This window comes from Saccharopolyspora halophila, assembly GCF_039531955.1.
Classification (GTDB): Bacteria; Actinomycetota; Actinomycetes; order Mycobacteriales; family Pseudonocardiaceae; genus Saccharopolyspora; species Saccharopolyspora halophila.
Window position 1 is genome coordinate 1 of record NZ_BAAARA010000008.1, and the last position, 113,903, is coordinate 113,903.

General features: G+C 70.2%; 106 protein-coding genes and 4 tRNA genes (1 of these 110 running past the window's edge). 46 read left to right on the plus strand and 64 right to left on the minus strand.

The annotated features are described in order from the left end of the window. Positions 1-283 precede the first annotated feature (283 nt). A complete protein-coding gene (locus ABD289_RS12520; RefSeq protein ID WP_344130603.1) occupies positions 284-502 on the plus strand; it encodes a hypothetical protein in 219 nt (72 codons plus the stop codon). Between the two features lie 235 nt (positions 503-737). Here ABD289_RS12520 and ABD289_RS12525 read toward each other — a convergent pair whose 3' ends face one another. Further along, complete coding sequence (locus ABD289_RS12525) at positions 738-1,205, minus strand: histone-like nucleoid-structuring protein Lsr2 (protein WP_344130606.1); 468 nt, start codon at positions 1,203-1,205, stop codon at positions 738-740. Positions 1,206-1,567: 362 nt separating this feature from the next. Between ABD289_RS12525 and ABD289_RS12530 the strand changes: the two genes are divergently transcribed. Beyond that, positions 1,568-1,906: a histone-like nucleoid-structuring protein Lsr2 gene (locus ABD289_RS12530; RefSeq protein ID WP_344130609.1), complete on the plus strand. Its 339-nt coding sequence runs from the start codon at positions 1,568-1,570 to the stop codon at positions 1,904-1,906. Between the two features lie 124 nt (positions 1,907-2,030). On the opposite strand, the gene rbsK is transcribed toward ABD289_RS12530, so the two are convergent. Then, positions 2,031-2,930 carry a ribokinase gene (gene rbsK / locus ABD289_RS12535; protein ID WP_344130612.1) on the minus strand — a complete coding sequence of 300 codons (900 nt, stop codon included), beginning with the start codon at positions 2,928-2,930 and terminating at the stop codon, positions 2,031-2,033. A 277-nt stretch (positions 2,931-3,207) separates the two neighbouring features. Between rbsK and ABD289_RS12540 the strand changes: the two genes are divergently transcribed. Then, positions 3,208-4,275 (plus strand): hypothetical protein, encoded by a 1,068-nt coding sequence (locus tag ABD289_RS12540; protein WP_344130615.1) that lies wholly within the window; start codon positions 3,208-3,210, stop codon positions 4,273-4,275. A gap of 64 nt (positions 4,276-4,339) precedes the next feature. On the opposite strand, the gene ABD289_RS12545 is transcribed toward ABD289_RS12540, so the two are convergent. The 4 genes from ABD289_RS12545 to ABD289_RS12560 all read right to left on the minus strand — a co-directional run bounded on the left by ABD289_RS12545 (position 4,340) and on the right by ABD289_RS12560 (position 8,770). Next, complete coding sequence (locus ABD289_RS12545; RefSeq protein ID WP_344130618.1) at positions 4,340-5,212, minus strand: spermidine synthase; 873 nt, start codon at positions 5,210-5,212, stop codon at positions 4,340-4,342. 261 nt (positions 5,213-5,473) lie between these two features. Continuing rightward, positions 5,474-5,851 (minus strand): adenosylmethionine decarboxylase, encoded by a 378-nt coding sequence (gene speD / locus ABD289_RS12550; protein WP_344130621.1) that lies wholly within the window; start codon positions 5,849-5,851, stop codon positions 5,474-5,476. 77 nt (positions 5,852-5,928) lie between these two features. After that, positions 5,929-7,125, minus strand: a complete 1,197-nt coding sequence (locus ABD289_RS12555) for a type III PLP-dependent enzyme (RefSeq protein WP_344130624.1) — start codon at positions 7,123-7,125, stop codon at positions 5,929-5,931. A 154-nt stretch (positions 7,126-7,279) separates the two neighbouring features. Further along, positions 7,280-8,770, minus strand: a complete 1,491-nt coding sequence (locus ABD289_RS12560) for a PucR family transcriptional regulator (protein ID WP_344130627.1) — start codon at positions 8,768-8,770, stop codon at positions 7,280-7,282. 178 nt (positions 8,771-8,948) lie between these two features. Between ABD289_RS12560 and ABD289_RS12565 the strand changes: the two genes are divergently transcribed. From ABD289_RS12565 to ABD289_RS12605, 9 genes are all read left to right on the plus strand, one after another. After that, complete coding sequence (locus ABD289_RS12565) at positions 8,949-9,818, plus strand: FAD binding domain-containing protein (protein ID WP_344130629.1); 870 nt, start codon at positions 8,949-8,951, stop codon at positions 9,816-9,818. Beyond that, complete coding sequence (locus ABD289_RS12570) at positions 9,809-10,285, plus strand: (2Fe-2S)-binding protein (protein ID WP_344130631.1); 477 nt, start codon at positions 9,809-9,811, stop codon at positions 10,283-10,285. The genes ABD289_RS12565 and ABD289_RS12570 overlap by 10 nt, the downstream gene beginning before the upstream one ends. Then, positions 10,278-11,627, plus strand: coding sequence for an 8-oxoguanine deaminase (locus ABD289_RS12575; protein ID WP_344130634.1), 1,350 nt, complete (start codon positions 10,278-10,280; stop codon positions 11,625-11,627). Before ABD289_RS12570 ends, ABD289_RS12575 begins: the two co-directional genes overlap by 8 nt. Next, positions 11,627-13,921: a xanthine dehydrogenase subunit D gene (gene pucD / locus ABD289_RS12580; RefSeq protein WP_344130637.1), complete on the plus strand. Its 2,295-nt coding sequence runs from the start codon at positions 11,627-11,629 to the stop codon at positions 13,919-13,921. Before ABD289_RS12575 ends, pucD begins: the two co-directional genes overlap by 1 nt. Before the next feature lie 29 nt (positions 13,922-13,950). After that, on the plus strand, positions 13,951-14,436 hold the full coding sequence (locus tag ABD289_RS12585; RefSeq protein WP_344130640.1) for a nucleoside deaminase: 486 nt from the start codon (positions 13,951-13,953) through the stop codon (positions 14,434-14,436). Between the two features lie 254 nt (positions 14,437-14,690). Then, complete coding sequence (locus ABD289_RS12590; protein WP_344130643.1) at positions 14,691-16,115, plus strand: NCS2 family permease; 1,425 nt, start codon at positions 14,691-14,693, stop codon at positions 16,113-16,115. 120 nt (positions 16,116-16,235) lie between these two features. Further along, the gene (locus ABD289_RS12595) at positions 16,236-16,811 is read left to right on the plus strand and encodes a nucleotidyltransferase family protein (protein ID WP_344130646.1); all 576 of its coding nucleotides are present in this window, start codon (positions 16,236-16,238) and stop codon (positions 16,809-16,811) included. A 78-nt stretch (positions 16,812-16,889) separates the two neighbouring features. Further along, complete coding sequence (locus ABD289_RS12600; protein ID WP_344130649.1) at positions 16,890-17,198, plus strand: hypothetical protein; 309 nt, start codon at positions 16,890-16,892, stop codon at positions 17,196-17,198. Between the two features lie 125 nt (positions 17,199-17,323). After that, positions 17,324-17,926: a TetR/AcrR family transcriptional regulator gene (locus ABD289_RS12605; RefSeq protein ID WP_344130653.1), complete on the plus strand. Its 603-nt coding sequence runs from the start codon at positions 17,324-17,326 to the stop codon at positions 17,924-17,926. 41 nt (positions 17,927-17,967) lie between these two features. Here ABD289_RS12605 and ABD289_RS12610 read toward each other — a convergent pair whose 3' ends face one another. Beyond that, on the minus strand, positions 17,968-18,189 hold the full coding sequence (locus tag ABD289_RS12610; protein WP_344130656.1) for a DUF3618 domain-containing protein: 222 nt from the start codon (positions 18,187-18,189) through the stop codon (positions 17,968-17,970). 143 nt (positions 18,190-18,332) lie between these two features. Between ABD289_RS12610 and ABD289_RS12615 the strand changes: the two genes are divergently transcribed. Together ABD289_RS12615 and ABD289_RS12620 are read left to right on the plus strand one after the other, a co-directional pair. Beyond that, positions 18,333-18,406, plus strand: a tRNA-Leu gene (locus ABD289_RS12615). Between the two features lie 1,038 nt (positions 18,407-19,444). Continuing rightward, positions 19,445-20,905 (plus strand): catalase, encoded by a 1,461-nt coding sequence (locus tag ABD289_RS12620; protein ID WP_344130659.1) that lies wholly within the window; start codon positions 19,445-19,447, stop codon positions 20,903-20,905. A gap of 74 nt (positions 20,906-20,979) precedes the next feature. Here the strand turns inward: ABD289_RS12620 and ABD289_RS12625 are convergent, their stop codons facing one another. Beyond that, the gene (locus ABD289_RS12625; RefSeq protein WP_344132010.1) at positions 20,980-21,438 is read right to left on the minus strand and encodes a nucleoside deaminase; all 459 of its coding nucleotides are present in this window, start codon (positions 21,436-21,438) and stop codon (positions 20,980-20,982) included. A 340-nt stretch (positions 21,439-21,778) separates the two neighbouring features. Here ABD289_RS12625 and ABD289_RS12630 point away from each other — a divergent pair, with 340 nt between their 5' ends. Genes ABD289_RS12630 through ABD289_RS12645 form a run of 4 tightly spaced genes read left to right on the plus strand, consistent with a single transcriptional unit; the run spans position 21,779 to position 24,511 of the window. After that, on the plus strand, positions 21,779-22,282 hold the full coding sequence (locus ABD289_RS12630) for a DUF1772 domain-containing protein (RefSeq protein ID WP_344130662.1): 504 nt from the start codon (positions 21,779-21,781) through the stop codon (positions 22,280-22,282). 2 nt (positions 22,283-22,284) lie between these two features. Continuing rightward, positions 22,285-22,713 carry a hypothetical protein gene (locus ABD289_RS12635; protein ID WP_344130665.1) on the plus strand — a complete coding sequence of 143 codons (429 nt, stop codon included), beginning with the start codon at positions 22,285-22,287 and terminating at the stop codon, positions 22,711-22,713. Further along, on the plus strand, positions 22,710-23,855 hold the full coding sequence (locus tag ABD289_RS12640) for a sensor histidine kinase (RefSeq protein WP_344130670.1): 1,146 nt from the start codon (positions 22,710-22,712) through the stop codon (positions 23,853-23,855). The genes ABD289_RS12635 and ABD289_RS12640 overlap by 4 nt, the downstream gene beginning before the upstream one ends. Further along, complete coding sequence (locus ABD289_RS12645; protein WP_344130672.1) at positions 23,852-24,511, plus strand: response regulator; 660 nt, start codon at positions 23,852-23,854, stop codon at positions 24,509-24,511. The genes ABD289_RS12640 and ABD289_RS12645 overlap by 4 nt, the downstream gene beginning before the upstream one ends. Positions 24,512-24,634: 123 nt before the next feature. Here the strand turns inward: ABD289_RS12645 and ABD289_RS12650 are convergent, their stop codons facing one another. Then, positions 24,635-25,099 carry a MarR family winged helix-turn-helix transcriptional regulator gene (locus ABD289_RS12650; protein ID WP_344130675.1) on the minus strand — a complete coding sequence of 155 codons (465 nt, stop codon included), beginning with the start codon at positions 25,097-25,099 and terminating at the stop codon, positions 24,635-24,637. A 166-nt stretch (positions 25,100-25,265) separates the two neighbouring features. Between ABD289_RS12650 and ABD289_RS12655 the strand changes: the two genes are divergently transcribed. The 3 genes from ABD289_RS12655 (at position 25,266) to ABD289_RS12665 (ending at position 28,563) form a co-directional block, all read left to right on the plus strand. Next, positions 25,266-26,942, plus strand: coding sequence for a chloride channel protein (locus tag ABD289_RS12655; RefSeq protein WP_344130678.1), 1,677 nt, complete (start codon positions 25,266-25,268; stop codon positions 26,940-26,942). A gap of 117 nt (positions 26,943-27,059) precedes the next feature. Continuing rightward, the gene (locus ABD289_RS12660) at positions 27,060-28,097 is read left to right on the plus strand and encodes a zinc-binding dehydrogenase (protein ID WP_344130681.1); all 1,038 of its coding nucleotides are present in this window, start codon (positions 27,060-27,062) and stop codon (positions 28,095-28,097) included. 34 nt (positions 28,098-28,131) lie between these two features. Beyond that, positions 28,132-28,563, plus strand: coding sequence for a PPOX class F420-dependent oxidoreductase (locus ABD289_RS12665; protein ID WP_344130684.1), 432 nt, complete (start codon positions 28,132-28,134; stop codon positions 28,561-28,563). On the opposite strand, the gene ABD289_RS12670 is transcribed toward ABD289_RS12665, so the two are convergent. Further along, positions 28,550-29,662 carry an NAD(P)/FAD-dependent oxidoreductase gene (locus tag ABD289_RS12670; RefSeq protein WP_344130687.1) on the minus strand — a complete coding sequence of 371 codons (1,113 nt, stop codon included), beginning with the start codon at positions 29,660-29,662 and terminating at the stop codon, positions 28,550-28,552. The genes ABD289_RS12665 and ABD289_RS12670 overlap by 14 nt on opposite strands. Positions 29,663-29,733: 71 nt before the next feature. Next, positions 29,734-30,477 (minus strand): class I SAM-dependent methyltransferase, encoded by a 744-nt coding sequence (locus ABD289_RS12675; protein ID WP_344130690.1) that lies wholly within the window; start codon positions 30,475-30,477, stop codon positions 29,734-29,736. A 71-nt stretch (positions 30,478-30,548) separates the two neighbouring features. On the opposite strand from ABD289_RS12675, the gene ABD289_RS12680 reads away from it, so the two are divergent. The 3 genes from ABD289_RS12680 (at position 30,549) to ABD289_RS12690 (ending at position 31,932) form a co-directional block, all read left to right on the plus strand. Further along, complete coding sequence (locus tag ABD289_RS12680; RefSeq protein WP_344130694.1) at positions 30,549-31,124, plus strand: CGNR zinc finger domain-containing protein; 576 nt, start codon at positions 30,549-30,551, stop codon at positions 31,122-31,124. 77 nt (positions 31,125-31,201) lie between these two features. Then, a complete protein-coding gene (locus ABD289_RS12685; RefSeq protein WP_344130697.1) occupies positions 31,202-31,699 on the plus strand; it encodes a DUF2975 domain-containing protein in 498 nt (165 codons plus the stop codon). Next, on the plus strand, positions 31,699-31,932 hold the full coding sequence (locus ABD289_RS12690; protein WP_344130700.1) for a helix-turn-helix domain-containing protein: 234 nt from the start codon (positions 31,699-31,701) through the stop codon (positions 31,930-31,932). The genes ABD289_RS12685 and ABD289_RS12690 overlap by 1 nt, the downstream gene beginning before the upstream one ends. A gap of 85 nt (positions 31,933-32,017) precedes the next feature. On the opposite strand, the gene ABD289_RS12695 is transcribed toward ABD289_RS12690, so the two are convergent. From ABD289_RS12695 to ABD289_RS12715, 5 genes are all read right to left on the minus strand, one after another. After that, positions 32,018-33,661 carry an alpha-amylase family glycosyl hydrolase gene (locus ABD289_RS12695; protein WP_344132013.1) on the minus strand — a complete coding sequence of 548 codons (1,644 nt, stop codon included), beginning with the start codon at positions 33,659-33,661 and terminating at the stop codon, positions 32,018-32,020. Positions 33,662-33,798: 137 nt separating this feature from the next. Further along, a complete protein-coding gene (locus tag ABD289_RS12700; RefSeq protein ID WP_344130703.1) occupies positions 33,799-34,470 on the minus strand; it encodes a hypothetical protein in 672 nt (223 codons plus the stop codon). Between the two features lie 172 nt (positions 34,471-34,642). Next, positions 34,643-36,799 carry a xanthine dehydrogenase family protein molybdopterin-binding subunit gene (locus ABD289_RS12705; protein WP_344130706.1) on the minus strand — a complete coding sequence of 719 codons (2,157 nt, stop codon included), beginning with the start codon at positions 36,797-36,799 and terminating at the stop codon, positions 34,643-34,645. Further along, positions 36,796-37,758 carry an FAD binding domain-containing protein gene (locus ABD289_RS12710; RefSeq protein ID WP_344130709.1) on the minus strand — a complete coding sequence of 321 codons (963 nt, stop codon included), beginning with the start codon at positions 37,756-37,758 and terminating at the stop codon, positions 36,796-36,798. The genes ABD289_RS12705 and ABD289_RS12710 overlap by 4 nt, the downstream gene beginning before the upstream one ends. After that, on the minus strand, positions 37,745-38,197 hold the full coding sequence (locus tag ABD289_RS12715) for a (2Fe-2S)-binding protein (RefSeq protein WP_344130712.1): 453 nt from the start codon (positions 38,195-38,197) through the stop codon (positions 37,745-37,747). The genes ABD289_RS12710 and ABD289_RS12715 overlap by 14 nt, the downstream gene beginning before the upstream one ends. Before the next feature lie 222 nt (positions 38,198-38,419). Between ABD289_RS12715 and ABD289_RS12720 the strand changes: the two genes are divergently transcribed. Then, positions 38,420-38,977, plus strand: coding sequence for a TetR/AcrR family transcriptional regulator (locus ABD289_RS12720; RefSeq protein WP_344130715.1), 558 nt, complete (start codon positions 38,420-38,422; stop codon positions 38,975-38,977). A 43-nt stretch (positions 38,978-39,020) separates the two neighbouring features. Here ABD289_RS12720 and ABD289_RS12725 read toward each other — a convergent pair whose 3' ends face one another. Next, positions 39,021-39,392 (minus strand): hypothetical protein, encoded by a 372-nt coding sequence (locus ABD289_RS12725; RefSeq protein ID WP_344130718.1) that lies wholly within the window; start codon positions 39,390-39,392, stop codon positions 39,021-39,023. A 292-nt stretch (positions 39,393-39,684) separates the two neighbouring features. On the opposite strand from ABD289_RS12725, the gene ABD289_RS12730 reads away from it, so the two are divergent. Both ABD289_RS12730 and ABD289_RS12735 read left to right on the plus strand, forming a co-directional pair. Continuing rightward, complete coding sequence (locus tag ABD289_RS12730; protein WP_344130721.1) at positions 39,685-40,314, plus strand: TetR/AcrR family transcriptional regulator; 630 nt, start codon at positions 39,685-39,687, stop codon at positions 40,312-40,314. A 65-nt stretch (positions 40,315-40,379) separates the two neighbouring features. Continuing rightward, the gene (locus ABD289_RS12735) at positions 40,380-40,547 is read left to right on the plus strand and encodes a hypothetical protein (RefSeq protein WP_344130723.1); all 168 of its coding nucleotides are present in this window, start codon (positions 40,380-40,382) and stop codon (positions 40,545-40,547) included. A 19-nt stretch (positions 40,548-40,566) separates the two neighbouring features. Here ABD289_RS12735 and ABD289_RS12740 read toward each other — a convergent pair whose 3' ends face one another. From ABD289_RS12740 to ABD289_RS12755, 4 genes are all read right to left on the minus strand, one after another. Next, positions 40,567-41,805, minus strand: a complete 1,239-nt coding sequence (locus tag ABD289_RS12740) for an amidohydrolase (protein WP_344130726.1) — start codon at positions 41,803-41,805, stop codon at positions 40,567-40,569. Between the two features lie 92 nt (positions 41,806-41,897). Further along, positions 41,898-44,732: a penicillin acylase family protein gene (locus ABD289_RS12745; RefSeq protein WP_344130729.1), complete on the minus strand. Its 2,835-nt coding sequence runs from the start codon at positions 44,730-44,732 to the stop codon at positions 41,898-41,900. 222 nt (positions 44,733-44,954) lie between these two features. Beyond that, a complete protein-coding gene (locus tag ABD289_RS12750; protein WP_344130732.1) occupies positions 44,955-45,818 on the minus strand; it encodes a fumarylacetoacetate hydrolase family protein in 864 nt (287 codons plus the stop codon). 272 nt (positions 45,819-46,090) lie between these two features. Continuing rightward, positions 46,091-46,867, minus strand: a complete 777-nt coding sequence (locus ABD289_RS12755; protein ID WP_344130735.1) for an IclR family transcriptional regulator — start codon at positions 46,865-46,867, stop codon at positions 46,091-46,093. Between the two features lie 99 nt (positions 46,868-46,966). On the opposite strand from ABD289_RS12755, the gene ileS reads away from it, so the two are divergent. Further along, positions 46,967-50,062 carry an isoleucine--tRNA ligase gene (ileS, locus tag ABD289_RS12760; RefSeq protein WP_344130739.1) on the plus strand — a complete coding sequence of 1,032 codons (3,096 nt, stop codon included), beginning with the start codon at positions 46,967-46,969 and terminating at the stop codon, positions 50,060-50,062. Between the two features lie 92 nt (positions 50,063-50,154). Here the strand turns inward: ileS and ABD289_RS12765 are convergent, their stop codons facing one another. From ABD289_RS12765 to ABD289_RS12775, 3 genes are all read right to left on the minus strand, one after another. Further along, positions 50,155-50,955, minus strand: coding sequence for a S1 family peptidase (locus ABD289_RS12765; protein ID WP_344130742.1), 801 nt, complete (start codon positions 50,953-50,955; stop codon positions 50,155-50,157). Positions 50,956-51,541: 586 nt separating this feature from the next. Then, the gene (locus ABD289_RS12770) at positions 51,542-52,201 is read right to left on the minus strand and encodes a response regulator (RefSeq protein WP_344130745.1); all 660 of its coding nucleotides are present in this window, start codon (positions 52,199-52,201) and stop codon (positions 51,542-51,544) included. Then, the gene (locus ABD289_RS12775) at positions 52,194-53,444 is read right to left on the minus strand and encodes a sensor histidine kinase (protein ID WP_344130748.1); all 1,251 of its coding nucleotides are present in this window, start codon (positions 53,442-53,444) and stop codon (positions 52,194-52,196) included. Before ABD289_RS12775 ends, ABD289_RS12770 begins: the two co-directional genes overlap by 8 nt. Positions 53,445-53,637: 193 nt before the next feature. Here ABD289_RS12775 and ABD289_RS12780 point away from each other — a divergent pair, with 193 nt between their 5' ends. From ABD289_RS12780 to ABD289_RS12790, 3 genes are all read left to right on the plus strand, one after another. Continuing rightward, the gene (locus ABD289_RS12780) at positions 53,638-55,104 is read left to right on the plus strand and encodes an ArnT family glycosyltransferase (protein ID WP_344130751.1); all 1,467 of its coding nucleotides are present in this window, start codon (positions 53,638-53,640) and stop codon (positions 55,102-55,104) included. Positions 55,105-55,174: 70 nt separating this feature from the next. Continuing rightward, entirely contained in the window at positions 55,175-55,675 is a 501-nt protein-coding gene (locus tag ABD289_RS12785) for a PH domain-containing protein (protein WP_344130754.1), read from the plus strand. Beyond that, positions 55,672-57,156 (plus strand): PH domain-containing protein, encoded by a 1,485-nt coding sequence (locus tag ABD289_RS12790; protein ID WP_344130757.1) that lies wholly within the window; start codon positions 55,672-55,674, stop codon positions 57,154-57,156. The genes ABD289_RS12785 and ABD289_RS12790 overlap by 4 nt, the downstream gene beginning before the upstream one ends. Here ABD289_RS12790 and ABD289_RS12795 read toward each other — a convergent pair. The 3 genes from ABD289_RS12795 to ABD289_RS12805 form a co-directional block, all read right to left on the minus strand. Then, positions 57,127-57,339 (minus strand): DUF397 domain-containing protein, encoded by a 213-nt coding sequence (locus ABD289_RS12795; protein ID WP_344130760.1) that lies wholly within the window; start codon positions 57,337-57,339, stop codon positions 57,127-57,129. The genes ABD289_RS12790 and ABD289_RS12795 overlap by 30 nt on opposite strands. Further along, positions 57,340-58,188 (minus strand): DUF5753 domain-containing protein, encoded by an 849-nt coding sequence (locus ABD289_RS12800; protein WP_344130763.1) that lies wholly within the window; start codon positions 58,186-58,188, stop codon positions 57,340-57,342. A gap of 268 nt (positions 58,189-58,456) precedes the next feature. Continuing rightward, positions 58,457-60,190: a pyruvate dehydrogenase gene (locus ABD289_RS12805; RefSeq protein WP_344130766.1), complete on the minus strand. Its 1,734-nt coding sequence runs from the start codon at positions 60,188-60,190 to the stop codon at positions 58,457-58,459. Positions 60,191-60,308: 118 nt separating this feature from the next. Between ABD289_RS12805 and bcp the strand changes: the two genes are divergently transcribed. After that, a complete protein-coding gene (gene bcp / locus ABD289_RS12810) occupies positions 60,309-60,782 on the plus strand; it encodes a thioredoxin-dependent thiol peroxidase (protein ID WP_344130769.1) in 474 nt (157 codons plus the stop codon). Between the two features lie 119 nt (positions 60,783-60,901). On the opposite strand, the gene ABD289_RS12815 is transcribed toward bcp, so the two are convergent. From ABD289_RS12815 to ABD289_RS12850, 8 genes are all read right to left on the minus strand, one after another. After that, entirely contained in the window at positions 60,902-61,660 is a 759-nt protein-coding gene (locus ABD289_RS12815; protein ID WP_344130771.1) for a sulfite exporter TauE/SafE family protein, read from the minus strand. 59 nt (positions 61,661-61,719) lie between these two features. Continuing rightward, positions 61,720-62,322, minus strand: a complete 603-nt coding sequence (gene rdgB, locus ABD289_RS12820; RefSeq protein ID WP_344130773.1) for an RdgB/HAM1 family non-canonical purine NTP pyrophosphatase — start codon at positions 62,320-62,322, stop codon at positions 61,720-61,722. Then, positions 62,319-63,074, minus strand: coding sequence for a ribonuclease PH (rph, locus tag ABD289_RS12825; RefSeq protein ID WP_344130775.1), 756 nt, complete (start codon positions 63,072-63,074; stop codon positions 62,319-62,321). The genes rdgB and rph overlap by 4 nt, the downstream gene beginning before the upstream one ends. An 88-nt stretch (positions 63,075-63,162) precedes the next feature. Then, positions 63,163-65,385 (minus strand): ATP-dependent DNA helicase RecG, encoded by a 2,223-nt coding sequence (gene recG, locus ABD289_RS12830; RefSeq protein ID WP_344132016.1) that lies wholly within the window; start codon positions 65,383-65,385, stop codon positions 63,163-63,165. A gap of 79 nt (positions 65,386-65,464) precedes the next feature. Beyond that, positions 65,465-65,854, minus strand: coding sequence for a hypothetical protein (locus ABD289_RS12835; RefSeq protein ID WP_344130777.1), 390 nt, complete (start codon positions 65,852-65,854; stop codon positions 65,465-65,467). A gap of 209 nt (positions 65,855-66,063) precedes the next feature. Next, positions 66,064-67,029, minus strand: coding sequence for a DUF1648 domain-containing protein (locus tag ABD289_RS12840; protein ID WP_344130780.1), 966 nt, complete (start codon positions 67,027-67,029; stop codon positions 66,064-66,066). Continuing rightward, on the minus strand, positions 67,026-67,373 hold the full coding sequence (locus ABD289_RS12845; RefSeq protein WP_344130783.1) for a GntR family transcriptional regulator: 348 nt from the start codon (positions 67,371-67,373) through the stop codon (positions 67,026-67,028). The genes ABD289_RS12840 and ABD289_RS12845 overlap by 4 nt, the downstream gene beginning before the upstream one ends. A gap of 186 nt (positions 67,374-67,559) precedes the next feature. Then, positions 67,560-69,119 carry a DAK2 domain-containing protein gene (locus ABD289_RS12850; RefSeq protein WP_425564667.1) on the minus strand — a complete coding sequence of 520 codons (1,560 nt, stop codon included), beginning with the start codon at positions 69,117-69,119 and terminating at the stop codon, positions 67,560-67,562. A 309-nt stretch (positions 69,120-69,428) separates the two neighbouring features. Here ABD289_RS12850 and rpmB point away from each other — a divergent pair, with 309 nt between their 5' ends. Then, positions 69,429-69,620 carry a 50S ribosomal protein L28 gene (gene rpmB / locus ABD289_RS12855; RefSeq protein WP_344130786.1) on the plus strand — a complete coding sequence of 64 codons (192 nt, stop codon included), beginning with the start codon at positions 69,429-69,431 and terminating at the stop codon, positions 69,618-69,620. 219 nt (positions 69,621-69,839) lie between these two features. Here rpmB and ABD289_RS12860 read toward each other — a convergent pair whose 3' ends face one another. Continuing rightward, the gene (locus tag ABD289_RS12860; RefSeq protein ID WP_344130789.1) at positions 69,840-70,514 is read right to left on the minus strand and encodes a uracil-DNA glycosylase; all 675 of its coding nucleotides are present in this window, start codon (positions 70,512-70,514) and stop codon (positions 69,840-69,842) included. A 368-nt stretch (positions 70,515-70,882) separates the two neighbouring features. On the opposite strand from ABD289_RS12860, the gene ABD289_RS12865 reads away from it, so the two are divergent. Continuing rightward, complete coding sequence (locus ABD289_RS12865) at positions 70,883-72,217, plus strand: MFS transporter (RefSeq protein WP_344130792.1); 1,335 nt, start codon at positions 70,883-70,885, stop codon at positions 72,215-72,217. Positions 72,218-72,359: 142 nt separating this feature from the next. Here the strand turns inward: ABD289_RS12865 and ABD289_RS12870 are convergent, their stop codons facing one another. Further along, positions 72,360-73,349, minus strand: a complete 990-nt coding sequence (locus ABD289_RS12870; RefSeq protein ID WP_344130795.1) for a thiamine-phosphate kinase — start codon at positions 73,347-73,349, stop codon at positions 72,360-72,362. Positions 73,350-73,422: 73 nt separating this feature from the next. Between ABD289_RS12870 and ABD289_RS12875 the strand changes: the two genes are divergently transcribed. Both ABD289_RS12875 and ABD289_RS12880 read left to right on the plus strand, forming a co-directional pair. Next, positions 73,423-73,656, plus strand: a complete 234-nt coding sequence (locus tag ABD289_RS12875; RefSeq protein WP_344132022.1) for an Lrp/AsnC ligand binding domain-containing protein — start codon at positions 73,423-73,425, stop codon at positions 73,654-73,656. A 100-nt stretch (positions 73,657-73,756) separates the two neighbouring features. Then, positions 73,757-74,332, plus strand: coding sequence for a DUF3515 domain-containing protein (locus tag ABD289_RS12880; RefSeq protein ID WP_344130798.1), 576 nt, complete (start codon positions 73,757-73,759; stop codon positions 74,330-74,332). A 223-nt stretch (positions 74,333-74,555) separates the two neighbouring features. Here the strand turns inward: ABD289_RS12880 and ABD289_RS12885 are convergent, their stop codons facing one another. Both ABD289_RS12885 and pdxR read right to left on the minus strand, forming a co-directional pair. Beyond that, positions 74,556-75,647, minus strand: a complete 1,092-nt coding sequence (locus ABD289_RS12885) for a D-alanine--D-alanine ligase family protein (protein ID WP_344130801.1) — start codon at positions 75,645-75,647, stop codon at positions 74,556-74,558. A gap of 106 nt (positions 75,648-75,753) precedes the next feature. Then, positions 75,754-77,172, minus strand: coding sequence for a MocR-like pyridoxine biosynthesis transcription factor PdxR (gene pdxR, locus ABD289_RS12890; RefSeq protein WP_344130804.1), 1,419 nt, complete (start codon positions 77,170-77,172; stop codon positions 75,754-75,756). 59 nt (positions 77,173-77,231) lie between these two features. Here pdxR and ABD289_RS12895 point away from each other — a divergent pair, with 59 nt between their 5' ends. After that, positions 77,232-77,891 carry a pyridoxamine 5'-phosphate oxidase family protein gene (locus ABD289_RS12895; RefSeq protein WP_344130807.1) on the plus strand — a complete coding sequence of 220 codons (660 nt, stop codon included), beginning with the start codon at positions 77,232-77,234 and terminating at the stop codon, positions 77,889-77,891. A 75-nt stretch (positions 77,892-77,966) separates the two neighbouring features. On the opposite strand, the gene ABD289_RS12900 is transcribed toward ABD289_RS12895, so the two are convergent. From ABD289_RS12900 to ABD289_RS12915, 4 genes are all read right to left on the minus strand, one after another. After that, entirely contained in the window at positions 77,967-78,401 is a 435-nt protein-coding gene (locus ABD289_RS12900; protein ID WP_344130810.1) for a cysteine dioxygenase, read from the minus strand. Between the two features lie 362 nt (positions 78,402-78,763). Continuing rightward, positions 78,764-79,894 (minus strand): cystathionine gamma-lyase, encoded by a 1,131-nt coding sequence (locus ABD289_RS12905; protein ID WP_344130813.1) that lies wholly within the window; start codon positions 79,892-79,894, stop codon positions 78,764-78,766. Between the two features lie 31 nt (positions 79,895-79,925). Next, positions 79,926-80,933, minus strand: a complete 1,008-nt coding sequence (locus tag ABD289_RS12910; RefSeq protein WP_344130816.1) for an NAD(P)H-dependent glycerol-3-phosphate dehydrogenase — start codon at positions 80,931-80,933, stop codon at positions 79,926-79,928. Then, positions 80,920-81,690, minus strand: a complete 771-nt coding sequence (locus tag ABD289_RS12915) for a lysophospholipid acyltransferase family protein (protein WP_344130819.1) — start codon at positions 81,688-81,690, stop codon at positions 80,920-80,922. Before ABD289_RS12915 ends, ABD289_RS12910 begins: the two co-directional genes overlap by 14 nt. A gap of 88 nt (positions 81,691-81,778) precedes the next feature. On the opposite strand from ABD289_RS12915, the gene cofC reads away from it, so the two are divergent. The 3 genes from cofC to ABD289_RS12930 all read left to right on the plus strand — a co-directional run bounded on the left by cofC (position 81,779) and on the right by ABD289_RS12930 (position 86,031). Continuing rightward, positions 81,779-82,414: a 2-phospho-L-lactate guanylyltransferase gene (gene cofC / locus ABD289_RS12920; RefSeq protein ID WP_344130822.1), complete on the plus strand. Its 636-nt coding sequence runs from the start codon at positions 81,779-81,781 to the stop codon at positions 82,412-82,414. 181 nt (positions 82,415-82,595) lie between these two features. Further along, positions 82,596-85,022 (plus strand): RNA degradosome polyphosphate kinase, encoded by a 2,427-nt coding sequence (locus tag ABD289_RS12925; protein WP_344130824.1) that lies wholly within the window; start codon positions 82,596-82,598, stop codon positions 85,020-85,022. 34 nt (positions 85,023-85,056) lie between these two features. Further along, complete coding sequence (locus ABD289_RS12930) at positions 85,057-86,031, plus strand: NUDIX hydrolase (protein WP_425564668.1); 975 nt, start codon at positions 85,057-85,059, stop codon at positions 86,029-86,031. A 251-nt stretch (positions 86,032-86,282) separates the two neighbouring features. On the opposite strand, the gene ABD289_RS12935 is transcribed toward ABD289_RS12930, so the two are convergent. The 3 genes from ABD289_RS12935 to leuC all read right to left on the minus strand — a co-directional run bounded on the left by ABD289_RS12935 (position 86,283) and on the right by leuC (position 89,347). Beyond that, entirely contained in the window at positions 86,283-87,083 is an 801-nt protein-coding gene (locus tag ABD289_RS12935; protein ID WP_344130826.1) for an HU family DNA-binding protein, read from the minus strand. A 233-nt stretch (positions 87,084-87,316) separates the two neighbouring features. Then, complete coding sequence (leuD, locus tag ABD289_RS12940; RefSeq protein WP_344130829.1) at positions 87,317-87,919, minus strand: 3-isopropylmalate dehydratase small subunit; 603 nt, start codon at positions 87,917-87,919, stop codon at positions 87,317-87,319. A gap of 24 nt (positions 87,920-87,943) precedes the next feature. Next, positions 87,944-89,347, minus strand: a complete 1,404-nt coding sequence (gene leuC / locus ABD289_RS12945) for a 3-isopropylmalate dehydratase large subunit (RefSeq protein ID WP_344130833.1) — start codon at positions 89,345-89,347, stop codon at positions 87,944-87,946. 89 nt (positions 89,348-89,436) lie between these two features. Here leuC and ABD289_RS12950 point away from each other — a divergent pair, with 89 nt between their 5' ends. Continuing rightward, entirely contained in the window at positions 89,437-90,138 is a 702-nt protein-coding gene (locus ABD289_RS12950; RefSeq protein WP_344130836.1) for an IclR family transcriptional regulator, read from the plus strand. Between the two features lie 262 nt (positions 90,139-90,400). Here ABD289_RS12950 and ABD289_RS12955 read toward each other — a convergent pair. The 5 genes from ABD289_RS12955 to gltX form a co-directional block, all read right to left on the minus strand. Continuing rightward, positions 90,401-90,476: transfer RNA gene (locus ABD289_RS12955), tRNA-Glu, on the minus strand. A 335-nt stretch (positions 90,477-90,811) separates the two neighbouring features. Next, positions 90,812-90,884 (minus strand) — tRNA-Glu (locus ABD289_RS12960). 32 nt (positions 90,885-90,916) lie between these two features. Then, a tRNA-Gln gene (locus ABD289_RS12965) sits at positions 90,917-90,988 on the minus strand. Positions 90,989-91,136: 148 nt separating this feature from the next. Beyond that, the gene (locus ABD289_RS12970) at positions 91,137-91,898 is read right to left on the minus strand and encodes an HAD family hydrolase (protein ID WP_344130839.1); all 762 of its coding nucleotides are present in this window, start codon (positions 91,896-91,898) and stop codon (positions 91,137-91,139) included. A 148-nt stretch (positions 91,899-92,046) separates the two neighbouring features. Beyond that, positions 92,047-93,552 (minus strand): glutamate--tRNA ligase, encoded by a 1,506-nt coding sequence (gltX, locus tag ABD289_RS12975; protein ID WP_344130842.1) that lies wholly within the window; start codon positions 93,550-93,552, stop codon positions 92,047-92,049. 103 nt (positions 93,553-93,655) lie between these two features. Here gltX and ABD289_RS12980 point away from each other — a divergent pair, with 103 nt between their 5' ends. Further along, the gene (locus ABD289_RS12980; protein WP_344130845.1) at positions 93,656-94,897 is read left to right on the plus strand and encodes an FAD-dependent oxidoreductase; all 1,242 of its coding nucleotides are present in this window, start codon (positions 93,656-93,658) and stop codon (positions 94,895-94,897) included. A 213-nt stretch (positions 94,898-95,110) separates the two neighbouring features. Here the strand turns inward: ABD289_RS12980 and ABD289_RS12985 are convergent, their stop codons facing one another. The 8 genes from ABD289_RS12985 to ABD289_RS13020 all read right to left on the minus strand — a co-directional run bounded on the left by ABD289_RS12985 (position 95,111) and on the right by ABD289_RS13020 (position 104,967). Continuing rightward, on the minus strand, positions 95,111-95,893 hold the full coding sequence (locus ABD289_RS12985; protein WP_344130848.1) for a fumarylacetoacetate hydrolase family protein: 783 nt from the start codon (positions 95,891-95,893) through the stop codon (positions 95,111-95,113). Positions 95,894-96,002: 109 nt separating this feature from the next. After that, positions 96,003-97,625, minus strand: a complete 1,623-nt coding sequence (cimA, locus tag ABD289_RS12990) for a citramalate synthase (RefSeq protein WP_344130851.1) — start codon at positions 97,623-97,625, stop codon at positions 96,003-96,005. Positions 97,626-97,915: 290 nt separating this feature from the next. Then, entirely contained in the window at positions 97,916-98,959 is a 1,044-nt protein-coding gene (locus ABD289_RS12995) for a 3-isopropylmalate dehydrogenase (RefSeq protein ID WP_344130854.1), read from the minus strand. Positions 98,960-99,240: 281 nt separating this feature from the next. Further along, positions 99,241-100,836, minus strand: coding sequence for a phosphoglycerate dehydrogenase (gene serA / locus ABD289_RS13000; protein WP_344130857.1), 1,596 nt, complete (start codon positions 100,834-100,836; stop codon positions 99,241-99,243). Positions 100,837-101,124: 288 nt separating this feature from the next. Continuing rightward, on the minus strand, positions 101,125-101,370 hold the full coding sequence (locus ABD289_RS13005) for a DUF397 domain-containing protein (RefSeq protein ID WP_344130860.1): 246 nt from the start codon (positions 101,368-101,370) through the stop codon (positions 101,125-101,127). 248 nt (positions 101,371-101,618) lie between these two features. Continuing rightward, positions 101,619-102,614, minus strand: a complete 996-nt coding sequence (ilvC, locus tag ABD289_RS13010) for a ketol-acid reductoisomerase (RefSeq protein WP_344130863.1) — start codon at positions 102,612-102,614, stop codon at positions 101,619-101,621. A 92-nt stretch (positions 102,615-102,706) separates the two neighbouring features. After that, the gene (ilvN, locus tag ABD289_RS13015) at positions 102,707-103,213 is read right to left on the minus strand and encodes an acetolactate synthase small subunit (RefSeq protein WP_344130866.1); all 507 of its coding nucleotides are present in this window, start codon (positions 103,211-103,213) and stop codon (positions 102,707-102,709) included. A gap of 8 nt (positions 103,214-103,221) precedes the next feature. Next, a complete protein-coding gene (locus ABD289_RS13020) occupies positions 103,222-104,967 on the minus strand; it encodes an acetolactate synthase large subunit (protein ID WP_425564669.1) in 1,746 nt (581 codons plus the stop codon). Between the two features lie 464 nt (positions 104,968-105,431). Between ABD289_RS13020 and ABD289_RS13025 the strand changes: the two genes are divergently transcribed. Together ABD289_RS13025 and ilvD are read left to right on the plus strand one after the other, a co-directional pair. Beyond that, a complete protein-coding gene (locus tag ABD289_RS13025; RefSeq protein WP_344130872.1) occupies positions 105,432-105,884 on the plus strand; it encodes a PH domain-containing protein in 453 nt (150 codons plus the stop codon). 178 nt (positions 105,885-106,062) lie between these two features. Beyond that, positions 106,063-107,907 (plus strand): dihydroxy-acid dehydratase, encoded by a 1,845-nt coding sequence (gene ilvD, locus ABD289_RS13030; protein ID WP_344130875.1) that lies wholly within the window; start codon positions 106,063-106,065, stop codon positions 107,905-107,907. A 194-nt stretch (positions 107,908-108,101) separates the two neighbouring features. Here ilvD and ABD289_RS13035 read toward each other — a convergent pair whose 3' ends face one another. Then, a complete protein-coding gene (locus ABD289_RS13035; protein ID WP_344130878.1) occupies positions 108,102-108,860 on the minus strand; it encodes a DoxX family protein in 759 nt (252 codons plus the stop codon). Positions 108,861-108,970: 110 nt separating this feature from the next. Here ABD289_RS13035 and ABD289_RS13040 point away from each other — a divergent pair, with 110 nt between their 5' ends. Both ABD289_RS13040 and ABD289_RS13045 read left to right on the plus strand, forming a co-directional pair. Continuing rightward, on the plus strand, positions 108,971-109,936 hold the full coding sequence (locus ABD289_RS13040; protein WP_344130881.1) for an alpha/beta fold hydrolase: 966 nt from the start codon (positions 108,971-108,973) through the stop codon (positions 109,934-109,936). Between the two features lie 89 nt (positions 109,937-110,025). Further along, positions 110,026-111,177, plus strand: coding sequence for a PQQ-dependent sugar dehydrogenase (locus tag ABD289_RS13045; protein ID WP_344130884.1), 1,152 nt, complete (start codon positions 110,026-110,028; stop codon positions 111,175-111,177). Positions 111,178-111,219: 42 nt separating this feature from the next. On the opposite strand, the gene ABD289_RS13050 is transcribed toward ABD289_RS13045, so the two are convergent. The 4 genes from ABD289_RS13050 to gatA form a co-directional block, all read right to left on the minus strand. Then, positions 111,220-111,651, minus strand: coding sequence for a hypothetical protein (locus ABD289_RS13050; RefSeq protein WP_344130888.1), 432 nt, complete (start codon positions 111,649-111,651; stop codon positions 111,220-111,222). 242 nt (positions 111,652-111,893) lie between these two features. Then, positions 111,894-113,399, minus strand: a complete 1,506-nt coding sequence (gatB, locus tag ABD289_RS13055) for an Asp-tRNA(Asn)/Glu-tRNA(Gln) amidotransferase subunit GatB (protein WP_344130891.1) — start codon at positions 113,397-113,399, stop codon at positions 111,894-111,896. After that, entirely contained in the window at positions 113,396-113,593 is a 198-nt protein-coding gene (locus ABD289_RS13060) for a hypothetical protein (protein WP_344130894.1), read from the minus strand. Before ABD289_RS13060 ends, gatB begins: the two co-directional genes overlap by 4 nt. After that, positions 113,593-113,903, minus strand: the end of a protein-coding gene (gene gatA, locus ABD289_RS13065; protein WP_344130897.1) for an Asp-tRNA(Asn)/Glu-tRNA(Gln) amidotransferase subunit GatA. The gene runs 1,228 nt beyond the window's last position; 311 of the gene's 1,539 nt are visible here — the last part of the coding sequence; the start codon falls outside the window, past its right edge — the gene reads right to left on this strand; its stop codon occupies positions 113,593-113,595. Before gatA ends, ABD289_RS13060 begins: the two co-directional genes overlap by 1 nt.

The window sequence follows — 113,903 nt, forward strand, 5'->3', positions numbered from 1 at the left end:
AGCCACTTCAAGGGGCCCGCATCAGGCCCGGCCCGGTTTCCCCGGTCCGCATCGCGCTGACCTGTAATACTCTACAGACCTCCATAACCCCCTGTTCACCCACCCCCCGCTTAGACGATCACCGCAGGTCATCGGCGGTTTTTCGGGCCGTTCGCGAGCTGAGCGGTTCTACGGCCTGCACGGCGAGTCGTGTCCCCGTTCGTGTGGTCATCGGCTGCCTCGCCCGCGCGCGAACGTTTCGTCGGTAGCCTGCCGGGCGAGCTGTCAGTCAGGGGGTAGCTAGTTGGACACTCCGATATACACCGAGCTCCGCAAGACGCTGATCGATCCGGAGGACAAGGACTGGGGGCAGAGCGCTCCGCCCGAGTTCGCTGCCGCACTGGACGAGCAGGGCCCATCGGCCCAATCCGAATCGCCCGCGCCCACCCGGCCGAGCGCGACCAGTACCGAGACCGGCAAGGGCAAGCGCTCTCGCGCGCGCAGTCACCGCGCGCAGGATTGACCGCGCCGAACGTCTACTACCTCGCTCGCTCGCACGCGCGCATGGGCGCTCGCGCGTGCGAGCGAGGTACGTACGCGCGATGCAGCGGTTCGCTTCCGCGGTCGGCCGACGAGGTTGCCGCACCGCGGGACGTACCCGTGAGCGCTGAACTGCCGCTGTCGCGCCACCCGGTGGCACCGCGTTGAAGGGATGAGCTGCCCGGTCGCGCGATGCGCGCCGAGGTGAGCCGGTCCCGTCAGTCCACAGCGGAGGAGAACAGCGGGAGCGAGACCGCGGGAACCTGCTCCGAATCCTCCGACTCGGACTTCTCGGCGTCGGCGGCGCCGTTCACCAGAACCGGCTCCGGCGTTTCGGTGCGCTCGGGATCCGGGGCTTCCACCGGCTGGGCGGGCGCCTCGACGTTCTCCGCCTTGAGCCGATCCCGGGTGCGCTGCGCCGCGCCGCGGATCTGCTCGGTGAGCTGCTTGTTCTCCTTGCGGACCCGCTCCTCCTCGCGCTCCTGCTGCTTGGAGGTACGCGGCTTCTCCTCTTTCGGGGAACGCGCGGCTTTGATGTAGCGATTGAGCACGGAGCGGAGCTGGTGCTCGTGACCCTCGTTGAGGTCGATTTCGTAGGTCACGCCATCCAGCGCGAAGGTGACGGTGTGTTTGGCTGGCGACCCGTCGATGTCATCGACCAGATCAACCTTAATCCGCTCGGCCATGATCACCTGTCTCGGGAACGCGCCCCGTCTCGATCCGCGACTTCGGTGTTGAGACTACTGCCAGCCCCTAACCACGTTGTAGCACGTTGGTTAGCAGATGTCTCGTACTCAACCATAGTCGAGCGCTCGGATCGACCGAAAACCACTCGGCGGATCGGGTGTGGAGCGCGGCCGGTGCGGGGCCGCTTCTAACGGACCGTAACCAGCTGCCCGGTTTGCCCGGAGGTAATACAGCGCACATCCGGGAAAATCACCGATGCCGGGTGGAGCATTCTTCGGCCGATCGTTTATCGTTCGCTCGCTCTTCGTCGCGCGTTGCGCGCGGAGAAGACTTGGATTCGAGCCGGAATCGAGGGTTTACCGTGGCGCAGAAAGTCACCGTGCAGCTGGTCGACGATGTCGACGGCACCACAGCAGACAGCACCGTCGAGTTCGCCCTGGACGGGGTGAGCTACCAAATCGACCTGTCCGACGAGAACGCCGCGAAACTGCGCGACTCGCTGGCCTCCTTCGTGGCCAACGCGCGTAAGACGGGCGGTCGCAAGAAGGTTGCCAGCAAGAGCAAGTCGAACACGCCGAGCACCGCGGACCGGGAACGCAACCAGGCGATTCGGGAATGGGCCCGGGGCCAGGGCATGCAGGTTTCCGACCGGGGTCGCATTCCGGCCGAGATCGTCGAGGCGTACGACAACGCTCAGTGAACGGTGGAAGCGGGCGACCGGAAGTCCTCCCGGACATTTCCGGCCGCCCGTTGAAAACCGCTGCGCGCGGTCAATAACAACCGGTAGCAACCCAGAACGTTGAGTGGTCGTCTCCGGTTGCTATTCATCGCTCGTCGACGAATCGCACGATTTCGGCCCGCGTCGGCATGGAACTGCTGGCACCGGGGCGTTGCACGGAAAGCGCGGCACCGGCGGATGCCAGTCGCATCGCGTCCGGCATCGAGGCCCCCTCCCCCAGCACCGCGCTGAGCACGCCGACGAACGTGTCGCCCGCGGCCGTGCTGTCCACGGCGTCCACGCGGTGGCTGGGCACCCGCACCTGAGCGCCGTCGCGGTTTCCGTACAGGCAACCGCGGGCGCCCAGGGTGATCACCACCTCGGGCACCTTGCGCAGCAGTTCCTCCAGCGCCTGGTCCGGGTCGGCGTTGCCGGTGAGCACCGCCGCCTCGTGCTCGTTGGGCACCAGCAGGTCGACGTTGGCCAGCAGGTCGGCGGGCAGCGGTGCGGCCGGAGCGGGTGTGAGCACGACCTTCACGCCGTTCCGGCGACCGGCCGCCGCTGCGGCCGCCACGCCCGGCAATGGCGTCTCCAGCTGCAGCAGCAGGCTGCCGCAGTCGGCCACGAGCTCCTCATCGCTGTCGTTGAACGTCTCCATGGCGTTGTTGGCCGCCGGGACCACGACGATCGAGTTGCCGCCTTCGTCGTCGACCACGATGTGCGCGGTGCCGCTGCGCCCCGGGATGGCGCGCAGCCCGGCCACGTCGACCCCGGAGGCGGTCAAGACCTTGCGGATCTGGGCTGCGAACTCATCGGTGCCCACCGCGCCGATCATGCTGGTGTAGGCACCGGCCTTGGCCGCGGCGATCGCCTGGTTCGCGCCCTTGCCGCCGGGCACGGTGTGAAACTCCCTCCCCATAACCGTCTCGCCCCGCCGGGGCGCGGTCGGGACGTAGGCCACCAGATCCATGTTGCAGCTGCCGAATACGGCCACAGAAGTCGTCACGGGCGACATCATCGGTCATTCGGACACACGCTTCAGCAGACGGGTCCCGCCGAGGGCGACGACGTACCATGACCGACCAGCAGTGCAGACCTGTCCTGGAACTCGTCTCGTGAGGCGGTGCCGGTAACGGAACCTGACACGCCCGCTGGCTCAGGGAGCCGAGACTCGTGCATGCTCACCGTTCCCGCCGGACGACGCGTCAGCCCGCGACGGCCGGACCCCGACGGCGGGCGGCAGGAGAGACCTAGGAAAGGGCGACGAGGACGTGGACTACGCGGTGACGGCGGAACTGGCCCCACCCGCACAGGCGGTGGAGCTGGACCCGCTGCAGCAGGAAGGGATTGCGGTCGTGCTGGACCGCAATCTCGCGCTGGTCGAGGGGGTCAGCGGGCCGGAGGCATCCGACATCGACGTGCTCGACTACCGAATCACCGTGCACCCGGAAGGCGCGAGCGTGCTGCTGGCCCTGGACGCCCCTTCACTGGTGGCCGCCGAGAACGGCGCCGCGTCCGTGCTCGACGAGCTCATCAGCGAATGCGACCTGCTGCCCGGCTGGACCGTGGCGCACTCCGAGGTGCGCATCACCGAGGACGAGTTCAACGAGCGGCTGGCCGCGGCCGAGGACGCCGATCCCGCCGACGAGCTGGAGATGGCCGTCGAGGAGGCCCTGGAATCCGCGCCCGGGCCGGACGCGGCGATGGACATCGAGCACTGGCGCAGCAGGCTCACCGATCTCGCGCACCGGCTGCGGGCCTTCGACCGGACCGCCTTCGGCCGGTCCGACGAATCCGCGGCGCTGTGCGCGGGTGCACTGGTGCACGCCGTGCGAGTGGTCACCGACGAGCTGTTCTACGACGAGCTCGCGCTGGCGGTGAACAACGCGACGGTCGCCGACGCGGTCGGGCTGCTGGTCCTCGAGGAGCTGCCGCCCTGCTACGACCACCGCTACGACGCGTTCTTCGCTCGCGCCTTCGTGCTGGCCTCGGGCGAGGTCGCGGTCCGGCTCACCTCCCCGGACTGGACGCCGCCGCGCAGCGTCGCCGAGGCGCTGGCGCTGCGGCTGATCATCAACGAGGCGCGCGTCGTCCTCGAGGCCGCCGAGCTCATGAACTGGGACGACAGCGAGCGGGTGTTCGCGGCGTTCGCCGAGCGGGCCTTCGGCGACCTCGACGTCGACGAGCTCTACGCGGTGGAACTGCCGATGGCCTCCGAGCTGGAACCCGAGCTCGTCGAGCAGGCCGCGAAGACCGAGGCCGACCTGCACAACCGGGGCCTCGCCTTCGACCAGTGGTTCACCCCGAAGGACGGTTCCCCCGGCGTGCACCCGTACCTGGACTCCCTCTGAGCGGACTCCCCGATACGACGGCGGTCCCGCCCGGCGCTCCGGGCGGGACCGTCCGATCGAGGGTTCAGCTCTGGTTGCGCACCGAGTACGGCGGGACCGTGGAGCCGATGAGGCTCGCGTCGTCGATGCTCTCCGGGCGGTAGGAGATGGTCGAGATGGAGTCCAGCATGACGTTGACGGGGTCGTCGATCGGCTCGACCCGGCCGAAGATGAACGACCACTCGTGCTCGTCGGAACCGAAGTAGACGACCGTCTCGAAGGCCGACTGGAAGCGGTTGTAGGCGCGCTTGAGAGTCTCGTTGCGCCACACGGTCGGACAGCCCGCCTGGAAGGCCAGCACGCCGCCCGCGGACAGCACGGACTGGCAGCGCTGCACGAACTCGAGGCCGTAGAGCCGGTTGTGCTGGCCGTCGTCGTCCTCGGCGCGCTCGTCCGGCAGGTCGACCACGACGATGTCGTAGCCCTCCGGCGGGGCGCTGTCCAGGAAGCTCCAGCCGTCGGCGTAGTGCAGCGCGATCGTGCCCTCGCCCTTCTCGGCCTTGGCGAGCTCATCCGGCGTGTAGCCGTAGGGCAGGTGCTCGGCGCACTTGGTCACGCACAGCTGGTCGATGTCGACGTGGTCGACCTGGGTGGCACCGGCGGCCACCGACATCTGGCTGGCCACGCCCTCGCTGGAACCGATGATCAGCACCCGCTCCACCTGCGTGGCCAGCAGGAACGCGGGCACCATCATGGCCTCGTGGTAGACCATCTGGGAGAACTCGGTGCTCTGCCGATCGTCGTCGCAGAACAGCGAGACGCCTTGTCCGGTCTTCCCGATGACCACGTGCTGGTAGGGGGTGTCGCCCTCCCAAAGCACCTCGTCGACCCGCCACAGGCGCTGCAGGTCGGCGCCCAACGGTTCCTTGATCCACCGGTGCCCGTCGAGTTCGATCAACGGTGCTCCTCCTGTTTTCCAGAGTTGAATTCCAACGGTGCGTCGGCTCTGCGCAGCACTAAATCATGCCGCTCGTGCGCGCACCCGGGACGCGAGTCGCCCGAAAGGCGTTTCGCCCCCACCTGAGCGACCGACGTCGCAAGCGCCGGCACGTCCGGTGCGAACGGCCGCGACGCCGCGCGCCGGCGTGGCTCTCGCAGCCGGGCGGGTGTCAGGCTCGGCCGCCCGCGCCACCACGCGGGACGGTCACGAACGTGGGCCTCAGAAGTCCTTGCCGCGACGAATGCTCTGCACGTTCTGCCCCGTGGGCTTGAGCGCGTCGGCCAGCAGGCTGACCGCCTTCTCCGGCTTCGCGGTGTGCCCGCAGGTGAACACGTCGATGAAGATCGACCCGTCCTCCGGGTAGGTATGCAGCGATGCGTGGGACTCCGACAGGAGAGCCAGGACCGTGACGCCCTGCGGCTCGAACCGCTCGGCGATCATCTGGCACACCGTCGCGTCCGATTGTTCGAGCGCGTTGTGCAGGACTTCTCGCAGGAATCGCTCGTCATCCAGCAGCTGCGGATCGACGCCCTCCAACTCCGCCAGAACGTGCGTACCGGTGAACAGGCCCACCGGCGCTGCAGTGTCAACGGACATCTATCAACCTCCCATCGTTTCGCAGATTCGTGTCGCAACGTCTGTTACCGCAGGACTACCCGTGCGGCCGCAGCAGATCACGCGCGCCGATCGCCATCGACGCAATAGGTGGGCAGCGGGGTGAACCCGTTGAAACCCACCGATGAATAGCTCGCCGTGTAGGCACCCGCGGAGAGCAGATCGACCGTGTCACCACCGCGCAGCGTGCGCGGCAGCTCGTAGCGGGCGTGCTGGTAGATCACATCGTCGCCGTCGCAGGTCGGGCCCGCCAGCACCACGGGTCCGGTCTCGTCGCCGTCCCGGCTGGTGCGCAGCCGGTAGGTGATGGCCTCGCCCTCGGTCTCGGCGAGGCCGTTGTAGCGGCCGATGTCGAGGTAGACCCAGCTGCGCTCGCCGTCGCAGGAGTCGGTGACCAGCACGACCTCGCTGCGCAGGACCCCAGCGTCGCCGACCAGGAACCGGCCGGGCTCGATCAGCAGCTCCGGCCGTTCGGCGAAGTTGCTCTCCAGGGACTTCTCGATGGCGTCGAGGTAGTCGGCCAGCGGCGGCGCGGTCTCGGTGTAGCCGGCGGGCAGTCCTCCGCCGAGGTTGACCATCCGCAGCCGCACGTCGTGCGCGGCGCAGTCCTCGAAGACGCGGCGAGCGGCGTCGATGCCGTGCTCCCACGCCTGCGGGTCGAGCTGCTGCGATCCGATGTGGAACGAGACGCCGCAGGGGTCCAGTCCCAGCTCGGCGGCCCGGCGCAGCAGCTGCGCGGCCTGCTCCGGGGTGCACCCGAACTTGCGGCCGAACGGGGTGCGCGAGCCGGCGTTGTCCACCAGGACCCGGCAGAAGACGCGCGAGCCGGGCGCGGCCTCGGCGATGTTGGCCAGGTCGGCGGCGCTGTCGGTGGCGAACAGCCGCACGCCCTGCTCGTGGGCCCTGGCGATGTCGCGGCGCTTCTTGATGGTGTTGCCGTAGGAGATCGACTCCGGTGCGGCTCCCCTGGCCAGGCACAGGTCGATCTCACCCGGGCTGGCCACGTCGAACGAGGCGCCCTGGGCCACGAGCTCACCGACGACGTCGGGGGTGGGATTGGCCTTGACCGCGAAGCAGATCCGGGCGTCCGGCAGGGCAGTGCTCAGCTGCTGGTAGCGCTGCCGCACCTGCGCGAGGTCCATGACCAGAAACGGGGTTTCGGGTCGCTGCTCGTCGAGGAAGCGCTGGAGGGCGCTGGTTCGCGCGGTGCCGCGGGGGCGGTCCGTCACGCCGGTGGCGGCGGACAGGTCGGACAATCCCGGTACCTCCGTATCAGGTGTGGACGGGGGGTCGCCGCTCGTTTCCCCAGCACGGCGAGGGATAACTGCGACCAAGCACGGTACCGCCTCGACCCCCGCGATTTCGAATCAACCTGACTCGTTCTGGGGCGTTGTGAGCACTCCCACCTGTTCAACGTTCGGGCTGCTCGAGGCGCAACGCCAGGTAGAAGTCCACGCGGGTCGGGAAATCGGCCAGATCGCGTCCGGTGAGCTGCTCGATCCGCTGGATGCGGTAGCGCAGCGTGTTGACGTGCACGTGCAGCTGCTGCGCGCAGCGGGACCAGGAACCGGAGTGCTCCAGGAACGCTCGCAAGGTGCGCACCAGGTCGGACCCGTGCGCTCGGTCGTAGGCGATGATCTCGGCGAGGAGTTTGGTCCGGTAGGAACGTCGCAGCTCGTCGGACGCGGCGGCCAGCAGCACCTCGTGGGAGGCGAGCTCGGCCGCCGCGGCGACCTCGGCGCGGCCGCGCCGCCCCTCGGCCAGCCTGCGCGCGTAGGCGGCCTCGTCGAGGGCACCGCGCAGGGCGCCCGCGTCGGTGATGTCGCTGACTCCCAGCGCGAGGCCGCGCTCGCCGATGCCGGGTTCGACGACGGCCACGATTCGGCGCAGCTCGTCCTCCAGGCCAGCGAGGTGCGCCCGGTCGTCGACGAACAGCGCGGTGGCTCCGTCGCCGAGCGGCGCAGTCACCGCGGGTAGTCCGGTGGCGGCGGCGATCTCGCGCAGCAAGGCGGTGGATTCGGCCTGCTCGCCCGAGGTCAGCGCGACGGCGCGCAGCGGCTCGTCGGCGGGCAGACCGGCCGTCTCCAGCCGGGCGGCGACCTCGGTGGGGCTGGAGGTGCCCGCGAGCAACCGGTGCAGGGCGGCCTCGACCGAGCGACCCGCGATGCGCCGAGCCTCGTCGATGCGGGTGCGCACGAGCGCGACCACGGTGCCCAGGTCGGCGGCCACCTCCTGCTGCTCGTCCCATCCCACCTCGGCGTGCCCCGCCAGGACGAACCAGCGGGCGGCTGGCGGTTCGGTGCCGGACTCCACCGGCCACAGCACGTGACCGCGGCAGCCCCGGGGCAGCGGCCCGGCCGCGAACTCGCGCAGCACGTGCGCGCGCAGGTCGTCGGGCAGCTCGCCGGTGCCCGCCACCTCCCAGCCCGCGGCGGAGAGCACCCAGCAGTCGCCGCCGATCTGCTCGGCGGCCATCCGCAGCACGCGATCCAGGTCCGCGCCCGCGGCCACGGCGGAGACGAGTTCCCGGCGCGGGGCGAAGCGCCGCTGGATGCGTTCGGCGAGGGTGTTGAAGCTGACCGCCACCGGCACCTCGAAGACGGGCAGGCCGTGCCTGCGGCAGGCCTCGACGAGGTCGGGCGGTGCGCTGCCCAGCCGCGCGGTGCCGGCGGCGAGACCTGCCACCCGCGCGTCGACCAGCGCCCGCACGAACTCCTCGGAATCCGCCGGGCCGGAGTGCCACACGAGACCGGAGAGCACGAGCTCGCCACCCGCGAGGTAGCGGCGGGGGTCGATGAGGTCGGTGATGTAGACGCCGCTCAACCGCCGGTCCAGCTGGTCCTCGCCGTTGAGCAGGACCAGCCCCAGCTCGCGGTCGGCGAGCAGATCCGCCAGCTGCACCACACCTCCTCGCGTGATCGCACGAACCGGCCGGTCGGGCGCATTTGTAGGAACATACAACTCACGCGGTTCGGCAGGAAGGTTTTTTCGGGTCATCGCCCGCTAGCCAGGGCCATCCCGGCGGTTGTGTACTGGGCCACATCAACGCACCGGCCCCCGGCCGATGGGAGAAGCAACAGTGGAATTCCTCCGCCCCGCCAGCTGGCGGGAAGCGCTCGAGGCCAAGGCCGCGCATCCCGACGCGACACCGATCGCGGGCGGTACCGATGTGATGGTCGAGCTCAACTTCGACCGGGCGCGCCCCGGTGCCCTGCTGGACCTCACCGCGGTGCCGGAGGCCGCCGAGTGGGCCCCGGACGGCTCCGAGCTCCGGATCGGTGCCGGGGTGCCCTACACCCGGCTGATCGACGAACTCGGCACGCACCTGCCCGGTCTGGCGATGGCGTCCCGGACCGTGGGTTCGCCGCAGATCCGCAACCGGGGCACGCTCGGCGGCAATCTCGGCTCCGCCTCGCCCGCCGGTGACGGCCATCCGCCACTGCTGGCCTCCGGAGCGAGCATCGAGGTCGAGTCGGTGCGCGGGAGCAGGGTGATCCCGGCCGAGGAGTTCTGCACCGCCCCGAAGCGCAACGCCCTGGAACCCGACGAGCTGATCGCCGCAGTGCGCATCGCGCCGGCGAGCGGGCCGCAGCAGTTCTCCAAGATCGGCCCGCGCAACGCGATGGTCATCGCGGTGTGCACCTTCGCCATCGCGCTGCACCCGGACGAGCAGCGGGTCGGCACCGGGATCGGCTCGGCCGCGCCCACGCCGATCCGGGCGCGCGAAGCCGAGGAGTTCCTGGCCGCGGAGCTGGACTGGAGCGGGCGCGGAGTGCTGCCCGACTCGGTGGCGAAGCGGTTCGGCGAGCTGGTGGCGCAGGTGGCGACACCGATCGACGACGTGCGCGGCAGCGCCGTCTACCGCAGGCACGCGCTGAGCGTGATGGCCCGCCGGACGCTCGGCTGGGCCTGGCACGAGCACTGCTCCGGGAGGCAGGAATGCGCCTGAAGTTCACCGTCAACGGACGCGAGCAGGAAGCCGACGACGTGTGGGAGGGCGAGAGCCTGCTCTACGCGCTGCGCGAGCGCCTCGGCCTGCCCGGTTCGAAGAACGCTTGCGAGCAGGGCGAATGCGGTTCGTGCACGGTCTACCTGGACGACGTCGCGGTGTGCTCGTGCATGGTCGCGGCCGGGCAGGCCCAGGGCCGCGAGGTCCGCACCGTGGAGGGCTTGGCCGACGGCGACCGGCTCGACCCGGTGCAGGAGGCCTTCGTCGAGGCCGGTGCGGTGCAGTGCGGTTTCTGCACACCGGGGCTGCTGGTGCAGACCCACGACCTGCTGGAGCGCACCGCGCAGCCGTCGGACGCCGAGATCCGCGAGTCGCTGGCGGGCAACCTCTGCCGCTGCACCGGCTACGAGAAGATCATGGACGCGGTCCGCGCGGCCGCCCGGCGCAAGGCGGCCGGGGATGGCTGAGCGGCTGATCATCGAGGGTGGCGCGGTGGCCGCCGTCGACGACGCGGGCACCGAGTTCGCCGAGGGCCACGTGGTCGTCGAGGGCGATCGGATCGCGGCGGTGGGGCCGGGCTCGGCCGAAGGGCCCGGCAGGCGGATCGATGCCACCGGATGCCTGGTCACGCCCGGTCTGGTCAACACCCACCACCACCTCTACCAGTGGGCCACCCGCGGCTACGCCTGCGACTCGACGCTGTTCGAGTGGCTGACCGAGCTGTACCCGGTGTGGGCGCGCATGGACGAGGAGTCGGTGCACGCGGCGGCCTCGGCGGGGCTGGCGCGGCTGGCGCTGTCCGGCTGCACCACGGCCGCCGACCACCACTACGTCTTCCCGCGCGGCGGTGGCGACGTGTTCGGGGCCGTGGTCGCGGCGGCCGAGCGGATCGGGCCGCGGCTGCACGCGGTGCGCGGCTCGATGGATCGCGGCGAATCGCAGGGCGGCCTCCCGCCGGACTCGGTGGTCGAGGACCGCGACGAGGCGCTCCGGGGCACCCAGCGCGCCATCGACGCCTTCCACGACCCGGATCCGGGTGCTCGGGTGCGCGTGGCGGCCGGCCCGTGCTCGCCGTTCTCGGTGTCCACCGAGCTCATGCGCGAGACCGCCGAACTGGCGCGCCGCAACGACGTCCGGCTGCACACCCACCTCGCCGAGACCACCGACGAGGAGGCGCAGTGCCTGGCCGAGTTCGGCAGGACCCCCGCCGAGTACGCCGAGGAGCTCGGTTGGCTCGGTCCGGACGTGTGGCTCGCGCACACCGTGCACCTGTCCGCCGCGGCGATCGACCGGCTCGCGGCCACCGGCACCGGCAGCGCGCACTGCCCGACATCGAACGGCAGGCTCGGCGCCGGTATCGCCCCGGTCCGCGGCCTGCTGGACGCGGGCGCCCCCGTCGGGCTGGGGGTCGACGGGGCCGCATCGAGCGAGGACGGCGGGCTCGGCGAGGAGATGCACCAGGCGCTGCTGCTCGCCCGGGCCGCCGGAGGTCCCCGCGCGCTGTCGGTGCGGGAGGCGTTGCGCCTGGCGACCCGCGGCGGCGCGCGCTGCCTCGGACGCGAGCGCGAACTCGGTGCGCTGGTGCCCGGGATGCTCGCCGACATCGCGGTGTGGCGGCTCGACGGGCTCGACCACACCGGCATCGCCGACCCGGTCGCGGCGCTGGTGCTCGGCGGGCTGCCGCAGGTGCGGCTGCTGCTGCGGGGCGGGACCGAGCTGGTCGCCGACGGACGTCTGACCACCGAGGCCGATCCGGCCGACGAACTCGCCCGGGCCGACGCCCGGCTGCGCCATCAGGAGGTGGCTTGATGATGGACGGAGCACCCGCGCGGACGCCGCAGCGGCTCGACGACACCATCGGCGGCGGCATCGGGGAATCCCCGACGCGCCCGGACGGTGCGCTGAAGGTGCGCGGTGAGTTCGCCTACTCCTCCGATCTGTTCGCCGAGGACATGCTGTGGGGAGCGACGCTGCGCAGCCCGCACCCGCACGCCCGCATCCGGTCGGTGGACATCGGACCGGCCCTGGCGGTTCCCGGGGTGTACGCGGTGCTCACCGCCGAGGACGTTCCCGGGCAGAACCTCTACGGCCTCAAGGAGGTGGATCAGCCGGTGCTGGCCGCCGACGTGGTGCGCTACGTCGGCGAGGCCGTCGCGCTGATCGCGGCCGATCACCCGGAGACCGCGCGGCGGGCGGCCGAGCGCGTCGAGGTCGACTACGAGGTCCTGGAGCCCGTCACCGACGCCGAGCGGGCCGCGCACGACGAGACCCTGCCGTCGCTGCACGAGGGCGGGAACGTGGTGCGCCACCAGCGGATCGTCAAGGGCGATCCGGAGGCGACCGCCGACGTCGTGGTCTCCGGCGTCTACACCGTCGGCATGCAGGACCAGGCGTTCCTCGGCCCGGAGTCGGGGCTGGCGATTCCGGCCGAGGACGGCGGGGTGGACCTGTACCTGGCCACTCAGGACCTGCACTCGGACCTCAAGCAGACCGCGCGGGCGCTGGGCCTGCCCCCGGAGCTGGTTCGGATGACCATGTCGGGCATCGGTGGCGCGTTCGGCGGGCGCGAGGACCTGTCCATCCAGGTGCACGTGTGCATGCTGGCCATGCACGTCGGCAAGCCGGTGAAGATGGTCTACGGCCGCGAGGAGTCCTTCTACGGGCACGTGCACCGGCACCCGGCCAAGATGTACTACGAGCACGGCGCCAACCGCGACGGCGAGCTCGTCTACGTCAAGGCCGCCCAGTACTTCGACGGCGGCGCGTACGCCTCGAAGACCCCCGTGGTGGTCGGCAACGCCACCACCCTGGGCGCCGGGCCGTACGCCGTTGCCAACGTGCACATCGAGGGCTGGGGCCTCTACACCAACAACCCGCCGTGCGGCGCGATGCGCGGGCTCGGTGCGGTGCAGCCGACGTTCGCCTACGAGTCGCAGATGGACAAGCTCGCCGCGGCGCTGGAGATGGATCCGGTCGAGCTGCGGGTGCGCAACGCGATCGCGCAGGGCGACTCGATACCCACCGGGCAGGTGGTCGACTCCCCCGCGCCGGTAGCCGAACTGCTGGAACGGGTTCGGGCGCTGCCGCTTCCCGCCGAGGTGAGCGGCGAGGACATCCGCGAGCTGCCCGGCGGGGCCTCCAACACCACGCACGGCGAGGGCGTGGTGCGCGGCATCGGCTACGGGGTGACGATCAAGAACATCTGCTACTCCGAAGGCGCCGACGACTTCTCGACCGCCCGGGTGCGCCTGCAGGTCGTCGGCGGGGAGCCGGCCGCCGTGGTGCACACCGCCGCCGCCGAGGTCGGGCAGGGCCTGGTGACCGTGCAGCAGCAGATCGCGCGCACCGAGCTCGGTCTGGAACGGGTGACCATCCATCCCAACGACACCTCGGTGGGCCCGTCCGGTTCCAGCTCGGCGTCGCGGCAGACCTACGTCACGGGTGGTGCCGTGCGCGCCGCCTGCACGGCGGTGCGGGAGGCGGTCTTCGAGCTGGTGACCGAGCGCTACGGCGCCTCGGCCGGACTGTCGCTGCAGGGCGGCAAGGTCGTCTCGGCGCACGGAGTGGTGGCCGACCTGGCCGAGGTGCTCGGCGACGAAGTCATCGAGCTGACCCGCGAGTTCCACCACCTGCCGACCTATCCGATGGATTCGGACGGGCGCAGCGAGCGGGTGCAGGTGCAGCACGCGTTCTCCGCGCACCGCGCGGTCGTCGACGTCGACACCGAGCTGGGCCTGGTCAAGGTGGTGCAGCTGGCCTGCTCGCAGGACGTCGGCAAGGCGATGAACCCGGACGCGGTGATCGGCCAGATCCAGGGCGGTTCGGCGCAGGGCCTGGGGCTGGCGGTGATGGAGGAGATCCAGGTCTCCGACGGGCGCATCCGCAATCCCTCGTTCACCGACTACTTGATCCCCACGATCCTGGACATGCCGCCGATGGAGATCGACGTCATCGAGCGCGCCGACGACAACGCGCCCTACGGGGTCCGCGGTGTCGGCGAACCGCCCACGATCTCCACCACGCCCGCCGTGGTCGCGGCCATCCGCGCCGCCACCGGCCGAGAGCTCGCGCACACTCCGGTCGCCCCGGAACACCTCATCTGACGACCGCCGAGAACCATTGGAGTGAACGGATGTCCGTGGACACCGCTACCGAGCCCGAACGCGTCTGGATGGGCCGGGCGATCGAACTGGCCACGACCAGCGTGGCTGCGGGCGGCGGCCCGTTCGGCGCGCTGATCGTGCGCGACGGCGAGATCGTGGCGACCGGCGCGAACCGGGTCACGACGGATCTGGATCCGACCGCGCACGCCGAGGTCACCGCGATCCGCAACGCCTGCCGGGAGCTGGGCGAGTTCAGCCTGCCGGGCTGCGTCCTGATCACCTCCTGCGAACCCTGCCCGATGTGCCTGTCCTCGGCCCTGTGGGCCCGGGTGGACCGGATCCTCTACGCCGCTGACCGGGCGGACGCCGCGGCGGCGGGCTTCGACGACCGGGCCTTCCACGAAGCCCTCCGGGATCCCGCCAAGCTCCCGGTCCCGGTGGAGCGCGTCAGCACCCCGGACCGCAACAACGCCTTCGACGCCTGGCTCGCGAAGGAAGACCGCATCGACTACTGACTCCGGCTCGTGCCGGAGCCCCGAACGCTCCGGAAACCGCGGCGACCCCGCGCACGCTGGGCTCACCGGTGATGACCGGGTCACCGGTGAGCACCGAAAACCGAAGGGATCCCCGGGGAAACCACCCGGCGATCTCCGCGGTGCACATCTGATGAACGCCCCGCTCTCGTACACGGCGCGTGCGCCGGGATTCGTGCTGCCCGGATAATCCGCCGTCTCCGTCCGATGGGGCTCCCACCGGCATGGGAGGACGCATGACCAAGCAGATATCCGCCGAGCGAACCGGCGCGCTGGACCACTTCTTCCGGATCACCGCACGAGGTTCGACGCTGTCCCGGGAGTTCCGGGGCGGTCTGACGACCTTCGTCGCGATGGCCTACATCGTGATGCTCAACCCGCTGATCCTCGGCTCGTCGGCCGATGCCACCGGGGCGCAGCTGTCCCCGGAGCAGCTGACCACCGCCACCGCCGCCACCGCGGGCGTGATGACCGTGCTGATGGGTCTGATCGGCAACGCACCGCTGGCGCTCGCCGCCGGGCTCGGCGTCAACGCGGTGGTGGCCTTCACCATCGCCCCCGAGATGACCTGGGCGCAGGCGTTCGGCCTGGTGGTGCTGGAAGGCGCGCTGATCGTCGCGCTGGCGCTCAGCGGAGTCCGGGAGAAGATCATCAACGCCATCCCGGACCCGCTGAAGGTGGCGCTGACCGTGGGCATCGGGCTCTACATCGCCCTGATCGGCCTGGTCAGCGCCGGGTTCGTGAGCCGCGTGCCGGACGCCAAGGACACCGACGTACCGGTGCAGATGGGCGAGGGCGGACACCTCGCCGGGATCCCGATCGCGGTCTTCTGCCTGACCCTGCTGGTCACGCTGGGCCTGCTCGCGCGCCGCACACCCGGCGCGATCCTCATCGGCATCGCCTTCGGCACCGTGCTGTCGATGATCGTCAACAGCACGCTGCAGGTCGCCCCTTCCGAATGGGGCACCATCGAGCCGAAGCTGCCCGAGCAGCTGGTGACGACTCCGGACTTCGGCCTGTTCGGGCAGGTGGACCTGTTCGGCGGGTTCGCGGCGGCCGGCGGCATCGCGGCCACCGTCTTCCTGTTCACCCTGGTGCTGTCCGGGTTCTTCGACGCGATGGGAACCATCACGAGCGTCTCCTCGCACGCCGGACTCACCCGCGACGGCAAGGTCGAGGGGATGGGCCGGATCCTGGCGGTCGACGGCGTCGCCGCGGCCGCGGGCGGGTTCTCGGGCTCCTCGCCCAACACCGTCTTCCTGGAGTCCGCCGCGGGCGTCTCCGAGGGCGCCCGCACCGGTCTGGCCAGCGTGGTCACCGGTCTGCTGTTCTGCGCCACGCTGCTGTTCACCCCGCTGGCCACGGTCGTTCCCGCGCAAGCGGCCGCTCCCGCGCTGGTCATCGTCGGCGGCCTGATGATGTCGCAGGTGGGCAGCATCCCGTGGAACGACCCGGACTACGTGCTGCCCGCCTTCCTCACGATCGCGGTGATCCCGTTCACGTACATGATCACCAACGGGATCGGCGCGGGCCTGATCGCCTTCACCGCGATCAAGCTGGCCCGCGGCAAGCCGCAGGAGATCGGCTGGCTGGTCGGCATCCTGTCGGTCGTCTTCGCCCTCTACTTCGGCGTCGAGGGTGTGCAGACCCTACTGGCCTGACCGACCGGGTGGTCCCACCAGGTACCGACCAGGCGATCCGTCCGTTTCGCCTGGTCGGTACCGGTGCGATCGGCCACCGGCGCGGCTGCGGGACGGGCCGGGAGGAGTAGCTTGGGCGGTGTGAGTGTTGCCGGTGTGGTGTTGGCCGCCGGGGCCGGGCGTCGCTTCGGGATGCCCAAGGCGCTGGTCGAGGTCCAGGGGAACCTGCTGGTGGATCGGGCCGCCCGAGCGCTCGGCGCGGGCGGGTGCGACCCGGTGCTGGTGATCCTGGGCGCGGCCGAGGACGAGGTCCGCGCGCGTGCCGAGCTGGAAGACGCCCGGATCGTGTCCAATCCGGAGTGGGCGACCGGGATGGGATCGTCGGTTCGGGTGGCGCTCGAAGCGCTCGCCGACACCGACGTCGACGCCGCGCTGGTGCTGCCGGTGGACATGCCCGGCATCGGTGCGGAAGCTGTGCGGCGCGTGGGCGCGCTAGCATCGCCTTCGGTGCTGGCGGCGGCTTCGCACCGGGGCAGGCGCAGCCACCCGGTGCTGCTGGGCAGGCAGCACTGGGCGGGTATCGCCGAGACGGCACGCGGCGACTCCGGGGCCAGGGACTACCTCAAGCCACGAACGGTGACCACGGTGTCCTGTGACGACATATCAGACGGCTTCGATGTCGACCGGCCTGAAGACCTGGAACGGACCGGCACGTAGAGTCGCGTAGCGGCCGGAACCCGCTGCGCAGCGTTTATTCCGGCCAACCGCCCGAGCAGTGCGCAAGCGGAGGCAGCAATGGCAAACACGCACATCACGGTGAACTACGTGCCCACGGGCAACGACTGGGAGGTCACCGTCGCCGGCGGCGAGGACCAGAAGACGGTTCGCGCCCCCGGACTCATCGCCGCGCGCGACCAGGCCGAACAGCTCGTCGACGAGATCGCGCCGACCAAGGCGGGCCGGGTGGTCATCCACCTGCTCAACGGCGACGGCTTCGCCTTCACCACCGCCTACTTGCAGGCTCGGCACGGTCTTTCCGACGAGGCCACCCAGCAGGCCGCCCGCGCCGCGGTGGGCCACGCCAACAACGTGCCCGCGACGTGATCCTTCCCTTACTCGGTTGAACATGACCGCGAATCCCGACGTGCACAGTGGACCGATCCGGCAGGACACTTAGGATGTCCGTCGTGAACGCGCCGACGAGTAGTGCACGCGAGGAGGAAACCGCGGTGGCCAGCCCTGAACCGAGCCAGCAGGCCGCCGGACGCGGACGCCCGCGGGACGCCTCGCGCGATGCCGCCCTGCGCCAGGCCGCGCTGGAAGTGCTGGCCCAGGTGGGATATCGCGCGCTGACCATGGATGCCGTGGCCAATCACGCGCGCGCGGGCAAGGCCACCATCTACCGGCGCTGGGACTCCAAGCTCGACCTGGTCATCGACACCTGCAACGAGCTGGTGCAGCGCCGCATCCCGGAACCCGATCTCGGCTCGGTCTCCGAGGATCTCGGCGAGTTCCTGCGGTCCTTCGCGACGCTGCTGACCGGTCCGGTCGGCAAGGCGGCGCAGGCGCTGGTCGGCGAACTACCGCACGAGCCGGAACTGGCCACCAAGTTCCGCGAGTCGTTCCTGCTCCCGCAACGCGACACGATGCGCAAGATCATCGAGCGGGGCGTGCAGCGCGGCGAGATCAACCCCGGGGCACCGATCGACACGGTGGTGGAACTCGCGGGAGCGGGCCTGATCTACCGGCTGATGCTCGCCGACGAACCCCTGGACACGAACTTCGTGGACCGGCTGGTCGGCGAAGCCCTGGTCCCGCTCCTGCACAGGTGAAGGTGTTCTGGGGACCGCGCCAGCCCCCAGAACACCGGGTGCTACCGGAACAGCTTGCGGACCACCGCTGCGGTGACCAGCACACCGACCCCGATCAGCGCGTAGCGCACCTTGGGGTCGTTCAACTTCTCCGCCACACCGGCCTTGCCTGCATCAACGAAACGCTGCGGGTTCGCCTTGACGCTCAGTTCGTCCAGCGTGGCCGCCAGCGCGTCACGCGCCTGCTCGATGTCACGCTCGATGGCGTCTTGATCACGGGCCACGTGTCCTCCTCACCTTCACCTGGCTGCCAGCAGCGTAGTTCACCGCCCCCGACACGCCACGCCGACGGCGCGCGTGTCCGCGAACGAGTGTGCGCCGGGGCACGAAGAACAAGATCGCACCCCGCGCTAGGGTGTGCACAGCGGGGGCCGTAGCCCAATTGGCAGAGGCACTAGGTTTAGGTCCTAGCCAGTGTGGGTTCGAGTCCCACCGGCCCCACCGAATCCTTCCCGACCGCCCGCTTCACCCATCGGCTCGTTCCAGCACGAGGTGTCCCCGCGGCCCGAGCGGCGTGGAGATGGTCCAGAACGGATCGGGACCCCGCCCGGAGGACGTGGTCGGCCCCGCGGGGCCGCGACGGGGTGAAGCGGCGGTAGTTCCACCGGGGACAGGCTTGATCCGGCGGCCACCGCGTCCCCGGCCACGACGCGAACGCCATTCCGGGCAAACGCGCCGCGACGGGCGCAACCGCCGCGGACTAACGGTTCGCCGCACCCCGATCCCGCAGTTTTCCCGCGTCCGCCGAAACTCCTCGACCGCCCTCTCCGGCGCGGCATTTCCCTCCTCGGGAAGGTCATTCTCGCACTCGATCACCAGGGCGGCTCGGATCGTGCAGATCGTCAACGCACGAACGGGGATTTCCCGAGCCGACCAGCGCGAGCGACCACAGCGAAGGACCGCCGAGCAGGGCCGCTCCGATGCCTCCCTCCGCTGCATCCACCGCTCTCCACTAGCGGTGTTGAACAGCGCAGACGATCCCCGCTCGCTCGCTTCCGCGCGATGTCGGGGCAGTCGGCGGAGGCCGCACCGAGAAGAACGGGCCACCCGGCCGGAGCTCACCATTCGTGTTCGTCCGAATTCCTAGGACGCGGGCGGACATGACCCTTTTTTCGCGCCCGCTTTCCGCCCTCGCCCAGGGCTAAACACACGGAGTCACACCAAGAGGGCTTCCCTCACCAATTCGAATTAGGAATGGGCCGCGATCCTGCACGGAAAGCGCTCGGCGCCCGGTTAGTCGGGCCTTAGTTCGAATTTGACGGACTTCGCACGCAAGAGTGCACTGGTGGTATGCGCATGGCGACTCGTCGGGACGTCGTTGCTGTGGGCCCGCCCGGTGCGGCCGCATCCGAGCACGCGGGCGACGGCGGCCACGCGTCCGACGATTCCGAGGTCATGCCCAGGGGCTAGCGCCGGAGCGTTCGGCACGAGCCCGAAGAGTCCTGAACGGCCGAGCCCACCTCAGGAAGGACGGCAAGCATGGCTGACAAGAGCCCCAAGCCCCCGACGACCACCGACGCCGGTATCCCGGTCTCCAGCGATGAGCACTCGTTGACCGTCGGCCCGAACGGGCCGATCCTGCTGCAGGACAACTACCTCATCGAGCAGATGGCGCAGTTCAACCGGGAGCGCATCCCGGAGCGCCAGCCACATGCCAAGGGCAGCGGGGCGTTCGGCCGCTTCGTGGTCACCAACGACGTCAGCGCCTACACCAAGGCGGCGGTGTTCCAGCCGGGAGCCGAAACGGACGTGATGCTCCGGTTCTCCACGGTCGCGGGCGAGCGCGGTAGCCCGGACACCTGGCGCGACCCGCGCGGCTTCGCGGTGAAGTTCTACACCAGCGAAGGCAACTACGACATGGTCGGCAACAACACGCCGGTCTTCTTCGTCCGCGATCCGATGAAGTTCCAGCACTTCATCCGCTCCCAGAAGCGGCGGGCGGACACCAACATGCGCGACAAGAACATGCAGTGGGACTTCTGGACCCTCTCGCCGGAGTCGGCGCACCAGGTCACCTGGCTGATGGGCGATCGGGGCATCCCGAAGACCTGGCGCCACATGAACGGCTACTCCAGCCACACCTACATGTGGGTCAACGGCGAGGGCCGGAAGTTCTGGGTGAAGTACCACTTCAAGACCGACCAGGGCATCGACTTCCTCACCCAGGAGCAGGCCGACCACCTGGCCGGCGCCGACGGCGACTACCACCAGCGCGACCTCTACGAGTCGATCGAGCGGGGCGACCACCCCAGCTGGACGCTGAAGATGCAGATCATGCCGTTCGAGGATGCCGAGAACTACCGGTTCAACCCGTTCGACCTGACCAAGGTGTGGCCGCACGGCGACTACCCGCTCATCGAGGTCGGCAAGCTCACGCTGGACCGCAATCCCACCGACCACCACACCGAGATCGAGCAGGCCGCGTTCGAGCCGAACAACCTGGTCCCCGGCATCGGTCCCAGCCCGGACAAGATGCTGCTGGCCCGACTGTTCTCCTACGCCGACGCGCACCGCGCCCGACTCGGCGGCAACTACAAGCAGATCCCGGTGAACTCGGCCCAGTGCCCGGTGCACAGCTACAGCAAGGACGGCGCGATGCGGGTCCAGAAGGTCGCGGACCCGGTCTACGCGCCGAACTCCTACGGCGGCCCGGAAGCCGACACCGCCCGCTACGGCGAACCGGCGGGCTGGCAGACCAGCGGCGAGATGGTGCACGCCGCCTACACCAAGCGCCGCGACGACGATGACTTCGGTCAGGCGGGCACGATGGTGCGCGAGGTGCTGGACGACGCGTCCCGGGCCAGGCTGGTCTCCAACGTCGCCGGGCATCTCCTGGACGGCGTCACCGAGCCGATCCAGCAGCGCGCCTTCGAGTACTGGCGCAACATCGACGAGGACATCGGCAAGCGGATCGAGCAGGCCGTCCGCAACGGCGGCTGACGCGCGACCGAGAGGAGTCCCCGAGCGCCCGGCGTTCGGGGACTCCTCTGTTGTGCGGGGCCTCGCCCCCGAGCTCAGCGCGGCGCGTGCAGCCGCCGGTGCAGTTCGCGCACCTCGTCGGCGAACTCCGGCACCGGCCCCTCGACCACCACGTCCGGGGCCACCTCGGTGATCGGCAGGGCGCGGACCGGCGCGGCCGGCGCCCCCAGCTCGCCCAACCAGCCGGCGAGCTGCGCCGAGGAGGTCGCGTAAACGATGCGGCCGAGCCCGACCCAGGCGTGCGCGGCCGCGCACATCGGGCAGTGCTCACCGGAGGTGCAGACGGTCGCACTCGCCCGCTCCCCGGGCGCCAAGTTCTCGGCCGCCCAGCGGGCCAGCGCGAACTCCGGGTGGCGGGTCGGGTCGCCACCGGCCACCCGGTTGCGGTCCTCGGCGAGCGCGAAACCGTCCGGCCCCACCAGCACCGAACCGAACGGCTCATCGCCCGCCTCGAGCGCCTCGGTGGCCAGCTCGACGCAGCGCCGCAGGTGCATCAGGTCAGCGTCGTCCACGTGCTGATCGTATGCGGCAACGCCTCCCGCGGCCGTCCCCGCTTTGAACGAGAGGTTCCCGAGCCCGTCGCCCGCGAGCGGAGCTTTTCGAGGAAGGGAACCTTCCTGTCACCCCCGGCCACCATCCGGTGGGAGAAAGCGGCCCTCGACCGGTGAGAGCTTCCCCGCACGCCCCAGAGCCCGCGGAACGGAGACCATCATCGCCTCCGCCCGCGTACGTCCAGACGCGTACGCGGTGCGCGAGCGTCGATGGATGTGGCTGCGGGTCCGGGCGGCCTAGCGTTCTCGGTGTCGCATTCCTCTTCCGATCGAGGGGTCATCCATGCGGAGGTTCCCCCTGATCGTCTCGGCCGCGTACGTCTGGATCGCCATGGTGGCCTTCGGCGGTATCGCGGTGGAGACGATCGTCATCTACCCCAACGTCTTCCACGACCCGCCGCGCTCGCTGGCCGAGTCGGTGGAGTTCTTCGCCGTGACCGGACCCGCCGATTTCTTCCCGCCGATGGGCGCTGTCACCGTGCTCGCGGCGCTGGCCTGCGCGGTGCTGCTGTGGCGGGTGCGTTCCGCGCGGTGGTGGCAGGTGGCCAGCCTGGCTTCGCTGCTGTTCGGCGAGTTCCTGTTCTCCGCGCTGTTCTTCTGGCCGCGCAACACGATCATGTTCGACGAGGGCGCGGCCGTGCACTCGGTGGAGATCCTGCGGCGGACCGCGTTCGAGTTCGCAACCGGGCACTGGTTCCGCCTCGGGTTCAGCGCGGTCACCGCGACGCTGGGCTTCGTCGCCCTGCTGCGCCTGCACCGGCACCAGCTGCGGAACTCGGAGGTGTGATCGTGCCGCGGAGACCCGAACTCTCCCCGCTGTGGATCCTGGGCCTGGCCGCGCTGGGCGTGCCCAGGGTCATCGCGCACGACCTCGGGCCGGTCGGGGCGCTGGTCAACGGGCTGCTGATGTTCGTCCCGCTGGTCGTCTGGGTGGCGGTCGTGCTCTGGAAGCGCGTGCGCGCGCCGTTCTCGGCCCTGCTCATGGTCGGGCTCGTCCACGGGGTCCTGCTCGGCGTCACGCACCAGATCCTGTGGACCGCGGCGTTCGCGGGCGACCCGCCGGAGCTCGGCGGCAACCTCGCCGGAGCGCTCCCGCCCGTCGCCGAGGCGTTGCTGCTGCGGGCCTTCGCGTTCATCAGCAGTCTGGTCACCGGGGCGCTCGTCGGCGCGGTGACCGGCGCCGTGGCGTGGTCTCTGGCAAGAATGAGTTCACGATGATGCGGAATCGGACCGAACGAGCGACCGACCTCGGGCTCGGCGCACTGGTGCTGATCGTGGTGTGCGCGGCGATCACCGCCAACGTGGGTGGCGATGTCGCCCGCGTCGGCCCGGGGGCCTACGCGTTCGCGGTCTTCTTCGGCGCGCTCATGCTGCTGCGCCGGAGCCGGCCGGTCGCCGTTCTGATCGCCACCGCCGTGGCGCTGCTCGCGTACTACGCGCTCGGTTACCCGCCGATCGGGCTGGCCGTGCCGGTCGCTGCGGCGCTGTACTCGGCGGCCGAACTCGGCCGCGCCTACTGGGCCGGTGCCACGGCGCTCGCGCTGCTGATCATCTCGACGGCGGTGCGGATCGCCCAGGGCGACGACCTTGCCCTCGTGCTGGGGCTCGAGGTCCCGACCGCTGCCGCGCTGATGACCGCGGTCGTCGCGCTCGGAGACAGCGTCCGGTCGCGGCGCGGCTGGCGCTCCGAGCTGGACAACCAGGCCGCCGCCGCGGAACTGGAGCGCGAACGCGAGGCGGCGCGCCGGGTCGAGCAGGAGCGGGTGCGCATCGCGCGCGATCTGCACGATCTCCTGGCGCACACGGTGTCGGTGATCTCCCTGCACGCCGACGTGGCCAGGGAGTCGCTGCGCGAGGACGCCGACACCGCCGAGCGCTCGCTGACCGCGGTCCGCACCGCCTGCCGCGACGCGAGCCGCGAGCTGCGGGCGACGCTAAACGCCCTGCGCGCACCCGATGGCGACGCCGAGGACACGCCCGGCCTCGACCAGCTCGACCGGCTCACCGAGCCCGCGCGGTCGGTCGGTTTGGACGTGCGCGTGCGCACCTCCGGGTCCGGAACGCCCGCGGCGATCTCCGATGTGACCGCCTACCGCGTGGTGCAGGAGTCGCTGAGCAACGTTCTGCGACACGCGCACGCCGATGGCGTGCTCATCGAGCTCGACTACGGTGCGGAGGCCGTGCTGGTGCGGGTGACCGACGACGGCCGAGGCGCGCGTCCGGGCGAAGGTGGATCGGGTTGGGGCCTCGCCGGGATGCGGGAACGCCTCGCGCTGCTCGGCGGCGAGCTGTCCATCACCACTCATCCTGGGGAGGGATTCGTGGTCGAGGCCCGAGTACCGATGCAGGCGCCCGCATGATCCGGGTGCTGCTCGTCGACGATCAGCCGCTGGTCCGCGAGGGTCTCCGCGCTCTGCTGGAGCGCGCAGAGGACATCACCGTCGTCGGCGAGGCCGATGACGGACGCGCGGGATTCGACGGCGCCGTCCGCGAACGTCCCGACGTGGTGCTGATGGACATCCGCATGCCCGGCGGCGACGGCTTGGAGGCCACGAGCCGGATCGTCGCCGATTCGCGGCTGCGGCTGGTGCAAGTCGTCGTGCTCACCACGTTCGACACCGACGAGAACGTCCTGAAGGCGATCCGCGCCGGGGCGGCGGGTTTCCTGCTCAAGGACACCGGCCCGGACGACCTGCGCGCCGCGGTGCGCATCGTCGCGGGCGGCGACGCGTTGCTGTCGCCGGCCGTGACCCGGCGCGTGATGCGCGCGGCGGCCGAGGGGCCAGCTCCGGGCAGGGCAGAGCGGCTCGAGGTGCTCACCGGGCGCGAACGCGAGGTGCTGGCCGAGGTCGGAGCCGGGCTGTCCAACGGCGAGATCGCCGAGAGCCTGCACATGAGCCCGGCCACGGCTCGCACGCACGTCAGCAGGCTGCTGACCAAGCTCGGCGCCCGCGATCGCTCCCAGCTCGTCGCGCTGGCCTACGAAACCGGGCTCATCTCCCCCGGCAACGCCTAACCCCGTTCCGCCAGCGCGGTCCGTTTTGTCCGGACAGTTTTAGGCAAAACTGTCACGCTCGGGACGCGGGGTTGCGGCCTGCCGAGCCGGTCCCGCAGTTTCCGAGCGGCCAGCTCCCAGCTCCTAGTCCTCGGTCGGGCTCGCCGCCTCGGCGAAGCGGGCGAAGACGGCCATCGCGGCGGAGCGATCCGCCGGGCTCATCCGCTGGAGCACGTCGGCCAGCATCTCCCGGCGCTGACGATTGACGCGCGCAACGATCTCGCGCCCGTTGGCCGTGGGCGCGAGCAGCGTTTCCCGCCGGTTCAGCGGGTTCCGGGCGCGCTGCACGAGTTCGAGCTGCACGAGTCGATCGCACGCGCGCGTGACCGACGAGGGGTTCATCGCCAGGTCGTCGGCAACACGGCCCATGATCACCGGCGGCTTCGCCTCGGCGATGATGACCAACGCGCGGAACTGCGTGAGGGTCAGCTGCGCGGTGACCTCGGAAACCGTCGAATCCGCGATCCAGACCATCGCACGCATCACGGCGAGCGCTTCGTCGGTCCCGACGTCGGATCCGTTTCGCGCGCTTTGCGAATTATCTTCCATTGTCCGCCATCCTATCGACGACCTCTCACCCGAACAGTTGCACCACGCAAATCAGGTGAATCCACCCACGTCATCCTTAACACGATGTGGTGCGCAGATTTACTGTTGCGTTATGCAAATAAAGGCGTCGCACTTGGGAGACTTCACGCTAAGACCACGAGCACTGATGATCGCCGCGCTGGCAATACCGGTCGGCATCGCCTCCTCGCTCGCCGCCTACGCCCTGCTCAAGCTGATCGGGTTGATCACGAACCTGGTCTTCTACCAACGCCTGGCCACCGACCTCATCGCACCCGGCGCCCAGCACCATCCGTGGTGGCTGATCCTCTCCGCCCCGATTCTCGGCGGGCTGGTCATCGGTCTGATGGCCCGCTACGGATCGGAGAGGATCCGCGGTCACGGCATGCCCGAGGCGCTGGAAGCCATCGTGGCGGGCCAGAGCCGGGTGCAACCCCGGGTCGCGGTCCTCAAGCCGGTCTCCTCGGCCGTGGCGCTGGGCACCGGTGGCCCGTTCGGTGCCGAGGGCCCGATCATCATGACCGGTGGCGCGCTCGGCTCGGTGCTCTCGCAGCTGCTCAAGCTCAGCTCCAACGAGCGCAAGACGCTGCTCGTCGCGGGCGCCGCGGGCGGCATGACCGCGGTGTTCAACGCACCGCTGGCCTCGATCCTGCTCGCCGTCGAGCTGCTGCTGTTCGAGTGGAAGCCGCGCAGCTTCATCCCGGTCACCGTCTCGGTCGTGGTGAGCACCGTCGTCCGCGGATTCCTGCTGGGTACCGACCCGCTGTTCCCCGTGCGGGTGCCGGTGGCACCGGACAACACGGCGGTCCTGCTGGCGATCGTCACCGGCGTTACCGGCGGCCTGTTCGCGATCGTGGCGACCTGGCTGGTCTACCGCTCCGAGGACGCCTTCGCCAAGCTGCCGTTCCACTGGATGTGGTGGCCCGCGATCGGTGGCGTGATCATCGGTGTCGGCGGGCTCATCGAACCGCGCGCCCTGGGCGTGGGCTACGACGTCATCGACGCGATGCTGACCGGGCACGCGACCATCGCGCTCATCTTCGGCATCCTCACCGTCAAAACGCTGATCTGGGCGATGTCGCTGGGCTCGGGAACCTCGGCGGGCGTGCTGGCACCGGTCTTCCTGCTCGGCTCCGCGCTCGGGGCCGCCGAGGGACTGATGCTGCCGCAGGTCTTCCCGGGGTTCTGGGCGATGTGCGGACTCGCCGCCGTGGTCGGCGGCGTCATGCGCTGCCCGCTGACCGGCATCGTGTTCACCCTCGAGCTCACGCACGCGTGGCCGTGCCTGGTTCCGCTGACGGTCGCTTCGGTCGTGGCCTACGGGGTCTCGGTGCTGCTGCTGAAGCGATCGATCCTCACCGAGAAGCTGGCCCGGCGCCGCCTGCACCTCACCCGCGAGTACACCACCGACCCGCTCGAGACCTTCTTCGTACACGAGGTGATGACGAGCGATCCGGTGGTGCTCTCCGCAGGCCGGGCGATCGAGGAGGCCCGCGAGGACACCCGCGATGGCGAGGTCTACCCGGTCGTGGATGAAGGCGAGCTCATCGGCATGACCACGCGCGAGGCGCTGCTGTCCTGCACCGGCGAGACGGTCAGCGCGGCGACGACCGCCGTCCCCGCGCCGGTCCACCCGGACGACACGCTCAGCACCGCGGCCGACGCTCTCGCGGTCAACGATCTGACCCGGCTGCCGGTGGTCGATCGCGAGGACCCGGCCCGGGTTCGCGGCGTCATCTGCCTGACGCAGCTGCTGTGCGCCCGCAAGCAGGACCACTACGAGGAGCACCACCGCCAGCGCTACCTGGCGACCGCGTCGGTATGACCGGGTGGCGGGCGTCCCCGGCCGCGGGGACGCCCGCCTCGACGAAGTTGCCGGCCCCGCCACCCGACCCCATGCTGTGGTTCGACAGCACCCGCCTGCGAGGGGAAGCGGGAACCGATGCGCGCGACGTTGATCTACGGTGCCGGCGATGTGCGGGTCGAGGAGGTACCGGACCCGGAGCTGCGGGAGCGCACCGACGCGATCGTGCGGGTCGTGCGCAGCTGCGTCTGCGGCAGCGACCTGTGGCCCTACGGTTCCCGCCCGGCCACCGAGCGGGGCGATCGGATCGGGCACGAATTCCTCGGCGTGGTCGAGGAGGTCGGCCCGGAGGTCTCCGGGATCGCGCCGGGCGACCTGGTGGTAGCGCCGTTCGTCTGGGCCGACAACACGTGCGACTTCTGCGCCGAAGGACTGCAGACGTCCTGCAGGCACGGCGGCGGCTGGGGCCAGGACGGGGTCGACGGCGGCCAGGGCGAGGCGGTGCGGGTGCCGCAGGCCTCCGGAACGCTGGTGAAGCTGCCCGTCGGCGAGGACTCGGCGCTGCTGCCCTCCCTGCTGACCCTGTCGGACGTGTTCCCGACCGGCCACCACTGCGCGGTCACCGCCGGGGTCGACGAGCGCACGAGCGTGACCGTGATCGGCGACGGCGCGGTCGGCCTGTCCGCGGTGCTGGCGGCCCGGCGGCTGGGCGCCGAGCGGATCGTCCTGATGGGACGCCACCAGGGACGCACCGAACTCGGACGCGAATTCGGCGCCACGGAGGTGGTTCCCGAGCGCGGCGAGGAGGGCATCGCGAAGGTCCGCGACCTCACCGGCGGGGACGGCACGCACCGGGTGCTGGAGTGCGTCGGGACCAAACCCGCGCTGGAGATGGCCCTCGGCGTCGCCCGGGAGGGCGGCACGGTCAGCCGCGTCGGCGTACCGCAGTACGAGGAGGGGCCGATGGGCGTGGAGAAGATGTTCTTCCGCAACATCACCCTCACCGGAGGCGTCGCACCCGCCCGCGCCTACATCGAGGAGCTGCTGCCCGACGTGCTGGAGGGCGAGATCGAGCCCGGCAAGGTCTTCGACCGCACGGTGGATCTGGACGAGGTGCCCACCGGCTATCGGGAGATGGCCGATCGAAAGGCCCTGAAAGTGTTGGTCGAACCCTGACCCGCGCAGCCGCCACCGGACCCAGAATCGGGGCATGACTTCGTTCGATCCGCACGCGCTGCTCGCCGAGAGCACGCTGGGCGTGCTCGCCACCATCAAGTCCGATGGACGTCCGCAGATGTCACCGGTGCGCCCGTTCTTCGATCCGGGAACCGGCGACATCCTGATCTCCACCCGCGAGGGCCTGGCCAAGGCCCGCAACCTTCGCCGGGATCCGCGCGCGACCCTGGAGGTCACCCGCACCGACGGGCGCGCCTGGGCCACGGCCGAGGGCGTCGCCATGATCACCGGGCCGAGCGATGATCCGCACGGCTCCGAGATCCAGGCGCTGGTGGACTACTTCCGCAGGGCGGCGGGCGAACACCCGGACTGGGAGGAGTACCGCTCGGCGATGGTCGCCGAGCGGCGGATCCTCATCACCATGTCGATCGATCACGTCTACGGGGCCGACATCAGTTCCAACTGACCCGGAACCACTTGGTCCGCGGGTTCAACGCGATCCCGGTCGTGGAGGCGCAGATCCGCTCCTTGAACCGGGCGCCGAGCTTTCCGGTCACGGTCAACGCCGTCGGCGTGTCGTCGAAGCGGGTGTGCTGCAGCAGACCCGAGCGCCGCCCCAGGCTGATGCACTGGCTGACGAACTTCGGCGAAACGGGCTTGGGCTCGGTCCCGTCCGCCAGGTGCAGCACCGTCTCCGCGGCGTGCATGCCCAGCGGACACGCGGACTGGCAGCTCATCCGCACCGGACGGCCGGCGACGGCCGCCGCGTCACCGGCCCCGACGATCTCGGGAGCGCTGGTGCTGACCAAGGTCGGGTGCACGCTCAGCGCACCGTCGGCCGAGGTGGCCAGGCCGCTATCAGCTGCCAGCGCGGGCATCCGCAGGGTCGCGGTCAGCACCGACAGGTCGCTGTCGAGCGCGCGCCCGTCGGCCAGCACGACCTTGCCCTCCTGGATCTCCTCGACCGGCGTTGCCTCGAGGACCCGGACGCCGAGCCCGGTGAGCACGTCGCGGATGTAGGCGCGTCCCTTCGCGCCGACAGTCTCCGCGATCCGCCCGTCCGTGACCAGCCGGACGGCGTGCTCGCCCTGCTCGGCGAGCTCCGCGGCGACCTCGATGCCGGTGAGCCCGCCGCCCACGACGGTGATCGACGCGTCCGCGGGCAACCGGTCCAACCGCTCCCGCGCCAGGACCGCACCGTCCAGGTCGCCGACGGTCACCGCGTGCTCGGCGGCTCCGGCGATCACGTCCAGGCCGCTGTGACTGCCCACCGCGTAGATCAGGTAGTCGTAACCGACCTCTCCCCCGTCGCGCAGCGCCACCACCCGCCGCGCGACGTCGATCGCCACGGCTGTCCCCCGCACGTGACTCGTTCGCGCGGGCAGCAGATCGGCCAGCGGCGTGGTCGCGGGGTGGTTCCCCGCCAACAGCTGGTGCAGCCGGATCCGCTCGACGAACTCGTCGCGCGGCCCGATCAGCGTGCAAGCCAGCCCTGCCCGGTCCAGCCGCTTCGCGGCGCTCACGCCCGCGTACCCGGCTCCGATGATCACGATCTCCGGTCTCAAGACGACCCCTCCCGACGACGATGCATCAACGACCGGGACGGACGGCCGTCGGAGAATGTGACAGGACGGGTTCAGCGCAGCGCGACGAGCACGGTGTCGTCGCCGGATTGCCAGAGCGGCCCTGCTTCGGCGAACCCGGCATCGCGGAGGAGGTCGACGTGCTCGGCGACGGAGAGGCCGTTGTCGCCGCCGTGCGGCATGGCGCGCTCGGAACATTGGCCGAACAGCGGCGAGAGCTCCGGGTCGGCGCGCACGGCTCCCCACCACTCCCGCCAGCCCTCATTGCCCGTCACACCGGCTCGGATCTCGCGGGAGGCGCGGATCTTGCCGGCGAGCGCGTCCAGCCGAGGCGATTCGGAGTGCAGGTGGTCACCGTTGACGAAGACGCCACCGGGACGGATCAGGCTGGCCAGCCGCGCGTAGAGCCCTTCGAGAGCCGACGGCCCGAGCCAGTGCAGCGCGGTGGTGGACACCGCGGCGTCGACGGTTCCCGGAACCCTGCTCGACCAGGAAGGATCCGCGAGGTCGGCATCGACGAACTCGAGCTCGGGGTAACGCGCACGCCCGAGGCCCATGAGCAACGGGTCGGCGTCCAGACCGACGACCCGCGCGCCCGGAAGCGTTTCGCGCAGTCGCGCCCCCAGCGAACCCGGTCCGCAGCCGAGATCGAGCACGGATGGTTGCACGCCAACGGTCTCCCGGACGACGTCGATGATCACCGCGAACCGCTCCTCGCGGTCTGCGACGTAGCGCTCCTGCTGAGCATCCCAGCGGTCGAGCCAATACCGGGCACGTTCACGATCGAGGACGGACATGGCGACTCCGTAACTGTCTATATTTATGATGACAGTTACGAACCCTGGAGCGAGAGCAGGTAACTGGTCAAGTGGAATTCGACAGCCACACGAACGGAGTCGTCTCCGCCGCAGTGGCCCTCGTCAACGCGCTCACCCCTGGACAGGCCCGCGGCCGGGACTACGCGCCCGCGCCGGAAGAACTCGCGGACCGGGCACACGAAGCGCTGCTGACCGGCTCGCGAACCGGCGCCCGCCGCCCCACCGACGAGGAGGCGCGAGCGCTGGCCGAGGTCGCCACCCGGCTGCGCGCGGTGTTCACCCATCTCGACGCCGGGGACATGAACGCCGCCTGCGAGCACGTCAACGAACTCCTGCGCACCACCGAGGCAGCGCCAGTGCTGTCCAACCACGATGGCGGCGTGTGGCACGTGCACTTCCACGCCCTCGACGCCGACTACGCCCGCAGCTGGGAAGCGCCGATGGCCACCGCGCTGGCCATCGTCCTGGGCAACCCGTCGGCCGATCGCCTGGGCGTGTGCTCGGCCCCGGCCTGCGACCGCGTGTACCTCGACACCTCGCGCAACGGAACCCGCCGCTTCTGCTCCACCGCCTGCCAGAACCGGGTCAAGGCGGCGCACTTCCGCAGCCGTCGCACCGGCGGATGACCCGCCACATCCTCAGCGACTGGCATGCCTTATCGTTTTTCGATAGTTTTGCATCGTTGGTCGATAGAGGAGTTGCGATGGGGTCGTGGGCGGTGTGGGCGTTGCGGGTGGTGCTCGTGATGCTGCTCGGTGGATCGGTGTTCCTGCAGGCCGTGATGGTGCCGCTGCTGGCGGCCGACTTGAACGAGCTCAACGCGGAGCACGCCTGGTTGAAGACGCCGCTGCTGACGATCATCGTGCTGGGCGTCGTGTGCTGCCAGGTGATCCTCGTGTGCGTGTGGCGGCTGGTGAGCATGGTCCGGCGCGCAACCGTGTTCTCGCACGGCGCTTTTCGATACGTTCACGTGGTCATCGGGGCGCTGGTGTGCGCCGCGGCGCTGGTCTTCGCGCTCGCGTGCCTGCTCGCGCCCGGCGAGGCCGTGGCGCCGGGGGTGGTGCTGCTGATCTGCGGCGTCGTGGTGGCCATCCTGGGGATGGCGCTGATCGTGCTGGTGCTGCGGATGCTGCTGGCGCAGGCCGTGGCGCGCGACGCCGAGGCCGCCCAACTGCAGGACGAGCTGAAAGACGTGATCTGATGCCGATCGTCGTGGACATCGACGTGATGCTGGCCAAGCGCAAGATGTCCGCCGGTGAACTGGCCGAGCGGGTCGGCATCACTCCCGCCAACCTGGCGGTGCTGAAGAACGGCCGCGCCAAGGCGGTTCGGTTCACCACCCTGGAAGCGCTCTGCGAGGTGCTGCGGTGCCAGCCCGGCGACCTGCTGCGGTGGGAATCGGCCGAGCAGGTCGCCGAGACGGCGCAGACCTAGGAGCTGTTCCAGTTCGGGTTCGCGCGGCGGTGCGGGGGCGGAACCTCGGACGCCGCTCGGCTCCGGGATCCGCGACTGTCGGTTCCTAGCGCAGGTCGAAGACCGCGAATCCGAATCCGGGGACGGTGAGACCGGATTCGTTGACCTGGACCCCTCCGTCGATCACCGGTGTCGCACCGGCGAGGCGGTCGTCGTCGATGCCGACCGAGACCTTCTCGCGGCTCGGGTTGACCGCGACCAGGAATCGGTCACCGCGCAGGTAGGTCAGCGGATACCCGTCGTGGAACACCCGCACGTCGCCCGAGGTGCCGAGTTCCGGGTGCTTCTCGCGCAGCTTCAGCAGGCGACGCACGAAGTGCAGCAGCGAGCCCTCGTCCTCGAGCTGGGCCTGCACCGTCGGGCGGTTCGGGTCCGGGTCGATCGGGATGTAGAGGTCCTCCGGATCGGCCGTCGAGAACCCCGCGTTGGGGCCGTCGCTCCACTGCATCGGGGTGCGGTTGCGCTGGCGTCCCTTGCTGCCCTCGACGTCCGGCAGACCTTCGACCATCCGCATGCCGATCTCCTCGCCGTAGTACAGCGTCGGCACCGACGGCCAGGTCAGCAGGAAGGTGAACGCCGCGGGGATCTCCTCCGGCGAGCGCACGCCGTTGTTCAGGCGGGTCGCGCCATCGTGGTTCGCCGAGATCAGCAAGGTGCGGCCACCCTGGTCTCCGATGGCCTCACGAGCCTGCTGCCAGGCGTCGACGAAGATCTTCGCGGTGCCCGTGCCCTCGGCCGAGAAGTACGGGTTCTCCTGCCACAGCGACTTCCACGCCGCCCCGTCACCGGGTCCGTTGACCGGCAGGAAGAAGTCGCCGGAGAAGCCCGCCGGAACCGAGGTCGCCGGATCGCCCCACTCCGCGATGAGCAGCGCGTCGGGATGATTGGCGTCCAGCCACTCCCGCATCTCGCCCCACAGCTTGCGCGTTTCCACCCACTCGGGGTCGTCCTTGACCAGGGTCGCGGCCAGGTCGCAGCGGAACCCGGAGATGCCCAGATTGAGCCAGTGGTCCATCACCTCGCGCATCGCAGCGCGGTTGCGCTGCGGACCTTCGGCATCGACCGGCTGCCGCCAGGGCTCGTCCGGGTTCATCCGGCCGTAGCCGTAGTTGATGGCCGGCTGGGTCTCGTAGTAGTTCTTCATGAACGCGCCCGCGCGCGGCCCCGGCGAGGCGACGAAGGACTCCGGCAGGCTTCCGTCCGGGGGAAGCTGATCGGGCGTCGCCCAGATGTAGCGGTGGTCGGCATCGTCCTGCAGCGACTGCAGGAACCACGGGTGCTGATCCGAGCTGTGCCCCGCGACCAGGTCGAACAGCACCCGGATGCCGCGCTTGCGGGCCTCGGAGACCAGCCGCACGACGTCGTCCTCGGTGCCGTAGCGCGGGTGCACCGACGTGTAGTCGGCGATGTCGTAGCCCGCGTCGGTGAACGGCGACGGGAAGATCGGGTTCATCCAGATCGTGTTGACGCCGAGCCACTGCAGGTAGTCGAGGCGGTCGATGGCCCCGTTCAGATCACCGATCCCGTCGCCATCGGTGTCGGCGAAGCTCTGCGGGTAGAGCTCGTAGAGGACCGCGTCGTCCAGCCAGGACCCCTTGCCAACCGCGGCGAACGACAGCGAGGGCAGGACCGTCATCCCCGCCAGCGCCGCGCCGGTACCGAGCACGAACGATCTTCTAGAGACCACCATATCCACTCCCGCGCCTTTGCCTACGTATGCACAAACGCGGTCAATATAGCGATTTCCAGGCGTGTTCGGAAGATTTGCTACGTATTCATAGGGTTTCACGAGGGGATGCCCGGGATGCGGGGCGGCCGCGACGCCGATCAGCGCGGCGAACCGGCGGCTCGCGGACTCCTCCGGCGCGTATCGCCCGCGGGCGCGCGGCGGGGACGGGCCCGCCACACGACCACGACCACCAGCGCTGCCAGCAGGACGCCGAAGCAGGCCACGAGGTACCAGATGAGTCCCGGGGCGGGAACCAGGATTCCCGCCCCGGGCATGACCACTCGCCAACCGGCATCGGCGACCTCGACGGCGCGGGCCGGCGCGTCGCTGCCCGCCGTTTGCGGCCGCACCGCTACGTGGGCCAGGAAACCCGAGGTCATGTGGGCCTTCCCGGGTGGGCCCCAGCTCTTGTAGCGCATCAGCACGACGGCGGACAGCAGCAGCGGCAACGGCAGCAGCGCCAGCACCGGCCGCACCGCGCTCCGCAGCGGCCAGCACAGCACGACGACCACCGCGAGCAACGCGACCAGCAGGCTCGCCGCGGCCACGAAATCCGCCAGCCACGGAAGCCGGTACACCGGCTCCCCCGACACGGACAGCAGGCACCCGGCCGGGGTGACGTCACCGGAGACCCGGTGGTTGCCGTACCCGCCCGCGCATCCCGCGAGCGCGTCGACGACGTACCGGCACCACGCGATGGTCGGTCCGGCCAGTACCGCGATCAGCAGCACCGAGGTCGGCCGCCCCGGCGCGCGAAGAAGCCCCTTCATGTCCCATACGACGCCACAACTCGGGCGCAGGCTTCCGCAAGTCACCTCAACGGAGGCTGATCAACCCCCGATCCAGCGACACTCACCCAAGTTCCCTCGCAAACGCGACCCCGAATTCCAGGGAATTCCGCACCCCGATTTCCAGGGAATTCGGGGTGCGGAACGGGTGGGGTCAGTCGAGGAGGTCCTCGATGGTGATCGGGGTTTTGCGGACTCGGATTCCGGTGGCGTTGTAGACCGCGTTGGCCACCGCCGCCGCGACGCCCACCGTGCCGATCTCGCCGAGCCCCTTGGCGCCCACGGAGTTGTGCAGGGTGTCCGGGTAGTTGACGAAGTGGACGTCGACATCGGGGATGTCGGCGTTGACCGGGACCAGGTAGCTCGCGAGGTCGCCGTTGGCGGTGCGGCCGCTGTCCTCGATCGCCAGCTCCTCGTGCAGCGCGGCCGACAGCCCCCAGATCATCCCGCCCACGGCCTGGCTGCGAGCCGGCTGCGGGTTGATGATCCGGCCGGAGTCGAACACGCCGAGCATCCGGGACACCCGGATCTCGCGAGTCCACCTGTGCACCTTGACCTCGACGAACTGCGCACCGAAGGAGCTGAACGAGTGCTTGGTCAGCTCCTCGCCGGGCGCCGAGGACCCGGTCACCGTCAGCGATTCGCGTCCCAGCTCCCGCAGCAGTTCGCCGAAGGCCATGGTGCGGCCCTCCTCGCCGAAGATCCTGCCGTCGGCGTAGCTGACCTCCTCGCCCGCGAACGGCGCACCCGGCCGCGTGGCCAGTGCGAGCAGCGCGTCGGTCGCCTCGGTGGCCGCTGCCATGATCGCGGTGCTGGTGCTGGCCGTACCGGTCGAGCCACCGGACATGCCGCCCTCCGGGAAGGCCGAGTCACCCAGCCGCGGCGTGACGCGCTCCGGCGGGATGTCGAGGGACTCCGCACCGACCATGGCCATCACGGTCAGCAGCCCGGTCCCCGGGTCGGCGCCGCTGGTGGACACCACCGCGGTGTCGTCGTCGCCGAGCCGGATCTCCACCTGAGCCGGGAAGCGCAGCGCGGGGAACATCGCGGTCGCCACGCCCATGCCGACCTGCCAGTCGCCCTCGGTGCGCCCGCTCGGCGCGCGGTCGGCCCAGCCGAACTCCCGCGCACCGAGGGAAAAGCACTCGTCGAGGTGCTTGCTGGACCACTGCAGGTCCTTGCCGGGCGGGGCGGCGGAGTTGTTGCGCCGCCGCAGTTCGATCGGGTCCACGCCCAGTTCCACGGCGAGCTCGTCGATCGCGCTCTCCAGCGCGAACGAACCGGGAGCTTCCCCGGGCGCCCGCATGAACGTGGTCTTCGGGACGTTCAGCGGCATGATCTTCTGGCTCACGGCCAGGTTCGGCGTCGCGTACCACTCCGCGGAGGTCGCGTGCGAGGTCGGTTCCACGAAGGAGCGGTCGATATCGGTGGTGCACACGGAGTCGTGCCGCAGCGCGATGAGCGTGCCGTCGCGCTCGGCACCGAGCGTGATGCTCTGCCGCGTCGCGGCGCGACCGGCCGTGGCGGTGAAGACCTGCTCGCGGGTCAGCGCTGCCTTGACCGGCCGGTCCAGCAGCCGGGCCGCCGCCGCGGCCAGGAAGGCGGGCGTGGCGGTGCGGCCCTTGCCGCCGAAAGCGCCCCCGACGTACGGGTTGACCGCGTGCACCTTCGAGACGTCCACGTCCAGCGCGGTGGCCAGCTCGTTGGCCTGCATGCTGGAGGACTGGCTGCCGCTGTGGACGGTCAGCTCGCCGTCCTCCCACACCGCCACCGCCGAATGCGGCTCCATCGCAGCGTGGTTCTGGGCCGCCGTCCGGTAGGTCGCGTCGACGACCACCGGGCTGCTCGCGATCGCGTCCTCGATGGACTCGACGCCGTCGGCGAGGACCACCTCGTCCTCGCGCGGGGAGGGCTCGGCGGCGTCCAGGCCCTCCTCGAACGAGGTCAGCGCGGGCCGTTCCAGGTAGGTGACCTCGACCAGACCGGCCGCGTAGCGGGCCTGCTCGAAGGTCTCGGCCACCACGAAGCCGATCGGCTGACCCCAGAAGGCGACCGCGCGGTCCTGCAGCGGAACCCAGGTCTCCCCCAGCACCGGCGACTGCGGGGTCTTGAGGTCGAAGGAGTCGAACGGCGTGTACACGCCGAGCACACCCGGTGCGGCCTTGGCCGCGGTGACGTCCATGGCCTCGACCTCGCCGTTGGCGATGGTGCTGAGCACCAGGAAGCCGTAGACCGTGCCGGGCAGGTTGTGGTCCGCCCCGTACTTGGCCCGCCCGGTGACCTTCAACGGTCCGTCCAGCCGTGCAGTCACTGGCCGCTCCCTTCGGTGAGTTCGAGCAGAGCGCGAACGATGGTCCGCTTCAGCAGGGACACCTTGAAGCCGTTGTGCGCCAGCGGCTTCGCGTCCTCGACGGCCCGTTCGGCCGCGGCCTCGAACGCCTCGGTCGTAGCGGGCCCGCCGCGCAACGCGTCCTCGACGGCGCTCAGCCGCCACGGCACGGTGGCCACGCCACCCGCCGCCAGCCGGACGTCGGCGACCACCCCGTCGCGCACGTCGAGGGCGGCCGCGGCCGAGGTCAGCGCGAACTCGTAGGACTGCCGGTCGCGCACCTTGACGTAGGTGGAGTTGGCCGCGAAGTCCAGCTCCGGCACGACGACCTCGCTGATCAGCTCACCGTCGCGCAGCTCGTGCTCGACCTCGGGCGTCTCCCCCGGCCGCCGGTAGAAGTCGGTCAGCGCGACGGTGCGCTCCCCGGACTCGCCGACCAGCCGGACCTCGGCGTCCAGCGCCACCAGCGCGACCGCGAGGTCGCTGGCGTGGGTGGCCACGCAGGAGTCGCTGGTGCCCAGGATCGCGTGCATCCGGTTGGCGCCGTCGATGGCCGAGCAGCCGCTGCCCGGCTCGCGCCGGTTGCACGGCATCGCCGTGTCGCGGAAGTACGTGCAGCGGGTGCGCTGCAACAGGTTGCCGCCGATGCTGGCCATGTTGCGCAGCTGCTGAGAGGCGCTGAGCAGCAGCGCTCGCGAGATCACCGGGTGCACGCCCGGGTGCTCGGCCACGTCGGCCATCCGCTCGAGAGCGCCGATGCGCAGCTCACCGGAGGTTTCGATGCCCCGCAGCGGGAGCGAGTTGATGTCCTGCACCGACTCCGGGGTGAGGACGTCGAGCTTCATCAGGTCGACCAGCGTGGTGCCACCGGCCAGGAACGTGCCGGGCGCGGACACCGCGGTGTCGACCGTCTCGGGTGCGGTGAGCTCAAAGGGTCGCATCGGCCTGCCTCGCCTGGTCGACTGCCGCCACGATGTTCGGGTACGCCGAGCAGCGGCAGATGTTGCCGGACATGAACTCGCGGACGTCCTCGACGTCCTTCTCGACCGCCGCGACGGCCGACATGATCTGCCCGGAGGTGCAGAAACCGCACTGCAGGGCGTCCTGGTCGAGGAAGGCCTGCTGCACCGGGTGCACCCGCTCGCCGTCGGCCAGCCCCTCCACGGTGGTCACCGGCTTGGTGACCGTGGCGGCCAGGGTCAGGCAGGACAGCACGGGCTTGCCGTCGACGTGCACGGTGCAGGCCCCGCACTGGCCTCGGTCGCAACCCTTCTTCGGCCCGGTGATGTCGAGCTGCTCGCGCATCGCGTCCAGCAGCGTCACGCCCGGATCGGCGTTGATCTTCTCGGTACTGCCGTTGATTTCGAGTGAGATGTCCACTGGATCTCTTTCCGGCTGCTCGCCGGTGCGTGGTCGCGCCGGCATGAAAGTGGTGGGAGCGAAAAGTCCGGAGACCGATCGGATAACCATCCGCTCGGACCTGAGAGCAACGGTAGCGGATTCCTATCCGCTCGGCAATCGAGTGTTCTGCACCCCAGGTTGCCCCAGGTCGTTGGACCGGTGCATTACATTTCAGGAAACACGGCGGCAATGGGAGGGACGATGACGACGGGCTCGGTGAGTCCCCGGCGCGCGGACACCCGGCGCAACCACGAACTCATCCTCACCGCCGCGGCCAGCTCGCTGGCCAACTCGGGCGCGGTGTCGTTCAACGCCATCGCCAAGCAGGCGGGCGTGGGCGTGGGCACCGTCTACCGGCACTTCCCCACCCCCGAGGAGCTCATCCTCGCCGTGTACGACCGCGAGGTCACCCACCTGGTGGAGGTGATCCCGCAGCTCCTCGGCGAGCACGATCCCGAGCAGGCCTTCCGGGTCTGGGTCAGCGATCATCTCGCCCACTACATGATGACCAAGCGCGGACTGGCCAAAGCGCTGTCGGCCAGCCGCTCGGAACTGCCCTCCAGCGCCCACGAGCGGATGATCGAGGCGATCTCCAGCCTGCTGGAAGCAAACGCCGAGGCGGGCACGATCCGCCGGGACGTGTCCCCGGAAACGGTTCTGCGCGGCCTCGCGGGCCTGTTCTACCTGGATCCCGACAGCGACTGGAAGACCCAGACCGCCGATCTCACCGAACTGATCTGGCGCGGCATCCGCTGCTGAAGCACCCGCACCGCAACGGTTCTCGCGAAGCCGAAGACCGCGCTCAGCCGCTACCGAAGGCGAGCGAACGCGCGTAGTTGACCCGGGAGTTGAGGTCCATGACGACCATCGGCGTGTTGACCGGCACCTGCGTGACGTGCATCAGCCCGCGCCCTTGAACGGTGACCTGCGCCCATCCGGTGGTCCGCTCCTCCTTGACCAGCAGGAAGAGCAACCCGAGGAAGCAGAACCACACGAACAGCACCGTCAGCACGATCGCCCACGCCGGGATCGTCCGGTCGGTGCGGCTCATGTCGGTGAACGTCCAGGTCGTGCCCGCGATCGGCGCACGACCGGAGGGCGTGATCACCTCTTCGCCGGTGCAGGCGATGTCGCCGATGGTCACCCGGACGGGAGCGGTGTTGTACTGATCCACGGAACGGGAGCCTACAACCCGTTCCCCGCCCGAACGGGGCCTTTCGTTTCACGCCCCCAGCACGTCCGGCCGGGCCGCGCGTTCCGGGCGGACTCGCCGCGCTGATCGGCATCCTCGCCACTCGGGGGCGTCCCCGCGTCGGCGGCGCCCTAGGAGCTTTTTAGAAATGCGGCGGCAGCCGCTGTTTCAGGTGTGCGACTCAGCCCGCACCGCCGCAGGTTCTCGTCGGCTTCGCGGCGAGCACGCCGGGACGCCGTGCACTGGGCACTTACCCACCTGTCAAGGAGAACTCGTGAGCACTCGCGACCGGATGCTCGACGCGGCCGCGCGGGTGATGCGCACGCGCGGGCTGGCCCGGGCCGCCACCAAGGAGATCGCCAAGGGGGCCGGGTTCTCGGAAGCCGCGCTGTACAAGCACTTCCAGGACAAGACCGACCTGTTCCTCGGCGTCCTGCCCGAGCGGGCGCCGAACGACCTGATGACGCTGCTGACGGCGCTGCCCGACCGCGCGGGAACCGGTGAGCTGCGCCGGAACCTGGTGGAGGTCACCGCGGTGGCGACCGGCTTCTACGCCGACACGTTCCCCATCGCCGCCTCGCTGTTCTCCGAGCCGTCGCTGCTGGAGGCGCATCGCAACGCCCTGCGCGAGCGCGATGCCGGACCGCAGCTGGTCCGCGAGGCGCTGACGCTACCTCGCCGCCGAGCAGCGAGCAGGCGCGCTCGGCCCGCACGCGGACCCGGCCGCCGCGGCGAGCCTGCTGCTCGGTTCCTGCTTCCAGTCGGCGTTCTTCGCCCACTTCGCCGAGCCGTCCAACCCCGACCCGGAATCTCTGGTCGCGACCCTCCTGGCGAGCCTGGAGCCCGCGGGCTGACCGCGAAGACGCGGACGCCCCCGACCGCTCGACCTGTCGAAAATCGATAAGATGCGCACGATGCTCGATAGGCTCTGTTGAGCGCCGACGTCACTTCTCGTGTGAGGACGCACCTATGAAGCACTTGCCCGCCATCGCCGCCAGCACCCTCGGCGTCGCCCTCGGAGTCACCGGGATCGTGCTGGGCGGAGCCGACGACTCACCGGGCCTGCAGGGCCTGGGACTGCTGCTCGTCATCGGCTCGGTGCTGTTCGGCGTCCGGAGCGCGCGGCGCACCGGGTAACCGCTTCCGCTGACGCGCGTCAGCCCAGCCACTCCAGCGCCGCTGCGGTCAGCGCTCGCACGCCGGTGCTCAAGGTCGGCTCGATCTGCGGGGCGAAGAAGGGCGAGTGGTTCGACGGGATGTCCCGGGCCGCAGTGCCGCGCTCGACCGCGGCCCGGTACTCGGCGGGGTCCGTGCCGCCGATGAACCAATAGCAGGTCGGCACCCCGGCCGCGGTGCCGAACAGGCCCACGTCCTCGCTGCCCATGGAGCGGTCCAGGGTGATCACCGCCTCCGGACCGAGCCCCGAGCGCATCGCCGAGGCGGTGCGGGCCGTGGCGTCGGCATCGTTGACCAGCAGCGGGAACCGGGTGCTTGGGTCGAACTCCGGCTCCCGCGGGGCACCCGAGGCGGCCGCCTCCGCGCGGGCGATGCGGTGCACCGCTTCGAGGACGCGCCCGCGCACCTCCTCGTCGAAGGAGCGGATGTTGACCAGCAGCTCCGCCTTCTCCGGGATGATGTTCTCCTTGCTGCCCGCGTGCAGCGCCCCCACTGTGACCACCGCGGTCTCGTCGGCGCCGACCTCGCGGGAAACCACGGTCTGCAGGCGCAGCACGGTCGCCGCGGCCATCACCACCGGATCGACGGAGTTCTGCGGCTGCGAACCGTGCGCGCCCCGGCCGAACATGGTGATCTTCAGCCCGTCGGCGGCGGACATGCTGGGACCGCTCATCATGCCGACCAGACCGGACTCGAACGGGAACACGTGCTGCCCCAGGCAGACGTCCGGTCGCGGGAACCGCTCGAGCAGCCCGTCGTCGAGCATCGCCTGCGCGCCCCTGCCGATCTCCTCGGCGGGCTGGAACAACGCCAGCACCGTGCCCGACCACCGTTGCCGGGCGTCGACCAGCACGTCGAGGGCACCGAGCAGGCAGGTGACGTGCATGTCGTGCCCGCAGGCGTGCATCACCCCGGACTCGGTGCCGTCGGCGGTGGTGCCGCGCCGGGTGCTGGCGTAGTCCAGCCCGGTCCGCTCCTCGACCGGCAGCGCGTCGAAGTCCGCGCGCAGCAGGACCGTCGGCCCGTCCCCGTTGCGCAGCACGCCGACCACACCGGTGCCGCCGACGCCCGTGCTGACCTCCAGCCCGAGCTCTTCCAGCCGCCGCGCGACCTCGGCGGCCGTGCGGTGCTCCTGGAACGACAGCTCCGGATGGGCGTGCAGGTCCCTGTACAGCGCGATCAGCTCGTCCCGGATCTCGTCCAGCCGCCCGAAGTCCACAAGCCCCTCCGATCATCGATGCCGCCGACGATCCTCCTCCAGGACCGGTGGGGGCCGCCACCGCCGACGGGAACTCCGGGTCGCGCGCGAGCTCAGCGGTGCGCCGGGAACTCCACGACCTGCTGGTAGGTGGGCCGGTTCTGCCAGCTGATCAGGTCCTGGCCGATACCGCCGATCCTGCTGTGCGCGATGGCGTCGGCGCACCACTGGTCACCCGCATCGCAGTCGGCGTCGCCCGGGTAGGTCTGCTCCGACGGGGTCGCGGCGGCCTGGTCGAGCGTGTCCAGCAGCATGCTGCGGCAGGATTCCGCGTCCCCGCCCGCGCAGAGCGGTTCGCCGAAACCGCCCGGGACATCCTCCCCGAGAGTGTTGCGGAGATCCTTGGAGACCTGGCCGTACCAGCCGGCCAGGAACGCCGATCCCTGGTGCCCCTGGCCCCGGTGCAGGTCGGGCTCGCGGTTCTGCCAGCCCGACGGGGACTCGTTGATCTGCATGACCTCGGTCATCGCCCGGTAGGCCTCCGGTCCCACGGCCTGCTCGAACTCGCCGCGCACCAGCAGCGGCCACCAGGCGTCGAACAACTCGATCGCCTCGGCGTGCGCGTAACGCCTGCTGCCGGGCTCCGCTTCGACGCGCTCGCCGCCGTCGGCCAGCCAGGCGCGCAGCCCGTCCACGAGCCGCCGGGTGTCCGGGTCGGCGATCGGGGCGGTGTCGATGACCCGCAACAGGTCCGGCAGGACGCGCTCGGCGCGCAGATCGGTCACGCCCGCGTCGGCCATGGCCTGCACCAGCTCCACGCGGCTGAACGGATCACCCGCCTCGATCTGCCCGCGAACGCGACTGTCCAGCAGGTCACCGCGCTGCACGGCGCCCTTCGCCGGGCTCGCGCCCGCGGTTCCCGGCGCCTGCTTGTTATTCCACGAGATGTAGTAGTCCTGGTTCGTCGAGTTCGGGTGCGCGGCGAACGGGGCGTAGTCGGCGGTGTTGTTCGCCGGGTTCCACCCCTGCCACTCGTGCGCCGGGTCCGAGGTGATCGGCATGCTCGGGTCGACGTGCGGCTGCCGGACGACGTTGGCGCCCGAGTTGAAGTAGGCCGTGTCCTCGGCGTCGGCGTAGAACCAGTTGAACGTGTAGTTGACGTCGTGCGCGGCGCGCTGGAAGTCGCGTGCCGAGCGGATCGCGTTGGGGTCGTTGAACTTCTGGAACCCGATGATCGAGTCGACCTCGTGCAGGAACGTCGAGCGGGCGGTGGTGAACGCGACCGGCTCGCCCTCGATGGTGCCGCGGTGGGTGACCGGCCCGTAGCGGGTGCGGAAGGACATCAACCGGTAGGAGCCCTCCGCGGTGTCGTCACCGAGGTTGGGCTGCCAGGAGTTGTCGCGCTCGACAGTGCGCATCGGCAGGCATTCGCCGTGGAACAGGTAGTAGTTCGAATCCCCGGAGACCGGGCCGCCGTTCGGATCGCACAGCTCGACGGCGTAGGTGTCGATGATGTCCTGGGCGGCCGTGGTGGCGCTCCAGGCGTAGTCCTGCCCGCGGCCGAGCAGGGTGTAGAAGCTCAGGCCCGCGAACGAAGCGCCCTTCGACGAGATCCCCGGCCCCTGCAGCTCCTGCAAGGTCAGCAGCTGGGGCGAGAAGTAGCCGGTCTGCGGGCCGAACACCGCGACCGGGTGACCGCTCTCGGTGTGCTGCCCGGAGACCATCAGGGCGTTGGACATGCTTCCCTGCTGCCCCATCCCCTCCGGGAACAGGCCGTCGTCGAACATCCCGCGCAGCGCTTCGGCTCCGTCGCCGGCGGGCTCGGGATTGTGCGCCTCCGGTCGAGCGGGGTCGTCCGCGGGTTCGGCGGCCGACCCGGTCCGGTCGAACACCAGCTGCTGCGGGCGCACCGAACCCGGATCGGGCATCGCCACGCCCTTCGGGTTCTCCGGCGAGTTCCCGTACGGGAAGGACTGCCCGTCGTGGATGGTGCTGATGGCCTCGGGGTCGTTCTCGGCGCGGAACGCCTGCCAGATCCGCTCCCCGCGCTGCACGCCGAACCGCTCGTGCAGCGACATCCGCGCGATGGCGTTCTGCACCTCGCCACCGCCACCACCACCGAACTGAGCGCCCACGAGCGAAGCCAGCACCACCAGGTCGGTGAGCTCGAACGGCTCGATCTCGCCCTCGTTGGTCACCGGGTCCACGTGTCCGGTCGCGACGTACTCGCCGGGAAAGTAGCGCCCCTCGTGGGCCTTCTCGAGGTAGGCGTTGATGCCGTCCACGTAGGACTGCGCGTCCCGCAGGGCGGTTCGGCCGCGCTCGCCCGAGGCGGCCACCGACTCGATCTGGCGCCGCAGCTCCTGCTCGGTGTAGGGCGCGGCGGCGAAGAAGCGCTGCTCCATCTCGCGATTGGCCTGCGCACCACCGGCGAACGGGGTGACCTCGCCGCGGCCCGCCCTGCGCAGCGCGTCCATCAGGAACAGCTTGTCCTCGGCGGTGGCGTAGCCCGCGCCGAAGGTGGTTCCGGAGCGGGTCGAGCCGTAGATGTGCGGGATGCCCGCGGTCTCGTCCCGGACGATGGTGACGTCCTCGCGCGGCGAGTAGCGGCGCTCGACCTCGTCCTCGGGGACGCCGAAGGAGTTGTCGTTGAAGAACTCCCGGATGGTGTCCGTGGTCAGCTTCGGGTAGCCCGCGACCAGCGCGTCGTACTTGCCCAGCTGGTCGTCGGAGTGCGGCGGCCGGGTGCCCAGCAGCATGTGCCCGACGAGCTCGGCGAAGGTGGCGTTGCCGTTCTGCCCCGGCGGCAGGATGTGATGGCACTGACCCCGGCAGTAGTCCTCGGGCGGCTCCGGTGCGGGCGCCGCGCTCGCGGTGGGAGCGACCAGCAGAGAACCCACGGTGGCGACCGCCGCGATGACGGCCGGCACGCGCGAACGTCGCGGCATACCAGGTCCTTCCGGTTCCGAGCAGGTAGTCGGCTACCGGACGTTAGCCATCCGCATAAGCGAATGAAAGCACCACCCGGACGATTGCACCAAATGGCCCAGCACCCGAGCAGGGGCGAGACAGTTTTGCCTAAAACCGTCAGGCCTCGATGCCCGACGTGTCCGCGCAGTTTTAGGCAAAACTGTCAGGCCCCGCCGCGCGAGAGGGACCGGCCGGGTCGCTCAACCAGCCTTGACCTGGTTCCGCTGGCGTCCGAGGTGGTCGATCTCCATCTCCACCACGTCCCCGGCCTGGAGGAAGGGAAAGCGCCCGGACATCGCCACGCCCTCGGGCGTTCCGGTGATCACCAGGTCCCCCGGCTCCAGAACCACGTACTGGGACAGATGCCGGATGATCTCGCCGACGCCGAAGATCATGTCGGCGGTGCTGGAGTCCTGGCGCGGCTCGCCGTCGACCCACGAGCGCAACCGCAGCGCCTGCGGGTCGTCGATCTCGGCGGCGGGCACCAGCCACGGGCCCACCGGGTTGAAGGTCTCGGCGCACTTGCCCTTGGACCACTGCCCGCCGGAGTGCTCCTTCTGGAACGCGCGCTCGGAGACGTCGTTGGCCAGCACGTATCCGGCCACGTGCGAGAGCGCCTCGTGCGCCGAGTCCAGGTAGCGCGCGCGGCGCCCGATGACCACGCCCAGCTCGACCTCCCAGTCGACCCGCTCGGCACCGCGCGGGACGACCACCTCGTCGAGCGGGCCGATCACGGTGTTGGGATGCTTGAAGAACAGGATCGGCACCTCCGGCGGCTGCGAGCCGGATTCGGCGGCGTGCGCGGCGTAGTTCTGCCCGATGCACAGCACCGCCATCGGCCGCGCGATCGGCGCGCCCAGCCGCAGGCCGCTGCCGTCACCCGGGTCGTTCACGGCGGGCAGCGTGCCGTCGGTCAGCGCGGCGCGGGTGCGGGCCACGCCGTCACCGGAGAGGAACGCACCGTCGATGTCACCGGTGAGCGGCGTCAGGTCGAACACCTGGCCCGCGTCGTCCTGCACGTGCGGCTTCTCCGCCCCGGCGGGGCCCAGCCTCAGAAACTTCATCGCATCTCCCATCCGCGACCCGGGCCGATGCCGGGCCCTGCTCCACCGAGATCGACCCGGATCCGTGAAACCGGTGCACGCACCACGACTTCACGTACTCGAAGCGCGTTCAAGCCGGAGAAATCGGATCAGCACGAACACCCCGCGTCAACAGCGGGCGCCCCGCGGCGGAGGTGTGACAGTTTTGCCTAAAACTGTGGCGGGTGCGTGTCCGCGCAGTTTTAGGCAAAACTGTCACACCTCGCGCGCCACCGGTGCCCGAGCGAGCGGGTCTAGCGGCGCAGCTGGGACTCGATCTGGTCGACGACCTCGGCCAGCGGGATCCGGGTCTCCTCGGTCCACCCGGGGCCGCAGCGCGGGGTGGGGGCCGAGACCGACAGGGCCGAGATGACCTGCCCCGCGTGGTCGCGGATCGGCATGGCCACGCACCGGCAGCCGATGATGTACTCCTCGTCGTCGGCGGCGTAGCCGGCGCGGCGGGACCGGCGGACCTCGTCCAGGAACTCTTCCAGGTCGGTGACCGTGTTCGGCGTGAACCGCTCCAGCCGCGCCCCCGCGTAGCGACGCTCCAGCTCGTCGTCGTCCAGGCCCGTCAGCAGCGCCTTGCCCAGCCCGACGGAATGAGCGGGCAGGCGCATGCCGACCGCGGAGACGAGCTTCATCGGCTGCGGCGACTCGGCGATGGCGATGTAGACGTTCTCGGTGCCGTCCAGGCGGGATAGCTGCACGGTCTCCCCGGTCTGCTGCGCCAGGTCCTCCATCAGCGGCAGGGCCAGCCCGACGATGTCGCGGTGCCCGGTGTAGCCCTGCCCGACCGTCCAGGCCTTGAGGCCGAGCCCGTAGGTGCGGGTGGTCGGGTCGAACTCCACGAAGCCGCGGTGCACCAGGGTGCCGAGCAGCCCGTGCACGCTGGACAGCGGCAGATGCAGGGTTTCGGCGATGTCGCTGAGCCGGTGCCGCCCGCGGGAGAGCAGTTCGAGGATGACCAGCGCCCGATCGGCGGACTTGACGACGTTGTGCCCACTGCTCGTCTGCTGTTCAGCGGTCACCGACTCCGCCCTCACCCCGTTTTTCCTCCTGCTCGCTTCGGTCCCCCCCGGCCACCGCACAGTACAGCGAGCGCTCGCCGCGCGCGCGACCATGGGTTGATGGACGCAGCCTCGCCGTTCGCCCCGCTGTCGCCCCGGATCGATCTGCCCGCCACCGAGCGACACCGCATCGAGTGGTGGCGTGCGCAGCGCATTTTCGAGCGCAGTCTGCAGCGGACCGAGCACGCCCCGCGCTGGGTGTTCTACGAGGGCCCGCCGACGGCCAACGGCACCCCGGGCACTCATCACGTCGAGGCCCGAGCGTTCAAGGACGTCTTCCCCCGCTTCCGCACCATGCAGGGCTACCGGGTCCCGCGCAGGGCGGGCTGGGACTGCCACGGCCTGCCGGTGGAACTGGCCGTGGAGCGCGAGCTGGGCCTCGACGGCAAGCCGGACCTCGAGCGGATCGGGATCGCCGAGTTCAACGCGCACTGCCGCCGCTCGGTCCAGCGGTACGTCGGCGAGTTCGAAGCCGTCACCACGCGGATGGGCTACTGGATCGATCTCTCCACCGCCTACTGGACGATGTCACCGGAGTACGTGGAAAGCGTGTGGTGGGCGCTCAAGCGGATCTTCGAGGACGGACTGCTGACCGAGGACTACCGGGTGACGCCGTACTGCCCGCGCGATCAGACGACGCTGTCCGAGCACGAGGTCGCCCAGGGCTACGAGAGCGTCGAGGACCCCTCGGTTTTCGCGCGCCTGCCGCTCGAGGGCGAGCTGGCCGGGCACACCGGCGTCGAGCTGCTGGTCTGGACGACGACGCCGTGGACGCTGGTGGCCAACACGGCCGTGGCGGTGCACCCGGACGTGGAGTACCTGGTGCTGCGCGCGGACGCGGGAACCTTCGTGGTCGCCGAGCCGCGCGCCGCCGACGTCCTCGGCGAAGCCGAGGTGCTGGCCCGGGTCCGGGGACGCGATCTGGACGGGCTGCGCTACCGGCGGCCGTTCGACCTGGTCGAGATCCCGGACGCGCACCGGGTGCTGCTCGCCGACTACGTCTCCACCACCGACGGCACCGGACTGGTGCACCTGGCCCCCGCGTTCGGTGCCGACGACCTGGAAGCCTGCCGCGCGCACGGGTTGCCGGTGGTCAACCCGGTCGGCGCGGACGGCCGCTTCACCGACGTGGACCTGGTCGGCGGCATGTTCTTCAAGGACGCCGACCGGGTGCTCGTCGAGGACCTGGCCCGGCGCGATCTGCTGCTGCGGCACGATCGGTTCGAGCACGCCTACCCGCACTGCTGGCGCTGCCACACGCCGCTGATGTACTACGCGCAGCCCTCCTGGTACATCCGCACCACCGCGATCGGCGAGGCGCTGCGCCGGGAGAACGACGCGACGAACTGGTATCCCGGCCACGTCAAGCACGGTCGCTTCGGCGACTGGCTCGCCGGCAACGTCGACTGGGCGCTGTCGCGCAGCCGCTACTGGGGCACGCCGCTGCCGCTGTGGCGTTGCGAGCGAGGGCATCTCACCGCCGTCGGCTCGCGCGCCGAGCTGGGCGAACGCACCGGCCGCGATCTCGGCGACCTCGACCCGCACCGGCCGTTCGTCGACGAGATCGCCTTCGACTGCCCGTCCTGCGGCGAGCCCGCCATCAGGGTGCCGGACGTGATCGACGCCTGGTTCGACTCCGGTTCGATGCCGTTCGCGCAGCTGGGCTACCCGCACCTGCCCGGCAGCGCGGCCGAGCTCGCGCGCAGCTACCCGGCGGACTACATCTGCGAGGCCATCGACCAGACCCGCGGCTGGTTCTACACGCTGATGGCCGTGGGCACGCTGCTCTTCGACCGCTCCAGCTACCGCAACGTGGTGTGCCTGGGCCACATCGTGGCCGCCGACGGCCGCAAGATGAGCAAGCACCTCGGCAACGTGCTGGACCCGATGGCGCTGATGGAGGAGCACGGCGCGGACGCGTTGCGCTGGTTCATGCTCTGCAGCGGTTCACCGTGGTCGCCGCGCCGAATCGGGCACGAGCCGTTGCGCGAGATCGTCCGCAAGGTGCTGCTGACCTGCTGGAACACCGCCGCGTTCTTCAACCGCTACGCCGCGCTGAGCTGGGACGCGGGCGAGCCGACCGAGCAACGGCCGGTGCTGGACCGGTGGGTGCTGGCCGAATCCCACCGGGTGATCGCCGAGGTCACCGAGCGGCTCGAGGACTACGACACCGCTGGGGCGGGACGAGCGCTGGCCGAGTTCGTCGACGAGCTGTCCAACTGGTACGTGCGCCGCTCGCGCCAGCGGTTCTGGGACGGCGATCCGAACGCCCTGCGCACGCTGCACGAAACCCTCGACGTGCTGACGCGGCTGCTGGCACCGTTCGTCCCGTTCCTCGCCGAGGAGATCTGGCAGTGCAGCGTTCGCCCCGGAGCACCCGAGGCGCCGGAGTCGGTGCACCTGGCCGACTGGCCGCGGCCCGCGACCGAGCTCGTCGACGAGGCGCTGATGTCCCGAGTGGACACCGAGCGCCGGTTGGTCGAGGCGGGTCGGGCCGCCCGCCGGGACGCGGGCGTGCCGGTCCGGCAACCGCTGGGGCGCGCGCTGATCAGCCCCGATCTGCCCGACGAGCTGCGCGCGGACCTGGCCGAAGAGCTCAACGTGCGCGAGGTGGCCACGCTGGATTCGGCAGGCGAGGTGCTGGCGGTGACGGTCAGACCGGATTTCCGCGCGCTGGGCAGGCGGTTCGGCAGCCGCACGCAGCAGGTCGCCGCGGCCATCGGCGCGCGCGAGCCCGCCGAGCTCGCCGCCGAACTGCGCGAGGCGGGTTCGGCCGAGGTCCGGCCGAACGGGACCACCGAACGGATCACCGCCGATGACGTGCGCATCAGCCAGGTCCCGCGCTCGGGCTGGGTGGTGCGGACCCAGCAGGAGGTGACCGTGGCACTGGACACGGCGATCACCCCGCAGCTGCGGCTGGCCGGGTTGGCCCGCGAAGTGATCCGCTTCGTGCAGGACTGCCGCAAGCGCGACGGCCTGGAGATCACCGACCGCATCGCGCTGCACTGGCAGGCGGGCGGTGAGACCCGCCAGGCCGTGCGCGCCCACGCGACCGAAATCGCGGCGGCGGTGCTGGCCGTCGAGATCACCGAGGCCGAAGCGACCGAGCACACCGATCCCGAGCTGGGCCTGGGCGTGCGGCTGGCCGTGCGATGACGAGGGGCCGTGGGCGTCCGCATCGCCCACGGCCCCGCTCACCTCGGCCCGCGTGTCCCGCGCACGACGAGCTCGAGGACGATCACCGCGCGTCAGGAGCCGATCTGCTCGGCGAGCTCGTCGTGGTAGGCACCGACGCGGGCGTACACGCCCGGGTAACCCTCGCGGGCGCAGCCCTGACCCCAGGAGACGACGCCGATCAGCTTGTTGTCGGCGACCATCGGGCCGCCCGAGTCGCCCTGGCAGCTGTCCAGGCCGCCTTCCGGAACGCCCGCGCAGACCATGCCCGCGGGGTCGTACTCCCCGTAGGCCGACCGGCAGGTGCTGTCGGAAGTCACCGGGACCTCGACCTTCTGCAGGTGGTCGGACTGCTCGCCGCCCTCGCTGGTGGCGCCCCAGCCGAGAACCGTGGCCGGAGTGCCTTCGGCGTAGACCGGGTCATCGGCCGCCGCGGCCAGCTCGATCGGGGTCTCCGAGACCGGGGCGCCGAGGGTCAGCACCGAGACGTCGAAGCCGCGGGTCGCGTCCTGGTACTCCGGGTGCACCCAGATGTCGGTGACGTCGGAGACGGTCCCCTCGTCGGAGCTCATCACCGTCCGGCCGCTGACCACCTTGACCTCCGAGGCCTGCGACCCGGTGGTGCAGTGCGCCGCGGTGACCACCTTGGTCGGCGAGACCAGCGTTCCGCCGCAGAACTGCTGCCCGTCCGCGCTGGTCAACCGGACGGTGAACGGGTGGTCGGCGATGTCGGCGTCCTGACCACCGACGATGTAGGGGTTGACGTCGGCGGGCGCGGCGGGTGCGGCGTGCGCGACCGAGGCCGAGGTCAGCGCGGCGGCCGCGATCGCGGCGGCACCGGCCAAGCGGGCGAGGCGACGTGGGGAATCGACCATCGTGTCTCTCCTTCTTCCGTTGATCCTGCCGCGGGGAGAGCGATCGAGGGCCTGCCTTCCCTCGACGCACCCGCACCGGCAAGCTTGATCGAACGGTATCCGCTGGTCACCGGGCATCGGAAGGCTTCGAATTTGCCGTTTTCCCCATTCCGCCAGGCACTTCGGAAACATTGCTTCGCAAATCTGTTGCCACGGCGATAAATCCTCATCAGTTCACGAGAACATCCGCGCAAAACGCGCATTCGCCCCAAGACCGACCTCCGGGCGATAGGCGCTGGACGACCGCGGAGCGCGGGAAGAGGAGTGCCCCCTCGGACGCACCCCGATTGCGTCCGAGGGGGCACTGCCAACCTCGGCCGGACCCCTCCGACCGGTGTCGTCGATCCCCGAAACCGACGACTCGCCGCGTTCGGAGGCCCCGACAGCCCCGGCAAACGCGTCTTCTCCGGTGTACCGATCTTGGCCGAGATATTCCAGAGCCAATCGGTGTAGCTCACTCGATTGATCGTTCAACCCGACGGCGTAATGCCCAAATCGTCCCGTGGGCCGGTTCGGGAACGCGGCAGAACCGGTGCTGCAGGTGCGCCTACCGCGCGACCAAACCGGCGTCGTAGGCGAGCAAACCTGCCTGCAGGCGGTTGTCGCACTCCAGCTTGACCAGCATCCGCGAGACGTAGCTCTTCACCGTCGCCTCCGACAGGTGCAACCGTCCGGCGATCTGCGCGTTGGACAGGCCATGCCCCAGGCAGGTCAGCACCTCCACCTCGCGTTCGGTGAGGTCGCGAGCCAGCCGCGCCGCGCGGTCCCGCGCGCTCTGCTGCCCGCCGGAGGCCGCCAGCAGCCGTCGCTTGGCCTCTTCGGACAGCACGGTGTGCCCGTCGGCGGCGACCCGGACGAGACCGATGAGGTCCTGTGGCGACGTGGATTTGACCAGGAACCCGGCCGCGCCCGCCCGCAGCGCGCGCAGCACGTACTGGTCGGCGTCGAAGGTCGTCAGCGCCACCACGGCCGGGTGGTCGGGCATCGCGCAGATGCGCTCGGTGGCGGTGAGACCGTCCACACCGGGCATCCGCAGGTCCATCAGCACGACGTCCGGCTGATGCCGGACCACGGATTCCACCGCGGCAGCACCGTCGTTGGCGTCGTCGACGACCTCGACATCCTCGGCCGAACCCAGGATGGTGCGCAGGTGGGCGCACACCATCGGTTCGTCGTCGACCACGACGACCCGAACCCGGTCAGGCATCGGCGACCTCCTCGGTGGGCACGTACCCCGGCAGTATCGCCTCCACCTCGAAACCGCCGCCGGACGGCTCGGCCCGGAAGGACCCGCCGACCAGTTCGACCCGCTGCCGCAGGCCGCGCAACCCCACCCCGGCACCGCTGTCGGCCAGTTCCGCGGGACCGCTCGGCCCGGAGTTGCGGATGGTCAGCCGCAGCCGGTCGTCGCCGTAGACCGCGCTCACCCGCACCGACGCTCCCGGGGCGTGCTTGTGCACGTTGGTCAGCGCCTCCTGCACCACGCGGTAGGCGGTGCGCGCCACCGCCGGGGTGACCAGGTCCGGATCGCCCCGCACCACGAACTCCACCGGGACACCGATCGCCTCGGACTGCGAGATCAGCGCGGCGAGATCGGGCACCCGCTCCGGCGGCCCGTCGGAACGCCCGGGCTCGGCCTCCTCACCGCGACGCAGCACGCCGACCAGATCGCGCAGCTCGGCCAGCGCCTCGGAGCCCCCGCTGCGCAGTTCCTCGGCGGCTCGCCGGACAGCGGGGTCGTCGCTGGCCACGCCCAGGGCTCCGGCCTGCAGCACCATCAGGCTGATCCGGTGGGTGACCACGTCGTGCATCTCCACGGCCAGCCGGGCGCGCTCGTCGGCGCGAGCCTGCTCGGCCAGCAGCTCCTGCTCGCGCTCGGCTCGCTCGGCGCGTTCCTGCAGAGCGTTCATCAGCTTGCGGCGGGCGGCCATGTAGAGCCCGAGGATGGCCGGGACGATCGTCCAGAACAGCGCCCCGACGATCGGATCGGGGCCGGGAAACGTCCACGGCCGGAACGCCACGAAGGCCAGAACGCCGATCAACGCCCAGTGCAGGAAGGTCTTCACCCGTCCACCGGTGCCGTAGACCACCACGGCGTAGATGACGAACGGGGTAACCCCGGGCCCCCACGGGTTGGTGTCCAGGTCGTTCTCCAACAGCGGCCCGGGACCGAACTCGACCATCACGGCCTGCCCCGCAGCGGCGGCCGCCGAAGCCGCCAGCACCACGCCGGGGAAACGGCGACGGATGATCAGCAGGGCGCTGAGCGTGGCGTTGATGGTCTGACTCAGCCACACCCCGCCGATCCAGTCGAACGCATCCGACGGCATCGGCGGCGGGTACAGCAGAGCCAGCAGCTGCCCCATCAGGTACAGGCCCACGGCCAGGCTCACATCGAATACGGCGTCGTGCTTGGAGTTCCACAGCAGCCGCCAGAGCGGGCGTTTCACGACGTCCACGGTAGCCGCGCGCGGCGGCTGAACCCGGCCGAAAGCATCTCTCGGCGGCACGAAGCAGACGAAAGTTGCACCCTCGCGCACGGCTCGCAACCTTCGGCCCATCAACCGACGACCGATCGCCGTGTCGCGCGCGCCGCCCGCTCGGCTGAACTGGAGGCACTTCCGCACGTCTCTGGGGGAACGAATGTCAACCACCACGCTGATCGAGAGCAGCCGCACCAGCCCGCTGCCCTCGTTCGCCGCGCGCCCGGTGCTGATCATCACCGGCGTCACCGCCCTGGTGCACGTGATCGCGGCCGCGTTCGGGGACTTCTGGATCGACGAGGTCTACATGCTCGCGATCGGCAAGTACCACCCCGACTTCGGCTACGCCGACCAGCCGCCGCTGGCGCCGATGATCGCCGCGGCGATGGACTGGATCGCACCCGAGTCGATGATCGCGCTGCGGCTGCCCGCCGCCCTGGCCACTGCGGGCGCGGTGCTGCTCGCCGGACTGCTGGCCCGCGAACTCGGCGCCGGGCGGCGCGGGCAGGCCGTGGCCGCCTTCGCGGTGGCCACCGGGCTGTGGTCCGCCCTGATCGGGCACTTCGTGGCGCCCTACACCTTCGAGCCGGTGCTGTGGCTGGCCCTGCTGTTCCCGGTGGTCCGCTGGCTGCGCCAGCACTCCCGGGGCGTCGCCGACGACCGCCTGCTGCTGGTGTTCGGGGTGCTGCTCGGCATCAACCTGCTGCTGAAGTTCCAGGTCGCGCTGCTGTGCGTGGCGCTGCTGATCGGTGCGCTGGCAGTGGGGCCCCGCGCGATCCTGGCCCGGCCGAAGCTGTGGCTGGGAACCGGCATCGCGCTGGTGCTCGCCTCGCCGACGCTGATCTGGCAAGCGCTGCACGGCTGGCCGCAGCTGGGGATGGCCTCGATCGTCTCGCAGGAGGCGGAGTTCCTCTTCGGCGGGCGCACCGGCTCGACGATCATGATGGTGGCCTTCGCCGGCGTCGTCGGCTCCGGTCTGGTCGTGGTCGGAACCTACCGGTTGCTGCGGAACCCCCACCTGCGGCCGTACCGGCTGTTCGCGGTCGCCGCGCTGGTGCTGTTCGTCATCTTCGTCATCACCGTCGCCCGGCCCTACTACGTCGCGGGGCTCTACGGCGTGCTGATCGCCGCCGCCGTGGCCGAGGTGCCAGGGAGCGCCCCGGCCAAGCCGTCCCGCTGGGGGTGGACGGCTTGGCCGGTGTACGCGTTGTCGCTGGTGGTGGCGGTAGTGCTGGCGAACCCGTCGGCGCTGAACAGCGAGGAGATGCCGATCCCGGTCAGCGAGCAGGTCGCGGGTGACACCTCGCGCGCCTACACCGGCCTGGCCCCGGCCCGGCGCGCCCACACCGCCGTTCTGGCCGAGAGCTACATCCTCGCTGCGATGGTCGAGGTCGGGCAGGACGACCACGAACTACCCCCGGTGCACAGCCCGCACCGCGGCTACGGCTACTTCGAACGCCCCGGTGACGACGTGCGCAACATCGTGTTCGTCGGCCGGGATCCCGGCGAGGTGCGCGGCTCGTTCGAGCGGGCCGAACAGCTCGTCCGCGGCGACGTCTCGGTGTGGGTGCTCACCGGCAGGCAGGAGTCCTGGGCCACGATCTGGCCACGAATTCGCCATCTCTGAGCCGAAACGACGCGCGGGCGAGACGTCGCGGACACAATCGGGGGCACGACGAACCGAACGAGAGGGGTTGATGGTGGCCGACGAAGGACTGCGGTTGCGCCCACCGCGCAACCGGGTCGAGAAGCGGGCGATCGGCTGGTGGACGGTGCAGGCGCTGATCCTGGTGCTGCCACCGCTGGTGGCGCTGATCGTGCTCGGCGTCGTGCTGCCCGCTGCCCGGTTCTGGCTGCTGCTCGGCGCGGTGGTCGTGCTGGCCCTCGGCATCGCCTACGTAGTGGTGATGCCGCAGTGGCGGTTCCGGGTGCACCGCTGGGAGGTCACCGACGACGCCGTCTACACCGCGGCGGGCTGGCTGCTGCAGGAGTGGCGGATCGCGCCGATGTCGCGCATCCAGACCGTGGACACCGAGCGCGGGCCGCTGCAGCAGCTGTTCGGCCTCTCCAGCGTCACCGTCACCACCGCCTCGGCGGCCGGGCCGCTGAGCATCGACGGATTGGATCACCTGCAGGCCAAGGACATCGTGGAGCAGCTCACCGCGACCACCCAGGCCACCCCCGGGGACGCGACATGAGCGACGTCTTCGACGGCGAATGGCACCAGCTGGAGTTCAAGGCCACCCTCGCGGTGCTGGTGTTCGTGCTCGTGCCGCTCCCGGTCACGCTGCTGATCATGCTCGTCGCCGGCGCGGGCGCGATCCCGACCCTGATCACCACGGGGATCTGGCTCGTCGTCACGGCCCTGATCGCAGGCGCCGGGTACTACGAGTGGCACTTCACCCGCTACCGGGTCACCGGCGAGCGCTTCGAGTTCCGGCGCGGCGGCGTCTTCCGCAGCCACCGCTCGATCCCGCGCGAGCGCATCCGGGCGGTGGACGTCACGGCCAACCCGGTCGAGCGGATCCTGCGCATCGCCAAGGTCAAGGTCTCCACCGGCGGCCAGGGCAGCGAGGGCGAGATCCGGCTGGACGCGATCAACCGCTCCGACGCCGAGCAGGTGCGGGCGGACCTGATCCTGCGCACCGCGCCGGACCCCGACGCGGACTCCGACGGCGTGCTGGCCAAGCTCAACCCGGTGTGGCTGCTGTACTCCGCGCTGACGCTGTCGCTGATGCTGGTCGTGTGGGGTGCGATCGGCTCGCTGGTGGGCAACTTCCAGCAGATGCTCAGCTCGTGGGGCGTGTGGACCCAGGTCGGCGCCGCGGTCACCGCACTCGGTCTGGTGTTGTTCGCGCTGCTCTCCGCAGCCGGGGTGCTGATGATCGGGGTGGTCGGCGCGGTGCTGCTGTCGGCGGAGATGTGGTGGGGCTACCAGCTCACCCGCGAACCCGCCGGCACGTTGCGGGTCACCCGCGGGCTGCTGACCAACCGGTCGCTGTCGCTGGAGGAGCGCAGGCTGCGCGGCGTCGAGCTGGCCGAGCCGCTGCTGCTGCGCTGGTTCCGGGGTGCCCGGCTCAACGCCGTGGCCACCGGGATCAACAGCACGCAGGGCAACGACCAGAAGAAGCAACCCGACCGCAAGACTCTGCTCCCGCCGGCACCGCGCTCCGAAGCACTGCGCGTGTCCCGGAAGACGCTGCGGCACAACCCGTTCGGCACCGCTCTGCGCACCCATTCGGGACGGGCGCTGCGGCGGCGGATCAACTGGGCGCTGTTCGCGGTGCTCCCGGTGCTGCTGGCCGCGGCGGTTCCCGCCTGGCTGGGCTGGTTCCCGGTCTGGGCGGTAATGCTGGTGACGGCCGCCGCAGCGGCCGTGGGACTCGCCTTCGCGTTCGACGCCTACCGGAACCTCGGGCACGGGCTCGACGAGAAGTACCTCGTGGCCCGCAACGGCACCGGGGTGCGCAAGACCGTGGCGCTGCAGCGCGACGACATCATCGGCTGGCGGATCAGCCGCACGGTGTTCCAGCGCCGGGCGAATCTGATGACCGTGGGGGCCACCACCGCGGCCGGTTCCTCCATCTACCGGGTGCACGACGTGGACACCGAAACCGGTCTGGCCGTGGCCGATGAAGCCGTTCCCGGGCTACTGGAGCCGTTCCTGCAACGTCCGTGAGTCGAGCCCGCCTCGAGCGATGCGCTCGACGAACCTCCGCCAGTGCCGCGCGGTCACGCTGATCCCGACCGCGCGGTTCTTGGTGTCGCGCACCACGACGGTTCCCGCCGCGAACCCGACCTCGACGCACTGGCCCTGGCCCTGCGTGCGGGTGCTGGTTCGCCAGCCGGTGACCTCGCCCATCTACAGCTCCCCTATTCGCTGCCGAAGCAGCCGCTGCGTGTCCTCCGGGGAGGCGGCGTGCGCCCGGAGGTGGTCCATCATCCTGGCGTAGTTGGCGATCTCGATCTCGCGCTCCAGGTAGAGCCCGCCCACGTGGGTTTCCAGGTAGACCACGTCCGGATCGATGTGGCTGGCGTAGCGCAGGATCACGAACGGGCCCGCCTGCGCCGGGTGCGCACCGGCGTCGAGCGGCATGACCTGCACCGCGACGTTGGGCAGCTCGACGAGTTTGAGCACGTGCTCGAGCTGCCTGCGCAGCACGCCGTCGCCACCGACCGGACGGCGCAGCGCGGCCTCGCCGATCACCGCCCACAGCTCCAGCGGATCCTCGCCGGTGACCCGGTCCTGGCGCTGGATGCGCAGCTCCGCGCGACGGCCGATCTCGGGCTCGTCGGCGCGGACGAGCGTGGATTTGGTGATCGCGTAGGCGTATTCGGCCGTCTGCAGCAGGCCGGGAATCGCTTCGGCCTCGTAGGTGTGGATCTCCGAAGCCTCGGCCTCCAGGCCCACGTAGGTCTCGTACCACTCGGGCAGGACATCGCTGTAGGAGTGCCACCACCCGCGCTTGCGGGCATCGCGCGCGAGGTTGAGCAGCTGGTCCCGTTCGGTGCCGTCGATGCGGTAGAAGTCCAGCAGCGCGGAGACGTCACCGACCGAGGGCGAACGCTTGGCGGTCTCGAACCGCCCGATCTTGGCCTGGGCGCACGCGAGGTGTGCGGCCGCCTGCTGCTGGGTGACTCCGGCCCGCGAGCGCAACCGGCGCAACTCGGCTGCCAGCCTGCGACGACGCACGGTGGGACTGACGTTCATGCACACATCCTGCACCGAGCACCACGTTGCGTCATCACCCGGTTACCCGTCGACGTCTTCGAATGCCCGATACCCGAACGACTTTCGACTTACCGGTCGTTCGAGCACCTGGCGGTAGCCGCGGGCGGTGCAGGACGGGCCCCGCACCGCCCGCGCACCGGGAACCGAAACACCGCTGCAGAGCACCATGTTCGGGCGGAGGCCCCGGAGCGGCGAAAGTCCTTCGGCCGCCGGAACGGTCGGCGCCCGGCTGCGGGGGTGAGCGCGATCACGGCCGCGGGACGTTGCGCAGGTTGCTGCGCGCGAGCTGGATCATCTTGCCCACCCCGCCGGACAGCACCGTGCGGCTGACGGCGAGGGCGAAGCCCTTGACCTGCTCGCCGGTGATCCGCGGCGGGAGGGACAGCGCGTTCGAATCGGTGACCACGTCGACCAGGGCTGGACCGGGGTGGCTGAGCGCTTCCGCCAGCGAGTCCCGGACCTCGCCGGGCTTCTCGACGCGCTGCGCGTGGATTCCGGCGGCCTTGGCCAGCGCCGCGAAGTCCACGCCCTCGTGGTCGGTGCCGAACTCCGGCAGCCCGTCGACGAGCATCTCCAGCTTGACCATGCCCAGCGAGGAGTTGTTGAACGTCACGACCTTCACCGGCAGCTGGTAGGTGCGCAGGCTCAGCAGGTCGCCCAGCAGCATCGCGAGACCACCGTCACCGGACATCGAGATCACCTGCCGGGACGGATCGGCCAGCTGGGCGCCGATCGCCTGCGGCAGCGCGTTGGCCATCGACCCGTGCACGAACGAACCGAGCACCCGGCGTCGGCCGTTGGGGGTGATGTAGCGGGCCGACCACACGTTGCACATTCCGGTGTCCACTGTGAACACCGCGTCGTCGGAGGCCAGGTCGTCGAGCGTGTCGGCCACGAACTCCGGGTGGATCGGCACCCGGGTCTCGACGTCGTGGGTGTAGGCCTCGACGACCTTCTCCAAGGTGCCCGCGTGCTCGCGCAGCATCCGGTCCAGGAAGGACCGATCGGACTTCTGCCGCACCTGGGGAAGGACCGCCCGGACGGTCTCGCCGACGTCGCCGTGCACCGCCAGGTCCAGCACGGTGCGCCGCCCCAAGTGGGCCGGTTCGATGTCGACCTGCACGGTGCCCTGCTGCGGCAGGAAGTTGTCGTAGGGGAAGTCGGTGCCGAGCAGCACGACCAGGTCGGCCTTGTGCATCGCCTCGTAGCAGGCGCCGTAGCCCAGGAGCCCGCTCATGCCCACGTCGTACGGGTTGTCGTACTGGATCCACTCCTTGCCGCGCAGCGCGTGGCCGACCGGGGCGTTGATCCGGCCGGCCAGGGCCATCACGTCCTCGTGCGAACCGCGGGTGCCCGCACCGCAGAACAGCATCGGGCGCTCGGCGCGGTTGAGCTTGTCGGCCAGCGCGGAGACCTGCTCCTCGGACGGGACCACCGTGGGCGGCTCGCACTCCACCACGCCGTGACCGGTGGCGTTCGCCGCGGGCTCCTCAGCCACGTCACCGGGAACGACCAGCACCGACACCCCGCGCCGTCCGGCGGCCGTCTGCATGGCGGTGCGCAGCAAGCGGGGCATCTGCCCCGCCGTGGAGACCATCTCGCAGAAGTGCGAGCACTCGTTGAACAGCTGCTGGGGATGGGTCTCCTGGAAGAAGCCGGTGCCGATCTGCTCCGAGGGGATGTGCGATGCCAGCGCCAGCACCGGAGCACCGCTGCGGTGCGCGTCGTAGAGGCCGTTGATCAGATGCAGGTTGCCCGGACCGCAGCTTCCCGCGCACACCGCCAGCCGACCGGTGACCTGCGCTTCGGCCCCCGCGGCGAAGGCGGCGGCTTCCTCGTGCCGGACGTGCACCCACTCGATGCCCTCGGTGCGGCGCACCGCGTCGACCACCGGATTGAGGCTGTCGCCGACGATTCCGTAGATCCGCTTGACGCCCGCCTGCACCAGGATCTCGATGAACTGCTCGGCGACCGTGGGCATCGAACCCTCCTCGAGGTTGGTGAACCTGCTCCTTCACCGCCTACCCGCCGGACCGGGGCGCTGCAACTCGACGCGGCTGGATCCGGCGCGGTCGCACCGATCGGCTAGCGTCGAGCGCATGAGTGAGCAGAATCGACTCGAAGCCGGCGACCCGGCGCCGAAGTTCTCCCTGCCGGACGCCGACGGCAACACCGTGTCGCTGGAGGACTACCGCGGCCGCTCGGTGGTCGTGTACTTCTACCCGGCCGCGGCCACGCCCGGCTGCACCAAGGAGGCCTGCGACTTCCGCGACAGCCTCGCCGCGCTGAACGACGCGGGATTCGACGTACTGGGCATCTCCCCGGACAAGCAGGCCAAGCTGGCCAAGTTCCGCGACGACCAGGGCCTGACCTTCCCGCTGCTGTCCGACGAGGACCGCTCGGTGATGTCCGAGTGGGGCGCGTTCGGGGAGAAGAAGAACTACGGCAAGATCGTCCAGGGCGTCATCCGCTCGACCTTCGTGGTCGACCCGGAAGGCAAGATCGCCAAGGCGCTCTACAACATCAAGGCCACCGGCCACGTCGACCGACTCCGCAAGGACCTCGGCGTCTAACGACGTGACAGTTTTGCCTAAAACTGTCCCGACATTTCGGGCACCGAGGTCGCGACAGTTTTAGGCAAAACTGTCACCACCTGAGGTCCCGACGAGTCGGTGGCGAACGCGCCGGGACCTCAGTCGAGCAGCATGTAGACCGCCACGCCCGCGGCGATGACGACGACCAGGTAGCGCAAGAAGGTGGCCGGGAGGCGCTGGGCGAGCTTGCCGCCCGCGAACCCGCCCAGCAGCGTGGTGGGCACCAGCATCGCCACGGCGAACCAGTCGACCGGGGCGATCAGCGAGTAGACCACCAGCGTGGCCGCGCTGCCGATCATGCCAAGCCAGCTCTTCAGCGCGTTGAGCCGGCGCATGGAGTCCGTGGCGGCCAGGACCAGGATCGCGATGAGGATGACGCTGCGGGCGCCGCCGAAGTAGCCGCCGTAGATCGAGGCGAAGAAGATCCCGACGGTCAGCGCCGTCGTGCGGTCCGGAGCGCCCTCGGCGGGTGTGCCCAGCCACTTGCGGATCGTCGGCTGGAAGGCCATCAGGACCGCGGACAAACCCACCAGGGCAGGAACCACCGCGTCGAAGACCTCGCCGGGCAGCACCATGAGCAGCACGCAGCCGATGGAGGAACCGACGACCGCCGCCGCCGAGGTGGTCCACAACCGGCGCGGATTCCCGGCCAGGTCGTAGCGCTGGCTGACGGCCGCGCCGACGAAGCCGGGTCCCTGCGCCACCGAGTTGGTCACGTTGGCCACCAGCGGTGGCATCCCGGTTGCCAGCAGCGCCGGGAACACCAGCAGGGAACCACCACCGGCCACGGCGTTCACCGCGCCGGAGAGGAATCCGACGACGACGATCAGGACCGGTTCGAGCCAATCGGTGAACACGAATCGAAGTTAGCCGTAGAACCGGCGCCTGCCCCCACCGGGGCGAGGCGGCTCACATCTCATTCAGCCAGTTTCCGCAACGACGGCAGCAGCAGGCGAAGCGCACGACCCCGATGCGAGTCGGCGTCCTTCTCCTCCGGCGTCAGCTCCGCGCTGGTGCGCGTCTCACCCTCCGGAACGAAGATCGGGTCGTAGCCGAACCCGTTGGCGCCGCGCTCCTGCCGGATGATGGCACCGCGCCACTCACCGCGGACCACCGTCTCCGCGCCGTCCGGCAGCACCAGCGCCGCGGCCGAGACGAACGCCGCACCCCGCCGCTCGTCCGGCACGTCGTTCAGCTGACCGAGCACCAGATCCAGGTTCGCCTGATCATCGCCGTGCCGTCCGGCCCAGCGGGCCGAGAGCACGCCGGGCATGCCGTTGAGCGCGTCGACCTCGATACCCGAGTCGTCGGCGACCGAGGGCAGTCCGGTGGCCCGCGCCGCGTCGGCGGCCTTGGCCACGGCGTTCTCCTCGAACGTCGCCCCGGTCTCGGGAGCCTCCGGGAACTCCGGCACGTCGGCCAGGCCGACGACCTCCAGCCCGATGCCCTCGGCGGCGAGGATCCGGCGCAGCTCGACCAGCTTCTTCTGGTTCCGCGTCGCCAGCAGCACGCGACTCACTTGCCGCTCCCCGGCAGCTCGCCCGGGTAGGGCTCGGCCAGCGCGGTGGCCTGCGCCTCGGACAGCTGCGCGCAGCCCGCCAGCGCGAAGTCCAGCATCTGATCCATCGTGGACCGCGTGTAGGTGGCGCCCTCACCGGTGCCCTGCACCTCGACGAGGGTGCCGTGGTCGGTGGCGACCACGTTCATGTCCACCTCGGCGCGCGAGTCCTCTTCGTAGGGCAGGTCCAGCCGGACCCGGCCGTCCACGACACCGACGCTGATCGCCTGGATCGAGCAGGACAGCGGCTTGGGGTCGTGCAGCTTGCCCGCCGCGCCCAGGTAGGTGATCGCGTCGGCCAGCGCCACGTAGGCACCGGTGATCGCGGCGGTGCGGGTACCGCCGTCGGCCTGGATCACGTCGCAGTCCAGCGTGATCGTGTTCTCGCCCAGCGCTGCCATGTCGATGCAGGCCCGCAGCGACCGGCCGACCAGCCGGGAGATCTCGTGCGTGCGGCCGCCGATGCGGCCCTTCACCGACTCGCGGGAGCCGCGGGTGTTCGTCGCCGACGGCAGCATCGCGTACTCGGCGGTCACCCAGCCGAGTCCCGAACCCGTGCGCCAGCGGGGCACCCCGTCCTGCACGCTGGCCGCGCACAGCACCCGGGTGCGGCCGAATTCGACCAGCACGGAACCCGCCGGCCAGTCCTGATAACCGCGCGTAATGCGCACCTTCCGGAGCTCGTCATCGCTCCGTCCATCCGATCTCGCCACGCGTCCACCCTAAGCGTTCGCCCCCGCTACCCGGGCGAGGGACCCGTCGAGCCCACCGGCTCCCGCACAACGGCGCCGACGCCCGGGCTCAGGACTTCTCGAGGTACTCGGCCCGCTCCTCGTCGACCACCTCGGCGACCATCCGGGCCAGACCGGGATGAGCACCGAGACCCGGATCGGCATCGACGAACCGCTCGGCCTCCTCGCGCGCCTGCGCGATGACGTCCTCGTCGCGGATCAGCGAGAGCATCTTCAACCCGGACTTCTTGCCGGACTGCGCCGCGCCCAGGATGTCGCCCTCCCGGCGCAGTTCCAGGTCCAGCCGCGCGAGTTCGAAACCATCGGTGGTGGACGCCACCGCGTCCAGGCGTTCCCTGGTGGTCGTGCCGCCCATGGCCTCGGTGACCAGCAGGCACAGCCCGGGCGCGCTGCCCCGGCCGACGCGGCCGCGCAGCTGGTGCAGCTGGCTGACGCCGAACCGATCGGCGTCCATGATCGCCATGACCGTGGCGTTGGGGACGTTGACGCCGACCTCCACGACCGTGGTCGCCACCAGCACGTCGATCTCGCCGGCCGCGAACCCCCGCATCACGGCGTCCTTGTCCTCGGCGGCGAGCCTGCCGTGCAGGACGCCGATCCGCAGCCCGGCCAGCGGACCCGCGCTCAACTGCTCGGCGACGTCCAGGACGGCCAGCGGCGGACGGCGCTGCTCCCCACCATCGTCGGGCGGCGGCTCCTCGTCGTCACCGTCCTCGACAGCGGACTTCTTGGCCTTCTTGCCCTGGCCCGCGATCTCCTCGTCGTCGCCGATGCGCGGGCAGACCACGTACACCTGGTGCCCGGCCTCGACCTCCTCGCGCACCCGTGACCAGGCACGATCCAGCCAAGCGGGCTTCTCCGACACCGGCACCACGCTGGTGCTGATCGGTGACCGCCCCTGCGGGAGCTCGCGCAGCGCCGAGGTCTCCAGGTCGCCGTAGACGGTCATGGCCACCGTGCGCGGAATGGGCGTCGCCGTCATCACCAGCACGTGCGGCGAGGCGTCGTCGCCACCGCGGGCCCGCAGCGCATCGCGCTGCTCGACGCCGAACCGGTGCTGCTCGTCGACCACGACCAGGCCGAGGTCGGCGAAGGAGACCTTGTCCTGGATGAGCGCGTGGGTGCCGACCACGATCCCGGCCTCGCCGGACGCGGCCTCCAGCATCGCCTTCCTGCGCTGCGCGGCGGGCAGGCTGCCGGTCAGCAGCGTGACGCGGGTGGCGTTCTCTGCCCCGCCGAGCTCGCCCGCCATGGCCAGGTCACCGAGCAGTTCCCGGAGCGAGCGGGCGTGCTGGGCGGCCAGCACCTCGGTCGGCGCCAGCATCGCGGCCTGGCGACCGGCGTCGACGGCCTGCAGCATCGCGCGCAACGCGACCACCGTCTTGCCGCTGCCCACCTCGCCCTGCACCAGTCTGTTCATCGGATGGGCGACGGCCAGATCAGCGGCGATGCGCTGCCCGATCTCCCGCTGCCCCTCGGTGAGCTCGAAGGGGAGGCGCTGGTCGAAGGCGACCAGCACGCCGTCCCCGCGCGCCTCGCACACCGGAGCCGGATGCGAGGTCTCCGAGTCGCGCAGCTGCGCGAGCGCCAGCTGCACCGACAGCGCCTCGTCCCACTTGAGGCGTTCCTGCGCCGCGGCGACCTCGGCGTGATCCTGCGGGCGGTGGATCTTGCGCAGCGCGTTGTCCAGCCCGGTCAGCCCGAGCCGGTCGCGCAGCTCGGCGGGCAGCGGGTCATCGGTGCCGTCCCACACCTCGAGCACCTGCTGCGCGCAACGCGCGATCGACCAGGACGGCAGACCCTGAGCGGACGGGTAGACCGGGATCAGCGCGGCGGCGAACTCCTCGGCGGCCGCGCCCACATCGGCGGACTCGCCGTCGAAGAGCTGGTACTCCGGGTGCGCGAGCTGCAGCTGCCCCCGGTAGGCGGTGACCTTGCCCGCGAACATGCCGCGCTTGCCCGGCACGAGCTCCTTCTCCCGCCAGGCCTGGTTGAAGAAGGTGCAGCTCAGCGAGCGGTGCCCGTCGGTGATGCGGGCCTCGACGATGGTGCCGCGGCGGGACTTCATGGTCCGCTTGGTGCACCGCTCCACCTTCGCCAGCACCGTGGCGTGCTCGTTGAGCTCGAGACCGGCGATGGCGGTCAGCTCGCCGCGCTCGGCGTAGCGGCGGGGATAGTGCCGCAGCAGATCGCCGACGGTGACCAGCCCCAGCGCCGACTCCAGCGCCTTCCCGGTCTTGGCGCCGAGCACCCGATCGAGCTGCACGTCCATTGTGGTCACTGCACGTCCTCCGCCTGCGTCCTCACCCGTCGAGGCCATCGGAAAGTTACCGAACGACCCCGACAGCCGATCAGTCGGTGGCCCGGGTGCCCAGCCACCAGCCGAGCCAGGCGATCGGCACCGCGGTCAGCACCACCCAGCCCTGACCGGTGAGCTCGGAGGCCGCGCTGAACTCCGGAGCGTCCAAGTTGGCCATCGTGATCAGCACGACGGACCCGAACAGCGCCCAGCCGAACACCGCCAGCATCGCACCCGTCAGCGCCACGCCACGTCCCCGCACCACCCCGCGCCAGACCAGGCCGACCCACACGAGCACCACCACGAGCCACCACACGACCTTGCCGAACAGGAAGTCGCGCAGCGCGCTGGAACCCTTCGGCACGCCGACGAACGACCACTCGACCGCGATCGGCTCCGGCAACCGCGACCGCACCAGCAGCGGCACGACCACCATCAACACGACGACGAGCAGGGCCCACCCAGCGACCCACCCCAGATAACGGCGCCGGATTCCCACAACGTCTCCCGTGTCGAACGACTCACCCGGACACTAGCGCCGACGGCGCGAGTTCGGGTGCGCACCCGCGCTGGGCCGGCAGGAAAGTTCCCCCGCCGAAACCGCAGGGAAGTTCCCTCGGTGATGTTGGCAGGAAGGTTCCCTTGCTGCGTTCACAAAACGCGCTCGGCGAGCAACGCGTTGACCAGTTCCGCACCCCGGTCCGGGCGGTCCACGCTGATCACGAAGTCGCGGCCGGAGGTCAAGCGCAGGACCAGGCAGTCACCGCCGCGCAGCATGATCGCGGTGCTGCCGGGCAGCAGCCGGTAGCCCCAGCCACCGACCTCCAGAGCTCGGTAGCTCGCCACCCGGGCGGCGGTGTTGCGCGACAGCGGAATCCGCCGAACCGGCCGCCGCAGCGGACCGAGCGCGGTGCGCACACCCCGTTCGTCGACGTGCACGCGGGCAGTGGCGAACAGCGATACGACCAGCGAGACCAGCAGCGCCGGTCCCGCACCCACCAGCGCCATCGGTTCCGATCGCCACATCGCCACGCCCGCGATCGCCACCGCGACCAGCAGGGCGCCTCCGCCCACGGCCAGCATCACCGGACTGTTCGCCGAGGAAACCCACACCGCGCGTTTGGCGGGATCCAGCGGCAGCTCGCCGCTCGATTCGCCCTGCTCCGCCGGCTCGTCGGGACCGCGGTTGCCGAGCCAGAACCCGAGCAACCCGGCCGCACCGGCCCCCGCGAGGATCACCGGCACGTGCCAGACGGGCAGGACCGCCAGGTGCCAATCGAGCCGGTCGAGGTTCGCCGCGATCGTCGAGGCGGTGATGCCGCAGAACAGCACTCCGGTGGCACCGAGCAGCGCGGCCGCGGTACCGCGATGCGACCGCCGCTTTCCGGACCAGCCGACACCGACCGCGAACGCCGCCGCCACCACCCAGATCACCACCGGCAACAGCGGGAACAGCGCCAGCGAGGTGGCATCGTCGGCGGCGCCGGACAACCCCCAGTGCGTGGCGATCGGATCCGGCAGGCGGTCGCGCAGCGCCAGCGGACCGGTGAGCAGCGCGGCGAGGACCAGCGCGGACCAGGCGCAGGCGAGGGCGAGAAAACGCGTCCGGTGGGTCATTTCTCCTCCTCGATCCACCGCGTGAGATCGGCCTCGGAGTACCCGTGGCGCCGGGCTTCGGCGAGCAGCTCGCGCACCCGAGCCCGCAGACCGGCCTCCTGATCCGGCTTGCGCAGCACGCTCACGCCGCGCCCGCGGCGGAACTCCAGCAGCCCTTCGCCACGCAGCTCGCGCAACGCCCGCAACACCGTGTTGGCGTTGATCTGCAATGCCTCGGCCAGGTCGCGAGCAGGCGGCAACCGCTCCCCCGGCGAGACCTCGCCCTCGGCGATGGCGCGCCGGATGGCGTCCGCGGCCTGCTCGTGCAGCGGCCGTTCATCGGCAAGATCCCGCGAGAGCAACATGGTGCTAATGAATATAGCACCATCCAGCTCATCGGAATCAGAGAGAAGTTCCCCTCTCCACGTCGGGCACCGATGACAGAAAGGTTCCCGCGCACCGCAATGACAGGAAGGTCCCCTTCCTCGCGCACCACGCCGCGCACCACGGCAGAAGCGTTGATCGCCCGGGGTCCGCCGGCGGCGAGCTCGCTACTCGACGCCGATGAGCAGCACCGCGGGCATCGGGCCCGCCGGATAGGTGACCACCTCCACCTCGGGGTGGACGCGGCGCAGATGGTCATCGATGGCCGTCACGAGTTCGGAGGGAGCCCTCTCGCCGACCAGGGTCGTCAGGAGTTCGCCGCCGGTGGTGAGCATCCTGGTCAGCAGGTTCTGAGCGGCGGCGGTGAGGTCCGGGCCGATGAGGACAACTTCTCCGTCGATGAGGCCCAGGACGTCGCCGGGCCTGCAACGGCCCACCCAGGTCAGAGCCTCGGCATCGGCGATGCGGAGTTCGCCGCGCCGGGTCGCCGCGGCGGCCTCGGCCATCGTGACCTGGTCGTCGGCGCGTCGTCGACCAGGATCGTGCACGGCGAGCGCGGCCAGGCCCTGCACCGGCGAGGCGGTGGGCACCACGACGACCTCGCGCCCCTCGGTCGAGCCCGCGACGGCGCGTTCGACCACCGCTGCGGTCTCCGGGTCGTTGGGCAGCACCAGCACGTGCGCGGCGGAGGTGTTCTCCAGCGCCTCCCGCAGCCGGTCGACCTCGACCTCGTCGACGACCAGCACATCGGCTCCCTCCGCGGCGAAGAGCTCGCCGAGCTCGGCACCGGGAACGCAGGCCAGCACCGCGACCTCGCGCGCGTGGGCCTCCTGCTGGTCGGCGAAGCGGGTCACCTTGATCTGGTGCACCCGGCCGGTCTCGATGCCCGCTTCGATCGCGCCGCCGATGTCGTCGCAGTGCACGTGCACGGCCCAGGAATCGACGCCGTCACCGACGACCGACACGCAGTCCCCGAGCCCGCGCAACCGCGCGCGCAATTCATCGGCCCGCTCGGTGTCGGTTTCCGCGAGCAGGTACATGACCTCGTAGTCGTACCCGGACTCGTGCTCCAGGGGCTCGCCGACCTCGGGCTGCAGCGCGCCGCCGTGCGGGGCGAGCCACTCCCCGTCGCAGACCACGGCGTGCAGGGCGTCCAGGAAGACCACCAGCCCGCGTCCGCCCGCGTCGACCACGCCGGCCTCGGACAAGGCCGGTAGCTGCGCCGGGGTCGCTGCCAGCGCATCGATGGCCGCCCGCGCCGCTCCGTGCACCACCGCACCCAACTCCTCGGCGTCCCGAGCACCGCGCGCCGCGGAGCCCAGCACCGAGAGCACGGTTCCCTCCGCTGGTTCGGCGACGGCCTGCCTCGCCAGCTGTTCGGCGCGGACCAGCGCGGACCGCACCCCTCGCCCATCGGCGGCCACGACGTCCCGCAGGCTCTCGGCGATGCCGCGCAGCGCCTGCGAGAGCAGCAGGCCCGAGTTGCCGCACGCCCCGCCGAGCGCGCCCTTGGACAGCGCCGCGCACACGCCGCCGAGCGTGTCCGGTTCGGTCTCGTCCAGGACCCGCACCGCAGCGCGCATGGTGTGCAGCAGATTGGTTCCCGTGTCGCCATCGGCCACCGGGTACACGTTGATCCGGTCGATCGCCTCGCGCTCGGCGGCCAGCGCGCTCACGGCCAGGTCCGCCCATCGGCGGGCCGCCGCCGCGTTCAGCGTCCGCAACACCCCGCGAAACCTCCCACGCCGCGTGCCAGAATCCGGTTTGCCCGAGACTAGTCGCCGGATCCCCGGCGGGAGGCTTGGCCAGGCACGGTTTCGCGCTTCGACCCCCGCCTGGGACTGAACCACCGGCGGTGGGCTATTCTGACTCGGTCCCGGGTGGCGATGACCTCGGGGCGACCGGAGTCTTCCGGGCTCAGGCCGCCGCACCGGCGGTGAGCAGCAAGCGCTCACGCAAGTGCCCTCGTACGAGGTGTGGCGCGCTTGCGTGGCGATCATCGCTGTAACCGTCAAGCAAAGTAAGGGGTGTCTGACGTGGCTGCCGTCTGCGACGTCTGCGGTAAGGGACCAGGCTTCGGCAACTCGGTCTCGCACTCCCACCGGAAGACCAGGCGCCGGTGGAACCCGAACATCCAGACCGTTCACGCGAAGATCGGTCTGTCCCAGCGCAAGCGCGTGAACGTCTGCACGTCCTGCATGAAGGCGGGCAAGGTCGTTCGCGGCTGACGCTAGCCGAAGTGAACAACCCCGGGGTGGCTACCACCCCGGGGTTTTTGCTGTCCCGACGCCGTTCGCCGACGCGCGAGGCGACGGAGTCGCCATCCGAGCGCGGACTCGGCCCGCACCGCCGCGGGTTCTCGAACGGCGCCGCGGCGAGCACGCCGCGACGCGGGTCACATCCGGAGCGGCGCGCGGAACCGCGCAGGTTCCAGCCGCCAACAGAACCTAGGGCAGCTTCCAGTCGATCGGCTCCCAGCCCTTGCGCTGCAGGATCTCGTTGGTGCGGCTGAAGGGACGGGATCCGAAGAAGCCCCGGTTCGCCGACATCGGGCTCGGGTGCGGGGACTCCACGCACTCGACGCCGGGCATCAGCGGCCGCAGATCGCGGGCGTCGCGACCCCAGAGAATCGCGACCAGCGGTTCCTCGCGGGCCGCGAGAGCGCTGATCGCCTGTGCGGTGACCTGCTCCCAGCCCTTGCCGCGGTGCGAGCCCGGTTTGCCGGGACTGACCGTCAGGGAGCGGTTGAGCAGCAGCACCCCGCGCTCGGCCCAGGGGGTGAGATCGCCGCTGGACGGCGTCGGGTGCCCCAGGTCGTCGCTGTACTCGCGGAAGATGTTGACCAGGCTGCGCGGCGGGTTCACCCCGGGCGCGACCGAGAAGCTCAGCCCCATCGCGTGCCCCGGCGTCGGATAGGGGTCTTGGCCGACGATGAGCACCCGCACGTCGTGGAAGGGCTGCTGGAAGGCGCGCAGCACGTTCTGCGGCGCGGGCAGGTAGGTGCGGTCCTCGGCGACCTCGGTGCGCAGGAACTCACCCATCGCGGTGATCTGCTCGGCCACCGGCTCCAGGGCTGTCGCCCAGCCGGCCTCGACGATTTCGTGCAGCGGACGTGCGGCCATGCACAGTAGGTTATCGAGCGTCCCGAGCGGCTCGTCGATCAACCCCGACGACACCCCAAACGAGCGGATAGTGCCTCAGCTCACACCCGTCCGATGTAACGATTGCGAGACCTGGCGCACACGCGTGACGGGCACTACTTCGATGGAGCCATTTTCGCCCGTCACCCAGCAAATTAGCCCGTCAAATCAGCGACGCCGAGTTACACCGACGCACAACGGAAGATCGTGACGTTCTGCATAAATCAAATAACATCGGAATACACAATCCTGTCCTTTTGGTGGCCCTGACCTGGACGCTCGGCTAGGTTCTGCGGAGTTCCGAACGACCACGCCCGTGGCAGACACACCCGGAGGTGGGCCGCAAACTCATGACTTCGCCCGAAACCGCCGAAACTTCGGCCGACCAGAAGTCGCTGCTTCGCCGCGCGGTCGGCGCTGCGGCCATCGGCAACTGCACGGAGTGGTACGACTTCGGCGTCTACGCCTACATCGCCGCCTACGTCGGGCATCAGTTCTTCCCCGGCCCGCTGGAGACGATTTCGGCCTTCGGCGCCTTCGCGCTGTCATTCCTGCTGCGTCCGCTCGGCAGCCTGTTCTTCGGCCCGCTGGGCGACCGCATCGGCAGGCAGAAGGTCCTCGCGGTCACCATTCTGATGATGTCGGGCTCGACCTTCCTCATCGGTCTGCTTCCGACCTACTCGAGCATCGGGATCTTCGCACCTATGCTGCTTCTCCTGCTGCGCATGCTGCAGGGCTTTTCCACCGGTGGTGAATACGGTGGCGCCGCGACCTACATCGCCGAGTTCGCCCCCGACCGCAAGCGCGGGTTCTGGGGCAGCTGGCTCGAGTTCGGCACGCTCGTCGGATTCGGCCTGGGCGCGCTGGTCCCGACCATCCTGATCCTGGGTCTGTCCACCGAGCAGATGGAGGCCTGGGGCTGGCGCATCCCGTTCCTGGTGGCCGGTCCGCTCGGCATCGTCGGCCTGTACCTGAGGTCGAAGCTGGAGGACACCCCGGCGTTCAAGGCGCTGGAGTCCGAGCACAAGGTGGCCAAGTCACCGATGAAGGACATGTTCCGCGACTGGTGGCGCGAGCTGCTGATCCTGATGGGCATCGTGGTGCTCATCAACGTCGCGAACTACACGATCCTGACCTACATGGAGACCTACCTCGGCACCGTGCTGGACATCGAGGAGGGGCAGGAATACCAGCTGCTCGTCCCGCTGCTGCTGACGGTGGCGTTCATGCTGGTCATCATCACCCCGGTCGGCAGGCTCTCGGACAAGGTGGGCCGCAAGCCGGTCTTCCTGTCGGCGGCGATCTGCTTCCTGGTGCTGCCGCTGCCCGCGTTCTGGCTGATCGGCCAGGGCGAGATGCTGACCGTCGTGCTCGGCCTGGGTCTGCTGGCCATCGGTCACGTGCAGCTGATCGGCCCGCTGGCCTCGACGCTGCCCGCGATGTTCCCGACCAAGGTCCGCTACGCGGCCTTCTGCATCGGCTACAACGTCTCCACCGCGGTGTTCGGCGGTACTGCCCCGCTGATCAACGACTCGGTCGTCAACAGCACGGGCAACGCGTACTTCCCGGCCTTCTACCTGATGGGCGCGGCACTGGTCGCCCTGGTGCCGATTCTGCTGATGAAGGAGACCGCGAAGCAGCCGCTGATGCAGGACGCCCCTGCGGAGGCGACGACCGCGAGCTGACGAGGTCGCATCACCACGCGCGAATGCCCCCGGGCGACGAACGGCGAGGACTCCAAGAACCCGCCCGCCGAAACCCGGGGGCATTCGCACGCCTGCTCCCGCCGACTCGGCCGACCCGCGATGGCCCCGCCGGCGAAGGGGCTCAGCGCCAGTGCTCCCAGCCGATAGGGCCCTGGTAGGTGTTGCCGTCGACGGTGACACCGCTTCCCTCGGCGACCACGCCGATCTGGCGGAAATCGGCGGGCAGCGGCGTGCCCTGCGGGAACGTGGCGACCAGGGCCTGGTCCTCGCCCCCGGTGAGAACCCAGTGCCGGGCATCGGAGCCGAGCGCGGAGGCGACCTCGGTGAGCCGCTGCGGAACACCGAGCTGCGCGGAGTTGATGTCGACGCCCACTCCCGACGCCTCGGCGATGTGGCCGAGATCGGCGAGCAGCCCGTCGGAGGTGTCCACCATGGACGTCGCGCCGCCCGTGGCGGCCCGCGGTCCGGCTTCGTACGGCGGTTCCGGGACGCGGTGCGCGCCGACGACGGCCACCGGGGAGCGGAATCCGCGTCCCAGCACGGCTAACCCGGCGGCGGCCCAGCCCAGCCGTCCGGCGACCGCCACGACATCGCCGGGCCGGGCGCCGGAGCGCGTCACCGGGTCCCTGCCCTGCAGATCCCCGAGCGCTGTGATCGAGATCGTCAGTGACGGCGACGACACCATGTCGCCGCCGATGATGCCGATCCCGAGCTGCTGTGCTTCTTCCCACAGGCCGTTTGCGAGCTCATCGACCCGCTCGGCCGGGGTTTCCGGCGGGCAGGCCAGACCGACCAGCAGGCCGGTGGGCACCGCGCCCATGGCGCTGATGTCCGAGAGGTTCACCGCCACCGCCTTCCGGCCGACCTGGTGCGGGCTCGACCAGTCGAAACGGAAGTGCACGCCCTCCACGAGGACGTCGGTGGAGGCCACCACGCGTCCGTCCGGAGCGGCCAGCACAGCGGCGTCATCGCCCGGGCCGAGCGTCGTACCTGGAGACTGAACGCGACCGGCCGTCACTCGATCGATGAGACGGAACTCACCCATCTGGGAAATGGTCTGTGCGTCCTGCGACGAATCAGGACCCAACTGGGACCTTCCTTCCTTGAGCATCCGCTCGGTCCTATGGGGTAGCTTTCTGCCAGTTTCCTACCCCGAGCACATGGGCGATACGAAGGGGCACGCCGTGGTACAGGCATACATCCTCATCCAGACAGAAGTCGGCAAGGCCGCCACCGTGGCCGGCGAGATCGCCGGTTCCCAGGGCATCATCAGCGCCGAGGACGTCACCGGTCCGTATGACGTCATCGTCCGCGCCGAGGCCGAGAACGTGGACGTGCTCGGCAAGATGGTCGTGGCCAACATCCAGAACGTCGAGGGCATCACGCGAACCCTGACCTGCCCGGTCGTGCACCTGTAAGAACCTGTCCCGGGATCGGGTGCGAGGCTACCGCGAAGTGCGGATTCGCCCTGAGGATCCGCACCGCCTCGCGGAACGAGTTGGAGACGGGTAGTAGGACGTGGAGCAAGACGAGACAGGGCTGCCGCGCCCGGTGCTGATCATCGCGATCGCGCTGGGCGTCGTCCTGGCCGTGGGAGTCGCAGGCGTCGGCGTCTACGGCTGGTGGACCGAGCGCACACAGCAACAGGCCGAGCAGCAGGCCGAGCAGGCGCGGCGCACCGGTCCGCTGGCGATGCCGCCGGTCCCGGCGCCGCAGGCCCAGAGCCCGGACTGCGCGAAGGTCATCGCCGCCCTCCCGCAGGAGCTGACCGTGGAGGGTCAACCGGTGCCGCGCCGGGAGATCGCGCAGCCGGCCCCGGCCGCGACGGTGGCGTGGGGCGATGCCGAGCACGATCCGGTGACGGTGCGCTGCGGCATCGGTTCCCCGGCCGAGTTGACCCGGACCTCGCAGCTGATGGTGGTCAACGGGGTCAGCTGGTTCGAGATCAACGAGGCGGGAAACGTCTCGTGGCTGGCCGTGGACCGCGGTGTTCGGGTAGCGCTCAACGCGCCAGCCGGCATCGGTACCGGCCCGCTGCAGGAGCTCTCGGACGTGCTGAAGCGGACGCTGCCCAAGCGTCCCGTGTTCCCGTGAGCCGGGAGCCGCTGCAGCTCGTGGTTCGCTCGGCGGTGCGTCCCGCACCGCCCGCGGCTACCGCCGCAGCGCCGCGCAGGTCGCTGCTCAAGTCGCGGAACCCGGAGCCCGGCGGCGTCCGAGGTGCCGCTCCCGGCACCGCCGCGCGAACCCCAGGCTGACATCCCCCGCGACGAAACCGGCCCGCTCCCCCAGTCGAGGAGCGGGCCGGTTTCGCATCGGGTCAGCGCAGGCCGGTACCGCGAGCGACCGCGGTTTCGATCAGCGTCGCCAGCAGCTTCGGGTACTCCACACCGCTGTGCGCCCACATGCGCGGGAACAGCGAGATCTCGGTGAAGCCCGGCATCGTGTTGATCTCGTTGACGATCACCCGCCCGTCATCGGCCAGGAAGAAGTCCACGCGGGCGAGACCCTGGCACTCCAGGGCCCGGAACGCGCGCACGGCGACCTCGCGCAGCTCTTCGATCGACTGGTCGTCGATCTTGGCCGGCAGGTCGAACTCGGTGACGTCGTCGAGGTATTTGGACTCGTAGTCGTACCAGCCGGACTCGGCCGTCACCCGCAGCTCGGCGGGCTCGGAGGCCTCGATGCGCCCGTCCGGGAACTCCAGCACGCCGCACTCGATCTCGCGGCCGACCACACCGGACTCGATGATCACCTTCGGGTCCGTGCGGCGCGCCTCGGCGATGGCGTCGTCCAGCTGGGCCCAGTCGGTGACCTTGGTGATGCCCAGCGACGAGCCCGCCCGGGCGGGCTTGACGAAGATCGGCAACCCCAGGCGTTCCCGCTGCGCCTCGTCCAACGTGGACTCGTCCCGGCGGAGCACCTCGTAGGTGCCGACCTCGATCCCGTCGGCGGCCAGCAGCTTCTTGGTGTACTCCTTGTCCATCGAAGCCGCGCTGGACAGCACGCCGGGACCGACGTAGGGCACGTCGGCCATCTCCAGCAGCCCCTGGATGGTGCCGTCCTCGCCGAAGGCGCCGTGCAGCACCGGGAAGACGACGTCGACCCCGGACAACACCTCGCCACCGCGCCCCGGCTCCAGCATGACCAGTTCCTTGCGGGTCGCGTCGCCGGGCAGGGCCAGCGCTTGCCCGGAAGTGACCTCGGGAACCGCGCGGTCCTTGATGGTCAGCTGCTTCGGGTCGTCCGTGCCGAGCACCCAGGCGCCCTCGGGGGTGATGCCGACCGGCACGATCTCGAAGCGGTCCCGGTCCAGGTGCGAGAGGACACTACCGGCGGACACGCAGGAAATGCCGTGTTCGGTGCTGCGGCCGCCGAAGACGACCGCCACCCGGGTCTTGCCATGAGTCATGGCCGGGACGATACCCGCCTGACCGCGTCCTCTCCGCACACGTCCTGCCGCGGCGCGGGCGGCGGAATTCGATCCGCGGCCCGGCCGCTCGCGCCGTGCTCGAGGACTACCCGGCCCGGTGCACGGTCCGGGCCAGCAGCGGCAGCGCCGCGGCCAGCTCGTCGCGCGTGCACGCGGAGTAGCCCAGTGCCAGACCGTGCCATCGCGGGGTGCCGTCGTGGTGCCTGCCCAGGCCGTCGAGCACGATGCCGTGCTTCTCGGCGGCTTCGGCGACGAACCGCTGCTCGGTTTCCAGGTCCGGCAGCGGCAGGACCACGTGCGCGCCCGCCCGGTCGCCGAAGACCTCGACCCCCTCCGCGGCCAGCCCTTCGACCACCAGGGCGCGGCGCTGGGACAGCTCGCGGCGCAACCGGCGCAGGTGCCTGCCGAGATCGCCGTGGCGGGCCAGCTCGACGAGGACGCGCTGCCCGGCCGGCGCGGGGCCGGATCCGGTGCGTTCCCGGTGTTCGAGCACCGCCGAGGTGACCGGCTCGGCGGCCAGCATCCAGCCCGCGCCCAGGGTCGGGGTGAGGATCTTGCTGGTGGTGCCCAGGTGCACCACCACGTCCGGCGCCATCGAGGCCAGCACCGGCAGCGGTGCGACGTCGTAGCGCAGCTCGCCGTCGTAGTCGTCCTCGAAGATCAGCCAGCCCTCGGCGCGGGCCCGCTCGATCAGCGCGACCCGGCGCTCGGCCGGAAGACGCCCGCCGATCGGGAACTGGTGGGCGGGCGAGCAGTACACCGCCGCGACACCGGCCGGGATGCGCTCGACGATCAGTCCCGAGTGATCGACCGGCACGTGCACGACCCGGGCTCCCGCCGCCCGCAGCGCGCCGACCGCCCGCTGATAGCCAGGTTCCTCGACGGCTACCTTCGCGCCGCGCGGCAGCACCGCCGCGGCGAGCTCGCCGACCGCCGTGCTGGTCCCGCCGGTGGTGAGCACGTTGTCCGGAGCCCAACCACCGACCAGCAGCCCGCGGTGGCGCAGCAAGTGCTCGACCACGGCCTCGCGGTAGCTGGGCAGTCCGGCGCGCTGCGGCCTGAGGTCGGGTTCGATGTCGGCGGCGGCGCGCCAGGCCCGCCGCCAGGCGGCTCGATCGATGCCGCCCGCCCAGGGAACACCCGGGGTGAGCACCACCTTCGGCGCCTCGGAAGCGGGTGCGTCCGGCACCGGCGGCCGCGGCGTCTCCCCGCTCGCACCCGGTGGGCGGGTGGTGACGTAGGTGCCCGATCCGCGACGGCCGACGATCCAGCCCTCGGCGTGCAGCTGCTCGTAGGCGGCGGCGGTGACGGTGCGGCTGACCGCCAGGTGGCGCGCCAGCGCGCGGGTGGAGGGCAGCCGATCGCCGTCGCGCAGCTGACCGATGGTGGCCGCGTGGCGCAACGCGTCGGCGAGCTGCACGGCGAGCGGCAGCGGACCGTCGCGGCGCAGATCGATGGCCAGTTCCAGTAGCGGCGAGCCGGCCGCGGGCACGTCCTGTGGCATTTCGAGATTCTTCCTGATTGGTACTTCGATGATGCCACTCGGACTCCGATGCTGATGGCATGACTCTCTCGCCCACCGAGCGGTCCACGGTCCGCCGCAACGCCAAGCGCTCCCGCACCGACCGGTCCGACCTGCACGCGATCCTGGACTCCGGACTCGTCTGCCACCTCGGCATGACCGTCGACGGCGCGCCCCGGGTGCTGCCGACCGGATACGGGCGCAGTGGCGACACCCTCTACCTGCACGGTTCCTCGGGCGCTCGCAACCTGCGCGAAGGCGGCGAGGGAGTCGCGATCTGCGTGGCGGTGACCCACCTCGACGGCATCGTCTACGCCCGCTCGCTGATGCATCACTCGATCAACTACCGCTCGGCGGTGATCCACGGCAGCGCCCGAGCGGTCAGCTCCCCCGAGGAGAAGTGGGAGGGGCTGCGGGTGATCTCCGAGCAGCTGGCGCCCGGTTCGTGGGAGCACAGCAGGCAGCCCGACAGGAAGGAGCTCGCCGCCACCGCGGTGATCGCCCTGGACCTGTCCGAGGCCTCGGTCAAGGTCCGCGCCGGAGGACCGGGCGATGATGCAGCCGACATCGCCGCCAACGACGCGTGGGCGGGAGTGCTCCCGCTGCACCGGTCCTGGGCGGCTCCGATCCCGTCCGACGACCTCCCGGCGGGCTTCGCGGTGCCCGAGCACATCGCGCGGCGGGAGCACCCGGGCACCTGATCACGCCACCACGCCCGCGGGGTCGCGGCCACCCGCATGCGCGGCCGGGAACGTTCCCGGTCGCGCGAGCCCGGGTCAGCCGATGGGGCGGTTGGCCCGCTGGGGGCGGTAGACGTGGATGGACACCGCCGGGTCTTCGCCGACGTTGCGCACCTGGTGCGCGTAGTTCGGACCGAAGACCCGCGACTGGCCGGCGACCAGCGAGTGCAGCACCTCGGAGCCGTCGCGCTGCACGACCCGCTCGGTGAGGTTGCCGGACAGCAGGGTGAAGGCGCCGGTGGCTCCGCCGTGGTCGTGCAGGTCGGTGTGCTGACCGGGCAGCCAGCTCAGCAGCCAGGCCTCGTAGGCGTCGGTGCGCGCGAGCAGCCCGGCCCAGCGCCGGTCCGGGTCGTAGCGCAGCAACGACGCCCAGGAAGTGCGGTCGGCGGCGTACTCGCGGGCGATGCGCACCGGGTGCGCGGTGGTCAGATCGGCGGGCGCGGCCAGGGTTTCCGGCGGAACAGCAAACACAGGTATGTCCTTCGAAGATCGTGCGGAGAGCCGGGGACGCGGACGCGCGAAGACGCGCGGCATCAACCCGGGAGAGATTTCAGCGAAGTGCGATCAACACGAAGGACACGGACAGAGCGCGCTAGCGACGCGGTGCAGGTCGATGTGACCCCGTCGAACAGCAATAGCACTCGTCAACACACCCGGAACTGAACCAGCCCCGCGCCGGACCGTCAACACGCCGGCACGGGGCCGCCCCACACCAGTGACGAACCTCCCACCCGTACGAGTGGAGGGGTGACAGTTTTGCCTATAACTGTCCGGACATTCCGGGCACCGAAGCCTCGCAGTTTTAGGCAAAACTGTCACAACCGTCGCGCGCTTCAGGCAGAACTGCCGAGGGCCTTGAGGACGTCGGTGACCAGGTCTTGGGGGTCCTCGCAGCCCGCCGAGAAGCGGACGAAGCCCTCCGAGACCGGGTCGCCGAACTGGGCGCGGCGGTCGATCGTGCTGTGCACGCCGCCGAAGCTGGTGGCCGCGACGACCAGCTCGCTGCGGCGGACGAAGGACTCCACTGCCTCGCGATCGGGCAGCTCGAAGCGGAAAACACCACCGAAGCGGCGCATCTGACGCCGGGCCAGCTCGTGCGACGGGTCCTGCGACCAACCGGGCCAGCGCAGCCCGCTCACCTTCGGGTGATCGGACAGCGCTTCGACCAACGCTGCGGCGTTCTCGGCCTGCCGCGCCAGGCGCAGATCGAGCGTTCCCATGCTGCGGTGCGCCAGCCAGGTCTCGAACGGCCCGGGAATCGCACCCGACAAGGTGCGGGCCCGGACCAGCCGCTGCGCGAGCTCCTCGTCGCCGACCGAGACGTGCCCGAGCAGCACGTCGCTGTGCCCGGCGAGCGCCTTGGTGTCGCTGGCGATGACGATGTCGGCACCCAGCTCCAGCGGGCGCTGACCGAGCGGCGTCGCCGTGGTGTTGTCCACCGCCAGCAACGCACCCGCCGCGTGCGCCCGCTTCGCCAGCTCGGCTATGTCGCAGACGTCGCCGCCCGGGTTCGACGGGGTTTCCAGCACCACCAGGCGGGCACCGGCGAACACCTCGTCGCCCCAGGGCCCCGGCGTGGCGATCTCGTGCACGTCCAGCGACAGCTCGGCCATCTCGTCGGTCACGAACTGCCGGGTCGCGTAGTAGCCGTCCGAGGGCAGCACCAGCTTGTCCCCCGCGCGCAGCACCGCGCGCAGCACCGTGCTGATAGCGGCCATCCCGGAGGGGAGCAGCACGCAGTGACCGCCGTCGAGCTCGCCGATCGCCGACTCCAGCGCACGCCAAGTCGGATTCCCCGCCCGGCCGTAGAAGTCGCCGCTCGGCCCGGTTTCACCCAGGTGGTACGGAGCGGCGAACACCGGCCCGGGAAAGAGCGGCCGGCCGCCCTCGGGAGCCGGGTGTCCCCCGTGCACCACGCGGGTCCCGTCACCGAACTCGTCCTGCTGCTGATCCACAGTGCCCACTTCCCACTCGCCGTTCGAAACAAACCCGGAGTCACTCCGGTTTACGCTCGCGCCCCAGCAACTCCGCCGCCGCGGGCCCCGGCTGGAGCCCCTCGTGGCACACCCCGTACACCACGTCGGTGATGGGCATCTCCACGCCATGACGAGCGGCCAGTTCGCGGATCGAGGAGCACGACTTCACACCTTCGGAGACCTGCCCGTGCGCGGCGTCCTGCGCCTGCGCCAAGGTCTCCCCTCGCCCGAGGCGCTCCCCGAAGGTGCGGTTGCGCGACAGCGGCGACATGCACGTCGCCACCAGGTCACCGAGCCCGGCCAGACCCGCGAAGCTCATCGGATCGGCGCCCAGCGCCACCCCCAGCCGAGTGGTCTCCGCCAGCCCGCGGGTGATCAGCGAGGACATCGTGTTGTGCCCGAATCCCAGGCCAACGGCCATCCCGCAGGCCAGCGCGATGACGTTCTTGCAAGCGCCCGCGATTTCGATGCCGACCAGGTCGGTGTTGGTGTAGGGCCGGAAGTACGAGGTCGAGCAGGCCTGCTGCAACGCCACCGCGCGCGGCTCGTCCGGGCAGGCGACCACCGTGGCGGTGGGCTGCTCGGCCGCGATCTCCTTGGCCAGGTTCGGGCCCGAGACGACGGCGACCCGGCCCATCGGCACGTCGGCGACCTCGGCGATGACCTGGCTCATCCGCTTCAGCGTGGACAGCTCGACGCCCTTGGACAGGCTCACCAGCGTCGCGTCCTCCGGCAGCAGCGGCTGCCAGCCCGCGAGGTTCTCCCGCAGCGACTGGCTGGGCACCGCGAGCACGACGATCTCGGCGGCCTGCAGCGCCTCGGCGGCGTCGTCGGTGGCGCGCAGCCTCTCCGGCAGTTCGACACCGGGCAGGTAGCCGCTGTTGTACCGGCTCTCGTTGATCTCGGCGGCGACCTCGGCGCGCCGCACCCACAGCACCACGTCGTTGCCGGCGTCGGCCAGCACCTTCGCGAAGGTGGTGCCCCACGAACCGCCGCCGAGAACCGCGATCCGCTCAGGCCGTGCCATCTTTGCCCTTGTGCTTGCGGGCCGGAGAGTAGAACTCCGCGGGCGGCTGCTCCTCGCGGATCTCGCCGAGGAGTTCCTTGACGCGATTCATGGCCAGGTGCGAGACCTGGCGCAGCGTCTCGGCGTCCGGGTTGTCCGAGCGGTACTTCGACAGATCCAGCGGCTCGCCGAAGGAGTAGTGCACGGCCTTGCGCGGGAACGGGCGGAACTTCTTGTTGTAGTGGTCGTAGATGTCGCGGGTGCCCCAGCGGGCGGCGGGGATGACCGGGATGTCGTGGGTCAGCGCGAGCCGCGCGATCCCCGGCTTCGGCGTCATCGGCCAGCCGTCCGGGTCCTTGGTGATGGTCCCGTCCGGGTAGATGACGATGGCCTTGCCGCTCTTCAACCCGTCGTGCGCGGCCTGGAGCGCTTTCTGCGCGTCGGCGGTGCCCCGGTAGACCGGGATCTGGCCGGTGCCGATCAGCACGTTCTTGACCAGGGGCAGGTCCCACAACGTGCTCTTGGCCATGAACCGCGGGACGCGGCTGGAACGGTGCACGGTGACCGCGTCGAAGATCGGATCCAGGTGCGAGACGTGGTTGAGCACGATCAGCGCCGGCCCGTCGGCGGGGATGCGCTCGTGCCCGCGCACTCGCACGGTCGACAGCAGCAGGGTCAGCGGGTAGAAGACCCAGCGGGCCAGGCCCAGCCAGAACTTGCCCGGCCCTGATACCTTCTCATTCCTGCGCTGACCCCGTAGGTTTCTCGGTTCCGCCACGGCAACTCCCTCTTCGGTCGCAAGCGCACGTCAAGGTACTCCCATCCCACGGCACCCGTGGCACCCAGGTTTGCCGCAAGATGGGCTGGTGACCGCCCACGACGCCCCCGAGGACGACGGCGTGCACCTGCTGGTGCCGCTCAAGCCGCTGCACTTGGCCAAAACCCGCCTGCTGGCGGATCGCGCACCGGACGGACATATCGAACTGGTCGCGGCGATGGCCCTGGACACCGTCACCGCGGCGCGGCGCGCACCGGGTGTTTCCGGGGTCGTCGTGGTCTCCTCCGACCCGGTCCTGACCGGTGAGCTCACCGCCATCGGCGTCGAGGTGCTGCCGGACGTCCCGGGAGCGGGGCTCAACGCCGCACTGCGGCACGGCGACGCGCTCCTGCGCTCCCGAGGTGTGCGCCGGCTCGGCGCGCTGCAAGCCGACCTCCCGGCGCTGCGCCCGGCCGAGCTCGGCGCGGTGCTGGACGCGGCGGGAACCGATCGCTCGTTCTGCCCCGACCTGCCCGGGGCGGGCACGACCCTGCTGCTGGCGGAACCGCGGCTTCCCCTGGACCCGCGCTTCGGCGCGGACTCAGCAGCCGAGCATGCCCGTTCCGGGGCGAAAACTCTGCTCGGGCCGTGGGAATCGGTGCGCCGCGACGTCGACACGACGGCCGACCTCGCCGCCGCGGCGGCGCTGGGCCTCGGCCCGCGCAGCGCGCGTCAGCTGGGCTGAGGCGAGGGGGTTCGCGCAGAAAGGTTCCCTTGCTCACCCGGCACCAACGGCAAGGGAACCTTCCTCGCGCCCCGAATGGTCGAAAGGTTCCCTTCCTGCGCGTCGCCAGCGATGACGACAGGTAGTTGAAGCCGAGGTGAACTCGCCCAGCGCTCGATCTGAACCGGTTTGATGAGCGACAATGGGCCGCGTGAGCACCGAGAGCAGTGACGGGTCGACCCCGAAGCGGTCCAGCAAGCGAGCCTCGCCCGGCAACTCCACGTCGCAGGCGAAGTCCAACTCCGCGTCGACGGGTCGGTCCGGCGCGGCCAAATCGACCGCTGCCAAGTCGAACCAGGCCAAATCACCTCAGGCCAAGACCTCGAACGCCAAGGGGAACGCCTCGGGCAACAGCCGCACAGCAACCCGCCGGACACCGCGTTCGGCTCGCCGCACCTCAGCGTCCAACGGCAAGGCCGCCGAAGCCGCCGAGGTCGCGGGCCCCGCCGACGGAGCGCGGATCCCGCAGGCACCTCCTGCGGTGACGCGGGCGGCCGCTTCCACCGATCTGCCGGAGGCCCGCTACCTCAACCGGGAACTGTCCTGGCTGGATTTCAACGCGCGCGTGCTGGCCATGGGCGAGGACCAGTCGCAGCCCGCGCTGGAGCGGGCCAAGTTCCTGGCGATCTTCGCGTCCAACCTGGACGAGTTCTACATGGTCCGAGTCGCGGGTCTGAAGCGCCGCGAGGAAACCGGCCTGTCGGTGCGCAGCGCGGACGGACTCACCCCGCACGAGCAGCTGGTGCGCATCGCCGCGCGCAACCAGGACCTGATGGAGAAGCTCAGCCGGGCCTTCACCGATGAGCTGCTGCCCGAGCTCGAGGCCAACGGCATCCGCATCTACAAGTGGGCCGAGCTGAACACCGAGGACCAGGACAAGCTCGCCCGCTACTTCGAGGACCACATCTTCCCGGTGCTCACACCGCTGGCCGTGGACCCCGCTCACCCGTTCCCCTACATCTCGGGCCTGTCGCTGAACCTGGCGGTCACCGTCGCCGACCCGGACGCCGGGATCCGCCGGTTCGCGCGGGTCAAGGTGCCGGACAACGTGCCCCGCCTGATCCGGGTGGAATCCGACCGCGAAGACGAGCTGGCCACCTTCCTGCCGCTGGAAGAGCTCATCGCCGCGCACCTGGACAAGCTGTTCCCCGGAATGCGCGTGGCCGAGCACCACATATTCCGGGTCACCCGCAACGCGGACCTGGAGGTCGAGGAGGACCGCGACGAAGACCTCCTGCAAGCCATGGAGCGCGAACTCGCGCGACGCCGGTTCGGACCGCCGGTGCGGCTGGAGGTCACCGAGACCATGAGCGAGAACATGCTCGAGCTCCTGCTTCGCGAGCTCGAGGTCGACTCGCACGACGTGGTGGAGGTCCGCGGCCTGCTCGACCTGTCCTGCCTGTTCCAGCTGGACAAGCTGCAGCGGCCCGATCTCAAGGACGCACCGGTCGTGCCCGCCACGCACCCGGCCTTCGCCGAGGGGCAGACCTCCAAGAGCATCTTCGCCACGCTGCGCGAAGGCGACGTGATGGTGCACCACCCGTACGACTCGTTCTCCACCTCGGTGCAGCGCTTCATCGAGCAGGCCGCCGCCGACCCGCACGTGCTGGCCATCAAGCAGACGCTCTACCGCACCTCGGGCGACTCGCCGATCGTCAACGCGCTCATCAACGCCGCCGAGGCGGGCAAGCAGGTGGTTGCGCTGGTCGAGCTCAAGGCACGGTTCGACGAGCAGGCCAACATCCAGTGGGCGCGCACGCTGGAGCGTTCCGGCGTGCACGTGGTCTACGGCCTGGTGGGTCTGAAGACGCACTGCAAGACGGCTCTGGTGGTGCGCCAGGAGGGTTCGACCATCCGCCGCTACTGCCACCTGGGAACCGGCAACTACAACCCCAAGACCGCGCGCATCTACGAGGACCTGGGCGTGCTGACCGCCTCGCCAGAGGTCGGCGCGGACCTCACGGACCTGTTCAACGTGCTCACCGGCTACGCCCGGCACGGCGACTACCGCCGGATCCTGGTGTCGCCGCAGGGCATCCGCAACGGCATCGTCGAGCGGGTCGAGGCCGAGATCGAGCGCGCCCGGCAGGGCATGCCGTGCGGCGTGCGGATGAAGGTGAACTCGCTGGTCGATGAGCAGATCATCGACGCGCTCTACCGCGCCTCGCTGGCGGGCGTGCCGGTGAAGGTCGTGGTGCGCGGCATCTGCGCGCTCAAGGCCGGCGTCGAGGGTCTCAGCGAGAACATCGAGGTGCGTTCGATCCTCGGGCGCTTCCTGGAGCACTCCCGGGTGTTCCACTTCGTCGGCATCGACGAGCACTGGCTGGGCAGTGCTGACATGATGCACCGCAACCTGGATCGCCGCATCGAAACCCAGGTGTTGATGACCGATCCGCGCATCACCGCCCAGCTGAACTCGATGCTGGACTCCGCGCTGCACCCGTCGACCCGGTGCTGGGTGCTCAACGCCAAGGGCGATTGGGACGCCTCACCGCAAGAAGGTGGCGGCGAACGGGTCCGCGACCACCAGGCGGAGATGCTGCGCCTGCACGGCGCGAAGCTCTCCTGAAAGAACCGCCTCCGCAGCACAGGGAAGATTCAGCTTGACCGAGAACCCGGTGACCGACGAGATCGAGACCGACGACCCCGCGCAGCCCATCCGGGCCGCGGGCGCGGTGCTGTGGCGCGATGGCGGCAACGGGACCGAGGTGGTGCTGGTGCACCGCCCGCGCTACGACGACTGGTCGCTGCCCAAGGGAAAGCTCGATCCCGGCGAGCTCGCGGCGCACGCGGCGGTGCGCGAGATCGAGGAGGAGACCGGGTATTCGTGCGCGCTCGGGCGCCCGCTGCTGCAGGTGAGCTACGAGGTCCCGGACGCCGCCGGTCGGCGGCCCAAGGTCGTCGACTACTTCACCGCCAAGTTGCGCGGCGGTGGCGAGTTCGCGCCGAATGCCGAAGTCGACGAACTGCGCTGGCTGCCCGTCGAGCAGGCGCACCAGGTGCTGAGTTATGCGCAGGACCGGCGAGTGCTCGACGCATTCGCCGAGTCGCTCCCCGAGATCGCGACCGTTTTGCTGGTTCGGCACGCGAAAGCCGGTAAACGATCCGAATGGGCCGGAGATGACGTGTTTCGTCCGCTTAGCGAATCGGGCGAACGGCAACGGGACGCGTTGCATTCACTGTTGCCGTTGTTCGGTCCGGACGAGGTCTATTCCGCGCCTCGAGTGCGCTGCGAACAAACCGTCGCACCGACCGCGGAAGACCTCGGAATCAAGATCACGAACGAAGCATTGTTCGCCGAGGAGTCCTATTCGGCGGATCCGGATGCGGGAGTGCGGGCACTGCTGCACATCGCCGCACGAGGCGGTACGAGCGTGGTGTGCAGCCAGGGCGGGGTGATCCCGGACCTGGTGACCCGCCTGGCCGATTCGGCGGGACTCGACCTGGACGAGGTGCTCAGCCGCAAGGGCAGCGTGTGGGTCCTGAGCTTCCGCCCGGACGCACGTGCCGGGGGCAACGGCAGCGGGCCCACCGCGCGTCTGGCAGCGGCCCACTATCTGGCCGATCCCCTGCCGTAAACCCGGTTCGAGGCGCTGATCGCGCCACAGAGCAACGCCGGCGCGGCCACCCCTGCCCGGTGCTGGGATGGGCCGGCCGCGACGCTCTACGCGCCACTCAGGCGCTTTTCGCCGCACTCCCGCAAACCCGCCCAGCGGTCACGCACCGACCACCGGAACAGGTTTCGCGCTGTGAGCGGGCGGCGTCTACCCAGCACGTGGTCAGGACGCCGCCCGCTCGGCCCACTGGTTCTCGCGGTGAGCGCGAGAGATCACTTCTTGGTGGACTTGCGCGTCGTCGTCGCCTTCTTGGCGGCGGGGGCCTTGGCGGTGCTGGCCTTCGCGGTCGAGGCCTTCGCGGTCGAAGCCTTGGCCGTGGAGGCCTTGCTCGTGGTCGACGCCTTCTTGGCGGTCGAGGCCGACTTGGTGGTCGAGGCCTTCGAGGTCGAAGCCTTGGCCGGGGTGGACTTGGTCGTCGAGGCCTTGCTGGTGGTCGTCGCCTTCTTGGCGGCGGGGGCCTTGGCGGTGCTGGCCTTCGCGGTCGAGGCCTTCGAGGTCGAAGCCTTGGCCGTGGAGGCCTTGCTGGTGGTCGTCGCCTTCTTGGCGGCGGGGGCCTTGGCGGTGCTGGCCTTGGCCGTCGAGGCCTTCGCGGTCGAGGCCTTGCTGGTGCTCGCCTTGGACGTCGACGCCTTCGCGGTGGAGGCCTTGGTCGTCGTGGTGGTCTTCGAAGCCGAGGCGTTGCGAGTGGTCAGGCCGCGGGTGGTCGCCGCCTTGCTCGTGGAAACGCGGGGGAGCTTGCGCTGTCCGCCCACGACTTCCTTGAACTGGGTCCCGGCGCGGAACGCCGGGACGTTGGTCTTCTTGACCTTCACGCTCTCGCCGGTGCGCGGATTGCGCGCCACTCGGGCCGCGCGAGCGCGCTTCTCGAAAACGCCGAAGCCGGTGATGTTGACCTTCTCGCCCTTGTTCACGTTCCGGACGATGATGTCAACCATGCTTTCAACGGCCTGGCTGGCGGTCTTCTTGTCGCCGATGCGGTCTGCCAGAGCCTCGATAAGTTGGGCCTTGTTCACTTCAGTCCCTCCCAGGACACAACAACGGCCCCGTTGGGCCGACTCAAAGTCAACGGTAAAGCCCCAGAGAAACAAATGCCATTCGCCACGCCTCCAATTTTCGTTGGGGCGTAGGCATTCGAGGGCTCGCAACGGGGTCCGCGCAGTGCTCGCGGGGACTGTTCAGTTGTACCCGGAGGAGCGGGTTTTCCCTTGCATGACAAGGAAAAACCCGCTCCGTGATCGAGTTCGCCTCAGTGCTGCGGGGCGGGCAGGGTGGCGGGCTTGAAAGTTGGCCTGCCGGCCTCAAAAGTGTCGATCGTCTCGGCGTGGCGCATGGTGAGACCGATGTCGTCGAGGCCTTCCAGCAACCGCCAAGCGGTGTACTCGTCGATGCTGAACGGCACGGTGAGGTCCTTGGCGTGCACGGTGCGTTGCTCCAGGTCGACCGTCACCGAGGTTCCCGGATCGTTCTCCAGAACCTTCCAAAGCAGTTCCACATCGGACTGCTCGCACTCGGCGGCCAGCAGCCCCTGCTTGCCCGAATTGCCGCGAAAGATATCGGCGAAACGGCTCGAGATGACCACTCGGAAGCCGTAGTCCTTCAGCGCCCACACGGCGTGCTCGCGGGAGGAACCGGTGCCGAAGTCCGGCCCGGCCACCAGCACGCTGCCGTTCTTGAAGGGTTCCTGATTGAGGATGAAGCTCTCATCGCCGCGCCAGGCCGAGAACAGCGCGTCCTCGAAGCCGGTGCGCGCGACCCGCTTGAGGTAGACGGCGGGGATGATCTGGTCGGTGTCCACGTTGGACCGGCGCAGCGGGACGCCGACCCCGGTGTGCGTCTTGAACGGTTCCATCGTCTGCTCCTGGTGGTGGGCTCGTCAGTCGAGGTCTTCGGGCGAGGACAGCGTTCCGCGCACGGCGGTGGCGGCGGCCACCAGCGGCGAAACCAGGTGGGTGCGACCACCCTTGCCCTGCCTGCCCTCGAAGTTGCGGTTGGAGGTCGAAGCGCTGCGCTCCCCGGCGCTGAGCTGATCCGGGTTCATGCCCAGACACATCGAACAACCGGCCGAACGCCATTCCGCGCCCGCGGCGGTGAAAATCTCGTGCAGGCCCTCGCTCTCCGCTTGCAGGCGGACCTTCATGGAACCGGGGACCACGAGCATCCGGGTGTCCTGGGCGACCTTGCGGCCCTTGAGAACGTCCGCAGCGGCCCGCAGGTCCTCGAGCCGGCCGTTGGTGCAGGAGCCCAGGAACACCGTGTCCACGGACACCTCGCGCAGCGGGACGCCCGCTTCCAGGCCCATGTAGGACAGGGCCTTCTCGGTGGCGTAGCGCTCGGCCTCGTCGGCGATGTCGGCCGGATCCGGGATCCGCTCCCCCAGCGGCAGGCCCTGCCCCGGGTTGGTGCCCCAGGTGACGAACGGGGTGAGTTCGTCGGCGTTGATCGTGACTTCCTTGTCGAACTCCGCGTCGTCGTCGGTGCGCAGCGTCTTCCAGTACTCGACGGCGGCGTCCCAGTCCGCGTCCCGCGGGGCGTGCGGCCTGCCCGTCAGGTACTCGAAAGTCGTTTCGTCCGGGGCGATCATGCCCGCGCGGGCACCCGCTTCGATGGACATGTTGCAGATGGTCATGCGCGCTTCCATGGAAAGCTGGCGCATGGCCTCGCCGCGGTACTCGAGCACGTAGCCCTGTCCGCCGCCGGTACCGATCTTGGCGATGACCGCGAGGATGACGTCCTTGCTCGTCACACCCGGGCGCAACGTGCCCTCGATGTTGACGGCCATCGTCTTGAACGGGCGCAGCGGAAGCGTCTGGGTCGCCAGCACGTGCTCGACCTCGGAAGTGCCGATGCCGAAGGCCAGCGCGCCGAAGGCGCCGTGCGTCGAGGTGTGGCTGTCGCCGCAGACGACGGTGGTGCCGGGCTGGGTCAGCCCCAGCTGCGGACCGACGACGTGCACGATGCCCTGCTCGGCGTCGCCCATCGGGTGCAGCCGAACGCCGAACTCCGCGCAGTTCTTCCGCAGCGTCTCGACCTGAGTCCGCGACACGGGATCCGCGATGGGCAGGTCCACGCCCGTGGTGGGCACGTTGTGGTCCTCGGTGGCGATCGTCAGGTCGGGCCGGCGCACCTCGCGCCCGGCCAAGCGCAGGCCCTCGAAGGCCTGCGGGCTGGTCACCTCGTGCACCAGGTGGAGATCGATGTAGAGCAGGTCGGGCTCGTGCCCCTCACCGTGGCGCACGATGTGCGCGTCCCAAACCTTCTCCGCGAGCGTTTTTCCCATCACTGCTCCCAGTCGAGCGCGCAAGACCCGGCGGCCGGGTCTCTCCCACAGAGTGGACTTCCCAGATATCGGGAAGTTAGTATCGGTACGTGGGACAGCATAGCGGCATCGGAGTACTGGACAAGGCAGTGGCCGTACTGCAGGCGGTCGCGACCGAGCCCTGCGGCTTGGCAGAACTGTGCGCGCGCACCGAACTGCCCAGGGCAACGGCGCACCGGCTGGCCGTGGGCCTGGAGGCGCACCGCATGTTGCGCCGCGGCTCGGACGGTCGCTGGCGCCCGGGCGCGGCACTGGCCGAACTGGCGGGCGGAGCGGTCGATCCGCTGCTGGAAGCGGCGTCCTCGGTGCTTCCCAAGCTCCGCGACGTCACCGGCGAGAGCGTCCAGCTCTACCGCAGGGACGGCATGCAGCGCCTGTGCATCTCGACCGCGGAACCACCGAGCGGCCTGCGGGACACGGTCCCGGTGGGCACGGCGCTCTCCATGACGGCGGGTTCGGGCGCCAAGGTCCTCGCCGCCTGGGCGGACGCGGCGACGCAGCGCGCGGTGCTGGCCGAGGCCGTCTTCGGCGAGCGCACGCTCATGGAGGTCCGTCGCCGCGGCTGGGCCCAGTCGGTCGCCGAGCGGGAGGCCGGCGTGGCGAGCGTCTCGGCACCGGTGCGCGACACCCAAGGTCAGGTCGTGGCGGCCATCTCGGTCTCCGGACCCATCGATCGGATGGGACGCAGGCCGGGGGCCCGCTGGGCGGCGGACCTGCTGGCGGCGGCCGAAGGCCTGCAGAACCGGCTCTGAGCGGATCGGGAGCACGGCGGACCGCCGCTGCGACCCGCGACCGGGCCCGCCGCCGCGGGTCGTCCGGCGGCTTCGCGGCGAGTGCGCCGGGGCGCCGCGCACCGATTCCAGAACGACGCGCGGAACCCGCGAAGGACCCCACCCGCACCGCCGAGCGACCCCGCGCCGCACCAGCTCCCCACCGCGAGCCGGTGAAGACCGGGCGGCACCAGGCCGAAATGCGAAGAGCCCGACCTGCCGGAACAGGTCGGGCTCTTCGCATTGGTAGTCCCGATGGGATTCGAACCCACGTTACCGCCTTGAGAGGGCGGCGTCCTAGGCCTCTAGACGACGGGACCGCGCGACGGGAACAACTATACACACGATCGACGCCCGCGAAAAAGCCACCCCCGCTTCCGGGACATCTCCGCAATGACCAGCGGATTCATCGAATGGAACCGATCTCCCTGCTGGGCCGCGCGCCAATCCGAACCAATGTGACGCCAACAACAATTGCTCGGGAAGAATCGAATCAGCCCGGCAGGACCGCCAATCGCACGGGCAATTCGCCCCCGAGCACCGCTGCCAGGCGGCCGCGCCCCGCACCGCAGCGCCTCGGGAGCTGCGCTCCCCCACCGCGAACACGAAAAGAGCCCTTGCCCGCGGATTCCGCGAACAAGGGCTCTTGGTCTTGTAGTCCCGATGGGATTCGAACCCACGTTACCGCCTTGAGAGGGCGGCGTCCTAGGCCTCTAGACGACGGGACCAGGGTTGAGAGATCACCGGAGTGCCTCTCTCGCTGGGGTACCAGGACTCGAACCTAGACTAACTGAACCAGAATCAGTCGTGCTGCCGATTACACCATACCCCATGGTGCCGACCATCCAGCTTTCCGTTGATCCGATCTCCGGGAGTTCGGATTCCCGATCGCTGTCTGCGCCGTTGACAAATATATTAAACCACCGGCCGAGACCCCCGTTAACGGGGGGTCGGTTTTGCGATCGTCCCAGGTGACACGGCTACCGAGCCGGAGTCAGGCGGTCCGGCTCCATAGCCGTGCCAAGCACGAGATCGGCGACCAGGAGTTCCGGGAGCTCGTCGAGGTCGGTGATGGCGGGCACTCCCGCGCTCTCGCACTCCTCGCGGTGCCGGTTGAGCCAGATCCCGTGCAGGCCCGCCCGGCTGGCGCCGCGCGCGTCGGTGCCGAGGCGGTCGCCGACGTGAGCCACCTCGTCCGGACGCAACCCGAGCCGCTCGCAGGCGGTGCGGAAGATGCGCGGGTCCGGTTTGGCGACGCCCACCTCGCCGGAGACGACCACGGCGTCGAAGTCCGCGGCCAGGCCCACGGCGCTGATCTTCTTGCGCTGGTAACCACCCGGAGCGTTGGTGACCACCGCGAGCCGGAGCCCGGTGGCGGCGAGCCAGTCGAGGCACGGGCGGACGTCGTCGAACAGCCTCCAGGAGCGCTGCATGGCCGCCATCCGGAGCGATTCGCGACAGGCCGCTTCGGCGTCGTCGAGCGACTCGCCGAAGGCCGCGAAGAAGGCCTTGGTGCGTTCGACGCACATGGCGTCGAAGCCGATCTCGTCGGTGACGTAGCGCGCGTAGTGCTGGTCGGTGATGCGCTGCCAGACGGGCCAGGCGCGATCGGTGCCGACGAGCTCCCGCAAGGCGCTGCGCGAGGCGTGCTCCACGTCCAACAGCGTTTCGTCCAGGTCGAGGCAGACCGCCTTGATGCCGGCAGGCGCGGGAGCGGGGGAAGGGTCAAGCGCGAATGTCACTCCGCGAGGCTAGGCGCTGACACATCGCGTCCGACTCGTCCAACACGGTGATCCTTGTGACGAAAGCGGGATCCGATGCAACCGGATCCCGCTTTCGTGCGTCTTCACAAAGGGCCCGTAGGTCGCTTTCAGGACCGGCCCGGGATGCTCAGCCTCGCGCGTTGCGCAGCCGAGCGAGGGAGACCTCGCGACCGAGCAGTTCCATCGACTCGTACAGCGGCGGCGAAACCGTGCGGCCGGTCACAGCCACCCGAACCGGTGCGAAGGCCTTGCGAGGCTTGATGCCCAGACCGTCCACGACCGCGGCCTTCAGCGCCTCCTCGATGGCCTGCGTGGTCCACTCGGGAAGCTCTTCGAGGGCGGCGATGGCGGCGTCCAGCACCGGCGCCGCGTCCTCCCCGAGGGCCTTCTCCGCGGACGCCTGCTCCGGCTGGAAGGAGTCGCCCGCGAACAGGAAGCCCATCATGCCCACCGCGTCGGAGAGCACGATCAGCCGCTCCTGCACCAGCGGCGCGGCGTTGCGCACCGTCGCCAGCTGCTCCTCGGTCGGCTCGGCGGGCAGCACCTCCCCCTCGATCAGGTAGGGCACGATCCGCTCGACGAAGTCGTCCGGCGCCAGCGCGCGCAGGTGCGCGGAGTTGATCGCGTCGGCCTTCTTCTGGTCGAAGCGGGCGGGGTTGGAGCTCACCCGGGTGATGTCGAAGTTCTCGACCATCTCGTCGATGCCGAACACGTCGCGGTCCTCGGCGATCGACCAGCCCAGCAGCGCCAGGTAGTTGAGCAGGCCCTCAGGCAGGAAACCGCGGGCGCGGTGGTGGAACACGTTGGACTGCGGGTCCCGCTTGGACAGCTTCTTGTTGCCCTCGCCCATCACGAACGGCAGGTGGCCGAACTCGGGCGTGAACTCGGTGACGCCGATGCGCTGCAACGCCTCGTAGAGCGCGATCTGGCGCGGCGTGGAGGCCAACAGGTCCTCACCGCGCAGCACGTGGGTGATCTGCATCAGCGCGTCGTCGACCGGGTTGGTCAGGGTGTAGAGCGCGTCGCCGTTGCCGCGCACCAGGACCGGGTCCGGGATGCTGCCCGCCGGAAAGCTGATCTCCCCGCGCACCAGGTCGGTGAAGGTGATGTCGCGGTCGGGCATCTTCAGCCGGAGCACCGGGGCGCGGCCCTCGGAGCGGAAGGCCTCGCGCTGCTCGTCGGTGAGGTCGCGGTCGAAGTTGTCGTAACCCAGCTTGGGGTCGCGCCCCGCGGCCTTGTGCCGCTCCTCGACCTCGGCGGCGGTGGAGTACGCCTCGTAGAGCTCACCGGCTTCCAGCAGGCGCCTGGCGATGTCGGCGTAGATGTCGCGGCGCTCGCTCTGCCGGTAGGGGCCGTACTCCCCGCCGGCCTCCGGGCCTTCGTCCCAGTCGAGCCCCAGCCAGCGCAGCGCGTCGAGCAGCGCCTCGTAGGACTCCTCGCTGTCGCGGGCGGCGTCGGTGTCCTCGATGCGGAACACCAGTTTGCCCTTGTTGTGCCGGGCGAACGCCCAGTTGTAGAGGGCGGTTCGGATCAGGCCGACGTGCGGCGTTCCGGTCGGCGATGGGCAGAACCGGGCACGAACGGGCCGGTTCGCCACTTCCTTGGCTGCGTCTTCGCTGGCTGGCGTGCTCATAACGGATTCAAGCCTAGCCACTGCCGCCCGAGCCTTGACGGCCGCATCCGGCAGGTGCATGCTGAAATTATTCAACAACCGTTGAAAACTGGAGGGGATCGCGATGGAGCGGACCACGTGCCTCGTCGTCGGCGGCGGTCCCGCCGGCATGGTGCTGGGGTTGCTGCTGGCCAGGTCCGGCGTCGAAGTGACGGTGCTGGAGAAGCACGGCGACTTCCTGCGCGACTTCCGCGGTGACACGGTGCATCCCACGACGCTCCAGCTGCTCGACGATCTCGGGCTGGCCGAGCGGTTCGCCGAGCTGCCGCAGCGGCGCCTGGACAAGGTGCAGCTGCCGTTGGGCCCCGACGGCGAGCTGTTCACCATGGGGGACTTCACCAAGCTGTCGATCAAGTACAACTACATCGCGATGGTCCCGCAGTGGGACCTGCTGGACATGCTCGCCGAGGCGGGCGAGGCGGAACCGACCTTCACGCTGCGGATGAACACCGAGGCCACCGAGCTGATCCGGGAGAACGGCCGGGTCAACGGGGTCCGCTACCGCACCTCCAGCGGCGAGCGCGGCGAGCTGCGCTCGACCATCACCGTCGCCTGCGACGGGCGGAAGTCCTTCGCTCGCGACCTGCCGGAGCTCGGCCTGCGGGACTTCCCCACCCCGATGGACGTGCAGTGGTTCCAGGTGCCCCGCGAACCGCAGGATCCTTCGGGCGCGATCGGCTCCATCCGCGACGGCAGGTTCCTGGTGCAGATCGACCGGGGCGATTACTTCCAGATGGCCGCGGTCATCGAGAAGGACAGCGACAAGTCCGAGCGCGAGCGCCCGATCGCGGAGTTCAACTCCGCGCTGGTGCGGCAGGTGCCGTGGCTGGCGGGACGCGAACTGGTTCCGAGCTGGGACGACGTGCGGGTGCTGCACGTGACGCTGGATCGGCTGCGCAAGTGGCACGCGCCGGGACTGCTGTGCATCGGCGACGCCGCGCACGCGATGTCGCCGGTGGGCGGCATCGGCATCAACCTCGCCGTGCAGGACGCGGTGGCCGCCGCCCGTCACCTCGCCGAACCGCTGCGCCGGGGCCGGCTGCGCCGCAGGCACGTCGCGTCGATCCAATGGCGCCGCTGGCCGACGACCGCGCTGATGCAGCGGCTCCAGCGGATCGTCCACGACAACGTGGTCGATCCGGCGCTGCGCGGCGAGATCGACTTCGGTCGTTCCGCTCAGCTGCCGCTGCCCGTCCGGCTCGTCAACCGGTTGCCGTTCCTGCGCCGGTTTCCCCCGTACGTGCTCGCCTACGGGGCGGTCCGCGAGCGTCCGCCCAGAACGGCCCTCGCCGAGGAACGGGCCTAGGAGATGTTCCAGTCCGCGTGGCGGCGCGGATAGCGGAACCTCGGACGCCGCCGGGATGCGCGACCGCGCACGGCCGACGCAGCGCCGCCGCGCACCGCAACGCCCGTTGGAGAACGAAGCGGCGGGCGGTTCGCCGGGAACCGCCCGCCGCGACGGGAGTCGATCGACGGCAGCCGCGGGCCGCGCCCTGGCGCCCCGCACCGCCGCCGGGAGTCAGGCCTGCTGGACCGGGTTGGTCAGCGCGCCGAGGCCGTCGACGGAGACCGTGACCTTCTGGCCGTCCTGCATCGGCCCCACGCCCGCCGGGGTGCCGGTGAGGATGACATCGCCGGGCAGCAGGGTCATGATCCGCGAGACCCAGGAGACGAGACCGCCCACGCCGTGCAGCAGCTGGGAGGTCCGGGCGTCCTGCTTGACCTCGCCGTCCAGGTCGGTGCGGATCGAGACGTCCGCCGGGTCGAAGTCCGTGTCGATCCACGGACCCATCGGGCAGAAGGTGTCGTAGCTCTTCGCGCGGGTCCACTGGCCATCGGCCTGCTGGTGGTCGCGCGCGGTGACGTCGTTGGCGATGGTGTAGCCCAGCAGCACCTCGGTGCCCCGGGCCTCCGGGACGTCCTTGCACGGCTGACCGACCACCGCCGCGAGCTCGCCCTCGAAGTCCACCCGCTCGGAGTTCGAGGGCATCTTGATCGGCGAGTTCGGGCCGGTGATCGTGGTGGAGGGCTTCATGAAGATCACCGGGTTCTCCGGCGGCTCCGAGCCCATCTCGCGCGCGTGGTCGGCGTAGTTCTTGCCGACGCAGATGGCCTTGGTCGGCAGGATCGGCGCGAGCAGCCGGACGTCGGCCATCGGCCACTTCCGCCCGGTGTAGGTGGGCTCGCCGAAGGGGTGCTGGTCGATCTCGACCGCGACGATCCGCTCCCGCGGCGCGGACGGATCCGGTTCCAGCGCGACGAACGACACCCCGTCGGAGTGGGCGACACGAGCCAAACGCAAGGCATTAACCTCCGGAATCAACAGTGGACGAGCGATAACAATACGTGGACTCGCCCTGATCAGCGGCGCGGGGAGGCGCAACCGGACCCGTCCGGCGGCCTCCCGGCGATCAGCTCGGGCAGCTCTCGTTGCGGCGCAACGCCTTGTAGATCAGCGCGTCGCACAGCGCCAGCCAGCTGGCCTCGACGATGTTGGCGTGCACGCCCACCGTGGTCCACTCCTGCTCGCCGTCGCGGGACTCCACGAGCACGCGGGTGACCGCGTCGGTGCCGGGCTCGTCGACCAGGATGCGCACCTTGTAGTCGGCCAGTTCCACCGATTCCAGCCACGGCAGGTGCGGCACCAGCGCCTTGCGCAGCGCGGCGTCGAGGGCGTTGACGGGACCGTTGCCCTCGGCGGTGGCGATCTCGCGCTCGCCGCCGACACCGACGCGCACGGTGGCCTCGGCGACCACGTGCCCGTCGGCGCTGCGGTCCAGGACCACCCGGTAGGAGTCGAGCTCGAACGGCGTCTCGAGCGCGTCGTCGGCCATCTCCTGGCGCAGCAGCAGCTCCAGCGAAGCGTCGGCGGCCTCGAAGGACCAGCCGTGCGCCTCCAGCTCCTTGACCCGTCGCACGGCGCCGCCCACCGCGTCGGGGCGCTGCGAGAGGTCCAACCCTAGTTCGGCGCCCTTGAGCTCGAGGCTGGCGCGACCGGCCATCTCGGTCACCAGCACCCGCATGTCGTTGCCGACCTCGGCGGGATCCATGTGGTTGTAGAGCTCCGGGTCCACTTTGATCGCGCTCGCGTGCAAGCCCGCCTTGTGCGCGAAGGCGGAGTGCCCCACGTAGGCCTGGTGCGTGTCCGGCGCCAGATTGGCGATTTCGGCGAGCGCGTGCGAAACGCGGGTCAGCTCGGCGAGTTTGCCCTCCGGCAGCACCGGCATCCCCAGCTTGGCACCGAGATTGCCCAGCACCGCGAAAAGATCGGCGTTGCCCGCGCGTTCGCCGTACCCGTTGGCGGTGCACTGCACGTGGGTGGCTCCGGCCTGCACCGCGGCGACGCTGTTGGCCACCGCGCAGCTCGTGTCGTCCTGGCAGTGGATCCCCACGCGCAATCCCGTGCGCGCGATGACCTCGCGGACCGTGTCGGCCAGCTGCAGCGGGAGCTGACCGCCGTTGGTGTCGCAGAGCACCACCACGTCGGCCCCCGCGCTCGCGGCGGATTCCAGCACGCGCAGCGCGGTCTCCGGGTCGAACGCGTAGCCGTCGAAGAAGTGCTCGGCGTCGACGAACACCCGTCGTCCGTTGTCCACCAGGTACTTCACCGTGTCGGCGATCATCGCGCAGTTCTCGTCCACATCGGTGCGCAAGGCGCTCTCGATGTGCCTGCGATCCGATTTGGCCACCAGGGTCACCACCGGCGCCCGCGATTCCAGCAGCGCCGAAACCTGAGGATCTTCGTCCACTTTGGCCCCGGGACGTCGCGTCGAGCCGAAGGCGACCAGAGCCGCGTGCTCCAGGGCGAGCTCACCGGCGGCCGCGCGCTGGAAGAACTCGGTGTCCTTGGGCAGCGCGCCGGGCCAGCCGCCCTCGATGAAGCCGACACCGAGCGAATCCAGCTGCCGGGCCACCGCCAGCTTGTCGGTGACCGAGTAGGCGATGCCCTCGCGCTGCGCACCGTCCCGCAGAGTCGTGTCGAAGACGTGGAAGTCGTCGCCCAGCGGTGTACCGGCCGGCTTGGTGCGGGTCACTTGGTTTCTCCCGTCGGATTTCGGCTGCTAGCGGACGTGGCGGCACGAGGGCACAAAAAAGACCCCCCGCCAGATGCGAGAGGTCAGCGCGCCGGGGTGCGGAGTCCTTCACCCGACGCGCTCGCCAATAATGATCACCCTGCGAGAAGCCACGAAACCCATGCTGCCGACAACGCACCGCGATGTCCACTGATCGCGACGGTGTTCCCACCATGCGGAAGTGCGAAGGGCGCCTCCGCAGCGCGGAGACGCCCTCGCGAGCACGAATCGCTCGGCAGGTCGTTTCAGTATCAGATCTGCGGGGCGACCTCGCGCGAGGAGACCAGCGCCGCGAGCCGGTCGCCGATGGCGAAGGTGGCCCCCGGTGCCGAGTGGTCCCGGGTGGCCAGGTCGAAGGCCACCGAGGCCTCGACCCGCTTGGAGGCCTCGGCCAGGCCCACGTGGTCGAGCAGCATCGCGATCGACAGCACCGCGGCCGTCGGGTCGGCCACGCCCTGCCCGGCGATGTCCGGGGCGCTGCCGTGCACCGGCTCGAACATGCTCGGATTGCGGCGGGTGGCGTCGATGTTGCCGCTGGCCGCCAGGCCGATTCCACCGGTGACCGCACCGCAGAGATCGGTGATGATGTCGCCGAAGAGATTGTCGGTGACGATCACGTCGAACCTGCTCGGGTCGGTGATCATGTGGATCGTGGTGGCGTCCACGTGCTGGTAGGCCACCGTGACGTCCGGGTACTGCAGCGAGACCTCTTCAACGACCCGCGACCACAACGAGCCCGCGTGCGTGAGCACGTTGGTCTTGTGCACCAGCGTGAGGTGCTTGCGCGGCCGCGCGGCGGCGCGGGCGAACGCGTCGCGCACGACCCGCTCCACGCCGAAGGCGGTGTTGATGCTGACCTCGGTGGCGATCTCGTGCGTGGTGTCCTTGCGCAGCAGACCGCCGTTGCCCGCGTAGAGCCCCTCGGTCCCCTCGCGAACCACGACCATGTCGACGTCGCCGGGCTCGACGACCGGGCTCTTCACGCCCGGGTACAGCCGCGCCGGGCGCAGGTTGACGTGGTGGTCGAGCTCGAAGCGCAGCCGCAGCAGCAGGCCGCGCTCCAGGATGCCGCTGGGCACCGAGGGGTCACCGACGGCGCCGAGCAGGATCGCGTCGTGCTGGCGGAGTTCGCCGAGCACGGACTCGGGAAGCAGCTCCCCGGTCGAGTGCCAGCGCGCGGCCCCTAGGTCGTAACGAGTGATCTCGGTGTCCGGAACCACCTCTCCGAGCACCTTGAGCGCCTCGGATGTCACCTCCGGCCCGATCCCGTCTCCGGGGATCACTGCGAGCCGCATCTACACACCTCCCGAGAATCACCCCGTTCCATCGGGGCTCAAACTGTTGAGCCGAAGGCTACCTACACGCACACGACCTTCGGCACGCCGGGCCCACCAAGTGGATGATGAATCCCGGACTGTGGGACCCCCATTCGGGTGAACAACCCTTCGGGTCCGGTATGAACAAGGGGCCGTCCCAGAAACCGGAACGACCCCTTACTCACTCGATCGAATTATGCAGCGGGCAAAACCGCCGCCCGCACCTACTCAGCGATACCGCCGCGCAGGTGGTCACCCGGTCACTCGAAGCTGACCGTGCGAACGATGGTGGCGCCGACGGCCGCCCCGATGGGCTCCAGCACGCCCTGCTCGACCGGGCGGTCGACGCGCAGCAGCATGATCGCGTTCGAGCGCTCGGTGGTCTGGCTGACCGTGGCGGCGTCGATGTTCACGCCGACCTCGCCCAGCAGGGTGCCCACCTTGCCCATCACGCCCGGACGGTCCGGGTACTCGAGCAGCAGCACGTTGCCCTCGGCCCGCAGGTCGAAGTGCCTGCCGTTGACCTCGACGATCTTCTCGACCAGGTTCGGGCCGGACAGCGCACCGGAGACCACGGCGGTCGTGCCGTCGGACATGTGCGCCTTCAGCGAGACGACGCTGCGGTGGTTCGGGCTCTCGGCGATGGTCTTGACCTCCACCTGCACGCCGAGCTCCTCGGCCAGCTGCGGAGCGTTGACGAAGGTGACCTGGCTTTCCACCGCGCCGGAGAACACGCCGCGCAGGGCCGCCAGCTGCAGCACCGAGACGTCCTCGTCGGCCAGCTCGCCGCGGGCCTCGATGGTCACCGAGCTCGGCGTCTGGCCCAGCAGCCCGGCCAGGGTCTGGCCCAGCTTCTGGGTCAGCGACAGGTACGGGCGGACCTCCTCGCCGACGGCGCCGCCCTGGACGTTGACCGCGTCCGGGACGAACTCGCCAGCCAGCGCCAGGCGGACCGACTTGGCCACGTCGGTGCCCGCGCGGTCCTGGGCCTCCGCCGTGGAGGCACCGAGGTGCGGGGTGACCACGACGTTGTCCAGCGAGAACAGCGGGCTGTCGGTGATCGGCTCGGTCTTAAACACGTCGACGCCCGCACCACCGATGGTGCCGTTGCGCAGCGCGTCGACCAGGGCGTCCTCGTCGACCAGACCACCGCGCGCGGCGTTGATGATGATCAGGCCCGGCTTGGCCTTCTTGAGCTCCTCGGCGCCGATGAGGCCCAGGGTCTCGGCGGTCTTGGGCAGGTGGATCGACAGCGCGTCGGCGCGGGAGAGCAGCTCGTCGAGCGAGACCAGCTCGATGCCCAGCTGCGCGGCGCGGGCCTTGGAGATGTAGGGGTCGTAGGCGATCAGCTTGGTGCCGAACGCGGCCACGCGGGCGGCGAACAGCTGACCGATCTTGCCCAGACCGACCACACCGACGGTCTTGCCGTTGAGCTCGCTGCCGGTGTAGGAGCTGCGCTTCCACTCGCCGCCCTTGAGGCTGGCGTCGGCCTGCGCGACGTTGCGGCACACCGCCAGCAGCAGCGCCATGGCGTGCTCGGCGGCGGAGACGATGTTGGAGGTGGGTGCGTTGACCACCATGACGCCGCGCTCGGTGGCGGCCGGTACCTCGACGTTGTCGAGCCCCACGCCGGCACGGGCGACGACCTTCAGGTTCTTGGTCGCCGAGAGGACCTCGGCATCGACCTTGGTTGCGGAACGGACCAGCAGCGCATCGGCGTCGGCGACGGCTTCGAGCAGCGCCGGCCGATCGGTGCCGTCCACATTGCGGATCTCGACCTCGTCACCAAGGGCGTCGATCACGGACGGGGCCAGCTTCTCGGCGAGAAGGACGACAGGACGGCTTGCATTGGTCACGGGCGAACTCCAAGCGGAAGATCACGATCGGCACGACGTTGTGCCCGGACGGTCGGAAGTTTAACGGGAGATTGAGAACGTGTTCACAAGGGTGTAGCCCGGATCACCACCATTCGGGCGGAATCCGTTCCTCCCCGTGCCGTCCCCATCACCCCAGATCAGCGCCCCGATCAGGGGCTTCGCCGCCCTCGGGCGGGGCGAATTCTCGCCACGCCGCACCGGGCCGGGGCCGCTTTCCGTGCGACCGGCCCCGTTCCGGTGCGGCGGCCGGATGTGCGGCGGCGACGGCTACGGCTCGTCGAATTCGCCATCCTTGGCCCCGGCCACGAACGCGTCCCACTCCTCAGGAGTGAAGACCAGGACGGGCCCGGCCGGATCGGCCCCGTTGCGCATTCCCACGTAGCCGTCGACGAAAGCGATCTCCACGCCCGGCTCATCCGGTTCGTCGGTGCTGGTGATCCACTCGGCGGTGGAAAAGTCCAGCTCTTCCCGGATGTGCGCCTTGTCGTCGACGATCTCGTTCTCTGAACTCACAGTACGTACCGTATCCCTCACTCATAGCGATTTCCCGTTGTGGGAGACCCGCCCGCGCGGGAACCTACCCACCCCCGCGGCACGACGCGAGGCCCGGTGATGGGTCCTTGAACAGACCGATCACCGGGCCTCGGCGAAATCGCTAACCGGGGTACGGACCCGGGAGTTGTTTCAGCACGCGGCGGTAGCCGCACGCGGTGCGGGACTCAGCCGGCGCCGCCGCGCGAATCCCGCACCGAAACGACTCCTTACTTGTCCGTCCACGACATCAGGGCACGCAGCTTCTTGCCGACCTCTTCGATCTGGTGGTCGTTGCCCGCGTTCTGCAGCCTGTTGAAGTTCGGGCGGCCGCCCTCGTCCTCGGCCACCCACTCCTTGGCGAAGGTGCCGTCCTGGACCTCGGCCAGGATCTTGCGCATCGACTCCTTGACGTGCTCGTCGATCACGCGCGGGCCGCGGGTGAGGTCGCCGTACTCGGCGGTGTCGCTGATGGAGTAGCGCTGGCCGGCGATGCCGCCCTCCCACATCAGGTCGACGATCAGCTTGAGCTCGTGCAGCACCTCGAAGTAGGCGATCTCCGGCTGGTAGCCGGCCTCGACGAGCACCTCGAAGCCGTTCTGCACCAGCGCGCTGGCGCCGCCGCACAGCACGGCCTGCTCACCGAACAGGTCGGTCTCGGTCTCCTCGGTGAAGGTCGTCTTGATGACACCGGCACGGGCACCACCGATGGCGGCGGCGTAGGACAGCGCCAGCGCCTGGGCGTTGCCGGAGGCGTCCTGCTCCATCGCGATCAGGCACGGCACGCCCTTGCCGTCGACGAACTGGCGGCGCACCAGGTGACCCGGGCCCTTCGGGGCGACCATCGCGACGTCCACGTCGGCCGGCGGCTGGATCAGACCGTAGCGGATGTTGAAGCCGTGCCCGAAGAACAGCGCGTCGCCCTGCTCGAGGTTCGGCGCGATGTCGTTGGCGTAGATGTCGCGCTGCTTGGTGTCCGGCGCCAGGATCATGATCAGGTCGGCCTCGGCCGCGGCCTCGGACGGGGTGAGGACCTTCAGGCCCTCCTCCTCGGCCTTGCTCCGCGACTTGGAGCCCTCCTGCAGACCGATGCGGACGTCAACGCCCGAGTCGCGCAGGCTCAGCGCGTGGGCGTGCCCCTGGCTGCCGTAGCCGATGATCGCGACCTTGCGGCCCTGCACGATGCCCAGATCGGCGTCGGCGTCGTAGAAGATCTCGAGTGCCATGGTGTTTCAGCTTTCCTTTCGGGACTTGCTCGTTTGTCGGCCGACGCCTGCAACCGCGGGGTATCGGCCCTGCGGCGGGGATTCGGCGGTTGTCAGCGCGCCGCGGTGGCCGTGATGGAACGCGGGCCACGTCCGATCGCGATCGTTCCCGACTGCACCATCTCGCGAACGCCGTACGGTTCCAGCATTCGCAGCAGCGCGTCGAGCTTATCGACGTCTCCGGTGGCCTCGATGGTCAACGCCTCCGGCGAGACGTCGACCACCTTCGCGCGGAACAGCTGCACGGTCTCCAGCACCTGGCTGCGCACCGAGGAATCGGCGCGGACCTTGACCATCAGCAGCTCGCGCTGCACCGAGGCGTCGGACTCCAGCTCCACGATCTTGATCACGTTGACCAGCTTGTTGAGCTGCTTGGTGACCTGTTCCAGCGGCTGCTCGCCGACGGCGACCACGATGGTCATCCGGGAGATCTCGGGATGTTCGGTCGGACCGACCGCGAGCGATTCGATGTTGAAACTGCGCCGCGAGAACAGACCGGAAACCCGGGCCAGCACCCCCGGGACGTTCTCCACCAGCACGCTGAGCGTGTGTCGGGTCATCGGCGCGCTCACCCCTCGTCCTCGTCGAAAAGCGGGCGGATGCCGCGCGCCGCCATGATCTCGTCGTTGCTGGTACCGGCGGCCACCATCGGCCACACCTGGGCGTCCTTGCCCACCACGAAGTCGATCACGACCGGTCGGTCGTTGATCTCCATCGCCCGCTCGATGACGCTGTCGACGTCCTCCTTGGACTCGCACCGCAGACCGGCGCACCCGTAGGCGTCGGCGAGCAGTTTGAAGTCCGGGATGCGGTGCTTGTGGGTGCCGAGGTCACTGTGTGAGTAACGCTCGGCGTAAAACAGGTTCTGCCACTGCCGGACCATACCCAGGTTGCCGTTGTTGATGACGGCGACCTTGATGGGGATGTTCTCGATCGCGCAGGTGGCGAGCTCCTGGTTGGTCATCTGGAAGCAGCCGTCGCCGTCGATCGCCCACACCGTGCGATCCGGAACGCCGGCCTTGGCCCCCATCGCGGCCGGAACCGCGTAGCCCATGGTCCCCAGCCCGCCGGAGTTGAGCCAGGTGCGCGGGTTCTCGTAGCTGATGAACTGGGCGGCCCACATCTGGTGCTGCCCGACGCCGGCGGCGTAGACGGCTTCCGGGCCGGCGATGGCGCCCAGGCGCTCGATGACGTACTCCGGCGACAGGGTTCCGTCCGCGGGCTCGGCGTAGCCCAGCGGGAAGCGGCTGCGGGCGTCGTCCAGGTACTCCCACCACGGCCCGAGGTCGCTGGTTCCCTGCTCGTCGGAGGCCACGTCGTAGGCGTCGAGCAGCTCGCTGATGACGTCCTTGCAGTCACCGACGATCGGCACGTCGGCGTGCCGGTTCTTGGAGATCTCGGCCGGATCGATGTCGGCGTGCACGACCTTGGCGTCCGGCGCGAACGACGAGAGCTGCCCGGTGACCCGGTCGTCGAACCGGGTGCCCAGCGCGATCAGCAGGTCCGAGCGCTGCATGGCGGCCACCGCCGAGACCGTCCCGTGCATCCCCGGCATGCCCAGGTGCTGCGGATGCGAATCCGGGAACGCCCCGCGCGCCATCAGAGTCGTGACCACCGGAATGCCAGTGTGCTCGGCGAGCCGCTTGAGCTCGGCCTCCGCCTCGGCCTTGATCACCCCGCCGCCGACGTAGAACACCGGCTGCTTGGCCTCGACCATCAGCTTGGCGGCCTCGCGGACCTGCTTGCCGTGCGGCTTGCTGGTCGGGCGGTAGCCGGGCAGCTTCATCTCCGGCGGCCAGGAGAACGACAGCGTCGCCTGCTGGACGTCCTTGGGGATGTCGACCAGCACCGGGCCGGGCCTGCCGCTGTTGGCGATGTAGAACGCCTCGGCGATCGTGCGCGGGATGTCCTCGGCCTCGGTGACCAGGAAGTTGTGCTTGGTGACCGGCAGCGTGATGCCGCAGATGTCGGCTTCCTGGAAGGCGTCGGTGCCGATCAGCCCGGTGGACTGCTGGCCGGTGATGGCCACGATCGGAACCGAGTCCATGTGCGCGTCGGCCAGCGCGGTGACGAGGTTGGTCGCGCCGGGCCCGGAGGTCGCCATGCAGACACCGACCTTGCCGGCGGCCTGGGCGTATCCGGTGGCTGCGTGACCGGCACCCTGCTCGTGACGCACCAGCACGTGCCGGACCTTCTCGGAGTCGAGCAGTGGGTCGTAGGACGGGAGGATGGTGCCGCCCGGAATCCCGAAGACAACCTCGCAGCCCACGGATTCCAGCGAGCGGACCAGCGCCTGCGCGCCGGTCATCTTCACTGGGGCACCGCTCGGCGGCGCAGGCTTGGGTCGGCGTCCCGGCGGAGGGGCCGGGACCGGATTTTGCCTGGTATTGGCGCTGGTCATCGGGTCTGCCTCAAGGTCGGTTGTTGGGCTGGACACGAAAAAACCCCCGCGGACCACATAGCGGTCCCACGAGGGTTGGCGCGTCGACGCTGCGAACTTCCTAGGCGTCGACGCGCCAGGGAAGTACGAGAATGTCGTTCAGTCGCAGCATGGCTCGAACGTTAATCAACGCCCGCACCGGCGTCAAACATACCGAGACGATCGTCTCGCATCATGGACACTCGTTCGGAGGAACGCACACCACCGGCCAGGTCGTCTCCGCAGTTCAGATGGGTCCCCATGAACCACTTCCGGGATGGTGTGACGCGCGCCGCCCCCGCCGTCCCGCCTCGCGGACAGGTTGAAGACCCGATTCGCCGGGGTGAGACCATCGACTCGTGAGCGAGACATCTTCCGAGGCCGGTCAGGGCGCACCCGAGCCGACCGAAACCACCGCGGACCAGGCGGACGACCGGCGGACGCTGACCCTCCGCGTCACCCGCGTGCACCTGGTGTTCGTCGCCGCGCTGATCATGTTCGTCACGCCGATGGCCACCATGGCGGGCGGCCCCTGGTTGCTGCTCTACCTGATCCCGGTGGCCGTCGGGTGGTGGGTGCTGCGCACCGGCACCACGGTCGACGCCGAGCGGGTCCGGGTGCGCACCGCACTCGGCGGCACCGACTTCGGCTGGGACCAGCTGGCCTCCTTGCGGTTGCGCAAGAACCGCTGGGTCAAGGCGGTGCTGACCTCCGGCAAGGAGATCCGGCTACCCGCCGTGCGGGTGAGCGACCTGCCCGACCTGGCCGCGATCAGCGGCGGGCGGCTGACCGACCCCACCACCCAGGGGTAATGTCTGGGCCAGCGCCGCGCTCCGCGCCCACAAGGCGCCGGGGCCGCGGCGCCGGGTGTCTGCCTCCACCACGTCGACGAGGCAATGACCGGAATCCCCGCGGCCAGAAAGCCGCGCTGGTTCTCCTCGCCGCACCGCCGCGCAGGACGAGTTCGATTCAGCATTAAAGAAGGTCACTATGCCGCAGCTGCGTTCCCGAACCACCACACACGGACGGAATGCCGCAGGCGCCCGTTCGCTGTGGCGCGCCACCGGGATGACCGACGACGACTTCGGCAAGCCGATCGTCGCCATCGCCAACTCCTACACCCAGTTCGTGCCGGGCCACGTGCACCTTCGCGACCTCGGCGACGTCGTGGCGGAGACGGTGCGGGAGGCCGGCGGCGTGCCCCGCGAGTTCCACACCATCGCCGTCGACGACGGCATCGCGATGGGCCACAGCGGCATGCTCTACTCGCTGCCCTCGCGCGAGATCATCGCGGACTCGGTGGAGTACATGGTCAACGCGCACCAGGCCGACGCGCTGGTGTGCATCTCCAACTGCGACAAGATCACCCCGGGGATGCTCAACGCCGCGATGCGGCTCAACGTCCCCACGGTGTTCGTCTCCGGCGGGCCGATGGAAGCGGGCAAGGCCGTGGTCGTGGACGGCGTCGCGCAGGCTCCGACCGACCTGATCACCACCATCGCCGCTTCGGCCAACTCCGAGGTCGACGAGGCCGGGCTCACCGAGGTGGAGCGCTCGGCCTGCCCGACCTGCGGTTCCTGCTCGGGCATGTTCACCGCGAACTCGATGAACTGCCTGACCGAGGCGCTGGGGCTGGCACTGCCGGGCAACGGTTCGACCCTGGCCACCCACGCCGCCCGCCGCGAGCTCTTCCAGAACGCTGGCCGCACCGTGGTCAACATCGCCAAGCGCTACTACGCCGAGGACGACGAGTCGGTGCTGCCGCGCTCGGTGGCCAACAAGAAGGCCTTCCAGAACGCCATGGCGCTGGACATGGCGATGGGCGGTTCCACCAACACGGTGCTGCACACCCTCGCCGCCGCGCAGGAGGGCGAGATCGACTTCGATCTCGACGACATCGCCGAGACCAGCAAGCGGGTTCCCTGCCTGTCCAAGGTCGCGCCGAACTCGGACTTCCACATGGAGGACGTGCACCGCGCAGGAGGCATCTCCGCGATCATGGGCGAGCTGGACCGCGCCGATCTGCTGCACCGCGACGTCTCCTCGGTGCACAGCGCGAGCCTGACCGAGTGGCTGTCCGCCTGGGACATCCGCGGCGAATCGCCCTCCGAGAAGGCGCTGGAACTGTTCCGCGCCGCACCGGGCGGAGTGCGCACCACGCAGGCGTTCTCCACCGAGAACCGCTGGTCCTCGCTGGACACCGATGCCGAGAACGGCTGCATCCACTCCGTCGAGCACGCCTACACCTCCGACGGCGGGCTGGCGGTGCTCAAGGGCAACCTCGCCGAGGAAGGCGCGGTGATCAAGGCCGCGGGCATCGACGAGGAGCTCTGGCACTTCCAGGGCCCGGCCCGCGTGCTGGAGAGCCAGGAGCAGGCCGTCTCGGCGATCCTGAAGAAGGAGATCCAGCCCGGCGAGGTTCTGGTGATCCGCTACGAGGGCCCGGCGGGCGGCCCGGGAATGCAGGAGATGCTGCACCCCACGGCCTTCCTGAAGGGGTCCGGCCTCGGCAAGAAGTGCGCGCTGATCACCGACGGCCGGTTCTCCGGCGGTTCCTCGGGTCTGTCGGTCGGGCACATCTCGCCGGAGGCCGCCGCGGGCGGCACGATCGGCCTGGTCGAGACCGGCGACCAGATCCTCATCGACGTGCACGAACGCAGGCTCGAGCTGCTGGTCGACGAGGAGGTGCTCGCCGAGCGCAGGGCCAAGATGGACTCCAGCGAGCACCCGTGGCAGCCGGTGGACCGCGAGCGCAAGGTCAGCACCGCGCTGCGCGCCTACGCCAGGCTGGCGACCTCGGCCTCCTACGGAGCCGTTCGCGACCTGAACAAGTAGGAAGACGTTTCGGTCTGGGTTCGCGTGGCGATGCCGGAAGCGGAACCTCAGACGCCGTCGGGCTCCGGGATCCGCGACTTGAGCGGCCACGCGAGCACCCGCTACCAGATCGGGCCCCGCTCCACATTGGAAGCGGGGCCCGATCTCGTTGTCGCGCACCGTTTTCGGCCGCCAAGCACGAGCTCTGCGACCGGTCAGGGGCGGTAGAACAGCACGATCGTCGCGGCCGTCGCACCCGCGGCGACGAGCAGGAAGAAGAAGCCGAATCCCAGCGGGCGGCGGAACCACACCCGCCCGTAGTCCAGGGCCACGCGCCCCGGGCCGGTGAACAGCAGGGCCAGCCCCATCGCCCCGAGCGTGGCCTCGAACTCGAATCCGCCGTCGGCGTTGAAGAAGCCCGCGCCCTGCCGGACGAACACCGCGCTGGCCATCACGCCGAGCACGCCTGCCGCAGCGGCCGGGGTGAACAGTCCCAGCACCAGCAGCGCGCCCGCGCCGAGCTCGGTGCCACCGGTGACCAGCGCCAAGGCCGCGCTCTGCTCGAAGCCCATCTTGCTCAGGTTCTGGGCGAAGCCGTCCGGTCCGGGACCGCCGAAAGCGCCGAAGAGCTTCTGCGCGCCGTGCAGCAGGAAGATCGCGCCGAGCGCGAACCGCAGCAGCAGCAAGCCGAGGTCGGTTCCGGCGTTCCAGGAGAACGTCTTCCGGTGCTTCTCCACGATCTCGTCGTGGTAGCCGGAGTCACCACCGGGGCCGTCGACCAGCGCGGTCGCCGCGCCGGCATCGGTGTAGTCGTGGTCTTCGTCGTAGTAGTTGTTGAATGTCGCGCCGGGACCCTGGGTGCTGGACGTGGGACCCGCGGCACCGCGCGCCCGCGGTCGCTGCGCGTGCGCACCGTAGTTGCGATCGTCGGGGTAGCCGCCCGCACCGCCAGGGCGATCGTCGTGAGTCTTCACGCCGCTGGAGGCTAAGGCATATCACCCCATCGTGCGAGGCTTTCCGTTGAACCTTCCCGAGGCGTGATTCGTTTGATACCCGAAGTCACGAACTCGTGGAAAATGACGGGATGGAAGGCCACGTGTTCGTCGCGTCGAGTTCACCCGACTCCGATGTTTCCGCTGATGGGCAGCTCGTCGGCGGAGTTCCCGCGCACGCCGGGGCTCGCGCGGAGCAAGCGGTGCTGATGTGTCCGGAACTGGTCTCCGCCGCGGAATTGCTGCCGGTCGATTGTTCGGCGCGGCTCATCGATTGGTCGCCGCGGCGCAATTTCACCACCGAGGACCACGTCGCGGACGCGCTCTCGGCGCTCGACGAAGCAGGCGTTCGGGAATGCGTGGTCACCGCGTGGTCCGGCGGCACGGGAGTGGCCGTCGAACTGGCCCGCCGCTACCCGGACCGCATCCGCGGACTGCTCCTGCTGGCCGGACCTCCGACCTCGGGCCTCGAACTGCTCCTGCAGACCTGCGGGATCCCGGCAGGGGCGCGTCGCCTGCTCGCCTCCGGCGGCGCCACCTCGCTGCGCCTCGCGGGCAGCCTGCTGGGATCCCTCACCGCACAGCTCCCGACCTCGGAACTCCCCGTCCGGTGGATGGAACGCGTCGGCCTCCTCCCGGACGACGGGAACCGCGCCGCCACCGCGGCGGCGTTGGCCCGCCTGGTCCAGGTCGACTGGCTCGGCCACGCCGAGATGGCGCTGGCCTGGAGTTCCAGGACGCGCGAAGGTCTCGCCGGGCTCACCTGCCCGGTCACCCTCCTCGCCGGGCGCTACGACTTCCTGGCCGAACCGCGCTCGCTGGCCCGAGCGGTGGCCGCGCTCCCCCAGGCCCGGATCCGCTTCCTGGAGTCCACGCACCTCATCCCCTTCGAGGCCCCGGACGAGGTCCGGGCGGAGCTCGACCTCCTCCGCCGCCGAACCCGCGCGGTCGACTGCGCCCGCCTCGGGCTCGAACCGCCACCACCGCCGATCCCGCGAATCCGGATCGCCGTTCCCGCCCGGCCGGACCGCCGCAGAACGCCGCACCCGCCCGAGTGAACGGAGCGCGCAGGCGGCCCGGCCGACGGGCGAGATGTCACCGGCTCACCCCGCGTTCACCGCGCTGTCGTTAAGGTCGGGGTGTGGGTATGGGTCGTTCCGGATTGCTCCGGCTGAGCGCGATGACCGCGCTCGGCGCACTGGTGGCCGGGTGCGCGCAGTTCCCGGACGAGCACCCCAGGAAGTGGTCCGAACAGCCCTCGCTGACGCCGCAGGCCGGCCCGCAGCCCGAGATCGAGGGCTCGATGCCCACCCCCGAGTCCAAGGAGCCGCAACAACCGGGGCCCGCGCAGGTCGTGGGATGCCAGGACCCGAACCCGGCCGTGGTGGCGACCTGCCTCGACCCGATCGGCGCGATCGCGGTGCTTCCCGACGGGCAGAGCGCCCTGGTCGCCGAGCGCGCGACCGGCCGCGTGCTGCGAGTGCGGCAGGGCGCGGAACCCGTCGAAGTCGCCCGGATCCCGGTCGACCCGTCCGGCGGTGGCGGGCTGACCGGGCTCGCGCTGTCGCCCTCCTACGCCGAGGACCAGCTGTTCTACGCCTACGCCAGCACCGGCGGGCAGAACCAGGTGGTGCGGATCGCGGAGGGAGACACCCCGAAGCCCGTGCTGACCGGCATCCCGCACGGCCCCAGCGGCAACGCGGGCGCGCTGTTCGACGACGGCCGGGGCGCGCTGCTGGTGGCCACCGGCAACGCGGGCGACCCGGCGCAGGCCGCCGCCCCGGACTCGCTGGCGGGCAAGGTCCTGCGCATCGACGGCTTCGGGAAACCGGCCCAGGGCAACCCGACGCCCGGATCACCGATCGTTGCCGCGGGGCTCGCAGACCCGAGCGGGCTGTGCGGCTCCCCGGAGAACCAAACGTTCTGGGTAACCGACCGCAACGGCGGACGGGACGTGCTCTACCGCGTGCGCCCCGGCGAACCCATCGACGCTCCCGCCTGGAGCTGGTCGGACAGCCCGGGAGCCTCCGGCTGCGCGGCCGACCCCGGCACGGTGGTCGTCTCGCTGCGCGACGCAGCCGCCCTCTACACGCTCAACCCCACCCCGGACGGCACGTTCACCGGCCAGCCCAGCAAGGTCATGGAGGACTCCTTCGGCCGCTTCTCCGCCGCGACGCTGGCCCCGGACGGCCTGGTCTGGCTGGGCACCACGAACAAGGACGGCGGTAGCCCCATCTCCAGCGACGACCGCGTGCTGCGCATCGAGCCCCCGACCGGTGGCGCCGCGGGCAAGGACTGAGCAGGGGAACCTTCCTGTCAGCGCGAGGGCGACCGAGCCCGCTCAGTACCCGGCGCTGAGGACCGGCTGCTCGGCCACCACCGCACCATCCCGAGTGATCACCAGCTGTTCGGGACTGATCGTGTAGACGTAGCCGTCGTTGCTCTCCGTCTGATAGGTACCGGCGCCGACCTGGTAGGCGGGCAGCACGATCGTCCCGGCCTGACTGCTGCCGTAGTAGTAGACCTGCCCCGACTCCGCGCACAGCTGCACGCTGGACTTCTCGGTCAAGTACCCGGCGAAGCAGCCCGACGGACCGGCCGGCGTCGTCCCCGGTGCCACGGGTCCTGCCGCGGGCGGCTGCGGCACCGTCTCGGTCACCGTGCTCGGAGCCGGGGGCGGCGGCACCGGCTCCGACGGCCGCACCTCGTAGGTAGCGAACCACCCGCACGCCGAGACTGCGGATGCACCGATGAACGCGGTAACCATCCCCACCGTGCGCACCATGATCCTCGCCCCCAGGAATCGGCACTTCGCGCGACACCTCCGCGACGCGCCCAGCGTGCACCACCTCGGCGCGAGCGGGCAGAGGCGAAAGACCCGGGCGGCTCGACTGCAGACGCCGCACCGCGGTGAGCAAGGGAACCTTCCTGTCAGCGCGGCGAAGGGAACCTTCCTGTCACCCGAAGCGCGAAAAGGCCTCCTTCCGAGCTGGAAGGAGGCCTTTTCGAACGTTCCTACTGGCCGCAGGCCGCCAGCACGAGCTCGCGGACGCGCTTGGCGTCGGCCTGGCCCTTGGTGGCCTTCATGACGGCACCCACCACGGCACCGGCCGCCTGGACCTTCCCGCCGCGGATCTTCTCCGCCACGTCCGGCTGGGCGGCCAGCGCCTCGTCGATGGCCTTCTGCAGCTCGGAGTCGTCCGAGACGACCTCCAGACCACGGGCGGCGACGACCTCGTCGGGCTCGCCCTCGCCCTCGAGCACGCCGTCGACGACCTGCCGGGCCAGCTTGTTGGTCAGCTTGCCCTCGGTCACCAGCGCGGCGACGCGGGCGATCTGCTCGGGCGAGATCGCCAGGTCGGCCAGCTCCACACCGCGGGTGTTGGCCTGCTGCGACAGGTAGGCCACCCACCAGGACCGGGCCTCGTCCGGCGTGGCACCGGCGTCCACCGTCTCGGCGATGAGCTCCAGCGCACCGGCGTTGACCAGGTCGCGCAGCTCCTCGTCGGACAGTCCCCAGTCCTCCTGGGCGCGCCTGCGACGCTCCCAGGGCATCTCCGGCAGGGTCTTGGACAGCTCCTCGACCCACTCGCGCGACGGCGCGATCGGGACCAGATCGGGCTCCGGGAAGTACCGGTAGTCCTCCGAGGTCTCCTTCTTGCGGCCGGCCGCGGTGGAACCGGTGGACTCGTCGAAGTGCCGGGTCTCCTGCCGGATCTCCCCGCCGGAGGTCAGCACCGCGGCGTGCCGCTGCATCTCGAAGCGCACCGCGCGCTCCACGCTGCGCAACGAGTTGACGTTCTTGGTCTCGGTGCGAGTGCCGAACTCGGCGGTGCCCTTGGCCATCAGCGAAACGTTCGCGTCGCAGCGCAGCGAGCCCTGGTCCATCCGCACGTCGGAGACGCCCAGCGCGCGCAGCAGGTCCCGCAGCGCGGTGACGTAGGCGCGGGCGACCTCCGGGGCGCGCTCGCCCGCACCGGTGATCGGCTTGGTGACGATCTCGATCAGCGGCACGCCCGCCCGGTTGTAGTCCAGCAGCGAGTGGTCCGCGCCGTGGATGCGGCCGGTAGCGCCACCGCGGTGCAGCGACTTGCCGGTGTCCTCCTCCATGTGCGCGCGCTCGATCTCGACTCGGAAGGTCTCACCGTCGTCGAGCACGACGTCGAGGTAACCGTCGTGCACGATCGGCTCGTCGTACTGCGAGGTCTGGAAGTTCTTCGGCATGTCCGGGTAGAAGTAGTTCTTCCGGGCGAACCGGCACCACTCCGCGACCTGGCAGTTCAGCGCCAGACCGATCCGGATCGCGGACTCGACCGCCTTGCCGTTGACCACCGGCAGCGCACCCGGCAGGCCCAGGCACACCGGGCAGACCTGGGTGTTCGGCTCGGCGCCGAACGCGTTGGCGCAGCCGCAGAACATCTTGGTGTTGGTGGAGAGCTCGACGTGCACCTCGAGGCCTAGGACCGGATCGAACTTCTCGAGGACCTCGTCGAAGTCCATGGTCTCCGCGACTGCGGTCACTGGTCGTCACTCCCCTTGCGCAGCGCACGCACCGCCAGGGCGGTGCCGGTGACCAGGCCGAGCGCGGTGATGATCGCGTCGGCCAGCTCGAGCTTGTCGTTCTTCTCGCGGGCCGACTTGATGCTCTGCTTGAGCCCGAACGCCGCCGAGACCACGGAGGCGAGCTGGAACACGGCCTTCAACTTGGGGTTCATCACGCGACCTCCTGGGCAGCGAGGTGGGGAACGCGGTTGAGCAACGAACCGCCCTGGTCCGCGTCGCGCGCGGACTCGTAGGCGGCTCCGACCCGGTAGAGCCGGTCGTCGGCCATCGCGGGCGCCATGATCTGCAGCCCCACCGGCAGACCGTCCTCATCGGACAGGCCGCTGGGCAGGCTCATGGCGGCGTTGCCCGCCAGGTTCGACGGGATCGTGCACAGGTCGGCGAGGTACATCGCCATCGGGTCGTCGACCCGCTCACCGATCTTGAACGCGGTGGTCGGAGTCGTCGGCGAAACCAGCACGT

What these genes read in the sequence shown, in the direction of transcription:
- recG (WP_344132016.1), bottom strand. Translation starts at nt 65,385, where the DNA reads ATGGACGTGCAGCTCGATCGGGTGCTCGGCGCCAAGACCGGGAAGGCG.
- ABD289_RS12785 (WP_344130754.1), top strand. Translation starts at nt 55,175, where the DNA reads ATGGTGGCCGACGAAGGACTGCGGTTGCGCCCACCGCGCAACCGGGTC.
- ABD289_RS12695 (WP_344132013.1), bottom strand. Translation starts at nt 33,661, where the DNA reads ATGGTGGTCTCTAGAAGATCGTTCGTGCTCGGTACCGGCGCGGCGCTG.
- ABD289_RS12590 (WP_344130643.1), top strand. Translation starts at nt 14,691, where the DNA reads ATGACCAAGCAGATATCCGCCGAGCGAACCGGCGCGCTGGACCACTTC.
- ABD289_RS12860 (WP_344130789.1), bottom strand. Translation starts at nt 70,514, where the DNA reads ATGGCCGCACGTCCGCTGCACGAAATCGTCGAGGCCGGCTGGGCGACA.
- leuC (WP_344130833.1), bottom strand. Translation starts at nt 89,347, where the DNA reads ATGGGAAAAACGCTCGCGGAGAAGGTTTGGGACGCGCACATCGTGCGC.
- ABD289_RS12720 (WP_344130715.1), top strand. Translation starts at nt 38,420, where the DNA reads ATGACGACGGGCTCGGTGAGTCCCCGGCGCGCGGACACCCGGCGCAAC.
- ABD289_RS12570 (WP_344130631.1), top strand. Translation starts at nt 9,809, where the DNA reads ATGCGCCTGAAGTTCACCGTCAACGGACGCGAGCAGGAAGCCGACGAC.
- ilvC (WP_344130863.1), bottom strand. Translation starts at nt 102,614, where the DNA reads ATGGCACTCGAGATCTTCTACGACGCCGACGCCGATCTGGGCATCGTG.
- speD (WP_344130621.1), bottom strand. Translation starts at nt 5,851, where the DNA reads ATGTCCGTTGACACTGCAGCGCCGGTGGGCCTGTTCACCGGTACGCAC.
- ilvN (WP_344130866.1), bottom strand. Translation starts at nt 103,213, where the DNA reads ATGACCCGACACACGCTCAGCGTGCTGGTGGAGAACGTCCCGGGGGTG.
- ABD289_RS12770 (WP_344130745.1), bottom strand. Translation starts at nt 52,201, where the DNA reads ATGCCTGACCGGGTTCGGGTCGTCGTGGTCGACGACGAACCGATGGTG.
- ABD289_RS12660 (WP_344130681.1), top strand. Translation starts at nt 27,060, where the DNA reads ATGCGCGCGACGTTGATCTACGGTGCCGGCGATGTGCGGGTCGAGGAG.
- ABD289_RS12865 (WP_344130792.1), top strand. Translation starts at nt 70,883, where the DNA reads ATGACTTCGCCCGAAACCGCCGAAACTTCGGCCGACCAGAAGTCGCTG.
- ABD289_RS12980 (WP_344130845.1), top strand. Translation starts at nt 93,656, where the DNA reads ATGGAGCGGACCACGTGCCTCGTCGTCGGCGGCGGTCCCGCCGGCATG.
- ABD289_RS12750 (WP_344130732.1), bottom strand. Translation starts at nt 45,818, where the DNA reads ATGAAGTTTCTGAGGCTGGGCCCCGCCGGGGCGGAGAAGCCGCACGTG.
- ABD289_RS12780 (WP_344130751.1), top strand. Translation starts at nt 53,638, where the DNA reads ATGTCAACCACCACGCTGATCGAGAGCAGCCGCACCAGCCCGCTGCCC.
- ABD289_RS12765 (WP_344130742.1), bottom strand. Translation starts at nt 50,955, where the DNA reads ATGGTCGATTCCCCACGTCGCCTCGCCCGCTTGGCCGGTGCCGCCGCG.
- ABD289_RS12640 (WP_344130670.1), top strand. Translation starts at nt 22,710, where the DNA reads ATGATGCGGAATCGGACCGAACGAGCGACCGACCTCGGGCTCGGCGCA.
- ABD289_RS12600 (WP_344130649.1), top strand. Translation starts at nt 16,890, where the DNA reads ATGGCAAACACGCACATCACGGTGAACTACGTGCCCACGGGCAACGAC.
- ABD289_RS12925 (WP_344130824.1), top strand. Translation starts at nt 82,596, where the DNA reads ATGGGCCGCGTGAGCACCGAGAGCAGTGACGGGTCGACCCCGAAGCGG.
- ABD289_RS13060 (WP_344130894.1), bottom strand. Translation starts at nt 113,593, where the DNA reads ATGAACCCCAAGTTGAAGGCCGTGTTCCAGCTCGCCTCCGTGGTCTCG.
- ABD289_RS13045 (WP_344130884.1), top strand. Translation starts at nt 110,026, where the DNA reads ATGGGTCGTTCCGGATTGCTCCGGCTGAGCGCGATGACCGCGCTCGGC.
- ABD289_RS12625 (WP_344132010.1), bottom strand. Translation starts at nt 21,438, where the DNA reads ATGCACCTGCGGCGCTGCGTCGAGCTGGCCACCGAGGCGCTCGAGGCG.
- ABD289_RS12790 (WP_344130757.1), top strand. Translation starts at nt 55,672, where the DNA reads ATGAGCGACGTCTTCGACGGCGAATGGCACCAGCTGGAGTTCAAGGCC.
- ABD289_RS12745 (WP_344130729.1), bottom strand. Translation starts at nt 44,732, where the DNA reads ATGCCGCGACGTTCGCGCGTGCCGGCCGTCATCGCGGCGGTCGCCACC.
- ABD289_RS12675 (WP_344130690.1), bottom strand. Translation starts at nt 30,477, where the DNA reads ATGTCCGTCCTCGATCGTGAACGTGCCCGGTATTGGCTCGACCGCTGG.
- ABD289_RS12655 (WP_344130678.1), top strand. Translation starts at nt 25,266, where the DNA reads ATGATCGCCGCGCTGGCAATACCGGTCGGCATCGCCTCCTCGCTCGCC.
- ABD289_RS12795 (WP_344130760.1), bottom strand. Translation starts at nt 57,339, where the DNA reads ATGGGCGAGGTCACCGGCTGGCGAACCAGCACCCGCACGCAGGGCCAG.
- ABD289_RS12840 (WP_344130780.1), bottom strand. Translation starts at nt 67,029, where the DNA reads ATGACCCACCGGACGCGTTTTCTCGCCCTCGCCTGCGCCTGGTCCGCG.
- ABD289_RS12870 (WP_344130795.1), bottom strand. Translation starts at nt 73,349, where the DNA reads ATGCTCAAGGAAGGAAGGTCCCAGTTGGGTCCTGATTCGTCGCAGGAC.
- pdxR (WP_344130804.1), bottom strand. Translation starts at nt 77,172, where the DNA reads ATGCCACAGGACGTGCCCGCGGCCGGCTCGCCGCTACTGGAACTGGCC.
- ABD289_RS12845 (WP_344130783.1), bottom strand. Translation starts at nt 67,373, where the DNA reads ATGTTGCTCTCGCGGGATCTTGCCGATGAACGGCCGCTGCACGAGCAG.
- leuD (WP_344130829.1), bottom strand. Translation starts at nt 87,919, where the DNA reads ATGGAACCGTTCAAGACGCACACCGGGGTCGGCGTCCCGCTGCGCCGG.
- ABD289_RS12700 (WP_344130703.1), bottom strand. Translation starts at nt 34,470, where the DNA reads ATGAAGGGGCTTCTTCGCGCGCCGGGGCGGCCGACCTCGGTGCTGCTG.
- ABD289_RS12735 (WP_344130723.1), top strand. Translation starts at nt 40,380, where the DNA reads ATGAAGCACTTGCCCGCCATCGCCGCCAGCACCCTCGGCGTCGCCCTC.
- gltX (WP_344130842.1), bottom strand. Translation starts at nt 93,552, where the DNA reads ATGAGCACGCCAGCCAGCGAAGACGCAGCCAAGGAAGTGGCGAACCGG.
- ABD289_RS12620 (WP_344130659.1), top strand. Translation starts at nt 19,445, where the DNA reads ATGGCTGACAAGAGCCCCAAGCCCCCGACGACCACCGACGCCGGTATC.
- ileS (WP_344130739.1), top strand. Translation starts at nt 46,967, where the DNA reads ATGGACGCAGCCTCGCCGTTCGCCCCGCTGTCGCCCCGGATCGATCTG.
- ABD289_RS12665 (WP_344130684.1), top strand. Translation starts at nt 28,132, where the DNA reads ATGACTTCGTTCGATCCGCACGCGCTGCTCGCCGAGAGCACGCTGGGC.
- ABD289_RS12895 (WP_344130807.1), top strand. Translation starts at nt 77,232, where the DNA reads ATGACTCTCTCGCCCACCGAGCGGTCCACGGTCCGCCGCAACGCCAAG.
- ABD289_RS12685 (WP_344130697.1), top strand. Translation starts at nt 31,202, where the DNA reads ATGGGGTCGTGGGCGGTGTGGGCGTTGCGGGTGGTGCTCGTGATGCTG.
- pucD (WP_344130637.1), top strand. Translation starts at nt 11,627, where the DNA reads ATGATGGACGGAGCACCCGCGCGGACGCCGCAGCGGCTCGACGACACC.
- ABD289_RS12910 (WP_344130816.1), bottom strand. Translation starts at nt 80,933, where the DNA reads ATGGCACGGCCTGAGCGGATCGCGGTTCTCGGCGGCGGTTCGTGGGGC.
- ABD289_RS12805 (WP_344130766.1), bottom strand. Translation starts at nt 60,190, where the DNA reads ATGCCCACGGTCGCCGAGCAGTTCATCGAGATCCTGGTGCAGGCGGGC.
- ABD289_RS12995 (WP_344130854.1), bottom strand. Translation starts at nt 98,959, where the DNA reads ATGCGGCTCGCAGTGATCCCCGGAGACGGGATCGGGCCGGAGGTGACA.
- ABD289_RS12575 (WP_344130634.1), top strand. Translation starts at nt 10,278, where the DNA reads ATGGCTGAGCGGCTGATCATCGAGGGTGGCGCGGTGGCCGCCGTCGAC.
- ABD289_RS12690 (WP_344130700.1), top strand. Translation starts at nt 31,699, where the DNA reads ATGCCGATCGTCGTGGACATCGACGTGATGCTGGCCAAGCGCAAGATG.
- ilvD (WP_344130875.1), top strand. Translation starts at nt 106,063, where the DNA reads ATGCCGCAGCTGCGTTCCCGAACCACCACACACGGACGGAATGCCGCA.
- ABD289_RS12630 (WP_344130662.1), top strand. Translation starts at nt 21,779, where the DNA reads ATGCGGAGGTTCCCCCTGATCGTCTCGGCCGCGTACGTCTGGATCGCC.
- ABD289_RS12645 (WP_344130672.1), top strand. Translation starts at nt 23,852, where the DNA reads ATGATCCGGGTGCTGCTCGTCGACGATCAGCCGCTGGTCCGCGAGGGT.
- ABD289_RS12710 (WP_344130709.1), bottom strand. Translation starts at nt 37,758, where the DNA reads ATGCGACCCTTTGAGCTCACCGCACCCGAGACGGTCGACACCGCGGTG.
- ABD289_RS12800 (WP_344130763.1), bottom strand. Translation starts at nt 58,188, where the DNA reads ATGAACGTCAGTCCCACCGTGCGTCGTCGCAGGCTGGCAGCCGAGTTG.
- ABD289_RS12885 (WP_344130801.1), bottom strand. Translation starts at nt 75,647, where the DNA reads ATGACTCATGGCAAGACCCGGGTGGCGGTCGTCTTCGGCGGCCGCAGC.
- ABD289_RS12650 (WP_344130675.1), bottom strand. Translation starts at nt 25,099, where the DNA reads ATGGAAGATAATTCGCAAAGCGCGCGAAACGGATCCGACGTCGGGACC.
- ABD289_RS12585 (WP_344130640.1), top strand. Translation starts at nt 13,951, where the DNA reads ATGTCCGTGGACACCGCTACCGAGCCCGAACGCGTCTGGATGGGCCGG.
- ABD289_RS13040 (WP_344130881.1), top strand. Translation starts at nt 108,971, where the DNA reads ATGGAAGGCCACGTGTTCGTCGCGTCGAGTTCACCCGACTCCGATGTT.
- bcp (WP_344130769.1), top strand. Translation starts at nt 60,309, where the DNA reads ATGAGTGAGCAGAATCGACTCGAAGCCGGCGACCCGGCGCCGAAGTTC.
- ABD289_RS12525 (WP_344130606.1), bottom strand. Translation starts at nt 1,205, where the DNA reads ATGGCCGAGCGGATTAAGGTTGATCTGGTCGATGACATCGACGGGTCG.